We start from the raw sequence: 113,177 nt of genomic DNA, 5'->3' as shown, positions 1-113,177 counted from the left end.
GATGATATTTGCCATCACGCTGAAGTGGCTGCCTGGCGGCGGCTGGAACGGCGGGGCATTGAAGTTCATGATTTTGCCAATGGTGGCATTATCGCTGGCGTACATCGCCAGTATCGCGCGTATCACCCGTGGTTCAATGATCGAAGTGCTGCACTCGAACTTCATTCGTACCGCGCGCGCTAAAGGGCTGCCGATGCGTCGGATTATCTTCCGCCACGCGCTCAAACCGGCGCTGTTGCCCGTGCTCTCCTACATGGGACCGGCATTCGTCGGGATCATCACCGGCTCTATGGTTATCGAAACAATCTATGGCCTGCCCGGCATTGGTCAGCTGTTCGTTAACGGCGCGCTCAACCGCGACTATTCGCTGGTGCTGAGCCTGACCATTCTCGTCGGTGCGCTGACCATTCTCTTTAACGCTATTGTCGATGTGCTGTATGCCGTCATCGACCCTAAAATTCGTTACTAACGCTGGAGCACGCCATGATGTTGAGTAAGAAAAACAGCGAGGCGCTGGAAAACTTCAGTGAAAAACTGGAAGTAGAAGGTCGTAGCCTTTGGCAGGACGCGCGCCGTCGCTTTATGCACAACCGTGCAGCGGTTGCCAGTCTGGTTGTTCTGGTGATCATCGCGCTGTTTGTGACCCTGGCGCCGATGCTGTCGCAATTTACCTATTTCGACACCGACTGGGGCATGATGTCCAGCGCGCCGGATATGGAATCAGGCCACTATTTTGGCACGGACTCCTCGGGGCGCGATCTGCTGGTGCGTGTCGCTATCGGTGGCCGTATCTCGCTGATGGTCGGTATTGCTGCCGCGCTGGTGGCGGTGATCGTGGGTACGCTCTACGGTTCACTTTCCGGCTACCTCGGCGGCAAAATAGACTCGGTAATGATGCGTCTGCTGGAAATCCTGAACTCCTTCCCGTTCATGTTCTTCGTCATCCTGCTGGTGACCTTCTTCGGCCAGAATATCCTGCTGATCTTTGTGGCTATCGGGATGGTTTCCTGGCTGGATATGGCGCGTATTGTTCGCGGCCAGACGCTGAGCCTCAAACGCAAAGAGTTTATCGAAGCCGCGCAGGTAGGCGGTGTGTCCACCGGGAATATCGTGGTTCGCCATATCGTTCCTAACGTGCTGGGCGTGGTCGTGGTCTATGCCTCGCTGCTGGTACCGAGCATGATCCTGTTCGAATCTTTCCTGAGCTTCCTGGGGCTGGGTACACAAGAGCCACTGAGCAGCTGGGGCGCGCTGCTGAGCGATGGCGCAAACTCGATGGAAGTTTCACCGTGGCTGCTGCTTTATCCGGCGGGTTTCCTGGTCGTCACCCTGTTTTGTTTTAACTTTATCGGCGATGGCCTGCGTGATGCCCTCGACCCGAAAGACCGTTAAGGAGCGCCGTCATGACAATTATTGAAACGGCCACTGCGCCACAGGCGCAACAGCAGAATAACCTTTTGCTGGATGTGAAAGATCTCCGCGTGACCTTTAAAACGCCGGACGGGGATGTTACCGCCGTCAACGATCTCAACTTCAACCTGCGCGCGGGTGAAACGCTGGGGATCGTAGGGGAATCCGGTTCCGGAAAATCCCAGACTGCCTTTGCGCTGATGGGCCTGCTTGCTGCTAACGGCGTGATTGGCGGCTCCGCTAAATTCAACGGTCGCGAAATCCTCAACCTGCCGGAACACGAACTGAACAAGCTGCGCGCTGAGCAGATCTCGATGATTTTCCAGGATCCCATGACCTCGCTGAACCCGTATATGCGCGTGGGCGAGCAGCTGATGGAAGTCCTGATGCTGCACAAAGGCCTTGGCAAAGCGGAAGCCTTTGAAGAGTCGGTCAAAATGCTGGATGCGGTGAAAATGCCGGAAGCGCGTAAGCGTATGCGCATGTTCCCGCACGAGTTTTCTGGCGGTATGCGTCAGCGCGTGATGATTGCGATGGCGCTGCTGTGCCGGCCAAAGCTGCTGATTGCCGATGAACCTACCACCGCGCTGGACGTTACCGTTCAGGCGCAAATCATGACCCTGTTGAACGAGCTGAAGCGCGAGTTCAACACGGCGATTATCATGATCACCCACGACCTGGGCGTGGTGGCGGGCATCTGTGACAAAGTGCTGGTGATGTACGCCGGTCGTACCATGGAATACGGCAAAGCGCGCGATGTCTTCTATCAGCCTGCGCACCCTTACTCCATTGGTCTGCTGAACGCGGTACCCCGTCTTGATGCGGAAGGGGAATCCCTGCTCACCATTCCGGGCAACCCGCCAAACCTGCTGCGTCTGCCGAAAGGCTGTCCGTTCCAGCCGCGCTGCCCGCACGCGATGGAAATCTGCAACAGCGCTCCGCCGCTGGAAGAGTTTGCACCAGGCCGTCTGCGCGCCTGCTTTAAGCCGCAGGAGGAGCTGGTATGAACGCATTAGATGAAAAACGCAACGTGCTGCTCGAAATCGCCGATCTTAAAGTGCATTTCGACATCAAAGACGGCAAACAGTGGTTCTGGCAGCCGCCGAAGACCCTGAAAGCGGTGGACGGCGTCACGCTGCGCCTGTACGAAGGGGAAACCCTGGGCGTGGTGGGAGAGTCCGGCTGCGGTAAATCGACCTTTGCGCGAGCCATTATCGGTCTGGTCAAAGCCACCGACGGTAAAGTGGCCTGGCTGGGTAAAGATCTGCTGGGCATGAAGCCCGACGAGTGGCGCGAGGTGCGCAGCGATATCCAGATGATTTTCCAGGATCCGCTGGCATCATTAAACCCGCGTATGACCATCGGCGAGATTATTGCCGAGCCGCTGCGTACCTATCATCCGAAGATGTCTCGTCAGGAAGTGCGCGACCGCGTGAAGGCGATGATGATGAAAGTCGGCCTGTTGCCAAACCTCATCAACCGCTATCCGCATGAGTTCTCCGGCGGTCAGTGCCAGCGTATTGGTATTGCCCGTGCGCTGATCCTCGAACCGAAGCTGATTATCTGCGATGAGCCGGTTTCCGCGCTGGACGTGTCCATTCAGGCCCAGGTGGTTAACCTCCTGCAGAAGCTGCAGCGCGAAATGGGGCTGTCGCTGATCTTCATCGCGCATGACCTGGCCGTGGTGAAACACATTTCTGACCGCGTGCTGGTGATGTATCTGGGGCATGCCGTGGAGCTGGGCACCTATGACGAGGTATACCACAATCCATTGCACCCTTACACCAGAGCGCTGATGTCCGCGGTGCCGATCCCCGATCCCGATCTGGAGAAAAATAAAACCATCCAGCTTTTGGAAGGGGAATTACCCTCGCCGATTAATCCGCCGTCAGGCTGCGTCTTCCGCACGCGCTGCCCGATGGCCGGGCCGGAATGTGCAAAAACGCGACCGGTTCTGGAAGGCAGTTTCCGACATGCGGTTTCCTGCCTGAAAGTAGACCCGTTATAATCGCAAGGGCTGACATGATGTCAGCCCTTATTTTTTGCGAGGTAACTGTGTCGCGTATATTCACGTCAGCCCGTCGGCGGCTATATCATTTTTTATTCGATCCTGAAACGGTTTCCGGGCGACGCTTTGAAGGTCTGTGCGGTTTATTTGCGCTCCTCAGCGTGGTTGTCATCTTTATAGAATCAGGGGCCGGGACGCAATACCACCTGACGTTTGACGAATGGCATATCTTTGTCTGGCTCGAGCTGGCGATTACCCTGGTCTTCACCGCTGAGTATCTCCTCCGAGTGATAGCCTGGCCCAACCCGGCCAGATATGTTTTCAGCTTCTGGGGATTTATCGATTTAGCCACCATCCTGCCGCTCTATGTTATGTGGCTGTGGCCGGAGATTAGCCTGAGCTATGTCTTTGCCTGGCGAGCGATGCGCGTGATTCGGGTATTACGTATTCTGAAGTTACTGCGTTTTATGCCGTCATTACGCGTGTTCTGGAGTGCGATCGTCAGCGCTAGGCATCAGCTTATTTTGTTCTACTCGTTTATTGCCATCGTCATGATTGTTTTTGGCGCGCTGATGTATTTAATAGAAGGGCCCAAATATGGCTTTACGACGCTCAATGCGTCGGTTTACTGGGCCATTGTGACCGTCACCACCGTGGGTTACGGTGATATCACGCCCCATACGCCACTGGGGCGCATCGTGGCGTCCGTGCTGATTTTGATTGGCTATTCGGTGATTGCGATCCCGACGGGACTTATTACCACACATATGAGCAGCGCCTTCCAGAACCGCAAGCAGCATCGCAAGTGTCCTCATTGCCAGCAGGGCGAACATGAACACAGCGCGCGGTTTTGTTACCGCTGCGGCAGTGAATTGCCGGAGTAAATAAAAAAGGCTGCAATCGCAGCCTTTTTTATTATTCGCGCCAGAGAATATGGCACAGCTTGTGGTCTTTCTCGCGACAGAGCAGGACGCGGGCGAAAATATCGTTAATTTCGCCGCCGTCTTCATCGGCCAGCCCAATCACCACTTCGGCAAAGAAGTCAGGATTCAGGTCGAAATCAACATGCTCAGCCCAGTCTTCTGAAGGGTCGAACAATTCAGCGCCGCCGCGCTCTTCGAACTGCAGATTAAAGAGGATCACGTCTGCGGGATCGAGGTTATCAACCGCCAGTTCGAGAAAAATGTCATAGGCCTGCTCGAGCGTTTCGTCTTCGGTCAGGCGATTGTTCAGATCCATTTCCATGATGACTACCTGTTTAACATCGTTGGGCACGTTTTACAGCAACGGACTAAAGAAGTAAAACAGTCGTTCGGCAATTCTCTGCCACATCGGACGTTTTACCCACAGTCTGGCATCCAGCAGCCGCGAGCGGGAGATATAATCATCCTGCACCGCCGCAAGGTCGCCGCCAAAGCCGGCATCATCAATGACCAGCGTGATTTCAAAGTTTAGCCACAGGCTGCGCATATCCAGGTTGACCGTTCCCACCAGGCTCAGCTCACCGTCGACAAGAACGCTCTTGGTGTGGAGCAATCCGCCTTCAAACTGGTAAATTTTCACCCCTGCGGCCAGCAGTTCGCTGAAGAATGCCCGGCTGGCCCAGCCCACCAGTAGGGAGTCATTTTTGCGTGGCAAAATGATGCTCACATCGACACCGCGCTGCGCGGCGGTACAAATCGCGTGCAGGAGGTCGTCGCTGGGGACAAAGTAGGGCGTCGTCATGATCAGATATTCACGCGCCGAGTAGGTTGCCGTCAGCAGCGCCTGATGGATTAAGTCTTCCGGGAAGCCCGGCCCGGAAGCAATAGTATGAATGGTATGACCGCTCGCCTCTTCAAACGGCATAATATTGCCGTCCGGCGGTGGCGGCAGGATACGCTTGCCGGTTTCTATTTCCCAGTCGCAGGAATAAACGATGCCCATCGAGGTGGCAATCGGCCCCTCCATTCGCGCCATCAAATCAACCCATTGACCTACACCCGAGTCCTGTTTGAAGAAGCGCGGGTCAACCATATTCATACTGCCGGTATAGGCAATATAGTTATCGATCATGATCATTTTGCGATGCTGACGGAGATCCATCCTGCGCAGAAACACGCGCAGGAGATTCACCTTCAGCGCTTCAACCACTTCGATCCCGGCATTACGCATCATGCCCGCCCAGGGGCTACGGAAAAATGCCACGCTACCCGCGGAGTCAAGCATCAGGCGGCAATGAATGCCGCGCCGCGCGGCGGCCATCAGCGATTCAGCGACCTGGTCAGCCATCCCGCCAGGCTGCCAGATATAAAAAACCATCTCGATATTATGACGAGCCAGCTGAATATCGCGGATTAACGCCTGCATGACGTCGTCGGACGAGGTCAGCAGCTGCAGTTGATTGCCCTTAACGCCGCCAATCCCCTGACGGCGCTCGCATAGCTTAAACAGTGAGGAGGCGACGCTGCTGTTCTCCTCGGCAAAAATATGTTTGCAGGCTTTAAGGTCGTTCAGCCACTTCGCGGTGGAGGGCCACATGGCGCGGGCCCGCTCGGCGCGGCGTTTACCCAGATGAAGCTCACCGAAAGAGAGATAGGCAATAATTCCCACCAGCGGGAGGATATAAATGATCAGAAGCCAGGCCATGGCAGAGGGTACGGCTCTGCGCTTCATCAGGATGCGTAATGTCACACCCGCGATTAACAGCCAGTATCCCAAAATGACCAGCCAACTCACCACGGTGTAGAAGGTTGTCATAGGTAAAAAAATCCTTTTGAAAGCGTATTGTTATGAGTGTACGCATCAGGATTCATCTGGCAAATAAAAACGCCAGGTAAAAGCGCTGGTTTGCTGCCGGGTTGGGTTTATAATGGCGATTCTGTAAGTGAAAGAGTTGTAGACATGAAGCGCAGTAGAACAGAAGTAGGGCGCTGGCGCATGTTGCGACAGGTGAGTCGTCGCAAGGCTCGTTGGCTGGAAGCACAATCCCGCCGCAATATGCGTATTCACGCCATCAGAAAATGTGGATTGACCAGGCACCGCAATGCGTTGCTGTTCGCAGTCCAGGATATCTGAAACCATGAGGGCACCGTAAACGGTGCCCGCTGATTTTATAGCGTCTGATTTTTTAGGAATAGCGTATTTGCAGCGATATTCCTGTTGTGTTTAGCAAAAGGAGGGAGAAGTGTTTGCGGAGTTTGGCGTACTGAATTTCTGGACGTATGTTGTCGGCGCGTTTTTTATCGTGCTGGTGCCAGGGCCGAATACCCTGTTTGTGCTAAAAACCGGGATCGGTCACGGGGTTAAAAAAGGGTATCTCGCCGCCACAGGCGTGTTTATCGGCGATGCGGTGCTGATGTTTCTGGCCTGGGCGGGCGTCGCGGCATTAATCCAGACCACGCCGGTACTGTTTAATATCGTGCGCTATCTCGGAGCCTTTTATCTGCTCTGGCTGGGCGGCAAAATGCTCTGGTCAGTGGTGAACCGTCAGAAAAACGCGCATGAAAGCGGCCCCGAACCGGCCAGTATGATCATGAAACGTTCGCTGGTATTAAGTCTGACCAATCCCAAAGCGATTCTGTTCTACGTATCGTTCTTCGTTCAGTTCATTGACGTGAATGCACAGAGCACCGGCACTTCTTTCCTGATCCTCGCGACGACGCTGGAGTTAATAAGCTTTATGTACATGAGCTTCCTGATCTTCTCCGGCGCGTTTGTGACGCGTTATCTGAAAACGAAAAAGAAACTGGCAAAGCTGGGGAACGGGCTGATAGGGCTGCTGTTTGTTGGATTTGCGGCGAGGCTAGCGTCGCTGCATTGATAGTTTGAAAGGCTCCTGAGGGAGCCTTTTTTATTATGTTTGACAACACCTCATCATTTGGTTGTATAGTGCAACTAAATGATGAGGGCACAACATGCACAGCGAAACCCCGGTAGTCAGCGTTATTCGACGTTCCTCGCGCCTGATGGTGCGGGAGTTAGGTTTTATGGCCTCGACTCTGGCCTCAACGAATTACTCACCGTCGGCCGTCCATACCCTGGTCGAAATAGCCCTACGCAAAGAGATGACGGCGAGTCAGCTGGTGCAGCTGCTGGGCCTGGATAAATCCAGCGTCAGCCGGATGCTGGCTCGCCTGATTACCGCGGGCGAGATCGAGGAAGTGACTTCACCTGAAGATGCGAGAGCGAAGAGTCTCAGGCTGACCGCGAAAGGCCATGAGACGGTCAGTAAAATTAATACCTTTAGCAATGAGCGCGTGGTCTCAGCAATAAAGAGTCTTGCTCCTGCCCAGCAGCAGACCATTTCTGAAGGACTCTCCCTTTATGCCAACGCGCTGCTGGCGTGCCGTGAGACGGGTAGCGACACGCGGCCCGACGAGCTCACGATAGTGCAGGGATATATTCCCGGCATGATTGGTCGTGTCGCGGAGATGCACGGGATCTATTACGCGCGCGAGCATCATTTTGGCCGTTTTTTTGAGGCCAAAGTGGCTACGGGAGTTGCGGAATTTAGTGACCGGTTGAATAAGTCATGCAACCAGATCTGGCTGGCGGTGATGAACGGCAGGATAGTGGGGGCAGTGGCGATAGATGGTGAGGATTTAGCGCCGGGTGAAGCGCATCTTCGCTGGTTTATTCTCGACGATGGCTGCCGGGGACACGGGGTAGGGAAAAAGCTGCTGACCGAAGCGATGCGCTTTTGCGACAGCGCTGGTTTCTCTGCCGTGCATCTCTGGACATTCAATAAGCTGACCGCCGCACGGCGTTTATACGAATCGTTTGGATTTACGCTCGTCAAAGAGTGGGAGGGCGACCAGTGGGGAAGCCTTATAACGGAGCAGCAGTTTACCCGGCGCAGAGACGCATAACTTCCACCATAAAAAAGGCTCCTTTCGGAGCCGCATTGGTTTCAGAACACTTTTTTATACGGTCGAACCGTCACTTTCGCATACACACCTGCGGCAACATACGGATCTGCGTCAGCCCATGCCTGAGCGCTTTCCTGAGATTCAAACTCAGCAATCACTGTAGAACCGGCAAAACCGGCGGCGCCCGGATCGTTGCTGTCTACTGCAGGCATTGGGCCGGCGGTCAGTAAACGGCCTTCATCCTGGAGCAGCTGCAAACGTGCCAGATGTGCAGGGCGCACAGACTGGCGTTTTTCGAGCGAATCAGCAACATCTTCAGAGTAAATCACGTAAAACACGGCGAAGCTCCTTAACCGGTAAAAGTGTCAGTTACGTTATGTGAAAGGGCAAACGACTGCAATGTAAAATAAAAACAATGTTAATACCCTGATCTGAATGCGCCTTTTTTGGCCTCTCATGCGCTAAAGTTGCGCCAGAACAAAGTGTCTTATTGAATATGATTGCTATTTGCATTTAAAATCAGTGTTCGGTTTTTTAACGTTGATGATTATGACTTCGATGACCCTTGATTTACCTCGCCGCTTCCCCTGGCCGACGCTGCTTTCTGTCGTGATTCACGGTGCTGTTGTGGCGGGTTTGCTGTATACCTCGGTTCATCAGGTTATTGAAATGCCCGCGCCCGCGCAGCCGATTTCGGTGACGATGGTATCGCCAGCGGATCTCGAACCGCCGCAGGTTGCACCTCCGCCACCGCAGCCGGTGGCTGAACCTGAGCCAGAGCCCGAGCCTGTTCCGGCGCCACCGAAGGAAGCGCCGGTGGTGATCCACAAGCCTGAACCGAAGCCAAAACCTAAGCCGAAGCCAAAACCGGTGAAGAAGGCCGAGGAACGTCCGAAACGCGAGGAACGTCCGGTTGAACCGCGCGCGACCCAGACGGTCGAGAATGCAGCGCCTTCGCGTCCGGTGATGAATAACACCGCAACCGCGCCTAAGCCGACAGTCAGTGCCCCCGCGGGCCCGCGCGCGCTGAGTCGCAACCAGCCTCAGTATCCGGCGCGAGCGCAGGCCTTACGTATTGAAGGCCGCGTACGGGTTAAATTTGACGTCACTGCGGATGGTCGCGTGGATAACGTGGAAATCTTGTCCGCTCAGCCTTCTAATATGTTTGAGCGCGAAGTGAAATCCGCGATGCGCAGATGGCGCTATGAAGCCGGAAAACCGGGCAGCGGACTGATTGTGAATATTGTTTTCCGCCTGAACGGCGGGGCGCAGATGGAATAAAAAAAGCCTCCTGATGGAGGCTTTTTTTTGCCTGTCGATCAGGCCTGCGGAAGTTGACGAGGTTTACCCTCGCTATCCACTGCAACATAAATAAACAGCGCTTCGGTGGCCTTATAACGCTGTCCAATGGGTTCAGAAGAGACTTTCTTAACCCATACTTCGATGTTGATTGAAATAGAGGTATTGCCGCGTTTGACGCAGCGCGCGTAGCAGCAAACCACATCTCCCACCGCAACCGGGCGCAGGAAGGTCATGCCGTCCACTCGCACAGTCACCACGCGCCCGTGGGCAATCTCTTTTGCCAGAATTGCGCCGCCCATATCCATCTGCGACATCAGCCAGCCGCCAAAAATATCGCCATTGGCATTGGTGTCAGCGGGCATTGCCAGTGTGCGTAAAACCAGTTCGCCCTGCGGGGCGTTAGTTGTTGTCATTGTTTTAACTCGTAACGGAAGACTTCAGGCGGGATGCTACTATGATTTCACAGCGGAGAGAATAGACCAGAACGCCTGTCGTAGACGTTCTGGTCAGTCATTAATCAGTGCTTGTCGTCCTGCGGTATGTGGCGATAGATGTATACGCCGCTTAACAGCGTGAAGATAAGCGTCAGCGCGGTCAGGCCGAAGACCTTAAAGTTGACCCAGATATTCTGCGGCAGCCAGAAGGCGATATAGATGTTGGCGAGACCACAGAGAATAAAGAATACCGCCCAGGCGATATTCAGACGGGACCAGACTTCCTGAGGCAGCGTCAGCTCTTTGCCCAGCATGCGCTGGATCAGAGGCTTTTTCATGACCCACTGGCTAATTAACAATGCGCCCGCAAACAGCGCGTAAATAACGGTCACTTTCCACTTAATAAATTCATCGTTGTGGAAGAACAGAGTCAGCCCGCCGAATACGGCGACCAGGACGAAGGTAACCAGCGCCATTTTTTCGACTTTACGATAGCGAACCCAGCTGTAGATCAGAACAACAGCCGTTGCAACGATCAGCGCAGTGGTCGCGGCATAAATATCGTACAGCTTATAAAAAGCAAAAAAGACCACGAGCGGTAAAAAATCAAGAAACTGCTTCATTCTGTGATTCCATCTTCTGAGCGGGGCGGGAGGCTGCGATGCCCCCGCCTCAGGATTACTGACGAATTAACATATACAGGCGGAACAGATAGACCAGCAGCACCGCTGAAATCAGATTGCTCAGCGTATTCGCCACTACCGCGCCAACGTTCGGCGTTAATACCGCAAAATTCGGTGCAAACAACAGCAGGAGCGTTTTGGCGAGCAGCCAGCCGATCACGGCGGGAGCCACCAGACGCATATTAGCCCATGCCAGTCTGATGCTGCTGCGCATCGCGGTAAAAATCCCCATCTTATCCTGCACCACCATCACAGGCGCAAATGAGAGCACGATAGCCAGTAATACGCCCGGCACCACGACCAGCATAATCCCCATTTGCACCAGCATCGTGGTTAAAAAGATCAGAATAAACAGCTTAGGTAAGACTGGCGCACTGGCACCAATCGCCCGTAAGGCGCTGACCCGGTGGCCCGCCGAGACCAGCTGAATCATCAGCAAAACGCCGCCCGCCAGAACCGCATTACCAATCAGGCCTGAGAACGTTGACGCGGCAGACGCCCGCAGCAGAATTTGCTGCTGCTCCGGCGTCATGTTTTGCACCAGTTCAAACAGCCCCACGCTTCCGGCAAGATGGTCGCCCTGGCTCAGGCTGGCAATCTGTTCTTCACTCGGTGAGAAGGCATGGCCCAGCACCACCGTGATAAAGGCACATAGCAACGCGATCAGTAAAAAGGTTATGAACTGATTGCGGAAAAAGTTTCCCGTGTCACGGTAGACAGACTTCGCCGTGATAGACATGCACTCTCCTTGAGTATTGCAGGTGTTAATTAGCCGGCAATTGTACACCGGATGCACCTGCTGTGGCAGCATCAAGGCTTGTATGGAAAAGCATATCTTTGTAAAGCGGCGGTAATCCAACGCGCGCCGGCGCGATTGCAGGCTTCGTTGACCTGCCCATCTTCCCCCGACATGGCAAATTCCCGGCACGGGCTGGGCCGATCCTCATAGATGGAACACCGGGTAGAGACCCCGGGCTCGCCCTGTAGCGCCACGCAGCGGGCCTGCTTTTGGTTTGTGCCGCTCATGCAGCGCAGAAAGGGCGTTAACGGCTCTGTGAGATGAACCGGAACGGTACCGCCGCCATCGCTGGCTTCGGCCCAGTAGAAAGAGACTCGAAAATACGCACAACAGGCTCCGCACGTCATGCACGGGTTGATATCACTCATGGCACACCTGCAAAAGAAGAACGCATCAAATCAACTTGTGAGAGCGATAAATTATCCAGCCGTCAGAGGAAGAGCAAGAGGGGGAAAAGGGAAAATTTTGTAACTGTGAAATGCCAAAAATTGACATGGAAACAACTTATCGCTTTTGGATGCGTAACAAAAAATTAATCCAGATCAATGAATGTTAAGTTACTGGTTTTAATGTGATCTGTAGCAGATCACTTATTACTCATTTGTGAGTATATTCTCACCCGCGATTAAAACCACAACGATGGAGCGGATATGAAAAAATTAGCGGTGGCAGCCCTTGTATTAAGCAGTCTCTCTGGCGGCGCGTATGCGCATGAAGCAGGCGAATTCTTTATTCGTGCCGGTTCGGCTACGGTTCGCCCAACTGAAGGATCGGATAACGTGCTGGGTATGGGCGGTTTTAACGTCAGTAATAACACCCAGTTAGGGTTAACGTTCACCTATATGGCGACGGAAAACGTTGGTGTTGAGCTTCTGGCTGCAACGCCGTTCCGTCATCGCGTGGGTCTGGGCGCAACGGGTGATATCGCCACGGTTCACCATTTACCGCCAACGCTGATGGCGCAATGGTACTTTGGTGATGCCAGCAGCAAGGTGCGTCCTTATATTGGCGCCGGTGTAAACTACACCACCTTCTTTGACGAGAAGTTTAACGATACCGGTAAAGAGGCCGGTCTGACTGACCTCAGCCTGAAAGATTCATGGGGTATGGCGGGGCAGGTCGGTCTGGACTATCTGATTAACCGCGACTGGCTGATTAACGCCTCGGTCTGGTACATGGATATTGATACGGACGTACGCTTCAAGGCGGGCGGTCAGCAGCAAAGTATCAATACTCGCCTGGATCCGTGGGTGTTTATGTTCTCTGCGGGTTATCGTTTCTAATCCCGGCCGTTCAATGCGCCCCGACGGGGCGCATATCCTTTCTCACTTCTGAATCAAATAGCGAATGGTCGGGCCATCCTGCTGGATATCCAGCACCGTGTAGCCGTGGTTTTTCGCATCAAGCGGAATGTTGTTGATGGACTGCGGACAGTCGCTGACCACTTCCAGAATTTCCCCTTTTTTGAGCTGCGGTAGGGCTTCAAGCGTGGCAACAGCCGGATAAGGGCAGGGTTCACCAACCATATCCAGACGGTAATCGGGCACGAACTCTTTCATGCAGCATTCTCCTGGGTTTCTGTTTTAACACTCGCGCGACGGAAGAAGCGTTTCTCCTGCGCGACAACCAGTAAAAAAGCGACCAGCAGCAGGGCGTAGGTGACCAGCAGGCCGCCGAGAGGGCCGAAGGTGCTCAGCAGGTTGACCTTGTCCCAGTTCGTGGCAAGCGCCGGGGACAGATCGTCCCAGAAGTACGCCAGGACCGTCGAGCCGATAACATTTCCCAGGCCCACCCACCAGTAATGCACCTGACCTTCAACGGCGCGGTACATCCAGCCGGTTTCACATCCCCCAGCCAGCACAATCCCGAAGCCAAACAGCAGGCCGCCAATCACCGCATTAGGGCCAGCCCACATGATTTTCGGTTCAACGCCCAGCTGAACATAGCTGAAGATACCGATGGCGCTGACCGCCATCCCGGCGATAATCGCCTTCGCCATCATCGTGCGGCCGGTGATCCACATATCGCGAAACGCAGAGGTAAAGCAGATCTGCGCGCGTTCAATGAGCAGACCAAAACCCACGCCGAACAGCATCGCCAGGCCGAGTTTGGGCTGATTCATCGCAGTGCAAAGTGCCCAAGCGATCATAGCCAAAAAGACCAGCATACCGAGGCGGAAACGGCGACGCGCCTGGTCCGGCTTCTGGGTTAACGGTGACGCTGCGCTGACTTTTGTCATTTTCACCGGAATGCGGAACAGCGGCAGCAGGGTAAATTTGGCACCGAAGTAAGAGCCGATGGCCGTGGCGACAGCAAAGAACCAGGCGTGAAGCGAAAACTGGGGAATACCCGTAAAGAAAGCGGCCAGGTTACAGCCCATCGCCAGACGGGCGCCAAACCCGGCAATGATACCGCCGACCACCGCCTGCATTATGCGAATCCGGCTTTTGGGCATCCGCAACTTAACGTTGTTTGCCCACAGCGCCGCCGCGAAACAGCCACCGAACATGCCGACGATCATCATCCCGTCGATGCGGGTAAGCGGCGTACCGTCCAGATGAATGAGTTTAAAGTAACCCCACTCTTCGGTATGCACGCCAGCGAGCTGTAGCAATTGACCACCCCAGCGGGTGAACTCGCCGGTCACGGCCCAGAAGGTGCCGGTAATGCCGAAATAGTAGGTAGAGAGAATGCCTGCCGCGATAACGGCCGGAACAGGTGACCAGAACTTAACCAGGTAAGCCTGTTTAAAGGATTGCCATGACATGAATAAGCCTCTGAACTCAGAAGGATTAAAGATAAAAAAGAGTCCAGATCATACGCTTGCACGCCAGAATGGAAAGCCATTCACGCCGAAAATATCGACGGGATCAATTTTGAGGTAATCCGTTGTAGAAGGTGGGGAAGGAAGGGTAACCGTCTGGCAGGAAGCCAGACGGTAGAGAGGTTATGCTTTGCGCGTCGCCGCTTTCATTGCGGTCACAAACGCTTTCAGCTCGGCCAGCATCTGCTCTGGCTTGTCCACGTTCTTTTCGATGATCTTCACAATCGCGGAGCCGGAGATGGCTCCTGCCGCCTTCGCGTCAATCGCTGCGGAGACCTGGTCCGGGGAGGAAATCCCGAATCCCTGCAGCGGAGGCGCGGCATGATACTCGGCCAGCTTCTCCACCAGATGATGCAGCGGCAACGCCGCTTTATTCTCGGCACCGGTCACGCCCGCGCGGGAGAGCAGGTAGGTATACCCGCGTCCGTAAGAGGCAATCTGGCGCAGCAGGGCGTCATCGGCGTTCGGCGGGCAGATGAAAATCGGGGCGACGTTATGGCGCATGGCCGCCTGACGGAATGGCGCAGACTCCTCGACCGGCACGTCTGCCACCAGGACGGAGTCGACGCCCACGCGTGCGCACTCGGCGTAAAACTCATCGATACCGCGGTTGAACACCAGGTTGGCGTACATCAGCAGGCCAATCGGAATGGTCGGGTGCTTCTGGCGAATCGCCGCCAGCATCTCGAAGCACTGGGTCGGCGTCACACCGGAGGCGAATGCGCGCAGCGTCGCATTCTGGATGGTCGGGCCATCCGCCAGCGGATCGGAGAACGGAATACCCAGCTCCAGCCCGTCGGCACCGGCCTCAATCAGGGTGTCGATAATCTTCAGCGACTGTTCCGGGCCCGGATCGCCCAGGGTGACGAAGGGAACGAACGCGCCTTCCTGGCGGGATTTCAGCTCTGCAAATACGTTATCGTAGCGTTCCATCAGATTTCCCCTCGTGCTTTCAGAATATCGTGAACGGTGAAGATATCTTTGTCACCGCGGCCGGAAAGGTTCACCACCAGCAGCTGCTCTTTTTCCGGGTTTTCTTTCATCATTTTCAGCGCGTGCGCCAGGGCGTGGGAAGACTCCAGCGCCGGGATGATCCCTTCGCTGCGGCACAGCGTTTTAAAGGCTTCCAGCGCTTCGTCATCGGTAATGGAGACATAGTCCGCGCGGCCGGTACTGTTCAGGAACGCATGCTGCGGCCCGACGGACGGGAAGTCGAGGCCGGCAGAAATAGAGTAAGACTCTTCAATCTGGCCCTCATCGGTTTGCATCATCGGGGATTTCATCCCGAAGTAGATCCCCACGCGGCCATGCTTCAGCGGCGCGCCGTGTTCACCCGATTCAATGCCGTGACCGGCAGGCTCGACGCCAATCAGACCCACGCTGGTGTCGTCGATAAAGTCTGCGAACATGCCGATGGCGTTTGACCCGCCGCCGACGCAGGCGATCACCGCATCCGGCAGGCGACCCTCTTTTTCAAGGATCTGCGCTTTGGTCTCTTCCCCGATCATGCGCTGGAATTCGCGCACGATGGTCGGGAACGGGTGCGGGCCCGCCGCGGTACCGAGCATATAGTGCGCGGTTTCATAGCTGCCAGACCAGTCGCGCAGCGCTTCGTTACAGGCATCCTTCAGCGTCGCGGAGCCGCTGTGTACCGGGATCACTTCTGCTCCCATCAGACGCATACGGAAGACGTTCGGAGACTGACGCTCAACGTCTTTCGCTCCCATATAGATGCGGCATTTCAGGCCGAGCAGGGCGCTGGCAAGCGCAGAGGCCACGCCGTGCTGACCTGCACCGGTTTCGGCGATGATTTCGGTTTTGCCCATACGCTTCGCGAGCAGCGCCTGGCCCAGCACCTGGTTAGTTTTATGCGCGCCGCCGTGCAGCAGGTCTTCACGCTTCAGATATAGCGTGGTTTTGGTGCCTTCCGTCAGGTTGCGGCATTTGGTCAGCGCTGTTGGACGACCGGCGTAATTTTTCAGCAGGTCGGTAAATTCAGCCTGAAACGCCGGATCTTTCTGCGCGCTGACAAACGCTTCTTCCAGCTGGCGCAGCGCGGGCATCAGGATTTGCGGGACGTACATCCCGCCGAACTCACCAAAATACGGGTTAAGTAATGTCGTCATCTTCTCTTCCTTAATATGCACGCAGAGTTTTAAAAACCGAGGCCAGCTTGCTGGCATCTTTGATACCCGGTTGGGACTCTACGCCTGAATTGAAATCGAGGCCTGCGCAGCCGGTTTTAGCGGCTTCAACGCAGTTATCCGGGCTTAATCCGCCCGCCAGCAGGACGTTGTCCAGCTTTGCGCCGTTCAGCAGCGACCAGTCAAAACGCTGGCCGGTACCGCCCTGGCCGTTATCGAGGACGTATCTGTCCACATGGTTCAGGTTACGCGAGGGCAACGTATCGCCAACGCTTTGCGCTTTCCAGATCTGCACCTGTGGTGCCAGCGCGGCGCGCAGGGCATCGATGTAGCTCTGGTCTTCATCGCCGTGGAGCTGCACCGCGTTCAGGGATAACGCGTCGGCTTTGGCCGCAACGTCTGCAATATCTGCGTTGCGGAAAACGCCCACGTAGCTAAGCGGAGCCGCTGCGATGACCTTACGCGCCTGCTCTTCGCTGACCGCGCGTGGAGAGGCGTCCACAAAGATCAGCCCGCCATAAATCGCCCCGGCTTCATACGCGGCCTGGGCATCCTGTTCGCGGGTTAAGCCGCAGACTTTGTTTTCACCCAGCAGCACGCGACGCACGGCCGCATTGAGATCGTCATGCTCCATCATGGCGGAGCCAATCAGGAAACCGTTGGCGAAGTGGCTTAGCTCGCGCACCTGGGCGTAGCTGTTAATGCCGGATTCGCTGATCACCGTGACGCCAGACCCCAGACGCGGCGCCAGCTGACGCGTACGGTTAAGGTCAATGGACAGGTCGCGCAGATCGCGGTTGTTAATGCCGACCACTTTGGCTTCCAGCGCAATCGCGCGCTCCAGCTCCTCTTCGTTGCTCACCTCGGTCAGCACGCCCATATTCAGGCTGTGCGCCACGGCGGAAAGCTGGCGATACTGCTCGTCGTCGAGCACCGAGAGCATCAGCAGGCAGGCGTCGGCCTGGTAAAAGCGCGCAAGCCAGATCTGATACGGGTCGATAATAAAGTCTTTGCACAGGATAGGCTGCGGCGCGATGCCGCTGACGATCGGCAGAAAATCGAAGCTGCCCTGAAAATATTTCTCATCCGTAAGCACGGAGATGGCTGAAGCATGATGCTTATAAATGCCGGCAATACGCGCCGGGTCGAAATCGTCACGAATAACGCCTTTGGACGGGGACGCTTTTTTGCACTCAAGAATAAACGCGGTGCGAGTACCCCGCAGGGCGTCATAGAAACGACGGCTGCTCGGGACGACGTCATTCTGGAAACTGGCAAGCGGCTGCTGTTGCTTGCGGACTTCCACCCAGATGGCCTTATCGGCAACGATTTTCGCTAAAACGGTCTGCATTCTTTACCCTCTTGCCGCAAGTGCGGTAACGCGATCGTAAGCTGCACCGGAGCGCAGTACATCCAGAACTTTTTGAACGTTGGCCTTCAGGTCTTCCTCACCGTGCAAACGCATCAGCATGGCGACGTTGGCAGCAACGGCGGCCTCATGGGCGACCTCTCCTTTACCTTGTAATAAGCGCGTCAGAATGTCACGGTTTTCTTCCGGCGTACCGCCTGCCAGCGCCTCCTGATGGTATGGCGCAAGGCCGAAGTCGGCAGCCTCCAGCTGATAGCTCAGGATTTCACCGTCGCGCAGTTCGGCCACCAGCGTCGGGGCATGAAGAGAAACCTCATCCATACCGCCGCTGTGCACCACGGCGGCACGCTGATAACCCAGCACGCGCAGCGTCTCGGCAATCGGCAGAACCAGCTCAGGGCTGTAAACGCCAATCAGCGCCAGCGGCGGGTGGGCCGGGTTGATCAGCGGGCCGAGCACGTTAAACAGCGTGCGGGTTTTAAGCTGCTGACGAACCGGCATCGCGTGGCGGAAACCGGTGTGATACTTCGGCGCAAACAGGAAGCAGACGCCCAGGTCATCCAGCGCTTCACGGGAACGCTCGGCGTTCATATCGAGGTTAATACCGAATGCGGCGAGCAGATCGGAAGAACCTGACCGGCTGGAGACGCTGCGGTTACCATGCTTCGCGACCTTCAAACCGCACGCCGCCGCCACGAAGGCGCTGGCGGTGGAGATATTGATGCTGTTACTGCCGTCACCGCCTGTACCGACGATATCCGCAAACTGATAGTCCGGGCGCGGGAACGGGGCGGCATTTTCCAGCAGGGCCGTGGCGGCACCGGCGATCTCCTGCGGGCTTTCGCCGCGCACCTTCATGCTCACCAGCGCGGCTGCCAGCTGTTCAGGCTTCAGCTCACCGCGAACCACGGCGGAGAAGAGCTGATGGCTCTCCTGCTGGCTCAGGGTCTGCGCCTGGTACAGTTTTTCCAGAATCGGCTGCAGGGTGTTGGTCTGCTCCAGCTTCTGTAACGCCCAGTCCAGCGTCTGCTCCAGCAGGCGCGCGCCGTTAGAGGTCAGGATAGATTCCGGGTGGAACTGCAGGCCGCAGACGCGGTCCGCATCGTGGCGCACCGCCATCACCATGCCTTCAAACGAGGCGTTGATCGTCAGCCCGGCGGGAATATTGCTGCCAACCAGCGAGTGATAGCGCGCGACCGGGAGCGGGTTCGGCAGCCCGGCAAACATCGCCTGGCCGTCATGTTCAATGCTGGACGCTTTACCGTGCAGGATCTCACCCGCCTGGCCAACGTAGCCGCCATAGGCTTCAACAATCGCCTGATGGCCGAGGCAGATACCGACGATCGGCAGTTTGCCGCGCATACGGGTCAGCAGCTCCGGCATACAGCCGGCTTCGCTCGGTGCGCCTGGCCCCGGGGAGAGCATCAGCACCGGGTTTTGCATGGTTGCCAGACGGTCAATCAGGGTCTGCGCCGGAACGTGGTTGCGGTAGATAACGACGTTATGGCCATTCGCACGCAGCTGATCTGCCAGGTTGTAGGTAAAGGAGTCGATATTATCGAGCAGCAGAATGTCAGCCATCAGAAAATCTCCTGTGCATGGTGTGCGGTAGCAATGGCGCGAAGTACCGCACGGGCTTTACTGCGCGTTTCGTCAGCTTCAGACTGCGGAACAGAATCAAGAACAATCCCGGCACCCGCCTGGACGGTGGCGATACCGTCTTCGACATAGGCGGAGCGGATTACGATGCAGGTATCGAGATCGCCGTGGGCGGTGAAGTAACCTACCGCGCCGCCGTAGCTGCCGCGACGGCGTCCTTCGGCGGCGGCAATCAGCTGCATGGCGCGTACTTTCGGCGCGCCGCTCAGGGTGCCCATGTTCATGCAGGCGCGGTAGGCGTGCAGCACGTCGAGATCGTGGCGCAGCTCGCCGACCACGCGGGAGACCAGGTGCATCACGAACGAATAGCGGTCAACTTTGGTCAGGTCCGCCACGTAGCGGCTGCCGGGAGTACAAATGCGAGCAAGATCGTTACGCGCCAGGTCAACCAGCATCAGGTGCTCGGAGAGTTCTTTGTGGTCGGTACGCATCTCCAGTTCGATGCGGCTGTCCAGATCGCGGTCCAGCGAGCCATCGGCGCGACGCCCGCGCGGACGGGTTCCGGCAATCGGGTAGATCTCAATCTGACGGCTGGTGGCGTCGTATTTCAGCGAGCTTTCCGGCGAGGCGCCGAACAGCGTGAATTCGTTGTCCTGCATGAAGAACATGTACGGGCTTGGGTTACTCTTTTTCAGCACGTCGTAGGCTGCGAGCGGCGACGGGCAGGGCAGCGAGAAGCGACGGGACGGCACGACCTGGAAAATTTCCCCGGCGCGAATCGCTTTTTGCATCTGGCGAACCACGGCGCCGTACTGATCGTCAGTCTGGTTAACGTCGCAGGTCATTTTCTCCACGCGCTGCACCGGCAGCGCAGGCGGTGCTTCCGTCATCTGCTGCTGCAGCTGAGCGATGCGGTGCTCAAGACGGTTTTTCTCAGCGGCAGACGGCGTGAACAGGCTTGCCTGGATGCGGGTGTATTGCTTCTGGTGGTCGATCACCAGCAGAGTTTCAGCCAGATAGAAGCAATAATCCGGGCAGCGATTACCCTGCTCGGTTTCCGGTAAATCTTCAAAACCGGCAACCAGGTCGTAAGCAAACAGCCCGCCGAAGAACATCGCTTCACGCTCGTCTTCCGGCACGATGACCAGATTCTGCAGCAGGCGGAAGGCATCGAAAACGGACAGGGAGCAGAGGCGCGCGTCTTCGTCCAGCAGCTGGCTCACCGGCGGGAAATGCAGAATGCGCATTTCTGGATGACGTTCATTTTCAATGCCCGACGGCAGGGCGGCATCCAGCAGCGGCAGCAGCGATGCGCCATTGTCTGATAATGCCTTGATGGTGACAGTGTCACCTAAAGCGGTAATGCGCAGCGCGCTGTCGACCAGCAGCAGGCTTTTGAGATCGTCCTTGCTGTCGATATCCGCCGATTCCAGCAGCAGCGTTGCCGGACGTGCCCCGCACACCTGATGAAACAGCGCGGTCGGGTTGTGGCGATAGGCCGCCTCGCAGGTCAGCAGTTCGAGATGAGGTTTGGCTGTTTGCATGTTGTTGTTCTCATATTTTGTTCAAAAAAAAGCCCGCTGGGTAGCGGGCGGGTATCTGTTTGCATTTTGCAGACGCGTGACACTGCCCGAAGATCAGGAAGTGCGCCACCAGCCGTGCAGAGTGAAATGTGCTGTCATTTTCAGATACCTTTCTCGTGTGAACTTGCGTACTAGTTAACTAGTTCGATGGCAAGTTGTCAACCCTTGATTTCAGAATTTCGCGTTAAGTCGGTATCATGGTGTTTTCGGATGTCTCCAACCTGTTATGGGAAGTGCTTTGAGCGATACCACCTACGCCATTATTTATGATTTACACAGCCATACTCAGGCCTCTGACGGCCTGCTGACACCCGAAGCCCTGGTTCATCGCGCCGTTGAAATGCGCGTCGGCACGCTGGCGATAACCGATCACGATACCACTGATGCCATTCCGGCGGCGCGCGCCGAGATTGCCCGCAGCGGGCTGGCGCTGAATCTGGTGTCCGGCGTCGAGATCTCGACCGTCTGGGAAAACCATGAGATTCATATTGTTGGCCTGAATATCGATATAGACCATCCGGCACTTACGGCATTTTTGCAAGAACAAAAAACGCGCCGCAATCAGCGCGCAGAGATGATCGGCGAGCGTCTGGAAAAGGCGCATATTCCGGGCGCGCTGGAAGGCGCGCAAAAGATGGCGAACGGCGGGGCGGTTACCCGCGGTCATTTCGCCCGTTTTCTGGTCGACGCGGGCAAAGCGACGACCATGGCGGACGTCTTTAAAAAGTATCTGGCGCGCGGTAAAACCGGATACGTTCCGCCACAGTGGTGTACAATAAAACAAGCTATTGATGTGATTCATCATTCTGGCGGTAAGGCCGTGCTGGCCCATCCTGGGCGGTATAATCTTTCTGCTAAATGGCTGAAAAGGCTGCTGGCACACTTTTCCGAATGCGGTGGCGAGGCGATGGAAGTCGCCCAGTGTCAGCAGGCGCCCAACGAGCGCGCGCAGCTCGCGACCTATGCCCGCCAGTTCGGCCTGCTTGGGTCACAGGGCTCTGATTTCCATCAGCCCTGCGCGTGGATCGAACTGGGGCGCAAGCTCTGGTTGCCTGCTGGCGTTGAGCCGGTCTGGCAGCTCTGGGAACAGCCGCAGCAAATTGAAGAGAGGGAAGTATGAGTCAGTTTTTCTATATCCATCCGGATAACCCGCAGCCACGTCTGATCAACCAGGCCGTGGAGATCGTCCGCAAAGGCGGCGTGATTGTCTACCCGACCGATTCAGGCTACGCGCTGGGCTGCAAAATCGAAGATAAAGGGGCAATGGAGCGCATTTGCCGTATTCGCCAGCTGCCGGACGGCCATAACTTTACCCTGATGTGCCGCGATCTCTCTGAGCTGTCGACCTATGCGTATGTTGATAACGTGGCGTTTCGCCTGATTAAGAACAACACGCCGGGCAACTACACCTTCATCCTGAAGGGCACGAAGGAAGTACCGCGTCGTCTGCTGCAGGAGAAACGCAAAACCATCGGTATGCGCGTGCCGTCGAACCCGATTGCGCAGGCGCTGCTGGAAACCCTCGGCGAACCGATGCTCTCCACCTCGCTGATGCTGCCCGGAAGCGAATTTACCGAGTCCGATCCGGAAGAGATCAAAGATCGTCTGGAGAAGGTGGTCGAGCTGATTATTCACGGCGGCTATCTCGGCCAGCAGCCGACCACCGTGGTCGACTTAACCGAAGATGCACCGGAAGTGATTCGTGAAGGCGTGGGTGACGTAAAGCCTTTCTTGTAAAGTATACTACGCGGCCATCAAAGCAGGGCAAGGCCCTGCTTTGACTCGGCTCGACGCCTGTGAGGCATGCGAAGAATGAAAAACATTATGAATCAATGTATTACTTTAACTTCGTTAATGGTGAACTTCGCTTTTTATGACAGCTTTAGCAGCACTTTGACTCCCATCCTTTATGCACACCGTTTTTTATTCTCTGGCAGGCTTCAACATCTGCGTCAATAAGCTGGTATCACCAACGGACTTCTTTGATTCGGGAGCAGGGGAGAGGCTGGTGGAAATGAGGGATCGCTATGTGCTAATTGCAAGCCAGCTTGATTGCTGGCTTTACTTTGGGGGTTTATCGTAAGTACAGAACAATCCCGGCGATAATGATTGATAGCAATCCTAAAACAGAGAAAGCGTACTCGACGATAAACCAGTTTTTGAGGTGAGGTGGCAAGTCTCTAATAAATGCAACATCATCATTTGTACAGTCAACTGAGCTTTTACCAAAGATCAAAGGATTCACGATAAAGTTGATCTTCGCTGCATAACCTGAGCTAACCCCTATAGAATCGGCATTATCGAAGATAACCGCTCCGGCAGGGAGAGAACCAAACTTTTCTTTATACAGCGTGCAGATCGTGGAGAAACGCTTTTTGTTTAGAGATGAGAGCACTGCTACAGTTATACCTCAGATGAGGCTTAATCCTCTGAACCCGCAAATGATTAGATCTGCCGAATTGATCATTTATCGACCCAAAGGCAGATGCAACCAATAATAAGGCCAATAAAAATAACCAATGAACACAAGAATTCGGCTATAAACCAGTATTTGATGTTTGCAGGCAGTCCTCGTATAAAATCTACATCCTCATTTTTGCTCTGGATAGACTTTTTGCCAAAGATCAATGGATGGATAATGAAGTCCATTTTTGTTGAGTATCCAGCAGTGAAACCGAGTAAATCAGCATCTCTTAACACTGTGGCAGCAAGTGGCACAGAGCCAAACTCCCTTTCATACAAACGACATACTTCAAGGAAGCGTTTTTTGTTCAAAATTGACAGTACAATCATAGTGACAGCTGAGAGCAGGATCACTCCCCCAGTACCAATAACGAGGACATCGAAAACAGAAACCGTCACTTTGTGACCTCATAAATTCTTTCACCTATCATTTCGCCAAACTTACCACCTAACTCCCCTCCAGCATAGCCAACCGAACCAGTGAAGATCACGCCGCAGGCCAACATTCCAGCACCAGCAGCTTCAATCGTTAGTGCACCCAAGACAACTGAGCAAACCGTAGTAGACACCGAACCAGAAACAAGCGCACCTGCGCCAATTCCGGTGCCTAACCCCACACCAAAACTTCCTACCTCGGTATACGCCGTTTTCTCGCAGTCAGACCCGACTGTGCAGGCTTCATATATCTTATCCAGTCTGTTCACACCATCAAACGTGATCCCGACATAGCCCGCTGTTTTCATCATTTTCACATACTTTGCAGCTTTATCGATGAAGGTGGCGTAGCCCTCAATGTCTGCAACCCCGGTTTGGTTCCAGCGATGAGTGATCGAACTGGTTGAAAGTCCCAACGCTCGCTTAATGTCTGGATAATCTTGCAAGGCGAGTTTGTGACGGATGAAATCAGTGAGGATACTATCGAGTTCGCTGAAAAGCTGCCGCCTCTCAACATAGAACTGTTCGCTGATCAGTGATCCGCTGGTAATGTACTGATTTTTGTATGCTTGTTGGATTTGAGTCAGAACACTTTCGATCTTCTCAAAGTACTTCCCCGCCGCTTCAGCGGCGATTCCAGTAGTCGTACTGGTGCGGGAAGTAAACAGATCAATAGTGTCTTTGTTCTTATGAAGAAAGTTGGCTTCCTGGATTGTCAGCGGTTCTAACGCTGCATCGACTCGCGCTTTCGCGGCTTTCATGTGGGCGATCTGTTCGTCGTCCTGTTTATCAGGGTCAACCAGAAGCATAATCGAACCAGCTTTATAGCTTTTGTCTGCACCATTCAGCGTAGCGAATAGCTCCTTTGCTCCCGCTGGTGGGGTGCCTGTGAATAGCAGACGCTGCCAGGCTTCTGTAGTACCACCATAGGGAAGAACGGCAAAACCTGCATCAATACCGGTTTTCTTTTTTGCTGTCTGGGCGTGTTGTTCTGGTTCTGCCTGCGGCTGTTGAGATGCAGCAAGAGCGGATGCTGCGGTTGCCGCTTCTGCCAGATACCTTGCGGTTGCCTGAGAAGGGGATTCACCTGGGCCGATCCACCCCAGAGGGGCTATGATACGGTTAGACCCTGACGGGCAGCCACATAAAACGAGGCACCTGTCCACGGCAACTGGGATTTGGTGGATTGTACGGTGTGGCTCACCTTCAACAACTTTCCCTTCTTTGCCGCATTTTGGGCAAGCTGTGGTCTTGTCACCCAGAACAATCGGACGGCGACCAAGAATGTTACCGAAAGAAAGGGATGGGATGAGTTTTGCGCCAGTTGTAGTCTGATCGCCAAACAACGCCATTCCCCGCCCTAAAACGTTTGGACGCATTCCCCCCATTTATGCCACCTTTTCAACAGTCAGGAAATCATCTGGAATTGATTCACCCTCGCGGAAAGAGAACACTAATCCATAATCAGGGGTGCTGATAATTACATCTCCGTTATCAAGCATGCTACCAACCAGTGCAATTCCTTTACCTTTCCATTCGCTTAACTGCCCGGCGCTGGCGATGATGACAGCTTTCGTTCCGTCTGGATAAGTGACGGTTGCACCTTCTGTGACAATGCTGGCCCATTCACCGCTATCGAGTTGGACTTTCATACCTTGGCTCGGATCGGGATTAGGCTCATCGACAACGCCGCCCTGAAGAGTGCGGCTTCCGGCAACGGCTGTACGATAGATAGCTGTAACTGGATGGTGTTCGGCGTACTTTTGCTGCTCGATAACGAGTTGGCGGGCTTTTTCATTCATTTCGGACAGTTGGTTGTCGGTATAACGAGGAGCATCTAAAGATGCGATGATTTCAGGGGTAAGATCGTTGTTGTACTGTTTCATAAGTCCCTCTACTTGTTATAGAAATAATCACAGAGGTCATTTTACAAGCAATAACCCCATGAGCAACAAGTATTAGACCTAAGTTAAACTTCTTTTCGTAACAGAAGGTTATCCGGTAAAGTGGTGAGCATTAATCTTCAACAAATCTCAGACAAGGGACGCTATGGCAGGCATTTTGGCAGGTACGGCGGCAGCGGTTGGAATCCTTGATAAAGCGGTGAGCATCACCCAGAAACTGGCGAATAATAGTGATGAACTGGACTAGGCAACGCTCAAACTTGAGTTGGCTAATATGATGGTTGAACTTGCTAACGCCAAAATCGAAGCGATAACTACCCAGACTTTGCTTTTCGACGCTGAACAAAAAACAAGCACTTTGAAGAACAGTTGGTAGATAAATCAACGTTCGTATTTAAGCCGCCGTTGTACTGGAAAGAAGGTGATGAAACTCCTTTCTGTCCGAAATGCTACGAAGGGGACAATAAGAAGCATCACCTGCGCTCTGTCGTTCATGACGGTGTACCAGGATACGGGATTAAGCCGACCAATAATTGGTCATGTATGCACTGCAAGTTTTCCCAAAAAAAGAGTAGTTAAAAACCTATCTTGTTTAGCTGCCTAGGATCATTCCGGGCCGTGATTACAGTCACGTAGAAGAGATGATCGGGGGGAATGTAGTGTTTACCAAGGCAAGGGGGTGATGCTCTTCGCCATTGCATGAGCTATTAAGCGCGAATTTTGTGGCTCTCCCGGTTTTTACCCCGACAATCCCCAAATATCCGAGGGGGAGGATGTACGGTAAAGCACCGAGGAGTAGCGGGGGCACTGTTGGCCCAACTCTGGGAGGCGCTCCACTTCGGCAACATCTCTTTCAAGGGCACGTAGTAGATAGCTATCAAAGTCCTGCTTAGTGGCGGCTCGGTAGCCTTAAATCTTCCGCTTAAACTCTTCAATACCCATTGTCCCATTCTGAACGAGAGGAATGTATGGGCGGATCATGATTCATGACCACTTCGGCTTGTTTTTGACTGTCAGTACCAAGACTCAGACGCACAAAACTTGTTGAATCATTTAGTCTAAAATTCGTGTAATATGTGCGCCCACGAATCATTGTGTGTGACAGCTTGTGTGACACGTTGTTTGCCATGCTGTGTACCATGAAATATTTACAGATCAGCGAGTTAGTTTAATTTTAGCGTTAACTCGTTGTTTTTGAAAGTACACCAGACGCCTGTGAAGGCGACACCTGAGGAAGCTCAATGAGCGAGAAGTTACAGAAAGTGCTGGCGCGTGCCGGCCACGGTTCACGCCGTGAAATCGAAGCCATTATTGAAGCGGGCCGCGTGAGTGTGGACGGTAAAATCGCCACGCTGGGTGACCGCGTTGAAATCGTACCGGGGCTGAAGATCCGCATCGACGGTCACCTCATCTCCGTGAAAGAGTCCGCAGAACAGATCTGCCGCGTGCTGGCTTACTACAAGCCGGAAGGCGAGCTGTGCACCCGCAACGACCCGGAAGGTCGTCCGACGGTATTTGACCGTCTGCCTAAACTGCGCGGCGCTCGCTGGATTGCCGTCGGTCGTCTGGACGTAAACACCTGCGGTCTGCTGCTGTTTACCACCGATGGTGAACTGGCAAACCGTCTGATGCACCCAAGCCGTGAAGTGGAACGTGAATACGCGGTGCGCGTATTTGGCCAGGTTGACGAAAATAAACTGCGCGATCTGTCGCGTGGCGTTCAGCTTGAAGACGGTCCTGCGGCGTTCAAAACCATCAAATTTACCGGTGGGGAAGGCATTAACCAGTGGTACAACGTGACCCTGACCGAAGGCCGTAACCGCGAAGTTCGTCGTCTCTGGGAAGCGGTAGGCGTGCAGGTTAGCCGCCTGATCCGCGTCCGTTACGGCGACATTCTGCTGCCGAAAGGTCTGCCGCGCGGTGGGTATACCGAACTGGATCTGACCCAAACCAACTACCTGCGCGAGCTGGTCGGCCTGACGCCGGAAACCACCTCAAAAGTGGCGGTGGAAAAAGATCGTCGTCGCATGAAGGCGAATCAGATCCGTCGCGCAGTGAAGCGACACAGCCAGGTGAGCAGCAGTCGCCGCTCCGGCAGCCGTAACAACAACGGTTAATATAAAAGCCCGGTCAACGAACCGGGCTTTTTTCTTTAGTAATCAATCCCCATTTGCGCTTTGATGCCTGCATCAAACGCATGTTTGACCGGACGCAGCTCGCTGACGGTATCGGCCATCTCCAGAATATCCCGATGACATCCGCGCCCCGTGACGATAACCGTCTGGTGTACAGGACGATTCTTCAGAGCATCCAGCACGGCTTCCAGCGGCAGGTAGTCGTAGGCGACCATATAGGTGATCTCATCCAGCAGAACCATATTCAGCGAGGGATCGGCCAGCATTCTCTTTGCATGCTCCCAGACGGCGAGACAGGCTGCAGTATCCGTTTCCCGGTTCTGGGTATCCCACGTAAACCCGGTCGCCATCACCTGAAACTCAACGCCGTGAGGCTCAAGCAAATTCCGCTCACCGTTGGGCCATTCGCCTTTGATAAACTGGATCACGCCCACTTTTTGACCGTGTCCAACGGCGCGTGTCGCCGTGCCGAATGCGGCGGTGGTTTTCCCTTTTCCGTTGCCGGTAAAAACGATGACGATCCCACGTTCGTCCTGGGCTGCCGCGACGCGCGCATCGACCTGTTCTTTCAGACGCTGCTGGCGCTGCTGATGGCGTTCTTCACTCATTGCGAAATTCCTGGTTTACGTCCCGGCTGGGCGTCAAAGGTCATCCCGGTTTTACGGCGGCTGTCGTCGCCCATCAGCCAGAGATAGAGCGGCATAATGTCTGCCGGGGTTTTCAGCTTCTGCGGATCTTCGCTCGGGAACGCGCTGGCGCGCATTTTGGTGCGCGTACCGCCCGGGTTAATGCAGTTTACGCGCAGATGGCGGCTCTGGTACTCCTCCGCCAGCACCTGCATCATGCCTTCGGTCGCGAATTTTGAAACGGCATAGGCTCCCCAGTTTGCGCGTCCTTCACGGCCAACGCTGGACGAGGTAAAGACCAGGGACCCGGACTCGGATTTGAGTAATAAAGGAAGCAATGCCTGTGTGAGGAAAAACGTGCCGTTGACGTTGACCTGCATCACCTGCTGCCAGATATCTGGATCCTGTTCATCCATCGGACGAACCTCGCCTAACAAACCGGCGTTATGCAGCACGCCGTCGAGTCTCGGATAGTGAGCGCTGATGCGCTGGGCTAATTCCTGGCACACCGCGGGCGTGCAGGTCAGTAAATCGAGCGTATACCACGGGGCCGGCGTGCCGCATACGGCCTCAATCTCCTGGGCGACGTTTTTCAGTTTTTCTTCGTTGCGCCCGATCAGAATGACGTTGGCGCCATATTCGGCGTATGTCAGGGCTGCCTCGCGGCCAATCCCGTCGCTGGCACCGGTGACAAGAATAATCCGGTTTTGCAGCAGATTTTTTTGCGGTTGATAATGCACGGTGACTCCTCAGGCGACCGGTGACGCATTGGCGCCTTTATGATGACTTTTCGGCTTTATGCCCGAATTAGCCTAATAATTCAATCAGTCTACAGGACGCATTACTGTAAAATTAACAATTTGCAAATATTTAAACTCCAGTCCGGGGATTCCTGAAGGCTGCTCGCAGAGGTAATGTCACGAGCGAGACGCATGGGCAGGGCTGTTGTACACTGCCGTGAAAGATTCGTGGTTAAATCAAGGTGGAACGCGTGGAATTACTTTCTCAATATGGGTTGTTTTTGGCCAAAATCGCGACGGTGGTGGTTGCCATTGCGGTGGTCGCCGTTCTGATTGCCAACCTGACGCAGCGCAAGCGTCAGCGTGGGGAGTTACGCATCACCCGCCTTAGCGAGCAGTATAAAGAAATGCAGGAAGAGATGTCTCTGGCGCTGCTTGATAGTCATCAACAGAAGCTCTGGCTGAAAGCGCAGAAGAAAAAGCATAAACAGGAAGCCAAAGCGGCAAAGGCAAAAGCAAAGCTCAATGCGCCGCAGGATAAGGCCACGCCGCGCGTCTATGTGCTCGATTTTAAAGGCAGTATGGATGCGCATGAAGTGTCTTCTCTGCGGGAAGAAGTGACTGCCGTTCTGGCCGTAGCGACACCGCAGGATCAGGTTGTCGTGCGTCTTGAAAGCCCGGGCGGGGTGGTTCACGGTTACGGACTGGCCGCCTCACAGCTGCAGCGCCTGCGTGAAAAACAGATCCCGCTGACCGTTGCCGTGGATAAAGTGGCCGCGAGCGGTGGCTACATGATGGCCTGCGTGGCGGACAAAATTGTTGCCGCGCCGTTCTCCATTATTGGCTCGATCGGCGTGGTCGCACAAATTCCGAACTTTAACCGCTTCCTGAAAAATAAAGAGATTGATATCGAACTTCACACGGCGGGTCAGTACAAACGTACCCTGACGCTGCTGGGGGAAAACACGGAAGAAGGGCGTCAAAAATTCCGCGAAGATCTCAACGAAACGCATCATCTCTTTAAAGATTTTGTACACCGTATGCGCCCAACCCTCGATATTGAACAGGTAGCGACGGGCGAGCACTGGTACGGCGTCCAGGCGCAGGAGAAAGGGCTGGTGGATGAAGTCGGAACCAGCGACGATCTGCTGCTCAATCTGATGGAAGGCCGGGAACTGGTGGGCGTGCGCTTTACCCAGCGTAAGCGACTCCTTGACCGCTTTACCAACAGTGCGGCAGAAAGCGCGGACCGTCTGATGCTGCGCTGGCTACAGCGCGGACAAAAACCGCTGCTGTAAACAAAAACGCGAGGCATATGCCTCGCGTTTTGCATTAATCGACCAGGTGATATTTCTCTGAAAGCGTATGCGCCAGGTATTTGAACATGTTAAACACGGCGGTGCTTTTCGGGGTCGGTAAACCCTGTTCGTCAAGGAAGTATTCGCCGCTGAAAATCAGCACGCCATTACGCTGCTCTACGCCGGTGGCTTCAATGCCCGCCAGCGTATCTTCATGGTCACGGATAAGCTTGTTTGCTTCGATAAGCAGAGAGGCTCGGTCAATAGGTTGGGTCGTATTCTGCATAATCCACTCCTTAAACAGTGACAATAGTCTACGCCGAGGGCGCTTTGGGGGCAAATTTTCCCTGTAATGTGAGGGGATAAGGTGCAGGGTCCTGGCTGGCGGGATCTGCTTTTGCATGCTAATAAAGTTGCGTAACGAATTTTATCAGGTAGAGTGTGCGCTTTCGTCATTCTGGCAACAGAATTGCTTGACATTCAACCGGGAATTCGTCACGAATTACACGAGATGTGAGAAAAATACCCGAAAACTCAATCACCTGGGCGTCTTCTCATTAACGTCCGGTAAGTCAAAGGGGTTGATATCTCCTGACGCAGTCGCAATATCATTGGCTCGTCGTCAGCGGAAGGGAAATCAACGTGCGGCGTATTCCTGGAAGAATTAAATTAGGTAAAGGTGAATATGGGTAAAGCTCTCGTCATCGTTGAGTCCCCGGCAAAAGCCAAAACGATCAATAAGTATCTGGGTAATGACTACGTGGTTAAGTCCAGCGTCGGTCATATCCGCGATTTGCCGACCAGTGGCTCAGCCAGCAAAAAGAGCGCAGACTCTACCTCCACCAAAGGGGCTAAAAAGCCTAAAAAGGATGAACGTAGCGCGCTTGTCAACCGCATGGGTGTTAACCCATGGCATAACTGGGATGCACAATATGAAGTGCTGCCCGGGAAAGAAAAAGTCGTTAACGAGCTGAAGCAGCTTGCTGAAAAAGCAGACCACATCTATCTCGCAACCGACCTTGACCGCGAAGGGGAAGCCATTGCGTGGCACCTGCGGGAAGTGATCGGTGGTGATGACAAACGCTACAGCCGTGTAGTGTTTAACGAAATTACGAAGAATGCGATTCGTCAGGCGTTTGAGAAGCCGGGCGAACTGAATATTGACCGCGTAAACGCACAGCAGGCACGTCGCTTTATGGACCGCGTTGTGGGCTACATGGTCTCTCCACTGCTGTGGAAGAAGATTGCCCGAGGCCTGTCCGCAGGGCGTGTGCAATCCGTCGCCGTGCGTCTGGTCGTTGAGCGTGAGCGCGAAATTAAAGCCTTCGTGCCGGAAGAGTTCTGGGAAGTCGATGCCAATGTGACCACGCCGGGCGGTGACGCTCTGCCGCTGCAGGTGAGCCATCACAACGACAAGCCTTTCCGTCCAGAAAACCGCGACCAGACCATGGCCGCCGTAGCGCTGCTGGAAAAAGCACGCTATCAGGTGCTGGAACGTGAAGACAAACCGACCAGCAGCAAGCCGGGAGCACCGTTTATTACCTCCACGCTGCAACAGGCTGCAAGCACGCGTCTGGGTTATGGCGTGAAGAAGACCATGATGATGGCCCAGCGCCTGTATGAAGCGGGCTACATCACCTACATGCGTACCGACTCAACCAACCTGAGTCAGGATGCGGTCAACATGGTCCGCGGCTATATCAGCGACAATTTCGGTAAGAAATACCTGCCGGAAAGCGCCAACCAGTTCGCCAGCAAAGAGAACTCTCAGGAAGCGCACGAAGCGATTCGTCCTTCTGACGTCTCGGTGTTAGCGGAATCGCTGAAAGACATGGAAGCCGACGCGCAGAAGCTGTATCAGCTGATCTGGCGCCAGTTCGTGGCGTGCCAGATGACGCCAGCGCAGTACGACTCCACCACGCTGACCGTTGGCGCGGGCGAGTTCCGTCTCAAAGCGCGCGGTCGTATCCTGCGTTTCGACGGCTGGACGAAAGTGATGCCTGCGCTGCGTAAAGGTGATGAAGACCGGACGCTGCCGGCGGTGAACAAAGGTGACGAGTTGTCGCTTGTCGATCTGGTTCCGGCACAGCACTTCACCAAGCCGCCTGCGCGCTTCAGTGAAGCGTCCTTGGTGAAAGAGCTGGAAAAACGCGGTATTGGTCGTCCATCGACCTACGCGTCCATCATCTCGACCATTCAGGACCGCGGCTACGTGCGCGTTGAAAACCGCCGTTTCTATGCGGAAAAAATGGGTGAGATCGTCACTGACCGTCTGGAAGCAAACTTCCGCGAGTTGATGAACTACGATTTCACCGCGCAAATGGAAGACAGCCTCGACCAGGTTGCCAGCCATCAGGCGGAATGGAAAAAGGTACTCGACAGCTTCTTCAGCGACTTTACCGACCAGCTTGAAAAAGCAGAGAAAGACCCTGAAGAGGGCGGCATGCTGCCTAACCAGATGGTTCTGACCAGCATCGACTGTCCAACCTGCGGTCGCAAGATGGGGATCCGCACCGCAACCACGGGCGTATTCCTTGGCTGCTCCGGCTATGCGCTGTCACCAAAAGAGCGCTGCAAAACCACCATCAACCTGGTGCCTGAGAACGAAGTTCTCAACGTGCTGGAGGGTGACGATGCGGAAACTAACGCTCTGCGTGCCAAACGCCGCTGCAAGAAATGCGGCACGGCAATGGACAGCTACCTGATCGATCCAAAACGTAAGCTGCACGTCTGCGGTAATAACCCAACGTGTGACGGGTATGAGATCGAAGAGGGCGAGTTCCGCATTAAAGGCTATGACGGCCCGATTGTGGAATGCGAGAAGTGTGGTTCTGAAATGCACCTGAAAATGGGGCGTTTCGGTAAGTACATGGCCTGTACCAACGACGAGTGTAAAAACACGCGCAAAATTCTGCGTAACGGCGAAGTGGCTCCTCCGAAGGAAGATCCGGTTCCGCTGCCAGAACTGCCGTGCGAGAAATCCGACGCGTACTTCGTGCTGCGTGATGGTGCCGCAGGTGTCTTCCTGGCCGCCAACACCTTCCCGAAATCGCGTGAAACGCGCGCGCCGCTGGTGGAAGAGTTGCATCGCTTCCGCGATCGTCTGCCTGAGAAGCTGCGTTATCTGGCCGATGCGCCACAGCAGGATCCGGAAGGCAACAAAACCGTGGTACGGTTTAGCCGTAAAACTAAGCAGCAGTATGTTGCGGCCGAGAAAGAGGGTAAAGCGACCGGATGGTCAGCCTTCTTTGTCGATGGCAAATGGGTTGAAGGCAAGAAATAATCTTCCCTTACCGTAACTTACCTGTAAAAGGGCCGGATTTCCGGCCCTTTTTTATTGCCTTGTTATTATTTTTTGTTCCGTACTATACAGTCAGGCTATAAATGATATAGTGGTTATAGTTAACCTGTTTCTTATTATTAAATCGTCTTAAGCGATTGACCGCATGCGCTAAATCGGATGGTCTGGCATGAAATTACAGCAGCTTCGTTATATCGTTGAGGTGGTGAATCATAACCTTAACGTCTCTTCTACCGCCGAGGGGTTGTATACCTCGCAACCGGGCATCAGCAAACAAGTTCGTATGCTGGAGGACGAGTTAGGTATCCAGATATTTGCCCGCAGCGGTAAGCATCTCACCCAGGTGACGCCTGCGGGGCAGGAAATTATCCGCATTGCGCGGGAAGTCCTCTCCAAAGTCGACGCAATTAAGTCTGTGGCGGGAGAACACACCTGGCCGGATAAAGGTTCGCTGTATATTGCCACGACGCATACCCAGGCGCGCTATGCGCTACCCGGTGTGATCAAAGGCTTTATCGAGCGTTATCCTCGCGTCTCTTTGCATATGCATCAGGGCTCGCCAACGCAAATTGCTGAAGCCGTTTCCAAGGGGAATGCAGACTTTGCCATCGCCACCGAAGCGCTTCACCTGTATGACGATCTGGTGATGCTTCCATGCTATCACTGGAATCGTTCTATCGTGGTGACCCCCGATCACCCCCTGGCGGGTAAAGGGTCGGTCACTATCGAAGAGCTGGCGCAATATCCTTTGGTGACGTATACGTTTGGCTTTACCGGACGGTCCGAGCTTGATACGGCCTTTAACCGGGCAGGGTTAACGCCACGCATTGTCTTTACCGCGACGGACGCCGACGTGATTAAAACCTATGTGCGGCTTGGTCTGGGGGTGGGCGTTATTGCCAGCATGGCGGTGGATCCAGTGTCAGACCCTGACCTGGTGCGTCTTGATGCTCATGATGTTTTCAGTCATAGCACCACAAAGATTGGCTTCCGTCGCAGCACCTTCCTGCGCAGCTATATGTATGATTTTATTCAGCGCTTTGCCCCTCATTTAACGCGTGACGTGGTTGATACCGCCGTTGCATTACGCTCAAATGAAGATATTGAAGAGATGTTTAAAGACATCAAACTCCCCGAAAAATAATCACACCCGGTATCTTTCCCTTAGGGAAAGATACCGAAATAACGCCTCAAAGCTAAATTAGAATTATCATCATCTGCGCATCCCCTGTCATATAATGTCATTGTCCATTTAATCCGTAAGGTTATAATGTCGTGAATTGGCGACAAAAGTAGAAACTAATTTACGCCTTCGCAAATTTTTCTTTTCAATTATTTATTTCTGGTCAAAAGATTGAATATTTCATACCTTCCGGTGCGTAAATTCACTGGCTTTTCGGCTAAAGTTTCTTTAGGATTTATCTCAACAGATGATTAATTGTACCAATTGTTTGGTCCTAAATGATAAGCGATGTCGATTGTATGAGGTTAGCAATGCCTTCAGGAAGTGAAGAACCGCAAAGGGATCCTGCGCTCAAGCGTAAAGCCTGGCTGGCGGTCTTTCTCGTCTCTACCCTGTTTTGGGTGGTGGTTGCTCTCCTGGCCTGGAAATATTGGGGTTAAATATGGCAGTGACGGTACGTACAGAAACGGTAAAACAGATGTGTCAGCATCGTGACAACGGCCACAGAGGGCGTAAAGCACCTGCGACTGTTGTACCCGCGTCCTGGAAACTGACGCCGCAGCAGCAAGCGTTTATTGATGTGTTCGCAGAAGACGAACCCAAAAAACAATAATTTAGTTAATTGCGTAACGATGCAAATAGTCTGAATATCGACTCTGCACTTTCGTACTCTTTAATAAATACACATCAGCAATATAGCACTGAGGACTTACCTCGGAACTTTTAATAAATAATGCCTGGTGTCCCTATGATGAATAACATGACGTCTCACAAATACTGGTCATGGATCGGCGTTTTTACCGTGTCGATTCTGTTCTGGAGTCAGCTCATCTGGTTAGCCCTCCACTAAATTGTAAAACCTCGCTACGGCGGGGTTTTTTGTTTTCTCTTTCTGGACCAATCCTAAATTTATCAATTTGGGTTGTTATCAAAACGTTACGACATCTTTGTGTTATCTTTAATTACGGCCCTGATGATTGTCGGGGCATCTCTGTGATTAAGGAGGAGCTTATGTCGTTAACCCTACGCGAAGCCAGTAAGGACACGTTACAGGCAGAAAATAAAACCTGGCATTACTACAGCCTGCCGCTGGCTGCCAGAACGCTTGGGGACATTTCGCGTTTACCCAAGTCATTGAAAGTTTTACTGGAAAATCTATTGCGCTGGCAGGACGGTGACTCTGTCACCCTCGATGATATCCAGGCGCTGGCAGGGTGGCTGGAAAATGCCCATGCCGACAGAGAAATCGCCTACCGCCCGGCCAGGGTGCTGATGCAGGACTTTACCGGTGTTCCTGCCGTCGTTGATTTAGCCGCGATGCGCGAGGCCGTTAAGCGTCTCGGCGGAGATACGGCAAAAGTGAATCCGCTTTCCCCCGTTGACCTCGTCATTGACCACTCCGTAACCGTTGACCGCTTTGGTGATGATGACGCCTTTGGCGAGAACGTGCGTCTGGAGATGGAGCGCAACCACGAGCGCTACGTATTCCTGAAGTGGGGGCAGCAGGCATTCAGCCGGTTTAGCGTGGTCCCGCCGGGTACCGGTATTTGTCACCAGGTTAACCTTGAATATCTGGGTAAAGCCGTCTGGAGTGAATTACAGGATAAAGAGTGGGTCGCCTATCCGGATACGCTGGTGGGCACGGACTCGCATACCACCATGATCAACGGTCTGGGCGTGCTGGGCTGGGGCGTCGGGGGGATCGAAGCGGAAGCGGCCATGCTCGGCCAGCCGGTGTCCATGCTTATCCCTGACGTGGTGGGCTTCAAGCTCACAGGCAAGCTGTCTGAAGGCATTACCGCCACCGATCTGGTGCTCACCGTCACCCAGATGCTGCGTAAGCATGGTGTGGTGGGCAAGTTTGTAGAATTCTACGGTGATGGTCTGGATTCGCTGCCGCTGGCCGACCGTGCCACCATTGCCAATATGGCACCGGAATATGGTGCAACCTGCGGCTTTTTCCCCATCGATGACGTCACGCTGGAATACATGCGCCTTAGCGGGCGCAGCGAAGAGCAGGTCGCGCTGGTAGAGGCCTATACCAAAGCGCAGGGCATGTGGCGAAACCCGGGCGATGAACCGGTCTTCACCAGCACGCTCGAACTCGATATGGGAAGCGTCGAGGCGAGCCTCGCCGGACCGAAACGTCCGCAGGATCGGGTTGCGCTGAGTGACGTGCCAAAAGCCTTCGCCGCCAGCAATGCTCTGGAAGTGAACGTGGCGCAGAAAGATCACCGTCCGGTCGACTATGTTCTGAACGGACATCAGTATCAGCTCCCGGATGGCGCGGTTGTGATTGCGGCCATTACCTCCTGCACCAACACCTCGAACCCCAGCGTATTAATGGCGGCCGGTCTGCTGGCTAAAAAGGCGGTAGAGCTTGGGCTAAAACCTCAGCCATGGGTCAAGGCCTCGCTGGCACCGGGTTCCAAAGTGGTATCGGATTACCTGGCGCAGGCCAAACTGACGCCGTACCTTGACGAACTGGGCTTTAACCTCGTGGGCTACGGCTGTACGACCTGTATTGGTAACTCCGGCCCGCTGCCTGAACCCATTGAAACGGCGATCAAGCAGGGTGACCTGACGGTAGGCGCGGTCCTGTCCGGTAACCGAAACTTTGAAGGGCGTATTCACCCGCTGGTGAAAACCAACTGGCTCGCCTCACCGCCGCTGGTCGTGGCGTATGCCCTTGCAGGGAACATGAATATCAACCTGGCGACCGATCCGATTGGTCACGATCGCAAGAACGATCCTGTCTACCTGAAAGATATCTGGCCATCTTCGCGTGAAATCGCGCTGGCCGTTGAAAAGGTCTCAACCGAGATGTTCCGCAAAGAGTATGCAGAGGTCTTTGAAGGCACGCCGGAGTGGAAAACCATTAACGTCGTGGGCTCAGATACCTACGACTGGCAGGATGACTCGACCTATATTCGTCTGTCGCCGTTCTTTGATGAGATGCTGGCCGAGCCGGCACCGCTTAAGGATATCCACGGCGCGCGCATACTGGCGATGCTGGGAGATTCCGTCACGACCGACCATATCTCTCCGGCGGGGAGTATCAAAGCCGATAGCCCGGCAGGCCGTTATCTGCAGAGCCGGGGCGTCGAACGCCGCGATTTTAACTCCTACGGCTCGCGTCGCGGCAACCATGAGGTCATGATGCGCGGGACCTTTGCCAACATCCGCATTCGTAACGAAATGGTACCGGGCGTGGAAGGGGGCATGACGCGCCATCTGCCGGGGACGGAAGTGGTTTCGATTTATGATGCGGCGGTCAAATATCAACAGGAAGGTACGCCGCTGGCGGTGATCGCCGGGAAAGAGTACGGTTCCGGCTCCAGCCGCGACTGGGCGGCGAAAGGTCCGCGTCTGCTTGGCGTTCGCGTGGTCATCGCCGAATCGTTCGAACGTATTCACCGCTCGAATCTGATTGGTATGGGGATCCTGCCGCTCGAGTTTCCGCAGGGCGTGACGCGTAAAACGCTGGGACTGACCGGGGAAGAGCAGATTGAGATTAGCGGTCTGCAAAATCTGCAGCCGGGGAAAACGGTGCCGGTGAAGTTAACGCGGGCAGACGGGAAAATCGAGGTGCTGGATTGCCGGTGCCGTATTGATACGGCAACCGAGCTGACCTATTACCAGAACGACGGCATTTTACATTATGTGATTCGTAAGATGCTGGATTGATGAAACGAGCCCGGCACCCGTGCCGGGCTTTTTAGCATCACTCTTTCAGCAGATGGCCCATTTTGGCGGCTTTGGTATCCAGGTAGTGGGCGTTCTTCGGGTTACGGCCGACAATAAGCGGTACGCGCTCGACGATGTTGATCCCCGCTTCGGTCAGGATCTCCACTTTTTTCGGGTTATTGGTCAGCAGGCGAACTTCGTCCACGCCCAGCAGCTTGAACATATCGGCGCATAAGGTGAAGTCGCGTTCGTCAGCGGCAAAGCCAAGCTGATGGTTTGCTTCAACCGTATCGTAGCCCTGGTCCTGAAGCGCGTAGGCGCGGATTTTATTCAGCAGACCAATATTACGACCTTCCTGACGGTGATAAAGCAGCACACCGCGGCCTTCTTCTGCAATATGAGACAGGGCGGCTTCCAGCTGGAAACCACAATCACAGCGCAGGCTGAACAGCGCGTCGCCGGTTAGACACTCTGAATGGACGCGGGACAGAACCGGCGTCTGCCCTGAAATGTCACCATAAACCAGCGCGACATGATCCTGTCCGGTTGCCAGTTCTTCAAAACCCACCATCAGGAAATCGCCCCATGGGGTTGGCAGTTTGGCTTCTGCCACACGTTTAAGCTGCATGTGATTCTCCAGAGTAGGCTGACACGTTTCGTGCCTTTGCCCTGTTTTGCTTTCTGTATCAGTTCATTTTGCCACAAGCTCAGCAGGTTCGCCTAATGGGCACCATGCTATATGAACGTTAAACGCACGATCCGACATATCCACCAGGATGATTAATTTCAGTTATGATTGTGACGCTTAGCGAAAAAGGAGAAGACATGCTTTCAATCGCCAGACGTACGGCAGCAGGTGCGGCCATTTTACTGATTATGCCTCTGGCCGTATGGCTTTCAGGCTGGATGTGGCAGCCCGGGCAGAACGCCACGTGGCTGAAAACGTTATACTGGATAACGGAAACGGTCACCCAGCCGTGGGGGATTATTACCCACGTACTCCTCTGCGTCTGGTTTCTGTGGTGCCTGCGCTTTCGTTTGCGCGCGGCGCTGGTGCTCTTTGCGATCCTTGGGGGCGCTATCCTTGTCGGCCAGGGCGTGAAGTCCTGGGTTAAAGATCGCGTACAGGAACCGCGTCCTTTTGTCGTCTGGCTGGAAAAAACGCATCATGTTCCGGTGGATGAGTTCTACAATTTAAAGCGAAAAGATCGTGGCGCGCTGGTGAAAGAACAGCTTGCGGAACAGCAGGATATCCCGAAATTCTTGCGTAAACACTGGCAAAAAGAGACCGGGTTCGCGTTTCCTTCCGGTCACACCATGTTTGCGGCCAGCTGGGCGTTGCTGGGGGTTGGGCTGCTTTGGCCAAGGCGTCGAACGATCACTATCGTGATTTTACTGGTTTGGGCGACCGGGGTTATGGGAAGCCGCCTGCTGCTGGGGATGCACTGGCCGCGCGACCTGGTCGTCGCCACGCTCATCTCATGGCTGCTGATTATGATGGCGACCTGGCTCACTGAACGATTCTGCGGCCCGTTAACGCCACCGCCAGAAGAGAAAGAAGAAATAGCCGAAAGGGACCAGACAGACGCCTGACGGTTGATATTCCGCATTTTGCCCATAGATCCATGACCTGCGCGTCACTTTTTCCGTTTCGCGCTCGTCGCTAAAATGGTAGTTTATAAGGCTGATTGCGGTGAATTGAACACACTTTATTCGCTTGAACCACATAACGGGAAGTAATGTGAAATATTTACTCATTTTCTTACTGGTATTGGCGATTTTTGTCATTTCAGTCACGTTGGGTGCACAAAACGATCAGCAGGTGACGTTTAACTATCTGCTGGCTCAGGGTGAGTATCGCGTCTCGAGCCTGCTGGCGGTCCTGTTTGCTGCCGGCTTTGCCATTGGCTGGCTGGTTTGCGGTCTGTTCTGGCTGAAAGTCCGTGTTTCTCTTGCGCGCGCTGAACGTAAAATTAAGCGACTCGAAAATAACATTGCCCCTGCGTCTGACATCCCGGAAAGCTCTGGTGTGCCGGTCGTGAAGGAATAATCGACTATGCTCGAGTTGTTGTTTCTGCTTTTGCCTGTAGCCGCAGCCTATGGCTGGTATATGGGCCGCAGAAGTGCGCAACAAACAAAACAGGATGAGGCCAACCGGCTCTCCCGCGACTACGTTGCGGGGGTGAACTTCCTCCTGAGCAATCAGCAGGACAAAGCGGTAGACCTGTTCCTCGATATGCTGAAAGAGGATACGGGGACGGTTGAAGCGCATCTCACCCTGGGCAACCTGTTCCGCTCGCGCGGCGAGGTCGATCGCGCCATTCGTATTCACCAGACTCTGATGGAAAGCGCCTCGCTGACCTACGATCAACGTCTCCTTGCGGTGCAACAGCTGGGGCGGGATTACATGGCCGCGGGGTTATACGATCGCGCTGAAGATATGTTCGCGCAGCTGGTGGATGAAACAGATTTCCGCATCGGCGCGTTGCAGCAACTCCTGCAGATTTATCAGGCAACCAGCGACTGGCAGAAAGCCATTGATACCGCTGAACGTCTGGTGAAGCTGGGTAAAGATAAGCAGCGCGTTGAGATCGCCCATTTCTACTGTGAGCTTGCGCTTCAGCAGATGGGCAACGACGACATGGATAAAGCCATGGCGCTGCTGAAGAAAGGCGCCGCCGCGGACCGCAACAGCGCGCGCATCTCCATCATGATGGGGCGCGTCTTTATGGCGAATGGCGACTACGCCAAAGCAGTTGAAAGCCTGCTGCGGGTTATCGACCAGGACAAAGAACTGGTCAGTGAAACGCTGGAAATGCTGCAAACCTGCTATCAACAGCTCGACAAGCAGGAAGAGTGGGTAGCATTCCTGCGTCGCTGCGTGGAAGAAAATACCGGCGCCACCGCTGAACTGATGCTCTCAGACGTCGTTGAGCAGTATGAGGGAAGCGACACCGCGCAGGTTTATATTACGCGTCAGCTGCAGCGTCATCCGACCATGCGGGTGTTCCACAAGCTGATGGATTACCACCTGAACGACGCAGAAGAAGGGCGCGCCAAAGAGAGCCTGATGGTGCTGCGCGACATGGTTGGCGAACAGGTGCGCAGCAAGCCGCGCTATCGCTGCCAGAAGTGTGGTTTTACCGCGTATACGCTCTACTGGCACTGTCCTTCCTGCCGCGCCTGGTCCACCATCAAGCCAATCCGTGGCCTGGACGGGCAGTAATTTTTTAAAACGCCGCATTTTAGTTACAACATACTGATGGTTTTTCCCCTGTCCTGTGCTCCGTGCGGTTTGCCGGCCTGGCAGGCGCGTAAATGGATCCTGTCAATTTGCGGCGTCGGCAGGTAGAATGCTGGCCGTTTATCTGTTCCGCGCCGCTGCGCTCCCATAGACGAAAAGGGCTGGTCATGACGTCTGTTACATCCTCCACTTCCCGCGTAATTACGGATTCTCCTGTTGTTGTCGCGCTCGATTACAATAAGCGTGACGCTGCACTGGCGTTTGTCGACGGCATCGACCCTCGCGACTGCCGTCTGAAAGTTGGCAAAGAGATGTTCACGCTGTTTGGACCGCAAATCGTTCGCGATCTGCAGCAGCGCGGCTTTGACGTTTTCCTCGACCTGAAATTCCACGATATCCCGAATACCACGGCGCACGCGGTTGCCGCAGCCGCAGAGCTGGGCGTATGGATGGTCAACGTCCATGCATCGGGTGGGGCAAGAATGATGACCGCCGCCCGTGAGGCGCTCCTGCCGTTCGGTAAAGATGCACCGTTGCTGATTGCGGTCACCGTGCTGACCAGTATGGACGAAAACGATCTTCGCGACCTGGGCGTGACGTTGTCACCCGCCGAGCATGCCGAACGTCTCGCACGTCTGACGCAGCATTGCGGCCTGGATGGCGTCGTCTGTTCCGCGCAGGAAGCGGTACGTTTCAAATCAGCGCTGGGCCAGGATTTTAAACTGGTTACGCCAGGTATTCGTCCTGCAGGCAGCGAAGTGGGCGATCAGCGCCGTATTATGACGCCTGAGCAGGCGCTGGCTGCTGGCGTTGACTACATGGTCATCGGGCGTCCGGTAACGCAGTCTGCCAACCCGGCTGAGACGCTTAAGGCTATCAACGCATCGCTGAAAAAGGGGGCCTAATGACCGATTCCAACAGCCGTCTGGTCTATTCAACCGATAGCGGGCGTATAGACGAGCCGAAAGCGAAAGTGGAACGTCCAAAGGGGGATGGCATCGTTCGGATCCAGCGCCAGACCAGTGGACGAAAAGGGAAAGGGGTTTGCCTTATCTCCGGCATTGACCTGGATGATGCTGAACTGGCAAAGCTGGCGGCAGAGTTGAAAAAAAAATGTGGCTGCGGCGGCGCCGTGAAAGACGGCATTATTGAAATCCAGGGAGATAAGCGCGATTTAATAAAATCTCTGCTGGAAGCCAAGGGTATGAAAGTCAAACTGGCAGGTGGCTAAAATAAATGAGCCACGGCATTTGCCGTGGCTCGTGTTATATACGTGCGTATGTCAGACCTGAAATGCGTTCAAATATCGCAATACCGGGGAAGGCTTAGATAATAATTATTTGCCAACCTGGTGACCGATAATACCACCGACAGCAGCGCCACCTAATGTACCCAGCGTACTACCATCCGTTAATACTGCACCACCGAGAGCACCGGCACCGGCACCAATAGCGGTGTTACGGTCACGTTTAGACCAGTTAGAGCACGCGCTCAGGGACATTGCTAAAGTGATTGCCAGAACAGCGGCGGCTAATTTTTTGCTGGTTAAGGTCATAATACTTTCTCCTGAATTATCGATTCACGGAAAGATGTACACGTTAAGTATAGACGAATCGAATACTTAATTCTGTTCTCCGTGAAAGCTGGTCGCGCAGGCGTTACGTAATCACGCAGGTGATAGTCACTTCCTGTTATATCGCTAACATTAATTTTACGACTTTAATGCAGGTTAAACAGGTAAAAACTCTTAAAGAAGTACCAGGAATCATCTCAGAGAAAGAAGGGGCGTATGCGCCCGAAATTCGGGCGCGGAGGGAACTCAGGCGGTCGTTTTAATAATATTGACGATCAGTCCGTCATTTTCCAGCTTATTACGGTGCGCGTCGCTCAATCTTTCGTCGGTAATCACGCGGCTAAAGCGTGAAACGGGGCCCATCGTATAAGGGTGAACGGCGCCAAATTTAGAGCTGTCGGTGAGCACAATAGCTTCACACTCTTTTTCCAGCACGGCATTCACGACGTCAGAGCGCATCATATCCCGGCCGGTAAAACCCGTCTCCGGCTGCCAGCCGTCAATTCCGATGAAGGCCTTGCTGAAATGAACCTGCTGGACATACTGACGGGTCAGCGGGCCTACCATGCTTTCACTTTTTTTCTGGTAAATACCGCCGAGCAGAATCACCTCGCAGCGCGTCTCTTTAAGCAAATGCGCGATATAGCTGCTGACGGTGATGATAGTAACGTCCTTTTGATCGGCAAGCGTGCGCGCCAGAAGGGCATTACTGCTGCCGTTTTCAATAAAGACGGTCTCGCCGTTGTTCACCAGGGACGCGGCAAATTCCGCCAGTTCACGTTTGAGCGCGTAGTTATTCATCATGCGCGTCTCAACGTCGTCACTGTCAAGCGGGACAGCATATCCGTGCGCGCGACGCAGGTAGCTCTGTTTTTCCAGCAGATTAAGATCCTGACGGATGGTGACTTCAGAAACGCCAGTGGTTTTAGCGAGATCGACTACGCTTACGCGTCCCTGATCGATGACCATCTGCAAAATGAGTTGTTGTCGGGAATTCATAGCATCCATTTAATAAAGCGAAACGAGGTCGGAGACGGTGGGATTAAACTTCCCACGGCGCTTTTGGCTGTCTGTTTTCTGGCGCATTGTCAGCACCATTCTGAGCAAGAAGTTCAGACTTCAGGATCTCGAGATTACGGATAGCAGAGTGGTAATCGCCCGCCACCAGGATATCCAGCACGGTATCAATTCGTTGTGCTACAGCTTGTGCGTCAATAGTAGACATAATCTCACCCCAGGCGCGAAAAGTTAATATTTTCAATGATGCAGAAATTAGGTTCAAAAGAGAAGGGAAAAAATGCAATAACTAAATTACATAAACGTAAGTGATAAATTTATTCCCCCTCATGCAGCAGGCTTAATGACTGGATTAGTCTAAAACTGCGCGCAAGGCGCTTTTTTATAAGAGGAATTAGACTATGACAGTTATCAATCAGCCTACCTGCACACTGTTTACCGATACTGAACGGTTCACGCAGCTGTCAGGGTATTACGAGGCGGAGCGTCACACGGTCTGGATGATGCTGCGGGCTCAGCCACGTCCTTGCTTTAACCATGCGTTAATAGAGGAGATCATGAACTTTTCATGGCTGGTTCGCCAGTCTGGGTTTGCGGTTGATTTTTGGGTAACCGGATCGCTGGTTCCCGAGATGTACAATACGGGCGGTGATTTACAGTTCTTCGTCGAGTGCATTCAGAACGGACGTCGGGAAGCGTTACGGGCGTACGCTCGCGCCTGCGTTGATTGCGTCCATGCGGCCTCTCGGGGGTTTGATACGGGAGCCATCACTCTGGCAATGGTCGAAGGCAGTGCGTTAGGGGGCGGGTTTGAGGCCGCTCTGGCGCACCATTTTGTCCTGGCTCAGCGCGATGCCCGTTTAGGTTTCCCGGAGATTGCCTTCAACCTGTTTCCGGGTATGGGAGGATATTCCCTGGTTGCACGCCGTGCAGGCATGAAGCTGGCGGAGGAACTCATCTACAAAGGGGAATCCCATACGGCTGAATGGTACGAACAGCACGGGCTGGTGGATGTCCTGTTTGAACCGGGACAAAGCTATGTCTCTACCCGAACCTTCATCGATACGCTGCGGCCAAAACTGAATGGCGTAAGGGCGATGCTGCGCGCCCGTACGCGCGTTCTGCAATTGCCCCGCAGTGAACTGATGGACATCACGGAAGACTGGGTTGATGCCGCTTTCTGCCTGGAGCCGAAAGATATCGCCTACATGGAGCGTCTGGTCACGCTGCAAAACCGCCAACACGCGGCGGGCCTGCGTAAAGCCAGTTAACGTTGATTTCGCGCTTGATATCGTTTTAGCCATCGCTCGAATGCGGCAGCGGGCATCGGCTTAGCAAACAGAAAACCCTGCCGTTCGTTGACGCCGTTCTTGGTCAGAAAGGCGTCTTCTTTTGCATTTTCCACACCCTCGGCAATCACCTGCAGATTTAACGCCTGCGCCACGGCGACAATAGCGCGCACCAGCGACTGGGAAATAGACTGCTTATGAATATCCCTGACGAAAGATTGATCGAGCTTAATGGCGTCAATAGGGAAGCGGGCCAGCTGAGAAAGGGAAGAGTAGCCGGTACCGAAATCATCCAGATGAATTTGCGCCCCGAGTCGGCTGAACTGCTGGATCACGGACAGCGCCAGCTCTTCATTTTCGATAAGACAGCTTTCGGTCAACTCAACGTCGACCGGGCAGTATTCAAAATTCAGATCCTTCAGCGCCTGCTTTAAGTCGCTGAAGATGGTCTGGTCGGCCAGCTGACGTGCAGAGACGTTCACCGCCACGCGCAGGTTTATTCCCTTATCGCGCCATTTTGCCACCTGGCGAACCACATCGAGCATCACCCAGCGGCCCAGCGGCACAATCAACCCCGACTCCTCGGCATAAGAGATAAACTCCAGAGGCGGGATCAGGCCGCGTTCTGGCGATTGCCAGCGGACCAGCGCTTCAAGGCTTCTGACTTCTCCGCGCCAGGTTATTTTCGGCTGATAGTGGATCAGAAGCTGATCGTTATCCAGGGCCTTGCGCAGGTTGGTATCCAGCCAGAGATACTCAAACACGCGCTGGTTCATCTCGGGTGAGAAGACGCAGAACTTGCCCCGGCCGTTCTCTTTGGCGGTGTACATGGCGGTATCGGCGTTGCGAATAACGCTTTCCCGGTCGTTCCCGTGCTGCGGGGCGAGGGCGATACCCAGAGAGCAGCCGGTATAAATCTCAATCAGACCGATTCGGAACGGCTGGCGCAGACGGGTTAAAATGCGCGACGCCATCGCCTCCAGAGAGCCCTGAGAGGTATTGGTGGCCATGACGATAAACTCATCGCCGCCAAGACGCGCCAGCACCTGTTCTTCATCCAGACAGCTCAAAATGGCGAGGGCGACAGCCTGCAACAGCTGATCGCCAAACATATGCCCGTAAGCGTCGTTGACCTTTTTAAAGTTATCCAGATCGAGATACACCACGCCCACCTGCGTGTCGCCGCGGTTGTCGATGGCGTCAGAAATCAGATCGTGGATCGCATTGCGGTTGGGCAGGCCGGTGATGGTATCGGTATTGGCCAGCACGCGCAGTCGCTCCTGAGCGCGGCGCTCTTCGGTAATATCTGTCCCGGAACAGATAAGGAAAATTTCATTTTTACCGCTGCCGCTGTGCACGAATTTGTTTCTGAACAGAAACAGGCGCTGCCCTTTACGCGTTTTGATCCAGCGTTCGACTTCGTAGGAACTGCCGTTGCGAAAAAAACCGGTAATATTGCGCTTTGAGGCTGCCGCTTCACTGCGGCTCATAAACAGCTTAAATACGTTCTGGCCAATCACTTCTTGCTCTTTCAGGCCGGTGTACTCTTCGCTAAGCCGGTTAAAACGCTGAATATTGCCGTGCTGATCGAGAATAACAATGACGGAGTTGGCCTCGGAGACAACCTGCTCCGCGAAAGAGAGCCCCTGAGCCAGATCGCGCGCCACGGAGGGCGTATCGTTCCAGGCGGAAGCGGTGCCTGCCCACTCGTTGCGGGTGATTTTACGGCCCACAAGATGAACCGGGACATCTTCCCCGTACAGGGAGAGCGACATGGAAATGCTGGAGGTAATAACGGTTAAATGACGGATGAGATCGGCCTGTTCATCGTCCAGCGCCACGACCTGAGTGACATCGGCATTTTCGCTGGTGGAAAGGTGCAGAGCGTTGCTGTCAGCTGACAGGCGCCACCACGGGCTGTGAGTCCCCATGTAGCGAAACAGCAAATTCTGCTCCAGATCGTCCATCATGTTTTCTCCCGCAGCTGTTCATTAGCGCACAAATTATTCATTTGCTGTCGACTTTTCCGTTGAGAAACAGCGGCAAAACCGAAGTGAACCTGTTGTTTTTCCCTGCTTTCTTATAATAAAACGAGTCAGGTTAAAAAGGATACTGAGCGTATAGAAATTCACGTAACCGAATATAACAACACTCTTTTACTGTAGATAATTATGGCGGTTTTGGGCGAAGGGATACTGAAAATAGTAAGGAAAAATAATGGTTTTGTGGCGGGGATAAAAAGAAAAATTGTCGGCCCTTCCGGAGAGGAAATGGCCGACAATTGAACCGGTTATCAGGCGACAGGGCGCGCGATAATACTGCGGGTTTCCATGCGAACTTCAGCGATAGTAACATCAATCACGTCGGTGACTTTGTAAACTGTTTCACCTTTAATTTGCACGGTACCGTTTTCCTGGCTACAGACCATTTCGTCACGAACCGCATGCAGGAACGGCGCAGGAATAAACGCGACAGCACCGTTATCGACCAGACGGACGCGCATACCCCCGCGGCTGATATCGATGATCTCTGCGGCGAAACGGGTGTCCGTACCGGCTTTATCCTGCAGAAAGCGTGCGTACAGCCAGTCACCAACGTCACGCTCGGCCATGCGGTTCAGACGGCGACGATCGGCCATCTGCAGCGTGGTGTCCTCCTGAGGACGGGCAATGGTTTCACCTTTGATAATCGCTTTCAGCAGTCGGTGGTTAACCATATCGCCATACTTACGGATCGGCGATGTCCATGTGGCGTAAGCTTCGAGGCCAAGACCAAAGTGCGGGCCAGGTTCGGTGCTGATTTCCGCGAAGGACTGGAAGCGACGAATGCGGCTGTCCAGGAAGCCCGACGGCTGCGCGTCCAGTTCGCGGCGAAGCTTGCAGAAGCCAGGCAGCGTCAGCACTTCTTCCGGATCAACGTGCACATCGTGATTTTTCAGCAGGGCCGCCAGCGCTTCGGTATTCGCCGGATCAAAACCGGTGTGGACGTTGTAAATGCCAAAGCCCAGTTTGTCGCGCAGCACGCGTGCGGCACAGATGTTGGCGGAAATCATCGCCTCTTCAACGATGCGGTTCGCAATGCGTCGCGGTTCGGCCACGATGTCCAGCACTTCGCCTTTCTCGCCCAGAACAAAGCGATAATCCGGGCGGTCTTTGAACACCAGCGCATGGGTTTTACGCCACTCGCCGCGGTTCAGGCAGATGCGATGCAGCAGACGGATTTGCGCGGCAATGGCGTCTGATTCAGGTTTCCAGCTACCGGTATTTTCAAGCCAGTCGGACACGTTATCGTAGGCCAGCTTGGCTTTCGATTCGATGGTAGCGGCAAAGAACTCGATATCGTCTTCAATCGCGCCATCTGCGGCGATAGTCATCCGGCAGGCAAGGACCGGGCGCACTTCATTTGGACGCAGCGAGCAGAGATCGTCTGACAATTCGCGCGGCAGCATCGGAATGTTGAAGCCCGGCAGGTAGTTGGTGAACGCACGGATTTTCGCCGCGTCATCAAGCTTGCTGCCTTCGGCAATCCAGGCGGTTGGATCGGCAATGGCGACGGTCAGATGCAGTTTGCCATCGGCGCTCTCTTCAGCGTACAGCGCGTCATCCATATCTTCCGTGCTGGCGCTGTCGATGGTGACAAACTCCAGCGCGGTGAGATCGCGGCGCGTCAGACCTTCGTCCTGCATCTCGGTCGCTACGCCGTTCGGCGCTTCTTTTTCAAGATTATGGCGTGCCAGCGTGACCCACCATGGCACGAAATGGTCGGCGCCAAAGGTGATGAACTGGGTCAGCTCAGCATAAAAACCGCGATCGCCTTTCAGAGGATGACGGCGCATTTCTGCTACGGCCCAGTCACCTTCTTTAAAATCATGCTCAACGCCACGGGCGGCGCGGCAGGGAATAGCATCTTTCAGCAGGGGATGATCCGGCACGATAGCAAGACGATCGTCTTTTCTCTGCACCTTGCCCACAAAGCGGGTCAGGAACGGTTCGATCAGTTCTTCCGGCTCGGCAGACTCGCGATCCTTCTCGGTATGAATGACGGCCATGACGCGATCGCCATGCATCACTTTCTTCATCTGCGGAGGCGGAATGAAGTAGCTTTTCTGCGCGTCAACCTCAAGGAAGCCAAAGCCCTTTTCCGTGGCTTTTACGACCCCTTCTGCACGCGGCGTCTGGGAATGCAGTTGCTGTTTAAGCTGCGCTAGCAGCGGGTTGTCCTGAAACATAATGTTCTATTTTCGTAGCCATTGAGCGGCTGACAGTTTTACGCGATTCTCACTGTCTCAGCAAGCGCTCTTTGGGTAATTAGTATGGTTATTCCTCTTTACCAAACGCGACTTTCAAACGATTGAGCCAGCCATCAAACGCGCTCCGGGTAAGCAGCGTGATGGCATGTTCGCCGGGGAGTCCCTGATCCGTGAGCGGGGTAAACTGCGCGGCGCTGAAGCGGTCCGGAGAGCGCGTCAGCAGTTCGACTGCCGCCGAAAGCGCGGGGGACGTCAGCGGGATCGCTTCGCGGGTGTTTAACAGAATTTCTCCGGTCAGGTCGAGCAGCGACGGCTCGTGGCAAAGGACCGGCGTCAGCGCCTCCAGCGCGGGTTCTGCCTGCCAGCGGGACAGCGACTCAAGCTGATGCGCACTCGCATAGCGCAACTCGACGACGGGCAAAAGCGGCACCCAGGCGGCGTGGCTCGCGGGCAGCGTGTGCGGCTGAATATGATGGCCTGGCAACCAGCGAACGGGGTGTCCTAACAGCGCCTGAAAAACCGCGACCACGCGCGCCTGAAAACCAATAAACCCGATAATCTGGTTAATCACCACAATGTCATAGATTGACAGGCCAACCTCATCAAGCTGGTTCTGCGCTTTATCATCAATCACATCAGGAGAGCTGGCGAGCTGGCGGGCATACTGCGTGATTTGCGCCAGACGTCGGTTGCTTTCGCGCGAGGAGTCCGGGCCGGGAAGCGGGGCGAGGAGGGCGGCGTAATGGTTACAAAGCCGCTGAACGCCACAGGCCTGGGCGACCGTTAGCGCGGTGCTGAGCCGATCGTAGGCGCTGAGCGTATGCAGGCGGTTCACGGGAATCGAGAGCGGAAACAGCTGGTGGCACAAGGCTCTGGCAGGGGTAAGCCAGCCAGAACAGGCGGCGACAATCTCATCAGGCAGGGCTAAATCGAGCAAAAAACGATCGTCGACGTTAGCGGCTTCGGGCACCAGAGGCAGAACATCTGTCTGCGCGTGGTTCGACTGGGTCTCGTGATACCAGTGGCCTTTGCCGGAAAAACGGCGTTGTTCCATGTGCGTTCCTTGATCTCAAAATGGCGATCAATATCCTGGCGTAAGGCAGATAAAGGGAAAAATATTGTTAGGTGATAACAAATAGCAGAACGGAATAACGAAGGGGCGGTGCGGGGGAAAACTCTCTTCCCGTGCGGGAAGAGAGTCACAGCTTATTTAATTTCCAGCTCGTTCATTGCAGCGATGTTGAAGCCGCCGTCAACGTGAACCACTTCGCCGGAGATACCAGCGGAAAGGTCAGAGCACAGGAATGCAGCAGAGTTACCCACATCTTCAATGGTAACGGTACGACGAATCGGGGTAACCGCTTCGCAGTGTGCCAGCATTTTACGGAAATCTTTAATACCGGAAGCTGCCAGGGTGCGGATAGGACCTGCAGAGATGGCGTTAACGCGCACGCCTTCAGGACCCATTGCGTTCGCCATGTAGCGTACGTTGGCTTCCAGAGAGGCTTTCGCCAGGCCCATAACGTTGTAGTTAGGGATAGCACGCTCAGCGCCCAGGTAGGACAGAGTCAGCAGGGCTGCGCCCGGGTTCAGCATCGCGCGGCAGGATTTCGCCATCGCAACGAAGCTGTAGGAGCTGATGTCGTGAGCAATTTTGAAGCCATCACGGGTAACCGCGTTCACGTAGTCGCCGTCCAGCTGGTCGCCAGGAGCGAAGCCAATGGAGTGAACGAAACCGTCGAATTTCGGCCATGCTTTTGCCAGTTCAGCAAACATGCCGTCGATGCTTTCGTCTTGTGCAACGTCACATTCCAGAACAATGCTGGAACCCAGCTGCGCGGCAAACTCTTCAACACGGCCTTTCAGCTTGTCGTTCTGGTAGGTGAACGCCAGCTCAGCGCCTTCGCGATGCATTGCCTGTGCGATGCCGTATGCGATGGACAGTTTGCTGGCAACGCCAGTCACCAGAATGCGCTTACCGGAAAGAAAACCCATAGCTTTAATCCTTATATTCATTGCTAATTTTGCCTTGTAATTCATAGCGTTACAGGCAGTATTTCAAAATCATTCGAAATTAGCTCGAAATTATAGCCCACTCACAGCCCCTTGTGTCACGATATTTCTCGCTGTTCTCCGAAGACGCCTGCCCCGAAGAATGCGCCGCGGACTCGCGGGGGCTCAAAATTTCAGCATTCATCCAGTATATCACCCGGCAACAGGTTCACCTCATCCAACCAGCGAGGAAGCGCGATCCCGCGAGGGTATTCACGCTTTCCTGAGGTTGTCGATGAAGCGCGCGATGACGATAAAGAAAACCGGTACGAAGAAAATGGCGAGAAGCGTACCGCTAATCATGCCGCCAAATACGCCGGTACCGATGGCATGCTGCGTACTGTCGCTCGCACCATTGGCTAGCATCAAGGGAACAACCCCTAAGGTGAAGGCTAACGACGTCATCAGAATAGGGCGCAGGCGCTGGCCGGCGGCATGAATGGTTGCCGCCAGCAGGGGCTGCCCCTGGCGATGGAGCTGCCTGGCAAATTCAACAATCAGAATGGCGTTCTTAGCCGACAGGCCGATAAGCGTAATCAGGCCGACCTTGAAGAAAACGTCATTCGTCATGCCGGCAACGGACACCGCTATTACCGCGCCGATAAGGCCCAGCGGAACGACCAGCATGACCGCAAACGGAATAGACCAGCTCTCGTAAAGGGCGGCCAGCACCATAAACACGACCAGTATCGACAGGACGATAAGGCCCGGAAGCTGAGATTCCGATTTTCTCTCCTGCAATGAGCTCCCGGCCCACTCGCCCGCCATGCCCTGAGGTAAATCTCTGGACAAACTCTCCATAACCTTCATTGCGGTGCCGCTGGACTCTCCCGGCGCCGCATTTCCGGTAATGCGAATAGCCGAATATCCCTGATAACGCGTCAACTGCTGGGGCGCAACGTGCCATGAAAGCGTGGCAAACGTCGATACCGGTACCATCTGCCCCATCCGGTTTTTCACAGATAATGTCAGTATTTGCTCAGGCTGCATTCGGTAGGGCGCATCGGCCTGAATAATCACCTGCTGAACGCGGCCGCTATTCGTATAGTCATTGACGTAATTTGAGCCCAGGGTGACGGAGAGCGTCTGGTTGATTTCATCAAATGAGACGCCCATCGCTTCCGCCTTTTCTCTGTCCACCTGGAGCGCAAGGCTTGTTCCTTCCGGCAGACCGTCTATATACACGTCACTCAGTTCAGGGCGCTGGTTGGCCTGCAGGACCAGCGCGTCGGCAGCGCGCTTTAACGCCTCGTAGCCCAGTCCCGCTCTGTCCTGCACGTACCAGGTGAAGCCCGACGAGGTGCCCATATCCGAAATGGCCGGCGGGAGCAGGCTCATCGTGACGGCATCAGAGACGTTTGCCATGCTGGCCTGTATCCGGTCGGCTTCCCCCTGGGCCGTCGAGCCCTGCCGATCTTTCCAGTCCTTCAGCGTGGTGAAGGCCATAGCCGAGTTTGGCCCTGAACCTGAGAATCCAAACCCCAGGATCATAATGTTGCTTTCAATATCCGGCCGGGCCGCAATTTCCTCTTCAAATTTTTTAACCACGTTGAGGGTACGCTGCATCGTGGCATCAGAAGGCAGCTGGATTGAGGACATAAAGTAGCCCTGATCTTCATCCGGCAGAAAAGACGACGGTAACGAAGACAATCCCAGAAACAGCGCAGCACAAAGCGCAGCGTACAGGAGCAGCATACGCCCGGTTCGCTTCAGAACGGCACCCAGCCCGGCTTCGTAACTGGCGGTGAGCGAACGAAAGCGCGCGTTAAACCCGACCGCGAACCTTCCGCCTCCGCTCTTTCCTGGCTTATGCGGCTTGAGTAACGTTGCACACAGGGCAGGCGTCAGCGTTAGGGCAAGAAACGCGGACAGCAGTATGGAGACCGCCATGGAAATACAAAATTGTCGGTAGATAATCCCGACGGATCCTTCCGCAAACCCCATGGGGATAAAGACGGCGGTCAGCACCAGCGTGATGCCAATAATCGCCGGGGTGATTTCCTGCATGGCTTGCCGCGTGGCGTCACGCGGGGACAGGCTTTTTTCCTCCATCAGTCGTTCAACGTTCTCCACGACCACAATGGCATCATCAACGATAATGCCTATTGCCAGCACCATGCCGAACATCGTCAGAATATTGATGGAGTAGCCGCTCAATAGCATCACCGTGAAGGTGCCAAGAAGTGCGACGGGAGCAACAATCGCCGGGATAAGCGTACAGCGTATCTTGTGCAGAAACAGCAGCATAACCAGGAAGACGAGGACCATCGCTTCTACAAATGTCTGAACAACCTTCATGATAGAAAGTTTCACAAACGGCGCGGTATCGAAGGGGATCGTAAACGACATTCCTTCGGGTAACACCCGGGAAAGTTCGTCGATGCGCGCCCGTACGCCGGAAGCCGTGCTCATCGCATTCGCGCCAGGCGAGAGCTGGATTGCTGCCGCCGTTGCGGGCACGCCATTTTCACGGATACCAAAGGCGTAGCTTTGCAGGCCAGATTCAATCCGCGCAATGTCGGACAGTTTCAGGCGGGCACCGGATGCGTCAGATTTCAGGGTGATATTCCTGAACGCCTCTACCGAGGAGAGCTGTCCCTTCACGGTGATGGGATACGTCACCCCTTGTCCTGCAGAGGCGGGCTCATCTCCCGTTTTGCCGGGCGAAACCAGGGCATTTTGCTGGCCAACGGCGGTAAGAACATCGCTTACCGAAAGCCCGTAGCCGTGGAGCTTCATGGGATCCAACCAGATGCGCAGCGCTTTTTCGCCGCCAAACAGCTGAACTTTCCCTACGCCGGGCACGCGACGAAGCTCGTCACTGACGTTTCTGGCAAAATAGTCGCTTAAATCGGCTTCCTCAAATTGACCCGTCGCGGATTTCAGCCCCACCATCATTAAAAAGCCAGAGTTAGCGGCCTCGACGTTAATGCCGTTTTGCCTTACCGCCTGAGGCAGACGAGGCTCGACGATCTTAATCTGATTCTGCAGATCCATCTGCGCCAGCTTGATGTCCGTTCCCGGTTTAAACGTGACGGTAATCGATGCCGAACCGGTTGTGTCACTCGATGATTCAAAGTAGAGCAAATTATCTACGCCAGAGATTTCGCGCTCGATTAACGATACCACCGACGTGTTCATGATATCGGGGCTGGCCCCCGGGTAACTGACGGAAATAATGATTCCAGGCGGCGCCACCGCCGGATACTGCGCAACCGGCAAACGGGGAATAGACAGGAGCCCTGCCAGGACGATAAAAAGCGCCACTACCCAGGCGAAAACGGGGCGTTCAATAAAAAAATGCGGCATTAAATTAACGTCCGGTTACGTGAATTTCATCATCAGTGGATACGCGCTTGCCGATATCCCTGAGCTGTGAAAATTTCTCAAGAAGCTGCGGCGCGTCATCGAGGCTCGTCGCGAACATCCACATGTAGGTCATCACCGAGTAAATATGTCCGGCGGTGATGCCGGTTGAACGCGTCATCCAGACGATGGTCAGCGTAAAAAGCGCGGCAACGAGTACCCCAACCCACAAATAACCCCACGCCTCGCGGTCAGATAATGCGATACGCAAACGCGCCAGCGTGGAGTAATGGCGGTGAAGGGTAGCCGTGCCCGCCTTATGAACATAATCCACTTCTTTTTCCAGCCGATTATTCAGGCGCATGAACAGCCATTCATTTTTACGGGCATATCCTGAGACAAATCCGAGCAGGATAAATACAATCGCAAAGCACATGACGCCGGCCCAAAATTCAATAAACAGCAACATGATTGCGGCACCAAAAAGTGAGCTCAGCGAGGTAATAAGCAGGGGAAGGTGCATTTCAAAGAAATCCACATATTCGCGCGAGAGCGTTACCCTTGCGGCGATCGCCGAATGGTTAAGCTGGTATTTGCGCTGTGCCAGGACGACGGAAACCGCGAGTCCGGCATAAATACGTGCAAACGTGCGCGTATCTACGCTCCGTCTGGCCGCACCGATGAACCACATACAAAGTACCATCAGGCCATACAGCGCGGCGTTAAGCGTTTCACCGGCGAGGATGGCATTTATCGCGATGCCTGCCAGAACGGGATAAAGTAAAAACGTCACGTTTTCGGCCACCACCAGGAAAAAAGTGACAACCAGTTTTTTCCGGTGCCGTATCGCGAGCTTTTTTAGCGAGTGCATCACTCCGGCAGGTTCAGAAGAACGAAGATTATTACGGTTCATCATTATGGGTAATTTTTATCAGATTTATTAGGTGAGTTATTTTTGTGCAAAATAGCGTGAGGGAGAGTCTACCGCGCGCCTGTTTAGCGGACATGGGCGGTTTGTGGAGGCTGTGTGGAGCAACGGCTCAAATCATTCTCATAATAAGGTACAGCGGGGCTCCACCAAAAAAAATGATCAAATAACACTCGTAGTAAAAGATAAGATCTTCTATATCGGGCATCGCGTTTAACAGAACGGTGAACGTAATAATGAGATAAACAAAAATCACCATCAGCCAGAAGGCGACGACGAGTAGCTCAGTTAACGCGCCGGCTTTATTCTGGATTATCAGAGAGACAACCGACAATGCAATGCAGCCATAGATGATGGGTGAAGAGAGCAGCGTAGAGGCGACTTTTTCATCCATTTTGTGTACCAGCATCAGCCAGGTATAAAGTAATCCCCAGGACAGCAGCAGGAACAGGGAATATATGCCCAGCTTTTTAGGGGAGAAATATTTAGAAAGTTCCATGTTCATTATTTCAGCCAACTTCATAAAGTCTTTAAGTAACAGGGATAATTTGCAACGCTAAATGTAAAAAGAGTTTTGTCTCAATAGCGATTTTGAACTGGCATTGTCGAGTCATTATTGACGGAATGTGTAGGCTGTATGGAGAAATAACCGGGCGGGTAAATCAGTCGGGAAATTTTCTTAGCTACGGCACTTTTTCCCGTAGGCTGTGTCTTATTGTGCTAAAGATATCTGATAGCGAGCTCAAAGGGATTTCACCCGCGGAGATAAAATGCACAAAAATACGCTGATCCTTGTTGTTGAAGATGAAGACGAAATTGCCGATATACTGATGAGCTACCTGGATCGTTCGGGAATGAAAACGCTCCGAGCCAGGCAGGGCGAACAGGCCATAGCGCTCAATCGCCTCCATAAACCGGATCTCATATTGCTGGACATTCACCTGCCCGTATGTGACGGCTGGAGCGTACTTACCACGCTTCGTCAGGAAAGCGCTGTCCCCGTCATTATGGTTTCCGCTCTCGATCAGGATGTCGATAAGCTCATGGGGCTGAGGCTGGGCGCGGATGATTACGTGATCAAACCCTTCAACCCTTCTGAAGTTGTCGCCCGGGTTGAGGCGGTGCTGCGCAGGACAAAACCCGCGCTTCAACAGGCGGGTTCCCAGCCGCTCAGAACGCCATTTATTACGGTCTATCCGGATGACTTCTACGTGGAAGTCACCGTGGGCGCAGAGGTTGTCTCCCCGGTATTAACGACGACCGAATTTAAATTGCTCACATACCTGGTGAGATATCCGCGAAAGGTCTGCTCCCGCGAAGAGCTGCTCAACGCGTGTCTGCCGGAAGGGGATACGCTCGACAGAACGGTCGACAGCCATATGAGCAAGTTGCGTAAAAAACTGGAGCTTGCCGGCCTCTATGGTGTTCCCGAGAGCATCAGAGGCATGGGTTACCGGCTTGGGGAAAAGAAATGAACAAAGAGTCTGTTCTGAGCCGTCAGATCTTAACGTATATGCTGTTGCTGACGTTTACGATCATTGCCATCGCCATACTCGGCTCCTGGTTTTTTTACTCCTTTATTCTGGATCACCTCCCGGGCGGCCCTGCTGCGGGCGATGACGAGCAGATGACGATGTGGGACTGGGTATGGATTGGGACCGCGACAACGATCAGTATGATTATCGCGCTCTTTTTCACGGTCAAACTTTCATCGCGGATCCTCACTCCGCTAAACGCGGTAGCGTCCAGCCTGAAAAAGATTTCTCAGGGCGATCTGGACGCCCGGGCATTCTGCGCCAGTTCCCGACTGGGTGAGATCAATCACCTGGTGACAGATTTCAATGAAATGGCGGAAAAATTACAGACGCTGGATATTCAGAGGAAATCCTGGAATGCCGCTATTGCGCATGAGCTGAGAACCCCGGTCACGATCTTACGCGGACGGCTTCAGGGGTTGGTTGACGGCGTTTTTACCCCGGAGCCGGTGCTATTTAATAATCTTCTCAAACAGACGGAAGGGTTAACCCGCCTGATTGAAGATCTCCGGGTTGTCAGTTCGAATGGCGGGGCGGGATACACGTTATGCCAGTCCAGAACGGATCTAAAAGGGACAATACAGAACGCACTCGATACGTTCATGCCCGAGTTCAGCCGTAAGGCGTTTACCGTCAATACAGACCTGAGGGAGCAGCAGTGCGTATTCGATCCATTACGCATCAATCAGTGTCTGACCGTTTTATTTGATAATGCCTTACACTATTCAACCTCGCGCACGCTCATCGTGAAAAATGGCGTTTCTGATAAAGGCAATTTTATCCTTATTCGGGACGGGGGACCGGGCATCCCCAGAGAGTTTCATGATTTCCTGTTTCAGCCCTTTCAGCGCGATAATGGCGCCAGACATGTGAACCCGGAAGGCTGTGGTTTGGGCTTGTCGGTGGTAAAAGCCATCATGCTGGCTCATGGTGGCGATGTTACCTATACCTTATCGACGCAAAACCACTCGATATTTAAACTCACCTGGCCCGACTCGTGAGCTTCAGCGGCAGGTCAAATGTGCCTGCCGGCGATAAATGCCATATTTTTCCTAACCTGGCATCCCATTCCTGCGGGGTAATCGTCAGCTTACCGCGTCTCGGGCTTAAGGTTATTTCGCTGAAATAGATTTCATCTTTTTTTAGCATAAGGTCAACGCGGCAGTAGTCAATTCCATCCGCCAGCTCCTGGGAGGCCAACAAAGCCTGGCGGAACAAGAGCGGTTCGCCTGGTTCTGCTGAAGTATTTGGATATTCCATTCGGAAGGGTTGTAAGTTCCAGAACCTGTCATAAACGTTGATAAACCCTTTGCCGTTATCATCCGTAAAATCCGCTTCTACATAGTGGGCAACGCCGTGAAAACAATGGATCCTCAGCATTTCGGGCGTTGTATTCCTGTCAGCGTCGTCGAAGAGATCGACAAACGGCTCGCAAAGTATACTCGGCGTAATGTTTTTGTACTGCCATTCGCGCGTGGTGTAGTAAAGATTTTTCTTTAACGCGAGGCTCAGCTTTTTACACGCTTCTTTTTCATTAAATTGCGCTTTGTTTGTACATATTATTGTGCTGCCGCTGTCATGGTTGCACTTAAGGACGAATTTGTCAGGAAGAACTGAAAAATCAATCTGCGACGGCCTGGTATAAACGCCAATTAATGGCACCGTTTTCACGCGCGTTGTTCTGGAGGAAACGTATGCGCGAACGGCGAGTTTATCGGCAAGCATCGTGTAGAAGTTATTATGGTCATAGACCAGTCGATGGCATATTTTTTCACTCAACGTCGTGGGCGAGCTAATGTCAGGGGTTTCCCCGGTTGTTTTCTTAAGCCTCACGGTATGAAAGTGCAGGTCCGTCATTAAAAATGAGCGGCATTTTCTGATGAGATACTCTGTGTATTTTAAAACGTAAGTGGCGGTGTTCATTTCTTCTCCTCCGTAATGTCCGGATATTCTGGAGAAGGACTGTTGATTGATATTGCTTAAAATATGGAGCAGGGATGGAGACGAAAAATTAAAGGATTAAATAGCGTACGCAGGCTATTTAATCCTTAATTTAACGGGGTGATTTTTGCTGAGCGTCGCGCTTAGCGGTCCTTTCTCCACGCATCGGCGGTCAATGCTTCACCAAAATGACCGGCAATCAGCCGTTTTGTCAGCTCATGAAGCGGAGAGGCCATCACATCCGCCGTGCTGCCGCGCTCGACCACTTCGCCCTGGTGCATGACCATCACCTGATCGCTGATGTGCTTCATCATTCCCAGATGCTGGGTGACGTAGATATACGAGATCCCCTGTTTTTCCTGCAATTCCAGCATCAGGTTAATCAGCTGCGAGCGCATCGACATATCCAGCGAGGCAAGCGCTTCATCCGCAATGATCACTTTTGGCCGCAAAATCAACGCACGCGCCAGGCCCAGACGCTGTTTCTGGCCGGGGGCCAGCATATGCGGGTAGTAGCTTTCGTGATCCGGCAACAGCCCAACCATACGCAGGGTTTCAAATACGCGCTTACGGCGCGCCTCTGGCTCCAGGTCTGTGTTCAGACGCAGCGGAAAATCGAGGATCTGCGAAATGCGCTGGCGCGGGTTAAGCGAGGTCGAGGGATCCTGGAAAATCATGCGGATGCGCTGGCTGCGGAAAGAGTAATCGCCGAACGTCAGAGGATGATCGTCAATCAACACTTCGCCTGCAGTCGGTTCAACCATGCCGGCGAGCATTTTCGCCAGGGTGGATTTCCCGGAACCGTTCTCGCCGATGATCGCCAGGGTCTGTTTTTCACGCAGCGTAAAGCTCAGCGGCTTCACCGCGTCGACAGTTTGACGATGAAACAGCCCCGTGCGGTAGCGAAAGGTCTTACTCAGGTTGCGAACTTCCAGTAAGGTTTCGACCATTTCACTCTCTCTCCATGTTCAGCGGGAAATGACAGGCGTACAGATGATTCTTGGCCCCGGTCAGGCGTGGTGTTTCGATACATTTACGCTGAGCATAGGGGCACCTTGGCCCCAGACGACAGCCTATCGGCAGGGATTCCAGCAGCGGAATCGCCCCCGGCAGGGTATTCAGGCGGCTCTTATGCGGCATCGCGCTGCCAAAATCCGGAATGGCGCGGATAAGCGCCTGCGTATACGGATGATGCGGCGCGCCGATCAGATCTTCACTCGGCGCGGTTTCGACCGTTTGCCCGCAGTACATGACGTCAATTTTATCCGCCCATTTGCTGAGCATTTGCAGGTCATGGCTGATCAGCAAAATGGTGGTGTTGTTATTCTGGTTGAGACGCGACAGCAGGCGGAAAATTTGCGCCTGCGTGGTGGGTTCCATCGCGTTGGTGGGCTCATCCGCAATCAGCAAACGCGGCTGATTTGCCAGCGCGATGGCAATCATCACTTTCTGACATTCGCCGTCGGTCAGCTCATAGGGGAAGCTGCGCATCGCATCTTTGTGATCTTTAATCCCAACGCGGTGTAAAAGCTCGATGGCGCGGCGCTTGCGCCAGCCAACGCGTTGCCACCAGCGGCCTTTATAGGTCCAGCCGGGAATGTTCTGCATGAGCTGTTTACCCACGCGTTCGGACGGGTCGAGACAGGACTGCGGCTCCTGGAAAATCATCGAGACGTTATGCCCGACAAGCTTTCTCCGCTCGCGGGGGGAGAGACGCAGCAGATCGATATCGTCAAAACGCATACGGTCTGCCGTCACGCGCCAGTTGTCTTTCGCCACGCCGCAGATAGCCTTGGCAATCAGGCTTTTTCCCGAGCCGGATTCCCCCACCAGCCCGCGAATTTCACCCTCCGCAAGGGTGATGCTGATGCGATCGACGGCTTTAACCCAGCCTTCACCGGTTTTGAATTCGATAGTGAGGTTGCGAATATCAAGAAGCGGCATTATTGCACCCCCGCGTTAATTGCACGGCGAATACCGTCGCCCAGCAGGTTGATAAGCAGCACGCTCACCATAATGGCCGCACCCGGCAGCATGACCGTCCACGGTGCCACGTAGATCAACTCCAGCGCGTCGCCGAGCATCGCACCCCATTCGGGCGACGGCAGCTGTGCACCGAGGTCGAGAAAGCCGAGCGCCGCGATGTCCAGGATCGCCATCGACAGGGCGCGGGTGATCTCAGTGACCAGCCCGGCGGCGATGTTGGGCAGCACGGCAAACCACAGAATGTTGAAGGTCGTCGCGCCGTCCAGACGCGCGGCGACGACGTACTCTTTTTCCAGCTCATCATGCACCATGCTGTAAACCGAGCGCACGATGCGGGGCAGGATAGCCAGCCATACGGCGAACATGGCATGCGACAGGTGCGGACCGGCAAAGGCAACAACGATGATTGCCAGCAGCAGGGACGGAATCGACAGCAGGGTATCCAGAATGTGGTTAAGGACCGCCGAACGCAGGCCATGGGTGGATCCCGCAAAAATACCGAGCGCCAGCCCGCAGATCGTAGCCGCGAGCGTCACCACAAATGCGCCGCCCACCGTCGGGGCTGCACCGCTCAGCAGGCGGCTCAACACGTCACGTCCGAGGTCGTCCGTTCCCAGGAAGAAAGAGACTTCGCCGTAGCGCGACCAGGACGGCGGCAGCAGCTGATAGCCAAGGAACTGCTGGTCGATGCCGTACGGCGCAAACCACGAGCCAAAGACGCAAAGCAACACCAGGCCGGCACAGCCGTAAAGGCCGATCATCGCCGTGGTGTCACCATAGAATTTACGCCACACGGTACGCAGCACGCCGGGCGTGCGCTTTTCACTGTATACGCTATCGTAAGGCATACCATTCCTTATGCTTCAATGGGTTAGCCATGGCACCCAGAATATCGGACAACACGTTAACAATAATCACCAGCGAACCAATCACCATCACGCCCGCAGAAATAGCGGCGTAGTCCTGCTGGCGGATGGCGTTAATCAGCCATCGCCCCAGGCCCGGCCAGCTAAAGACCATCTCGGTGATCATTGCCAGCGTCAGCATGGTGGAAAACTGTAATCCCAGACGCGGAATAACCGGCGGCAGCGCGTTGTGCAGGACGTTGCGGCGCAGTATTGTCAGGCGGGACAACCCGCGCGTGGCGGCGGCTTTGACGTAGTTCTGGTCAAATACCTCAATTGTGCTCAGGCGCATCAGGCGGATCACTTCGGTTGTTGGCGCAACCGCCAGCGTCAGTACCGGCAATACCATATGGCGCACGGCGCTGACGATCATCTCATGGCGCCACACCGAATCGGACAGCCACGCGTCAATGATGGCAAAACCCGTCACCGTTTTAACCGTATAGAGCAGGTCAAAACGACCCGAAACCGGCAGCCAGCCCATCGTCAACGAGAAGAACAGCGTCAGCAGCAGCGCCAGCCAGAATACCGGGATGGAAAAGCCGAACAGGGCGAGGGCGCTGATAAACTTATCCTGCCATTTGTTGCGATAGATTCCGGCCAGCATACCCACGGGGATGCCGACCATCAGGGCAAAGCCGAAGGCCAGAATGCACAGCTCCATCGTGGCCGGGAAAACCTCTTTCAGCTGCTGGGAAATCAGCTGCCCGTTGATGCTGGAAACGCCGAAATCCCAGTGCAGCAGCCCGTTAAACCAGAACAGCCAGGCATCCCACAGCGACGACCCCTGGAGCGGGGCGTGGGGCGTGAAATAGCTCAGGCTGAAGCCGACAAAGTTCAGGAAAAAGAGCGTCACCAGCAGCAAAAGGAGCCGACGTAAGGTAAAAATAATCATGGTTTTTTCACCTCTTGTTCTTTTTCACGCGACACGCCGGCGAACGAGGCGTTGCCGAACGGACTCAGCACCAGACCTTTAATATCATAACGATAGGCCTGAAGACGCAGGGAAGAGGCCAGCGGCAGCACCGGCAGTTCCTGGGCAAGGATCTTCTGCGCTTCATCATAGGCGTCGATGCGTGAGGCCAGCTGCTGGGAAGCCAGCGCTTTTTGCAGCACGGCGTCAAACTCCCTGTTACACCAGTGGGCGTAGTTGGTTTGGGAATTTATCGCCGCACAGCTCAGGAGCGGCCGGAAGAAACTGTCCGGATCGTTACTGTCGGTCGCCCAGCCGGTCAGGGTTAAATCATGATTCATGTCCATCAGGCGCGCTCCTGGAAACGGCCCTCAACCGGTACGATGATCACTTTGACGCCCACCTGCGCCATATCTGCCTGCAGCAGTTCGGCGGTCTTGAGCGGGCTCGGGTTCCACGCCTGGGAGCTGGTTGGCACCCAAAGCTGCAAAGTGAGGTTTTCCGCCCCCAGCGCCTTCAGCTGTTCACGCGCTTTTGCCGGATCGTATTCCGTAATTTTAGCTTCACCGTCATAGGCCCACGAGGCACGCGGTAAAATTGAGGCGGCGGTTTCCGCCGTGCCGTAGTAGATCGACTGCATCAAACGCTGGTTGTTAATCGCCAGCGCCAGAGCGTGACGTACGGCAGGGTTATTCAACGGCGGCTTATCCGTATTAAAGGCCAGATAAGCGATATTCATGCCGGGGCGTAACGTCAGGCGCAGGCGCGGATCGTCACGCAAAATGGTGAGCTGGCTGGCCGCGGGCCAGGCGAGCACGTCGCACTCCCCGGTGAGCAGTTTCGACAGACGTCCCGTTCCGCCTGAACCGAGATCGACCACCACCTGCGGCATCAGCGGAGTGCCGCGCCAGAAATGCTCGTGGCGCTGCAGACGAATATATTGCCCGGCGCGGTATTCAGCCAGCTGGAACGGACCGGTGCCGACCGGCTGACGATCGAGCAACTCCTGACGATCTTTTTTCGTCAGGTTCGCCGCGTATTCAGCGGACATGACCGACGCATAGTGGGTCGCCAGGTGCCAGAGGAAGGAGGCATCCGGGCGCGTCAGCGTAAATTCAACCGTCCGGTTGTCCAGCTTGCGCACGCTCTTGACGGTATCAGCAAATTGGAGGCTGTCGAAATAGGGGAAATTATCCCCGTTAACGTTATGCCACGGGTGGTTGCGGTTAAAGATGCGCTGGAAGGTGAAGACCACGTCATCTGCGTTCAGCCTGCGCGTGGGGGTAAACCAAGGCGTGCGCTGAAACGCGACGTCATCGCGCAGGTGAAAACGGTAGGTTGCGCCGTTGTCCAGCACTTCCCAGCTTTCCGCCAGCTCGGGCACCAGACGGTAGGTGTATGGGTCAACATCAAGCAGACGGTCGTAAAGCTGCGCGGCCAGGGTATCCACGATCAGGCCGCTGCCCGCTTTTTGCGGGTTGAAGGTATCCACCTGGCCGCTTACGCAATAGACAAAGCCGCTGTCACGAATGTCAGGCTGGGGAGTTTGCCCGGGCGCGGCAAAGGCCAGGCTGCTAAACAGACCGAGTGCTAAAAAGGACGATAAAACCAGACGCATAATTTTTAAGGTTTTTAGGTTCGATCTGCAAAGTGTATCGCACTTACGCCTGCTTCGTAAAAATGTCTGCAGGTAAGTGCTGATATTGTCAGCGCATTTGATGCTTTTTGAGCAATGCCCTTAACTGATGGTAGGTCAGACCCAGCAGTTCAGCCGCCCGTTTCTGGTTATATTTTGCCGTCTTCAGGCTTTGCTCCAGCAGCTGTTTCTCCTGATCGTTCTGGAACTGGCGTAAATCAAGGGGGAGAGTAGGGAGATCGCCTGAAGGCGCTGGTGCGGACAGTGGCGCTGCGCTGCGCTGAAAAGGATCGATAATGATATTGTCCAGCTCCGTCTCGCTGCTGCCGTGGCGATAGACGGAGCGCTCCACGACGTTTTTCAGTTCGCGGATATTTCCCGGCCAGTGGTAAGCCAGCAGCGTCTCCTGCGCATAATTGCTGAAGCCGGGGAACAGCGGCAGTCCGAGCTCGCGGCACATCTGAATCGCAAACTGGTCAGCCAGCAGCATGATGTCGCTTCTGCGCTCGCGCAGGGGAGGAAGTTGAACGACGTCAAAGGCCAGGCGGTCAAGCAGGTCGGCACGGAATTTCTCCTCCGCCACCATCTCCGGCAGGTTGGCGTTAGTGGCGCACACCAGGCGTACGTTAACCTGCAGCGGCTGGCTGCCGCCGACGCGCTCCAGCTCGCCGTACTCAATCACGCGCAGCAGTTTTTCCTGCACCAGCATGGGCGCGGTGGCCAGCTCATCCAGAAACAGCGTACCGCCGTCGGCGCGCTCAAAGCGTCCGGGATGGCGTTTCTGGGCACCGGTAAACGCCCCCGCTTCATGGCCGAAGAGCTCGGTGTCGAGCAGGTTTTCATTCAGCGCAGCGCAGTTAAGGGAAATGAAGGGGCCATCCCAGCGCCCGGAGAGGTAATGCAGACGGTTGGCTATCAGTTCTTTCCCCGTTCCGCGCTCACCGACGATCAGCACCGGTTTATTGAGCGGCGCCAGGCGAGAGACCTGTTCCAGCACTTCGAGAAAGCTGTTTGCTTCGCCGAGTAAATTGTCTTTGTATCCGGGCATGATGAAATTAACCACTCCTTAGCGATATTCACCAGGGAAGAATAGTTCTTCACTGCGTAAAAATCAATCAGACTCAGTGAAATCAATAAGATAAAAACCTGGCATGATGTTTGTATTATCAGTACAGCAGGGCATAGCCCGATAACAGAACTATGAGGATTTGATTATGGGTATTTTTTCTCGTTTTGCCGACATCGTGAACGCCAACATCAACTCACTGCTTGAGAAAGCGGAAGATCCGCAGAAGCTGGTACGTCTGATGATTCAGGAGATGGAAGACACGCTGGTTGAAGTGCGTTCTACCTCCGCTCGCGCGCTGGCGGAGAAAAAACAGCTTACGCGTCGTATTGAACAGGCAACCGCCCAGCTGAACGAATGGCAGGAAAAAGCGGAGCTGGCGCTGCGTAAAGACAAAGAGGATCTGGCCCGTGCGGCGCTGATCGAAAAACAGAAGCTGGCTGATATGGTCGCGACGCTCGAGCATGAAGTCACGCTGGTGGATGACACGCTCACCCGTATGAAGAAAGAGATTGGTGAGCTTGAAAACAAACTGAGCGAAACCCGCGCGCGTCAGCAGGCGCTGACCCTGCGTCACCAGGCGGCAAGCTCCTCCCGCGACGTGCGTCGTCAGCTGGACAGCGGTAAGCTTGATGAAGCGATGGCGCGTTTTGAATCGTTTGAACGTCGTATCGACCACATGGAAGCTGAAGCCGAAAGCCACGGCATCGGCAAGCAGAAGTCGCTGGATCAACAGTTCGCCGATCTGAAGGCTGATGATGAAATCAGCGAGCAGCTGGCGGCACTGAAAGCCAAAATGAAGCAAGACAACCAATAATAATTCCTGCGGCACCTGAGCGTGCCGCCTCATAAGACAAGGAGTACACATGAGCGCGCTTTTTCTGGCCATTCCCCTGACAATTTTCGTGCTGTTCGTTTTGCCGATTTGGCTATGGCTGCACTACAGCAACCGTTCTTCTCGGGGCGAACTCTCCCAGAGTGAACAACAGCGTCTGGTACAGCTCTCCGACGAGGCGAACAAAATGCGCGAACGCATTCAGGCGCTGGAAGCCATCCTGGATGCTGAGCATCCAAACTGGAGGGACCGTTAATGTCTGGACTGAATCTGAACAAAAAGCTGTGGCGTATTCCACAGCAGGGCATGGTGCGCGGCGTTTGTGCCGGGCTGGCTCACTATCTTGATGTCCCGGTCAAGCTGGTCCGCGTGGTCGCGGTGCTATCGATCTTCTTTGGCCTGGCGTTTATTACCCTGGTGGCATATATCGTCCTGTCGTTTGTTCTTGACCCGATGCCCGAAGGAGAACTGGCTGCGGAGGGAGCCCCGACCAGCAGCGATCTTCTCAATGCGGTTGATGAGCAGCTCGCCGCCGGTGAGAAGCGGCTACGGGAAATGGAACGCTATGTCACGTCGGATACCTTTACGCTGAGAAGTCGCTTTCGTCAGCTTTAAAAGAGAGATGAGATGAAACAACACTGGCAACAGGCCGGTCAGAAGGTAAAACCCGGCCTGAAAATCGCAGGTAAACTGGTCCTGCTGACCGCGTTACGGTTCGGCCCGGCAGGTGTGGCGGGTTGGGCAATTAAATCCGTTGCCCGCAAGCCGGTCAGAATGGTGCTGGCCGTGGCGCTCGAACCGCTGCTGCAAAAGGTGGCAAAACGGCTTTCTCGCCGCTACTTATCCCAATAATTCCCGCTGGCGTTAGCCCTTTCCCTGACGGGGGAGGGACTGGCGACGGTTAACCGCATTTCCTTTTTTCCCCGTTCTTTCTTTGCGGCAGCTCACAATATTGCGCTGAGCTGCTTTGCAATCACCTTTTTCTCCTTTCTGGTCCGTTGACAGATATTTTTCATGGGAGTAGATTGCCACTCCGTGGGACCGCTACCATGGAAAATGAAATGAATACAAAAATTAAAGAACTCATTAATCTTGTTTACGGGGAAACGTTTTCTGACGCCCATCTTAATGTGCTGATGGAAAATATTGGAAAGGCCGCTTCTGTTATTACGGAAAAACGTAAAACGGGTTGGGATGAAAAAGACGTTGTCCTGATTACCTATGCCGATCAGTTTTCAGCGAAAGGGGAGAAGGCGCTACCGGTGTTTACACGTTTTTATAACAGGTGGCTTTCTCGTTCTTTTTCTCATGTTCATCTCTTGCCTTTTTATCCATGGTCTTCGGACGACGGGTTTTCGGTTATCGATTATCACGAAGTTGCACCGGAAACCGGAACGTGGCGAGACGTTGCCGAATTAAAACAGTCAGCCAGTTTAATGTTCGATTTCGTATGCAACCATATGTCAGCCAAAAGCAAATGGTTCGCTAATTACCTGAAGCAAATGCCAGGATATGAAGATTTCTTTATTTCTGTCGATCCTGAAACAGACTTATCCGCGGTGACGCGTCCGCGTGCATTACCGCTTCTTACGCCTTTCACGCTGCATGACGGCAGCGTGCGACACCTGTGGACCACCTTCAGCGAGGACCAGGTCGATCTCAATTTCGCCTCTCCGCAGATGCTGATCGCGATGGTCGACGTGCTGCTGCATTACCTGATTGAAGGGGCGCGATACATTCGTCTGGATGCGGTGGGATTCATGTGGAAAATACCCGGGACAAACTGCATCCACCTTGAGCAAACTCACCAGCTCATCCAGCTTTTCCGCGCGATTACCGAGGCTGTCGCCCCTGGAACGGTGATTATTACCGAGACGAACGTTCCGCATAAAGATAACGTTGCTTACTTCGGTGACGGCGAAAATGAAGCGCAGATGGTTTATCAGTTCTCTTTGCCCCCGCTGGTGCTGCATGCGGTGCATTCTCAGGACGTCGGGACGCTGAGCCAGTGGGCAGCGTCGCTGACGTTGCCTTCCACGAAAACCACCTGGTTTAACTTCCTGGCCTCGCATGACGGGATTGGTCTGAATCCGTTACGCGGAATTTTACCCGAGTCGGAAATCCTCTCGCTTGTGGAAAAACTTCAGGCTGAAGGGGCGTTGGTTAACTGGAAAAATAACCCGGATGGTACACGCAGTCCTTATGAAATTAATGTGACCTATCTGGATGCTTTAAGTACGCGTGACGGTCTTGATAGCGATCGGATTGCCCGGTTTATTCTGGCGCATGCCGTCCTTTTAAGCTTCCCCGGCGTGCCTGCGGTTTATATCCAGAGCATTCTCGGTTCCCGTAATGATTATGCAGGTGTTGAACGCCTGGGATATAACCGTGCGATTAATCGTGAGAAATACACGGCAGGGCAAATTGATAGCCTGCTTGAAGATAAAAATAGCCTGCGTTCTCAGATCTATTGCTCGTTAAGCCAGTTAATCGCGCTGCGTCGGGCGGAGAAAGCATTCCATCCTGACAGTGAAGCTTATTTCAGTGCGTCAGGTAAACATGTTTTAAAAATCGTTCGCGTGGCGGATTGTGGTGAGAAAGTAACGGCGCTGTTTAATTTCAGTGATGGCATTCAAACGATGGAATCCGATATTCATTCCGGAACGGAGTTGATTTCCGGGAAAGATATTACAGATAAAACGCTGACCCTATATCCATGGCAGGTGTTGTGGATTAAAGAAAACTAAAAAGGACCTTAAAAATGAAAATGCCCAGAATTGTGCTGATTTCAGCACTGGTTTCGTGCGCCTTGTTATCAGGGTGCAAGGACGACAAAAAGTCTGCTGTCACCATTGAGTTTATGCACTCATCGGTCGAGCAGGAGCGTCAGGCGGTTATCACGAAGCTTATCGAAAAGTTCGAGAAAGAGAACCCCGGCATCACGGTGAAACAGGTGCCGGTAGAAGAGGATGCCTACAACACCAAGGTTATTACGCTCGCCAGAACGGGCGCGCTGCCAGAGGTGATTGAAGTCAGCCATGACTACGCGAAAGTCATGGACAAGGAACAGCTGCTGGATCGCAAAGCTATCGGCGAAGCCATTAAAGCGGTAGGCGAGAGCACCTTCTATGACGGCATTTTGCGTGTTGTTCGTACGGAAGACGGTTCTGCCTGGACGGGGGTGCCAGTCAGCGCCTGGCTATCCGGCGTCTGGTATCACAAAGATGCACTAGCTGCGGCGGGTATCCAGGAGCCGCATAACTGGGCGCAGCTGCTGAAAGCCAGCCAGAGCCTTAACGACCCGGCCAAAAAACATTACGGCATTGCGCTGCCCACCGCCGAAAGCGTGATGACGGAGCAGGCATTCTCCCAGTTTGCGCTTTCCGGCGGCGCGAACGTTTTTGATGCCAAAGGGAACGTCAACATCGATACCCCTGAAATGGCAAAAGCCCTGGCGTTTTATAAAGGTCTGGCCGCGACCACCATGCCGGGTTCAAACGACGTCATGGAGATCAAAGATGCCTTCATGAACGGTTCTGCGCCGATGGCGGTTTACTCCACCTACATCCTTCCGGCGGTATTCCAGGACGGAAACCCTGCCAACCTGGGCTTCGTCGTCCCAACAGAAACCTCTTCTGCTGTTTACGGCATGGTCACGTCGCTGACGATTACCACCGGTCAAACCGAAGATGAGACTCAGGCGGCTGAAAAGTTTGTGACCTGGATGGAGCAGGCTCAAAACGCAACCGACTGGGTCATGATGTCGCCCGGCGCGGCACTGCCGGTGAACAAGCTAGTGGTGGGCACCGATACCTGGAAAAACAACGATGTGATTAAAGCGTTTGGGCAACTGCCTTACGAACTTATTGCGCAGTTCCCGAATGTGCAGGTGTTTGGCGCCGTGGGCGACAAAAACTTCACACGCATGGGCGATGTTACCGGGTCCGGCATCATCAGTTCCATGGTGCATAACGTCACGGTGGGGAAAAAAGATCTCAGCAACACGCTTAGTAACAGCCAGAAGCGTCTGACCGATCTGATTTCACAACGATAGGAGCGCTCTGCGGAAGGAAATTATGAAGACGTTGTTTTCTGGTCGTTCAGATATGCCTTTCGCCATGCTGCTGTTGGCCCCCAGCCTGATTTTGCTGGGGGGCCTGGTGGCCTGGCCAATGATTTCCAATATTGAAATCAGTTTCTTACGTCTGCCGCTTAACCCGCGCATTAGCGCTGTGTTTGTCGGGCTGGATAATTACATTCGCATTCTCAGTGATGCAGCATTCTGGCACTCGCTGTGGATGACGTTCTGGTACACCGCGCTGGTGGTGATCGGCAGCACGGGGTTGGGGCTGGCGGTGGCGATCTTCTTTAACCGTGAATTCCGTCTGCGGAAAACGGCACGTTCACTGGTGATTTTGTCCTACGTCACCCCGTCCATTTCTCTGGTGTTTGCATGGAAATACATGTTCAACAACGGCTACGGCATTGTGAACTATCTGGGCGTTGACCTGCTGCATCTGTATGACCAGGCGCCGCTGTGGTTCGACAATCCTGGCAGCAGCTTTGTACTGGTGGTGCTGTTCGCCATCTGGCGCTACTTCCCGTACGCGTTCATTTCGTTCCTCGCGATTTTGCAGACCATTGATAAGTCGCTGTATGAAGCGGCGGAAATGGACGGCGCGAATGCCTGGCAGCGTTTTCGAATCGTTACGCTGCCCGCGATTATGCCGGTGCTGGCAACGGTGGTGACGCTCCGCACTATCTGGATGTTCTACATGTTTGCGGATGTCTACCTGTTGACGACCAAGGTCGATATTTTGGGCGTCTACCTCTACAAAACCGCATTCGCTTTCAACGATTTGGGTAAGGCTGCGGCGATCTCTGTCGTGCTGTTCGTGATCATCTTCGCGGTGATTCTGCTGACCAGAAAAAGGGTAAACCTCAATGGCAACAAATAAACGCGTACTGAGCCGTATTGGTTTTTATCTCGGTCTGGCGGTGTTTCTGGTCATCACGCTGTTCCCGTTCTTCGTGATGCTGATGACGTCGTTTAAGAGTGCGAAAGAGGCGATATCGCTTAACCCGACCATTTTGCCGCAGGCGTGGACGCTTCAGCATTACGTCGACATCTTTAATCCGCTGATTTTCCCGTTCGTGGACTATTTCAAAAACAGCATGGTGGTGTCGCTGACCTCCTCGGTGATTGCCGTATTTCTCGGCACGCTGGGGGCTTACGCCTTGTCCAAACTGCGTTTTAAGGGCCGCACGACGATCAATGCGAGTTTCTACACCGTCTACATGTTCTCCGGAATATTGCTGGTGGTGCCGCTGTTCAAAATCATCACTGCTCTTGGGATCTACGACACCGAGCTGGCGCTGATTATCACCATGGTGACCCAAACGTTACCGACAGCGGTGTTCATGCTGCGCAGCTATTTCGACACCATCCCGGACGAAATCGAAGAAGCCGCGATGATGGACGGCCTGAACCGCCTGCAAATCATCTTTCGCATCACCGTGCCGCTGGCGATTTCCGGGCTCGTGTCGGTGTTTGTCTACTGCTTCATGGTGGCGTGGAACGACTACCTGTTTGCGTCCATTTTCCTGTCCAGCGCCAGCCATTTCACCTTACCGGTTGGGCTGAACACGCTCTTTAGCACGCCAGATTATATCTGGGGTCGCATGATGGCGGCATCGCTGGTGACGGCGCTTCCGGTGGTCATCATGTACGCCCTGTCTGAACGTTTTATTAAAAGTGGTTTGACCGCCGGTGGCGTGAAGGGCTGAGGCGGCCAATTTTAACAAGGAGTCAGTCATGAAAAAATTAGTTGCGACAGCGCCTCGTGTAGCGGCGCTGGTGGAATATGAAGATCGTCCGGTTGCCGTCCATGAAGTGAAAATTCGCGCCCGCTTTGGCGCGCCGAAACACGGTACCGAAGTGGTGGATTTCCGCGCCGCCAGTCCGTTTATTGACGAAGAGTTTAACGCGGAGTGGCAGATGTTCACGCCGCGTGAAGAGGGGGCGGCCCGCGGGATCGAATTCGGTAAGTTCCAGCTGGGCAACATGATTGTTGGCGAGATTATCGAATGCGGTGATGACGTCGCTGAATATCAGATCGGCGACAGCGTCTGCTGCTACGGCCCGCTGCAGGAAACGGTGATCGTTAACGCGGTGAACAACTATAAGCTGCGTAAAATGCCGCAGGGTGCCTCCTGGAAAAACGCCGTTTGCTACGATCCGGCGCAGTTCGCCATGAGCGGCGTACGTGATGCCAACGTCCGCGTGGGCGACTTTGTGGTCGTGGTCGGTCTGGGAGCCATTGGGCAGATTGCGATTCAGCTGGCGAAAAAAGCCGGTGCGTCAGTGGTTATCGGCGTCGACCCTATCAAACACCGCTGCGAGATCGCTCGTCGTCACGGTGCGGACCACTGCCTGAATCCAATCGGTACCGATGTGGGTCTGGAAATCAAAAAGCTGACCGGGAAGCAGGGCGCGGACGTGATCATCGAAACCAGCGGCTTTGCAGATGCGCTGCAGTCCGCGCTGCGCGGGCTCGCCTATGGCGGCACTATCTCCTACGTAGCCTTCGCGAAACCGTTCGCGGAAGGCTTTAACCTCGGCCGCGAAGCGCATTTCAATAACGCGAAGATTGTCTTCTCCCGCGCCTGCAGCGAACCCAACCCGGATTACCCGCGCTGGAACCGTAAACGTATTGAAGAGACCTGCTGGGAACTGCTGATGAACGGTTATCTGAATTGTGAAGATCTGATCGACCCGGTCGTGACCTTCGCCACCACCCCGGAAAGCTATATGAAGTATGTCGATCAGCACCCGGAACTGAGCATCAAAATGGGCGTCACTTTTTAAGCTAAGGACAGCAAATCATGAAGATCGCAACACAAAACCAGGCCTTTTTCCCGGTCAATATCATGGAGAAATTCGAGTACATCAAAGCGATGGGTTTTGATGGCTATGAAATTGACGGCAAGCTGCTGGTGGAAAACCTCGCCGATGTGAAAGCGGCTATTAAGGCCACCGGCCTGCCGGTCACTACCGCCTGCGGCGGATACGATGGCTGGATCGGTGATTTCATCGAAGAACGTCGTCTGAACGGGTTACAGCAGATCGAACGCATTCTGGAAGCGCTGGCGGAAGTCGGCGGAAAGGGCATTATCGTGCCTGCTGCCTGGGGGATGTTTACCTTCCGTCTGCCACCTATGACCTCTCCACGCAGCCTGGACGGTGACCGCAAAGCCGTAAGCGCCTCCCTGCGCTGGCTGGATGAGGTGGCGGCGCGCACCGGAACAACCGTCTACCTGGAGCCGCTGAACCGCTATCAGGATCACATGATCAACACCCTGGCTGACGCGCGTCGCTATATCGAAGAGAACGGTCTGAAGCACGTGCAGATCATCGGCGATTTCTATCATATGAACATCGAAGAAGACTCGCTGACGGATGCGCTGCATCAGCACCGCGATCTGCTGGGCCATGTGCACATTGCAGATAACCACCGCTACCAGCCGGGCAGCGGCAGCCTCGATTTTGCCAGCCTGTTCGACCAGCTGCGTGCCGATAACTACCAGGGTTACGTGGTGTATGAGTGCCGTGTTCGCGCCGAGGATCCGGCTCAGGCATACCGGGATTCGCTCACTTACTTGCGTGAATGCTAAGGATGACGAGCGTGATGAGTGCTTCTACACCTTCGCCTCTGCGCGTCGCCATCATTGGCGCCGGGCAGGTCGCGGATAAAGTGCATGCCTCGTATTACGCCACGCGCAGTGATGTTCAGATGGTGGCTGTCATCGACAGCCATCCTGAACAGGCTCGGGCGTTTGCGGAACGTCATGGTATTTCCTCGGTATGGCAGGATGCGCGAGACATGCTCGAGGCGGTTAAGCCGGATGTGGTGAGCGTCTGTTCGCCTAACCGGTTCCATTTCGAGCACGTCATGGCAGCGCTGGAAGCGGGCTGCCACGTGATGTGTGAAAAACCACCTGCTATGACGTCGCAGGAGGCCGATCGGATGCGCATGGCCGCGCGCAAGGCGGGAAAAGTGCTGGCGTATGATTTTCACCATCGTTTTGCTCTCGATACGCAACTGCTGCGTGAGGCTGTGATGAAGGGGACGCTGGGAGAAATTTATTACACCACTGCGCAGGCGCTACGCCGCTGCGGGGTTCCCGGCTGGGGCGTCTTTACCAACAAAACGCTACAGGGCGGTGGGCCGCTGATTGATATCGGCATCCATATGCTCGATGCCGCGTTGTACGTGCTGGGGTTCCCGGCGGTAAAAAAGGTGACGGCACACAGCTTCCAGAGGCTGGGAAACCGTAAAAGCAGCGGCCAGTTTGGCGCGTGGGATCCCACGCAGTTTACCGTTGAAGATGCCCTGTTTGGCACCATTGAATTTTGCAACGGCGGCATTCTGCGTCTGGACACGTCGTTTGCGCTCAATATCCGTGAACAATCCATCATGAACGTCGCATTTTGCGGTGAAAAGGCGGGCGCCATGCTGTTCCCGGCGCACATCTACAACGACGAAGCCGGGACTTTAGTCACCCTCACGCAGCGTGAAGAGGCTGACGATCGGCGTCATATGCGCAGTATGGATGCCTTTGTGCGGCATGTGCAGGGAGAGCCCGTCATGATCGCTGATGCAGAGCAGGGGCTGGTTATCCAGCAGCTCGTCGCCGCGCTGTATGAATCAGCTGAAACAGGGGAAAGCGTGACGTTATGCTAAACGTGTCTGTATTAACCGACCCGGGCTTTTGTCCACACAGCCTGAATAAATACGCCTCCATCATGGCCTGCGGTAATGGCTACACGGGGATCCGCGCTGCGCATGAAGAAGATTACACCCAGCAAACCAGAGGTATGTATCTTGCGGGTCTCTATCATCGTGCTGGTCGCAACGAGACCACTGAGCTGGTCAATCTGCCGGATATCATCGGTATTGATGTTGAGCTGGATGGCGTCAATTTCACGCTCCTGTCAGGCGAAATCCTCGAGTGGCAGCGCGAGCTGGCGTTTGCCAATGGCGAACTTCGTCGCAGCGTCGTCTGGCGCTCGCCTGACGGGAAACGCTATCGACTGGAGAGCCGTCGTTTTGTGTCGCTGGACCAGTTGCCCTTAGTGGCCATGCAGCTTTCCATCACGCCGCTCGATGCCGTCGCGCACGCCGTGCTGCAAACCGGCATTGACGCAACGCAAACGAACAGCGGCAGACAGCATCTGGATGAAGTGTCGGTCAGAGTGTTCGATCAGGAATACATGCAGGGCGTATATGAAACGCAGGACCGCGCGTCTGAGATTGTTGTTTCAGCGTATTGTCAGCTCTCAGCGAAGAGCGACAGCTGTTTCACCGCCAAAAATCGTCGTCTCAGCGCTCATCATTCGCTGACGATTGCGAAGGGTGACACCGTCACGCTTGAAAAAATCATCTGGGTGGCACATCGCAGTGATAAGGCACTGTCGCAGGCGTCTTTCGCCCGCAACGTGCTGGCCGATCTCAAAGTCTGTGCGGCAAGAGGCTACAACGCCTTGCTTGAGAGTTCGGCGTGTGCCTGGCAAGAGGTCTGGCGTAACGCTCGGGTGGAGGTGGACTCTACGGAACCTCAGGATCAGATGGCGCTGGATTACGCCGTATGGCATTTGACGGCCATGACGCCAGCCCATGATGAGCGAAGCAGTATCGCCGCCAAAGGGCTGACGGGCGAGGGGTATAAAGGCCACGTCTTCTGGGATACCGAAATTTTCCTGCTGCCTTTCCATCTCTTCACGCGTCCCCAGACCGCCCGTAGCCTGCTGCGCTATCGTTGGCTTAATCTCTCAGGCGCACGGGAAAAAGCCCGTCGCAACGGCTGGCCCGGCGCGCTGTTCCCATGGGAAAGCGCCGCCAGCGGCCTGGAAGAGACGCCGGAGTTTGCGGCTATTAACATCCGAACCGGCACGCGCCAGAAGGTAGCCTCCGCGCTGGCGGAACACCACATCGTGGCGGACATTGCCTGGGCCGTCGTCGCATACTGGCAGGCGACGCACGATGATGCCTTTATGCGAAATGAAGGTATCACGCTGCTGATGGAAACCGCTGCGTTCTGGATGGGTCGCGCAACGGAAATCAATGGTCGTCTCGAAATCCATGACGTCATCGGACCGGACGAATACACCGAGCATGTGAACAACAACGCGTATACCAACTATCTGGCCTGGCACAACGTCGCCTGCGCGCGCCGGTTTATGGCGATGTTTGGGCGCGAGGATGACGGTTTTACGCAGAATGCCACACGGTTCCTGACGCGCTTATGGCTGCCGGAATCCAATTCAGACGGTGTGCTCCCGCAGGATGATACCTTCATGGCAAAACCTGCCATCGATCTGAGCCGCTACAAAGCCACAGCGGGTAAGCAGACCATTCTGCTCGATTATTCCCGTGCGGAAGTTAACGAGATGCAGATCCTCAAGCAGGCTGATGTGGTGATGCTCACCTACCTGTTGCCGGAGCGGTTTACCCCGCAGCAGTGCGCCGCCAATCTGGCGTTCTACGAGCCCCGCACGATCCATGATTCGTCGCTGAGCAAGGCCATTCACGGCATTGTGACCGCCCGCTGCGGTGATACCGAAGGCGCCTACGCCTTCTGGCGCGATGGCGTCGCCATCGATCTTGGTGACGACCCGCACAGCTGTGATGACGGGATTCACGCCGCTGCGACCGGCGCTATCTGGTCCGGCGTCATTCAGGGCTTTGCCGGTATGCAGATAGTAGAAGGGGAACTGCACCTTGCGCCCAGGTTGCCGGCCCACTGGCAAAGGCTTGCTTTCCCCCTGCGCTGGCGGAACGCAACGCTGCACTTTACGTATGAAAACGAGGTTTTAACCATTGGAGCTTCAGCACCGGTCACGCTGACGCTGTGGGGCAAAACGCTACTCGTATCGGGGCATAAAGTTTGCGCCTATAAGGATTTTCTTGCACCTGTTAATGGGACCGCTACCACGGAGGGGCGCCATGACGCTTAAGGCGGTTGTATTCGATCTGGACGGTGTGATCACCGATACCGCACACCTCCATTTTCTGGCCTGGCGTGCAGTGGCGGATGAAATCGGCATCACCTTTGACGAAGTATTTAACGAACAGCTGAAGGGCATTAGCCGCATGGATTCCCTGCAGCGCATCCTGAAGCATGGCGGGAAAGAGGAGATGTTCAGCCATGAGCAGTGCCTCGCGCTGGCGACGAAAAAGAACGCGCTCTATGTCCAGTCTCTGGCGTCGCTGACGGAGGATTCACTGCTTCCGGGTATTCGCGACGTGCTGGCGGATATCCGTGCGGCGAAGGTCAAAATTGGGCTCGCCTCCGTTTCCCTGAATGCCCCGGGGATCCTGCACGCGCTGGGCATTCATCAGGCCTTCGATTTTTGCGCCGATGCTTCCCGTATTCGCCGCTCAAAGCCAGACCCGGAGATCTTCCTTGCCGCCTGTGCAGGCCTGAATGTGCGTCCTGACGCGGCTATAGGTATCGAAGATGCACCTGCAGGCGTTGAGGCGATCAACGCGGCGGGAATGCTATCGGTTGGGATTGGATCTGGCCTGAACCATGCGGGATTACAACTTCATTCAACGCGGGAACTGACCTGGAAATGCCTGACCGAGTTTTGGGCATCCCGGACGTATTGATAAGGAATTAACAATGGCTCAACTGTCCCTGAAACACATTCAGAAAATCTATGATAACCAGGTCCACGTGGTTAAGGATTTCAGTCTCGAAATTGAAGACAAGGAGTTCATCGTCTTCGTCGGGCCTTCGGGCTGCGGTAAATCCACGACGCTGCGCATGATTGCCGGTCTGGAAGAGATCAGCGCGGGTGAACTGATTATTGACGGGGTGTGCATGAATGACGTGCCCGCCAAGTCTCGCGATATCGCGATGGTGTTCCAGAACTATGCGCTTTATCCGCATATGACGGTCTACGACAACATGGCGTTCGGCCTGAAGATGCAAAAAATTGCACCTGTGGTTATCGACGAGCGTGTTAACTGGGCGGCACAGATCCTCGGATTACGCGAGTACCTCAAGCGTAAACCGGGCGCGCTGTCCGGCGGCCAGCGACAGCGCGTGGCGTTGGGCAGGGCGATCGTGCGCGAAGCGGGCGTGTTCCTGATGGATGAACCGCTCTCCAACCTTGATGCCAAGCTTCGCGTGCAGATGCGGGCTGAAATCAGCAAGCTGCACCAGAAGCTCAACACCACGATGATTTACGTGACCCACGACCAGACGGAAGCCATGACGATGGCGACCCGCATCGTGATCTTAAAAGACGGCATTATTCAGCAGGTTGGCGCTCCGAAGCAGGTGTACAACGAACCGGCAAACATGTTTGTCGCAGGGTTTATTGGATCGCCAGCCATGAATTTCATTCGCGGTGCTATCGACGATTGCTATTTCGTCACGGAAACGCTGCGTCTGGCGATCCCGGAAGACAAACTCGCTTCACTGAATGCCGCAGGGTATCAGCGCAAAGCGGTGGTATTTGGGATCCGCCCGGAAGATATTCTCACTCTGCAGAGCAGTGGTAAAAATATCGCGGCGAAAGTCAGCGTAGCCGAACTGACCGGCGCAGAATTTATGCTTTACGCCACCGTTGGCGGTCATGAGCTGGTGGTTCGCGCTGGCGCGGCGAATGATTATGCCGCAGGGGATAATATCAACATCCAGTTCGATATGAATAAGTGCCATTTCTTCGACGCTGAAACCGAAGCGGCTATTAGATAAGAAAGGTGTTCGCCGGAAATGCAAATTTCCGGTTTTTTTGTTTGTTACTTATAAAGGGAAAATTAAATGAGTACTCTACTAAGAAGTGCTGCGCTCGTTCTGTGCGCAGGAGTTAGCTGTGCACAAGCATCAGAAGCAGCTAAACAGTGGGAATTTAATATTGGCGCAATGTATGAAATCGAAAACGTTGAGGGGCAGGGCGACGATAAAGATGGATTATATGAACCTTCCGTATGGTTTAATGCAACCTGGGATGCGTGGACTATTTCGCTGGCGATGTATCAGGAGGGGCCGGTTGATTACAGCAGTATGACCCGTGGAACCTATTTCGATCGTCCTGAATTTCAATTACGCTATCGCTTTATCGGAACCGATAATTTCACCTTCGGTCTGACCGGCGGTTTCCGTAATTATGGTTATCACTTTAAAGATGAGCACGGTGCCAAAGATGGCAGCGCTAATATGCAGCGCTACAAAGTTCAGCCTGACTGGGATATTAAATTAACCGACGACTGGCGTTTTGGCGGCTGGTTTGCCATGTATCAGTTTGCTAACGATCTGCAAAAAACCGGCTACGCTGACAGCCGCGTTGAAACCGAAACGGGCTTTACCTGGACCATTAACGAAACCTTTGCTGCTAAAGTGAATTATTATTTAGAGCGCGGCTTCAATATGGACAGTTCCCGTAATAACGGCGAGTTTTCTACTCAGGAAATTCGTGCCTATCTGCCCATTTCGTTAGGCCAGACCACCTTAACGCCTTATACCCGCCTGGGGCTCGATCGCTGGTCGAACTGGGACTGGCAGGACGATCCTGAGCGTGAAGGACACGATTTCAACCGACTCGGTCTCCTCTACGCTTACGATTTCAATAATGGTTTATCCATGACGCTGGAATACGCCTATGAGTGGGAAAACCACGATGAAGGCGAGAGCGACCGCTTCCACTATGCGGGGGTTGGCGTAAACTACGCGTTCTGACCGACTGCACGCCAGGGGCAATACGCCCCTGGTTTTAGCGAAGGGAAGCAGCCAACAAAAAGTGGGTATCAACCAGCACTTTTTGCGGTGCGGGCTGACCCGCAATACGCCTGAAAAGAAGATCGCAGCTCTCTTCGCCCAGTTTTCGGGTCGGGATATCGAAGCCGCCAGGTGCGGGCGTTAAAATGAGAGACAGCATCGGGTCACTGTATCCGGCTATCACTACCTGCTCCGGGATCATCAGGTTCAACTCATCCGCCGCCCGATAGAGGCTAAGTAACTTCATGCTGTCGGTAGCGAATACCGCATCAGGCGGCGTGGGTGAAGACAACAATTCCAGCGCTGCCGTAAGCGCACTCTCATGGGTATAACCGCCATCCCTGATCCAGTCCGGGTTAAGGGCAATATGGTGCTTTTCCAGACTGGCTTTATAGCCCGCAAGGCGATCGATCGAAACATGATAATCAAGCGGGGCATGCAGACAGGCAATTTTACGGCGTCCGTTTTTAATAAAGGTTTCGGTCAGCGTGGCGCTGTCATGGAAATTATCCGTGTCGACGGAATAGATATTTTGATACTCACCTTCCACTTTACCGATAACCACTACCGGTACGCCATACGCATCGAGCGTGGTGAAAAAGGATTCATTTGCCGGTGAGCTCAGCATAATGATCCCTTTGATCATCTTCTGTTTTATTTTACTCACGCATTTCAGCAGATCGTCTTCGCTGCTTTTTGACGTTTGTAAAATAACGTCAAATCCTTCTTCTTCCGCTTTTGCCGTAATGGCATGCAGGACATCGGAGAAAAAAGGATTACCGGCAGTGGTTTTGGTTGAACGGGTCGAAATAACCATAATGGCATCGAAGCCTGAAGAGGTCAGGGCGCGGGCCAGTTTGTTGGGCTGATAATTTAATTCGTCAATCGCCTTCAGCACTTTTTCACGCGCTTCGGGAGAAATATTCGTTTGTTTATTCAGAACGCGGGAAACGGTTGATTTCGATACGCCCGCAACCCGTGCGATATCATAGATGGTGGGTGACATACACCTTACTCACTCCGGACTGACAGCAATGCCGTTCATCTTACTGGAGAGAAAACGGCAATAGCAATAAATAAGAATTGATAATCAACGATCTGCCCCCATTTATTGTATTCTGAAGCCATGCATTCAAGGCTTCCAGGCAACGAAGGACGGCGATGAAGCGACTTAAAAACGAAATCAATTCACTGGTGAACCGTGGCGTTGACCGTCATCTGCGTCTGGCCGTGACGGGGCTGAGCCGCAGCGGTAAGACGGCGTTTATCACCGCGATGGTGAACCAGCTCCTGAACCTGCACGCCGGTGCGCGTCTCCCGCTGCTCAGCGCGGTGCGGGAAGAACGCCTGCTGGGCGTGAAGCGCGTTCCTCAGCGTGATTTTGGGATTCCACGTTTTACCTATGACGAAGGGCTGGCGCAGCTCTATGGCGATCCGCCCATGTGGCCGACGCCGACGCGAGGGGTGAGTGAAATTCGCCTCGCGCTGCGCTTTCGCTCGAATGAATCCCTGATGCGCCACTTCAAGGATACTTCTACGCTGTACCTTGAAATCGTCGATTACCCCGGTGAATGGTTGCTCGACCTGCCGATGCTGGCGCAGGATTACCTCAGCTGGTCCCGCCAGATGACGGGCTTGTTGCAGGGGCAGCGCGCCGGGTGGTCGGACAAATGGCGACAGCTGTGCGAAGGCCTGGACCCGCTTGCGCCAGCCGATGAAAACCGTCTGGCGGCCATTGCCGAAGCCTGGACGGCGTATCTGCACCAGTGCAAGCAGGAAGGGTTGCACTTCATTCAGCCGGGTCGCTTTGTCCTGCCGGGTGATTTAGCGGGCGCGCCTGCGCTTCAGTTCTTCCCCTGGCCTGACGTGGACGGGGTGGGCGAGTCGAAGCTGGCGCAGGCCGACAGGCACACTAACGCCGGGATGCTGCGCGAGCGTTACAATTACTACTGTGAGAAAGTGGTCAAGGGATTCTATAAAAACCATTTCTTGCGATTTGATCGTCAGATTGTGCTGGTGGATTGTCTGCAGCCGCTCAACAGCGGGCCGCAGGCCTTCAACGATATGCGCCTGGCGCTGACGCAGCTGATGCAAAGTTTTCACTACGGGCAGCGGACGCTGTTTCGCCGTCTGTTCTCACCGGTGATCGATAAACTGCTCTTTGCGGCCACCAAGGCCGATCACGTCACGGTCGACCAGCATGCCAATATGGTATCGCTTCTGCAGCAGCTGGTGCAGGACGCCTGGCAAAACGCCGCCTTCGAAGGGATCGGCATGGATTGCCTTGGGCTTGCGTCCGTGCAGGCAACGCAAAGCGGGCTGATTGATCTTAACGGCGAGAAAATACCGGCATTACGCGGGAACCGGCTCAGCGACGGTGAACCGCTTACCGTTTATCCGGGCGAAGTGCCTGCGCGGCTGCCGGGCCAGGCCTTCTGGCAGAACCAGGGTTTTCAGTTTGAAGCCTTCCGCCCGCAGGCAATGAGCGTCGACAGGCCATTACCACACATCCGTCTGGATGCGGCGCTGGAGTTTTTGATTGGAGATAAATTGCGATGACGGAACCGTTAAAACCGCGCATAGACTTTACCGGAACGCTTGAGCAGGATCCTCAGGAGGCGTTCAAAACCGCGCAGACGTTCAGCGGCACGCAGGCTGATAACTTTTCCCCGGCCCTGACCGAGGAGCCCGGCGTCGAGGAAGGTCCGGCAGAGGCGGTTGTGGAAGCCGCCCTGCGTCCAAAGCGCAGCCTGTGGCGCAGGATGGTCACCGCCGGGCTAGCGCTGTTTGGCGTAAGCGTAGTTGGTCAAGGCGTGCAGTGGGCGATGAATGCCTGGCAAACTCAGGACTGGGTCGCGCTGGGCGGATGTGCCGCAGGCGCGCTGATTGTAGGGGCGGGCATCGGGTCGGTTGCCACCGAGTGGCGGCGGCTCTGGCGTTTGCGCCAGCGCGCGCACGAGCGTGATGAAGCGCGGGATCTGCTCCACAGTCACGGCACCGGCAAAGGCCGCGCGTTCTGTGAAAAGCTGGCCAGCCAGGCCGGAATCGACCAGTCGCATCCGGCGCTTCAGCGCTGGTATGCCGCCATTCATGAAACCCAGAATGACCGGGAAGTGGTGACGCTCTATTCCCATATGGTTCAGCCGGTGCTGGATGCCCAGGCGCGGCGCGAGATTAGCCGATCTGCGGCGGAATCCACCCTGATGATTGCCGTCAGCCCGCTGGCGCTGGTCGATATGGCCTTTATCGCCTGGCGTAACCTGCGGCTGATCAACCGTATCGCGAACCTTTACGGCATAGAGCTGGGTTATTACAGTCGGCTCAGATTGTTCAAACTGGTCTTGCTCAATATCGCGTTTGCCGGGGCGAGTGAGCTGGTGCGCGAAGTGGGCATGGACTGGATGTCGCAGGATCTGGCGGCGCGACTTTCTGCGCGTGCCGCGCAGGGTATCGGCGCGGGATTATTGACCGCGCGTTTGGGGATTAAAGCGATGGAGGTCTGCCGTCCGCTGCCGTGGATTGATGGCGATAAGCCCCGGCTGGGGGATTTCAGGCGTGAACTGATCGGCCAGCTCAAAGAGACGCTCAATAAAAAACCGGCTCCGTGAGGTTTTGTTCACTTATCGTGCTGGCTGTCAATATTTGTTGACAGCCATCTTCCCGATCACCGTGTTCTGACATATCATTTTACTGTTATTGGCTTAAAACGGTGAATTTCCCATGCGTCTTGAAGTCTTCTGTGAAGACCGTCTCGGTCTGACCCGCGAATTACTCGATCTTCTTGTTTTACGTAGCATTGATTTACGTGGCATTGAGATCGATCCTGTCGGGCGAATTTACCTCAATTTTGCCGAAATTGAATTTAACACCTTCAGCAGCCTGATGGCGGAAATCCGCCGTATCGCTGGCGTTACGGATGTACGCACTATTCCCTGGATGCCCTCTGAGCGTGAGCATCTGGCGCTGAGCGCGCTGCTGGAGGCCATGCCAGAGCCGTTCCTCTCCCTGGATTTGAAAAGCAAAGTTGAGCGCGTTAATCACGCGAGCTGCCAGCTTTTCGCGCAGAGCCAGGAGAAGCTCAGCAATCATAACGCCGCGCAGCTGATCCCCGGCTTTAACTTCCAGCGCTGGCTGGACAGCAATCCGCAGAACACGCTTAGCGAGCATGTGGTGATTAACGGGCAGAATTTCCTGATGGAGATCACGCCGGTCTATCTGAAAGGGGAAGGGAATACTCGCGTGTTGACCGGGGCGGTGATCATGCTGCGCTCGACGTTACGCATGGGCCGTCAGCTGCAGAACATTTCCAGCCAGGACGTTGGCGCGTTCAGCCAGATTATTGCCGTCAGTCCGAAAATGCGCCATGTGGTTGATCAGGCGCGCAAGCTCGCAAGCCTGACCGCACCGCTGCTGATTACCGGGGATACCGGCACCGGAAAAGACCTGCTGGCTCACGCCGTGCATCTGGCGAGCCCGCGCGCGGCCAAGCCTTATCTGGCACTTAACTGCGCCTCTATTCCGGAAGATGCCGTTGAAAGCGAGCTGTTTGGTCACGCGCCGGAAGGCAAGAAAGGGTTCTTCGAGCAGGCTAACGGTGGCTCCGTGCTGCTGGACGAAATCGGCGAAATGTCGCCGCGCATGCAGGCTAAGCTGCTGCGTTTCCTGAACGACGGAACCTTCCGCCGCGTCGGTGAGGATCACGAAGTGCATGTGGACGTGCGCGTCATTTGCGCCACCCAGAAAAACCTGGTGGAACTGGTGCAAAAGGGGATCTTCCGCGAAGATCTCTATTACCGCCTCAACGTCCTGACGCTGAATATTCCCCCGCTGCGCGATTGCCCGCAGGACATCATGCCGCTCACGGAGCTGTTCGTCGCCCGCTTTGCCGACGAGCAGGGGGTGCCGCGTCCGAAGCTGTCTGCCGATCTCGGCACGGTGCTCATGCGCTACGGCTGGCCGGGCAACATTCGTCAGCTCAAAAACGCCGTTTATCGTGCGCTGACCCAGCTTGAAGGGTACGAACTGCGTCCGCAGGATATTCTGTTGCCTGATTACGACGCGGGGACGGTATCGGTTGGCGAAGAGGCGATGGAAGGTTCGCTGGACGATATCACCAGCCGTTTTGAGCGTTCAGTGCTGACGCAGCTGTACCGCAGCTATCCCAGCACCCGCAAGCTGGCAAAACGCCTTGGCGTCTCGCATACCGCGATCGCGAACAAGCTGCGTGAGTACGGTTTGAATCATAAGAAAGGCGACGAATAACAAAAAGCCTCTGTAAAGAGGCTTTTTACTTTGCGTTTATTCCTTCGCCATCGGCGTGTTAACAATTTCTGTTTTTGTCTCTCCCTGAATCGATGCAATCCTGTTTTCGACCTCTTTCACCTGCTGCGGGCTGTGCAGCAGGGTATAGGTCAGGTCAAACTGCGCGCTGGCACCGGGCTGCAGCTGCTTAACCCGCTTCTGCTCGCGTTCAATCGTAACGGGGTAGGCGTAGCTGGTGCCTGGCTCAATGCCCGTGACGTAGCCCTGCTTCAGCGTATCGGTGTTCTTCCATAAGGTCAGCACGGGCAGCTGGCGGGTATCAAACTGGATTGACGCGCCTTTATCTCCGGCCTTATTGATCACCGCCGCAAGCGTTTCGTGGTTATTGTCTGCGAGCGGTTTAATGTTAAAGACCATCTCATCAAAGCCTTTTGTCGGCCCGGCATAGGTTTGCCAGTCGTTAACGCCCGCTTTGGCGTAGTCATTGAACGGGCTCACGCTCGCCGCCGGCGCAAGGAAGCGCGCGCCTTCTTCGAGGATCGGCGTGCCGAAGTTGCTGTGATAGATGATTTGGTAATCATGAGGGTAATCGGCATGGTTTGTCAGAACATCGTGCAGACTGAACTGGTTGGTTCCGGGAACGTAACGCAGTTCGGTCATGGTTTGCAGATCCGATTTTTTAAACGTGCTCTCTTTGATCAAACCCCGAACGCGGATTTCATGCGGGGCGGCATCGGCGATTTCAACCTCGACCTGCGAAACGGGGGTATTACCGGCCCTGCCGTGCAGGGTGTAAATTTGCCCGTCAGCGGTGACCGGATGTCCGGTCCACTCATAGCCACAGCGCACCATCATCTCGTTGAAACCATCCAGCCAGCCGAGACCGTTTCGGCTTTCAAGATTGATATAAGCCGGATTAACGACCTCTTTAACGGGCGAATTCCACCCCAGTCGGGTGCCAAAGCCTTCTACGTGCAGAAGGTTCATCCCGCGGGTCGGGCTCAGGGTAATCGTCAGGCCGTCTTTACTGCTGATTATGATGACTTTGCTGCCTTCCTGTTTACCACCGTGCAAGACTTTTTGCTCAATGCTGAACGTTTGATCTTTAACTTTCAGCTCATCACTGGAAATCTTCCAGTTTCCTTTCTCTACGCTGCTTTCAGCACTTGTCAGCACCCAGGTTTTGGCCGCTGCATGGCCAGAAATCAGTACCGCAAGGAGCGTAAAAGCGAATTTAATTTTCATATTTTATCCTTTTTGCTGAAACGATTATTTTCTTTCGTAAGCAAATCTAATGTTTAGGCAAAAAGGGAAATGTGATGTGCTTCACTGCGGTCGAAAATAGAGAATTTTAACGATTATTATGCGTTATTGATCACGTTAATGTTACTCGTCGACGTTTTTATTGCATGATTAATGTGATTTGTGAACATTTGTGCTTTAACGATTCAGCTTTAATATAATAAAAAACCCCGCCGCGGCGAGGTTGAGAATAAGTTGTATAGAATGCTAAGTACTTATTATGCTTTCAGCACGTCCAGCGCGGCAGTGTAGTCCGGCTCGGTGGTGATTTCGTTAACCAGTTCGCTGAAGACAACGGTGTCGTTTTCATCCAGAACCAGTACGGCACGTGCTGCCAGACCTTTCAGTGGGCCTTCCGCGATGCTGACGCCGTATTTCTCGAGGAAATCTGCGCTGCGCAGGGTGGAGAGGGTAATAACGTTGCTCAGGCCTTCGGCACCGCAGAAACGGGACTGGGCAAACGGCAGGTCAGCGGAAATGCACAGCACAACGGTGTTGTCCATTTCAGTCGCCAGCTGGTTGAATTTACGCACGGACGCGGCACAAACGCCGGTATCAATGCTTGGGAAAATGTTCAGTACTTTGCGTTTACCCGCAAACTGAGCCAGTGTGACGTCAGACAGATCTTTAGCCACCAGAGTAAAAGCCTGCGCTTTGCTGCCAGCCTGCGGAATGGAACCTGCAACAGCAACCGGGTTGCCCTGGAAATGAACGAGTTGTGACATAGATATCTTCCTGTTTACATATAGTTAACGTCGGGGCTAGTGTATGCCATCAGCGGATAACACGGCAAACCAAATTTTTCGCCTTTCCGGGCCGCAAGGAGTCAGTGATGAGAAGCGTTAAGGTCTATGAAGAAGCCTGGCCATTGCATACCCCGTTTGTGATCTCCCGCGGCAGTCGAAGTGAAGCCAGCGTGGTCGTGGTTGAAATCGAAGAAGAGGGGGTTAAAGGCGTCGGGGAATGTACGCCTTACCCGCGGTATGGAGAAAGTCCTGCGTCGGTGATGGCGCATATCATGACCCTGGTGCCTGACCTGCAAAAAGGGCTCACGCGCGAGGCGTTACAGCAGCGTTTACCCGCCGGGGCTGCGCGCAACGCCATCGATTGTGCGCTCTGGAGCCTTGAGGCCGCTAAGCAGCAGCAATCGCTGACGTCCTTGCTGGGTGCATCACTGCCGGAGTCCGTCATGACGGCGCAAACGGTCGTGATTGGTGAGCCGGAGCAGATGGCCGCCAGCGCAAAAGCGCTCTTTGACGCCGGGGCCACGCTGTTAAAAGTGAAGCTCGACGATCGCCTGATCAGCGAGCGGATGGTCGCCATTCGCTCGGCGGTTCCCTCGGCCACTCTGATTGTTGACGCCAACGAGTCGTGGCATCCCGAGGGGCTTGCCGCGCGATGCCAGCTGCTGGCCGATCTGGGCGTGGCGATGCTGGAGCAGCCTCTGCCAGCGAAGGATGATGCGGCGCTGAAGAATTTTATCCATCCGCTGCCCGTCTGTGCGGATGAAAGCTGTCATACCCGCGAGAATTTGAGCGCGCTTAAGGGCAGCTATGAGATGGTCAATATCAAGCTCGACAAGACCGGCGGGCTGACAGAAGCGCTGGCCCTGGCGGCGGAAGCGCAGGCGCAGGGCTTTTCCCTGATGCTGGGATGCATGCTCTGCACATCCCGGGCGATCGGCGCGGCGCTGCCGCTGGTCAATCAGGTCCGTTTCGCCGATCTGGATGGCCCGACGTGGCTGGCGGTTGACGTTTCACCGGCGCTTAATTTTACCAGCGGCGTGCTTCATCTTTGAGGCTGCCAGCGCAGTAGCTCCATCATCGCGTTTAAGTATTTTTCGCTGGCTTCGTCGGAGGAAATCGGCGGGAATTCAGCGGTGATGCAGGGCAGGCTCAAATCGGCGCACCAGCGACCGAACGATCCGGGTGTTTCATAGCCCACGCTGGTGACGAGCGGCAGGGCGAAAGCCTGCGCCAGCCACGCGCCCAGTTCGGAGTGGCGCGGATCTTCAATGCAGGCCAGCGGATCGTGGAACGAGACCACCCACGCGGGGTGGATCTTATGGATTAGCTGGCACAGCGCCTGGGTTTCCGGCTCTGAGCCCGGCTTATCTCCCGTCAGCAGAACCACATCACGCTCCTCGGCGGAGCTGTTCCAGCGATAAACCGTTTCTCCGGCGCGCCAGTTTGCCGCCGGGAAATTACGGTTCAGGTCGACTCCCCTCGCGTTCGCCCGTAAACCAAGCTGACAGCCGTCCGGATTGACGGCAAGAATCACGTGGTGACGTCGCAATGAAGGCGTCAGCGTCCGCAGCGCGCAGGAAAGCGTGACGATGGACGAGTTCTCATCTCCGTGCGTGCCGGCAATGATCAAACCGCTGCTGCGATCGGCATCGGGCGCCGGGAACCAGATCAGCGATGCGCCTAAAAATGAGCGGCCATATTGCTCAGCGCCCGGCGGAAAGGCCCCGCGCTCCGCTCGTGGTCGGGTGATTGCCATACGAAATCCTGATAAAGAAGTCTCTACTGGCAGTGTTGTGCAAAACTCGCTGTTAATCAAATAGTTTCCGTAACGCTTGAGAATTGCCTCAAATCACTATTCATGACGAAGATATTTGCATTTCTCTGTTTCGAAACAAATAATTACGCATCTGCTTGTTACCTGCATTTTTTAAAGGGGATCTTATGAAGCATCCTGTTTCGCGTCTTTGCGCTGCACTGTACCTGTGCGGACTCTCTACACTCTCGTACGCTGCTGATGTGCCCCAGGGCACGGTACTGGCGCAAAAACAGGAGCTGGTCAGGCATATTAAAGACGAGCCGGCTTCGCTCGATCCGGCAAAAGCGGTGGGATTACCCGAGATTCAGGTGATTCGCGATCTTTTCGAAGGGCTGGTAAATCAGAACGAGAAAGGGGAGCTGACCCCCGGCGTGGCGACGCGCTGGCAGAGCAACGATAACCGTATCTGGACGTTCACCCTGCGCGATAACGCGAAATGGTCTGACGGTACGCCCGTTACCGCGCAGGATTTTGTCTACAGCTGGCAGCGTCTGGTTGACCCGAAAATCACGTCTCCGTTTGCCTGGTTTGCGGCACTGGCGGGCATCAACAACGCGCAGGCCATTATTGATGGCAAAGCGGCGCCAGATACCCTGGGCGTGACGGCGGTGGATGCCAGAACCTTACGCGTCCAGCTGGACAAACCGCTCCCGTGGTTTAGCAACCTGACGGCGAACTTTGCCTTCTATCCGGTGCAAAAAGCGAACGTTGAAAGCGGCAAAGAGTGGACGCGTCCGGGTGCTCTGGTGGGTAACGGCGCGTACGTTCTGAACGACCGCGTGGTGAATGAAAAACTGGTTGTCGTGCCGAATACGCACTACTGGGACAACGCGAAAACTGTCCTGCAAAAAGTGACCTTCATTCCGATTAATCAGGAATCGTCCGCCACTAAGCGTTATCTGGCGGGGGATATTGATATCACCGAATCATTCCCGAAAAACATGTATCAGAAGCTCCTGAAGGACATTCCGGGACAGGTGTATACGCCGCCTCAGCTCGGGACCTATTACTACGCATTTAACACGCAAAAGGGTCCTACGGCCGATGCCCGGGTGCGTCTTGCGCTGAGCATGACTATCGATCGCCGCATTATGGCAGAAAAGGTATTAGGTACAGGCGAGAAGCCGGCCTGGCATTTCACCCCTGACGTGACGGCGGGGTTCACCCCTGAACCTTCACCGTTCGAGCAGATGTCCCAGCAGGAGCTGAACGCTCAGGCGAAAACGTTGCTCCAGGCCGCAGGTTACGGCCCGCAGCGTCCGCTGAAGTTGACCCTGCTGTACAACACCTCGGAAAACCATCAGAAAATCGCCATTGCGGTGGCGTCCATGTGGAAGAAAAATCTCGGTGTGGACGTCAAACTGCAAAACCAGGAGTGGAAAACCTATATCGACAGCCGTAATACCGGCAATTTTGATGTGATCCGCGCGTCATGGGTAGGCGATTACAATGAGCCCTCGACCTTCCTGTCCCTGCTGACCTCCACCCACAGCGGCAATATCTCGCGTTTCAATGAGCCGGCCTACGATAAAATTATCCACCAGGCGACGCTGGAAACCACGGCGAAAGCGCGTAATACCGACTACAACATGGCGGAGAAAATCCTTATGGAGAAAGCGCCCATCGCGCCCATTTACCAGTACACCAATGGTCGCCTGATTAAGCCCTGGGTGAAAGGCTACCCCATCAATAACCCGGAAGACGTGGCGTATAGCCGGACGATGTATATCGAGAAGCACTGATGTTTTATGAGACCTGGCGCATTACTCGCGCCAGGTCTGCAAAACGCTGTACCGCTTCATTCGCTATGCGTGGCCCGATACCTGGTCTCTGTTATTCTAACAGCGCATTAAACTTCGCCAGCCACTGCGGATGCGCGGGCCAGGCGGGAGCCGTCACCAGGTTACCGTCTACATGGGCCTGATCGATGCCGATAGCGGCGTAGTGTCCGCCGCTGAGACGGACTTCAGGCGCGCAGGCCGGGTAGGCGCTACAGGTTCGTCCTTTCAGAATCCCCGCGGCAGCAAGCAGCTGTGGTCCGTGGCACACCGCGGCAATCGGCTTACGCGCGGCGTCAAATGCCTGTACCAGCTTTAAGACGTCCTCATTTAGCCGCAGATACTCGGGGGCTCTCCCGCCGGGGATGAGCAGCGCGTCGTAGTCCTGCTCCTTTACGGTTGAAAAATCGGCGTTGAGGGTAAAGCGGTGACCGGGCTTTTCGCTGTAGGTCTGGGCGCCGTCAAAGTCATGGATTGCCGTCATGATGTAGTCGCCTTTCGGTTTGTCGGGGCAGACCGCATCCACCTGATGACCAATCATCTGCAACGCCTGAAAAGGCACCATGGTTTCGTAATCTTCGGCGTAATCGCCAACCAGCATCAGGATCTTCTTGCTCATCTTCCTCACCTCTATCAATAAAGATGATTAAGATATAGCCTGGCGTGGCTGAATTGCCGGAAATAAAAAAGCCCGTCAGAGCACGGGCAACATAAGCAAATGAATAAGTGATTCGTTATCAACGTTGTTGGAGGATAACGCCGCGTATTTTACGCGGCTGTAAGGGAAGCAGATACCTGACATATTCGGTAGGTGAAACAAGCGATTAAACGTGCGTTACGGTGCGTCAAAGGTCGGGTAAAGGCTATTTTCAAGAAACTCAACGAGATACCAGATCTCACCGCTAAATATAAACCAGAAGCCAAATATAATAAGGAGTAAAATAATTAAGGTGAGTATTATTTCTGTTTTTCCCATTGCGGCTTTTACCCACCTGAAGCTAATTGATTCGAGGTGGGCATTGTAGCGGGGCTTTTCCGGATACTCCAGTTTCATGCCGCAAGCACTTTATTGCGTCCGTCATTTTTAGCGCGATACAGCGCATCGTCCACACGCTTAAACAGCTCGTCAATACTCTCTCCCTGATTGTGCCGCGCCACGCCGATGCTGACGGTAAACCGCGGCAGGCCCGGGATCGTAATGCGGGCAACGGCTGCGCGGACTGACTCGGCAATCTGCATCGCGGTGTCGAGAGAGGTGCGAGGCAGCAGGATAACGAACTCTTCGCCTCCCCAGCGGAAGACCATATCGCCCTCCCGACTACAGGCTTCCAGCGTCCGGGAAAGGGCGATAAGTACCTCATCGCCTTTCAGATGGCCGAACAGGTCATTAATGTTTTTGAAATGGTCGGTATCCACCAGCAGCAGGCTAAATTGCTGCTGCGCGGGAAGTTTATTCAGATTGCTTTGATCGGTAATTGCGTAGAACTGGCGCCGGTTGAGTAATCCCGTCATGGAGTCACGTAACGCCGCATGTTCCAGCTCCTGCTCCAGCCTTTTTTGCTCGGTGATATCGTGGATGATGCACAGCATCAGCTTGTCACCGTAGATCTCAATGGGCCCGGCATACGTCTGAACGTGGCGGGTGGATCCATCGGCAAGACGGTGAACAAAATTGAGCGGCTTATGACCGCCGGGCAGCGCGGCAATCGCAGTCATAATGGGCATCACATCTCGCCCCAGGGTATTGATTTCCCAGGTATGCTTACTGCACATGTCATCGTGTGAATAACCATAAAAATTGAGTGCGGCCAGATTCGCATCGACGATTTGGCCGTCGCGGGCCGGATCGATTAGCAGCATCGGGGCGCTGTTGGTCAGAAAAAAGCGCGCATAAAAACCCTGTTTTTTCCGCCGGTAGGTAGCGGAACGGCTGGCCTTCAATCCTGAGAGTATATGTTGGGAGATGCCCTCGAAAACAATCACATCTCCCCAGGGCGCGTAGTGGGCAAGCGAGAGGCGACAGCTTAACGGCGTATCCTGTCCATCCCGGCTCGTTGTCCAGATTTCGACGATCTCCTGCTCTGTTTTCAGTTCAGATACATACATCGACAGGACGGTTTGCGCACTGGCAGAGTAGATCCCTTTGCGCAGGTCATCGAGCGTTTTATCCCCCATGATCTGCGCTGCGGCCACATTCGCAAAAATGATCTTTTCCGACACGGGTGAAACGAGCCACACGGGTGTTTTAATTACATTTAACGCATCAAAACAAGGTTGCGACATAGGCGTTTCCTGTTCATCGACAACATGTGCCTGACAATCATGACAGAATTGACTCGCGTGTACTCCCTTGAAACATACTCCACTTAACCCCGTCAGGCATGATTTTTTTGAGAAATAAATGCGGGGTCCGTTTGAATTTTATTAATGGGTATAATCTGTTTGTCTGAATTTATCTGCAGCAGTAGCCACGGTACCTGTTCGGCAGGTAAGGGCCGGGAGAAAAGGTAACCCTGCAGGTAATCGCAGCCGAGACGGGTGAGAACCGCCTGCTGTTCTTCCGTCTCGATCCCTTCTGCCACCACATTCATCTCCATGGTCCGGGCAATACTGATAATGGTTTCAACCAGCTTGTAGCTTTTTTCATTTTCCAGCATCGACGTGACAAAGCTTCTGTCGATCTTAAGTTCTTTTGCCGGAAGCACGCTCAGCATCAGCAGGTTGGAATAGCCCGTCCCAAAATCATCAATCGAGACGACGATCCCCGCGTGATTAAACGCATTGAGCAACTCAATGCTGCGGTCGAGATTTTTAAGCGCGGTGCTTTCCGTTACCTCCAGGATCAGCCGGGACGGAGACAGGCTATATTTTTCCAGCATCGACGAGACGATCTGGAAAATGTCCGGCTGTTCAAACTGGATGGGGGATAGGTTGAGCGACAGCGTCCACTGGCTGAAACCTTGCTCTGTCCAGAAATGAAGCTGTCGGCATGCTGCTTCAATGGCCCAGTTACCTACCGGAATAATTAAGCCCGTTTGCTCCAGCGAGGGGATAAACAGATTAGGCAGCACAACCCCTTGCTCAGGATGCCGCCAGCGCAGAAGGGCTTCAAAACCGTGAATGGTTTTCTCTCCCGCATGCCAGGTTGGCTGGTACCACAGTTCAAACTGATCGCGCTCAAGCGCCTGAGAAAGCTCCTGCAGGAAACCGGGTTTCGCCGGGATCGCTGTTGACATCTCGGCCCGGTAAATCGCCCAGCCGTTACGGCCATCTTCCTTGACGCGATGTAGGGCTGCATCCGCCTTGAGCTTCAGCTCGTGCAGCGTTTCGCCGTCCTGAGGATAGAGGCTGACGCCCGCGCTGATCGTCGTGCTTAACGTGTGCCCGCAGACAGACAGAGGGCGTCGCACATCCTCGAGCAACGCGGTGACCAGGGCGTTGAGCCTGTCGTCGTCACATTCCGGCACCAGCAGGATAAAGGCGTCGCCTCCCAGCCTTGCCAGGGTCATCTCACGCGTGAGCCGGGCCGTGATGCGCTGCGCGACCGCGATCAATAGCTCATCACCGACGCTGTGACCCCACGTATCGTTAACGCGTTTGAAGTGATCGACATCCAGGAAAATAACCGCAAAGGGCTTCTTGCTCAGCAGCGCGCTGCGCAGACAATCCTGCATGCGGAGATCCATCTGGTGGCGGTTTGCGAGCCCGGTGAGCGCGTCAAAACGCGCCTGTAGTTCAAGCTGGCGGTTGAGCTGATGCAGATTATCCGTTAGCCGGCTGGTGCGCCGGTGGGAATCGATAAGTGAGATGATTAACATCACGCCGAGCAGGCAGAGCGTGGTGACCGAAACCCAGATGGATAACCCCAGCTCGCCGATCCCGCCCGGGAGGGTATGCGCCATTTCCTGAAACTGCGCGGCACTCATGCCGGTATAGTGCATCGCACAAATGGCGGCACCCATGACGAAGGCCGCGAGAATGCGATTGATAAAGACGCCTTTGTGTTTATCCCGCAGGCGGAAAGCCAGCCACAGCGCCGTGCCGGAGGCAACAACCGCAATAACCACGGACAACCCCACGAGGCTGCGATCCCAGATGATGCTGCCATCCAGCATCAGGGCCGCCATACCGATGTAGTGCATCGACACCACGCCAGCGCTCAGGATTGCCGTGGCAAAGATCAGTCGAAAGGGAGAAAGTTTTTTGCCCGCGACGGCAATATTAAGTGCCGTAGCCGATGCGACCACCGCGACGCCCAGTGACGCAAGGGTTAACCAGAGGTCGTAGCTCATCATCATGGGCATTTGCATCGACAGCATGCCGATAAAGTGCATTGACCAAATGCCAATGCCCAGCGTAACTCCACCGGCAATGCGCCAGAACAGGGCAGCCTTTCGGCTAGAGAGGGGGATCTTTCCGGCGCTGTCCAGCGCCACAAAGGAGGCGATAAACGCCACCAGATAAGAGATAGCGATTAACACAGGGTCCCACGATATATTGAGCATTATGCAATCCCACGCCTGAGAGGGTTACCGATTTCGCCTGCCGGGTACATCTTTATTGGGCAACGAACATGCGCATTCAAACCATATTAGTTATTTATCGTGAAAAATGACCAGTCATATTAATACTCTAAAACTTATTAAGAATATAAAATATATTCTCTGGTTAATATATTAAGCGTTGCTAAACAAGAACGAATAACAGTAGCAAAGCTCCTTAAATATGAAGGCGATCGTGTCGTCTCACCGCGGGCGATACTATAGCTTAAGATGGCGGGAAACCAGTATCACAGCATGCTGAGCAGAACATTTTCACTAATACGCTTTTTTTATCTGACTTAAGACAAATCTCAGGATGCTAACGGCGAAACAAAAAACAAGCGTTGTTTGCGATGAAAAACTTCCGGGCCAATGCTATAAGTCTAAGTGCCGACCAAAATATAAAACGTGGGTATTATCATGCTAAAAAATATTAGTGTCAGGACCTTTATTATCGGGTTCCTTTTCTCTCTTTTTTTGGTAAGTGCAGGTGTCGTTGTTCTATTTTCCAGCAATATGTCTCTCTTTATTTCTCTTAATGTCATCAATTTCGTTGCGCTATTTTTGCTCTGGGTCTATATGACGAAGTATCTTGTGACGCCGATCAATACGGTGAAGAGAAGTATTGAAGAGGTGACCGCAGGCAACCTTGGCGTATCTATCCCTGAATTTGGCAATAACTGCGCGGGCCGACTCATCCCCGGCATAAACAGCCTTTCCGGCAATATTGCGACGCTGGTGCGTGAGATCAGGGCGTCATCGCAAACCGCCATGACCTTATCGGACCAACTTTCGGCACGTAGCGCTCAGCTATCGGTGAAAACCGAGCAGCAGTCAGCGTCTTTGGTGCAAACCGCAGCCAGCATGGAGCAAATGGCCGCGAGCACCAAAAACAATGCCGATAACACTCGCCTGGCGAGCGAGCAGGCAAATGTGGCGACGTTACAGGCGCGCAAGGGCGGCGAGCTCATGGGGCAGGTCGCCAGCAATATGCAGTCCATTACCGAATGCGCGCAGCAGATGACGGAGATTATTTCGCTCATTGACGGCATTGCGTTCCAGACGAATATCCTGGCGCTCAACGCGGCCGTTGAGGCGGCAAGGGCGGGCGATCATGGCAAGGGGTTTTCTGTGGTCGCGGAAGAGGTAAGAAACCTGGCACACCGCAGCGCAGAGGCCGCGAAGAATATCAAAACGCTGATTGAAGTCACCAGCAGTAACGTTACGCAGGGAGCCAGCGTTGTGTCACAGGCAGAGAAAAACATGCATGAAATCGTGACGGGGTCGGGGAATGTCAGCCGCTTAATGGACGACATTTCCGCGTCAACCTCAGAGCAGGAGAAAGGCATTTCTCAGATTACCCTGGCGCTATCGGAGCTGGAGCGGGTTACGCAAAGTAACGTGGCAATGGCAGAGGAACTCAACGGTTCGTCTGATGTACTGCGTAATCAGGTGATTGAGCTGCAGACCCGAACGCGTAATTTCAGGCTCGATCGGTCATCCTTGTCCTCATCACCTGGCGGCTCGCCATCCTTCCTGCAGCGGCCCGAGCACTCGCTCTGACAGCACCTCAAAGCCTGGCATGCCAGGCTTTTTTTACGCCTCTGCCTGGTATGTACAATTCCTGAGCGATTTCAGCGCGATGGGATACATAGTTGTTGCTTAACACCTGATGAAAGCTAGACTGACACCGAAGAGCTAAAAAGGTGGAGGCGCTGTGGAAAGCATTAAAGGATCGGAACTTAACGTTCCAGACGCAGTTTTTGCGTGGGTGCTGGACGGTCGCGGCGGTGCGCGACCGCTGGAAGATAATGATGCGATCGATAGTGCGCATCCCTGCTGGCTACATCTGAACTACACCCATCCGGACAGCGCTGACTGGCTGGCCTCGACTCCGCTCTTGCCCAATAACGTGCGCGATGCTCTGGCGGGTGAAAGCCTGCGGCCCCGCGTGAGTCGAATGGGTGACGGGACGCTAATCACCCTGCGCTGCATTAACGGCAGTACGGATGAACGCCCGGATCAGCTCGTTGCGATGCGTGTCTACATGGACGATGGGCTCATTGTGTCGACCCGGCAGCGAAAAGTTCTGGCTCTGGATGACATCGTCAACGATCTGAAAGAAGGCACCGGGCCGGTCGACTGCGGCAGCTGGCTGGTGGACGTCTGTGACGCCCTAACCGATCATGCGAGCGAGTTTATTGAAGAGCTGCACGATAAAATCATCGACCTGGAAGATAACCTGCTCGATCAGCAGATCCCGCCGCGCGGTTTTCTCGCCCTGTTGCGTAAGCAGTTGATTGTGATGCGCCGCTACATGACCCCGCAGCGCGACGTTTACGCGCGTCTTGCGAGCGAAAGGCTCGCCTGGATGAATGACGATCAGCGGCGCAGAATGCAGGATATTGCCGACAGGCTGGGGCGCGGGCTGGACGAGATTGATTCCTGTATTGCCAGAACGGCGGTGATGGCGGACGAAATCGCGCAGGTGATGCAGGAGTCTCTGGCGAGAAGAACCTATACGATGTCCCTGATGGCGATGGTGTTTTTACCCAGCACGTTTCTTACCGGGCTGTTTGGCGTGAACCTGGGGGGAATTCCGGGTGGCGCTTATCGCTACGGCTTTACCGCGTTTTGCGTGATGTTAGTTGTTTTGATTGGTGGTGTTGCATGGTGGTTGCATCGTAGTAAATGGCTGTAAATTTACGCTTTTTTTCAGCTTTCAACGGGATCAAAACGCTCTTTTAATTGAGCGAAGTCAATAAACATCTACCCCGTAAGGTGCAATATTAGTCCCGCAGGTGAATGCAACGTCAAGCGATGGGCGTTGCGCTCCATATTGTCTTACTTCCTTTTTTGAATTACTGCATAGCACAATTGATTCGTACGACGCCGACTTCATAGTCGGCTTTTTTTTGCCTCCTGATTCTCAGCGTCTACCCTAAAAGGGACGAAAGCAAATTCTGGAGGGAATGATGAGCATCCTGAACGCTCTGCTACTGCAACAATCGCGTCAATCCGATCCTATCCCCAGCGATCCGGTGCCAATGCCCGATCCCATTCCGCGCCCGCAGCCGATGCCCGACCCGCCGCCAGATGAAGAACCGATTAAATTGTCGCATCAAACCGCGAGATCTGCGAGGATACGCGCCATCTGACCGCAAAGATGACCACGAGAGACTACTGTGACCGCTTTTTCTACCCTGAATGTTCTGCCCGCCGCCCAGCTCGATAACCTCAACGAGTTGGGTTACCTCACGATGACGCCTGTTCAGGCGGCCGCGTTGCCCGCCATTCTTGAGGGCCGTGACGTGCGCGTGCAGGCGAAAACGGGCAGCGGGAAAACGGCGGCATTTGGCCTTGGCCTGTTGCAGCATATCGATGCGGCGCTTTTTCAGACCCAGTCTCTGGTGCTGTGCCCGACCCGCGAACTGGCAGACCAGGTCGCGGGTGAACTGCGTCGCCTGGCGCGTTTCCTGCCAAACACCAAGATTTTAACCCTCTGTGGCGGACAGCCGTTCGGCGCGCAGCGTGATTCACTTCAGCATGCGCCGCACATTATCGTCGCCACCCCCGGCCGCCTGCTGGATCACCTGCAAAAAGGCACCGTCTCGCTGGATGCGTTACAAACGCTGGTGATGGACGAGGCAGACAGGATGCTGGATATGGGCTTCAGCGATGCGATTGACGAGGTGATCCGTTTCGCCCCGGCCGATCGTCAGACGCTGCTGTTCTCCGCGACCTGGCCGGAGGCCATCGCCGCCATCAGCGGGCGCGTGCAGAAAAATCCGCTCACCATTGAAATCGACAGCGTAGATGCGCTGCCTGCTATCGAGCAGCAGTTCTTTGAAACCTCGCAGCAGGGGAAAATTTCGCTACTGCAGAAACTGCTGAGCCAGCATCAGCCTGCGTCCTGCGTGGTGTTCTGTAATACCAAAAAAGACTGTCAGTCGGTCTGTGACGCCCTGAATGCCGCCGGTCAGAGCGCATTGTCTCTGCATGGCGATCTGGAACAGCGCGATCGCGATCAGACGCTGGTCCGCTTCGCTAACGGCAGCGCCCGCGTTCTTGTCGCAACCGACGTCGCTGCGCGCGGTCTGGACATTAAATCTCTTGAGCTGGTGGTTAACTTTGAGCTGGCGTGGGACCCTGAAGTGCACGTGCACCGTATTGGTCGTACCGCGCGCGCGGGAAACAGCGGTCTGGCGATCAGCTTCTGCGCACCGGAAGAGGCGCAGCGCGCCAATATTCTCTCTGAGATGCTGCAGATTAAGCTGAACTGGATGAATGCACCGGCCAGCGTCAGCCTTGTGCCGCTGGAGGCTGAAATGGCGACGCTGTGCATTGATGGCGGTAAAAAAGCCAAGATGCGTCCAGGTGACGTATTAGGGGCGCTGACCGGGGATGTGGGTCTGGACGGGGCGGATATCGGCAAGATTACGGTCCATCCGGCGCATGTCTACGTAGCGGTTCGCCAGGCGGTTGCCCATAAGGCATGGAAGCAGCTGCAAAACGGGAAAATTAAGGGCAAAACCTGTCGCGTACGTCTGCTGAAATAAAGAATGAAGCGTCTCAGAAGATGTTTCTGAGACGCTAATCGCTTACTTCACTTCAAGCACGTTCAGACGCAGCTCTTCAAACTGATTGTCATCTTCTTCCGGCTGCCAGCCCGCTGGTTGCATCGGAATATCTTCCCGATCAAACGCCAGGTCCCCGCCGTTCACAACTTCTGACTCGTGGTTGATGCCTTTAAAGTCGAATAGCTCCACATCCGCGAGATGGGAAGGGACGACGTTTTGCATCGCGCTGAACATGGTTTCGATACGCCCCGGATAACGCTTATCCCAGTCGCGCAGCATGTCGCCAATTACCTGACGCTGCAGGTTCGGCTGAGAGCCGCACAGGTTACATGGAATGATCGGGAAACCTTTAGCCTGAGAAAAACGCTCAATGTCTTTTTCGCGGCAGTAGGCGAGAGGGCGGATCACAATGTGCTTGCCGTCATCGCTCATCAGCTTAGGCGGCATGCCTTTCATCTTGCCGCCGTAGAACATATTGAGGAACAGCGTTTGCAGGATATCGTCGCGGTGATGGCCCAGCGCAATTTTGGTCGCGCCCAGCTCCGTCGCGGTACGATACAGAATGCCGCGGCGCAGACGAGAGCAGAGTGAGCAGGTGGTTTTCCCTTCCGGGATTTTCTCTTTCACAATGCCGTAGGTATTTTCTTCGACGATTTTGTACTCAACGCCCAGCTTCTCGAGGTATTCCGGCAGAATATGCTCCGGGAAGCCCGGCTGTTTCTGGTCAAGGTTGACCGCCACCAGGGAAAATTTCACCGGTGCGCTTTGCTGAAGATTACGCAGGATCTCCAGCATGGTATAGCTGTCTTTACCCCCTGACAGGCAGACCATGATGCGGTCACCTTCTTCAATCATGTTGAAGTCTGCAATGGCTTCGCCCACGTTACGGCGCAGTCGCTTTTGCAGTTTATTCAGGTTGTATTGCTCTTTTTTGTTAATTTCTTGATTTTCTTGCATTTATTACTACCTTCGGAGCCAATAGGGGCATAATAGGGGCAAAAATTTTTCAGCGTGCCAGCTTATCGTTAAGCATCAGCACCTGTTCGCCATTCATTTCTTCAATCCACGCACCGTAGACTTCATAAACCATTTGCGCGTTTTCATGCCCCATCTGGCTGGCTATGAAAGACGGGTTAGCGCCGGCAGATAAAAGCCAGCAGGCAAAAGTATGCCGCGTATGGTACGGATTCCGGCGGCGAATACCAGCACGTTTTACAGCTGCGTTAAATCTGGAGCCGATACTCGATAAAGAGTAGTAGGCCTTCTGTATGCCCTTGCGCATCCTGGGCATGAAAACAAACCGCAGGTTCTGATATTCCATCGCACCATACTCTCGGTGATGAAACACAATCTCGGTTTTGGGCTGTAACGAAGTCAGCGTTCGCTGTGCCTTCAAGGCCTCTAGTGCTGGCTCTAATAGCGTGATAACTCGATCACCTGCATCGGTTTTGGGTGGGACGAACATTCCTAGCGCATTAAGGTTACGCTGTATATGAGCCGTACCTTTTTCCCAGTCGATATCTTCCCAGGCAAGAGCTGCAAGCTCTCCATGACGGACACCAGTATAAACTGCGAACGTCCACATATTGAGGCTTTGGCCACGCTCCGATTCCGCAAGCAAACTAAACTCCTGCTTCGTTAAAGGATCCGGTTTTACTTTCCCTTTGTGTAGTTTCTTGATCCCTTCAAAGGGTTTGCCACTGATAAAGCCAGATTTGTGTGCAAACCGAAGAAGGGAGCACAGAAGCGATATATAGTTGTTCACGGTACGCACAGTGCGTCCCTGTTTGTTACTTCTGGGATTTGCCAGGTAAAGTGTCTCACCGTTCAACAGCTCCTTTCTGTATTTAAGAATGTCGCTGTGGCGTATAGTTGAAACAGGCGTATCTCCGTTAATGATGTGCATTAACGTACCGAGTTGTGAGCGCGTCTTACGCATGGTATTCGCGCTAATTTCGGTTTCTTTAATGCTCGTCCACAGTTCGCACAGCTCTGAAAAGGTTTGAACTGAAACAGTGGTTACGGTTTTTTTTGCTCTGGACGATGAAGGAAAGCGCTGGTGGTAATCAAACTCTCCAAGGTTGATCTCACTAACGATCACAGCCCGAAGATTCCCCGCTTTTTTGATGTTCGCCGGGGTGTTAATCCAACCTTTGAGGATTTCTCGGCAACGCTTTCCCCGGTACATAAACCAGATACAAATCTTATTGTTTCTGATTTCGACACCTGTAGGCAAAGCTGCCATCTTACGCATCCCTTATTAACTGATTAATTCTCGGATAGTTGTACCAGGTTGTGCCACGCAAGGTTTTTTCTCCGGAAGGAGAAACCCGTTTAAAATGGACACCTTCCACCCAACAGCCCTGGCGATACTTCTCAATCTGTCGTTCGGTCAGGCCTGTTTTTTCTGTGAGTCTTGCGCCAACAACCCATTCTTCGTTAAAAATTACCTGCGACATAGTTCACCTCAGGTAACCGGCATGAGTATAGATATGCCGGTCTGTAGTCGTTGATATTTCAGTTTCAGTTTGCCTGGCCGGGCAGGGAGCGCAGTCGGCGCATGCCGGTCATTGCTGTGGCCACGTAGCTTGCCTTGCAGTTGACCACTTCAACCCAGACCTTCACGCCTTCCACTTTCACCGTATAGGTCTCTTTCATATTGCTGCGCCCATAGTCACCATATCTTTGCTGGTGGGCTGCGAGTGCGATTTCACATGCCTGGCGAGCCAAAGGGGATTGCTTACTGCCTCGATTAATCAGTCGCATTTCTTCTCCTTGAGGGAGGGTTTCCCCTCCCGATCTCGTTAGTCCACGTATTCCGGTTTCATATCCGCCAGAGTGATGCTGAACTGACCATGCAATTCATCGCCCAGATGACGTTTAGACGACGCAAGAACGCGCTCTACCTCTGCGAACCGCGCAGCTGCATCGGGTTCATCTGAAGGTGGCAAGGAATTGATGGCTGCTTCGACTTTGTTCCGTGCATCAACCAGGTAATAACGCTTCACGGCCTTGTTTTTCAGCTCAGTGAACAGGGCAGAACCCAGCGTTGCTTTCACGGTTTCAATATCTGCGCGCAGAGCTTTAGCGCTATCCACATCCTGAGCCGCCTCGATGCGGTCGCGGAAATCATCAGCTAGAGCATCGATGTTTTGTGCCGATTCATGAGCCGTTTGAGTAGTAGTGACGTTGTCACCTGAAATATCAGCGAGGCTAACGTGCTGCGCTGGTGCGGGGTTTACCTCTCGTTCTTCACGGCGATCATCGAGCTCATCCGGGGTGTAAACGCCCAGAATTACATCCGGGCAGAACAGTCTCGCCCAGCGTTTGACGGCCAAGTACGCCAGCTGCTGGCGAGGGTCGTCAGCCCATAGGGTAGAGTTTCGGGTTCTGGCCTGAGCCAGCAGTAAATCGAGTTCTCTCGGTTTATCCTCGCCTTTCAGGGTTGCGCTGATAATGATGCCAATCCCGGCTTCGTCAGCGAGGGTCCAGCCCGGGACGCGGTACTCGCCTTTATCGCTTTTACGGATGTGGAATTTTCCAACGACCTTTTCCCATGGCCCAAACCACTCATATTCAAAACGACTGGCCAGCACGCCGCTGCGTGAAATTACGGCATTAACCAGCTGCGCTTCATACCCGAGCACACCGTTAATCAGGTGCGTTTTCTGCGCTACGGCAAAGGGATTCATCTGCCACTGTGCCGCTTGCATCGCGACAGCCATGCAGTCGGCCTGATTGCCCTGCAGATGCTTAGGAACTGTAGCGGTGCCCTGCGCCATGATCTGCGCAAACGTGCTGATTGCATTCAGATACTGGGAATCAAACAGAGCCACATTAGAGTTAATAACGGTGTTCTGGTCAGCAACGGTAACGTTTGTGTTATGCATAAATCCCCCTTAAGCCTGAGCGCGCAGCGCTTCGAGGCGGCGCAGGTCGAAGTCGTTCAGTTCATCGGTGTAATCGGTAGTGATCGGCGCTGGCCATTCGCCCGTGTCGAAACCTGTGGCAATGGCGCGCATCGTTTTGCGGTACTCGAGCATGCCCAGTTCCAGCAGTTCGGTGGATGCCTCAATGATGGCGATCCAGTGGTAGTTCTCGTCTTTGTTGACGAAAATCCAGAAGAACTGGTCCAGCGCCGCGGTCTCGCAATACATAGCCGCACTGAGGTGGTAGTCCCGGTCAATTATTTCCCGGTGCAGTCTGGCGCGTAGGCTTTCTTGCTTCACATTCCACATGCTGATGGTTTTCAGGTCAGCACCGATGCGCACGCCGTCCAGTTCAATCTCGAGGTCAGGGCGTACACGCACTTCTAAACCTGTTTCGTCGTCAAAACCGAAGTAGCTCACTTCAACGGCGCGGCTTGGATGTGTCAGCAGCATGCCGGCGGTCGGGTGCGCCAGGAGTGCAGACTGAATTGCACGCGCTGTGGCCAGCTGCTGGCGGGTAACCAGAATCTTTTCGCCAGGGTTGTCGCGCCAGGCATCCAGTAGTTCGTCGGCGAATATGGCATCGGGCTTAACTGATTTAACTGCCTGGATCATGTCTGCTTTGGTACCGGACACTTTCAGCGGTGTCGGTTTCTGCGCTTCCTGCGCCACCAGATCTGGATTGATGATCGCTAATTGCTCGAGTAGCGCATCACGGCTGCCGCTGGTTTTAACCGGCAGGGGCAGAGTCGCGTTGTACTCTTTAATGCATGCCTTCATTGCTGTTGCTGTCTGCTTCTGGCCTTCTTCAATACGCTGGTACTCAGCAGGGAGAGCCATATAGCTTTGAGCCGTTTCTTCCAGGCTGGCGCCAAGCGGCACTGGAGCGGGAAGGGACACGTTATGTTCTTCAAGTAACGCTTTAATCTCGTCAGCGCTTAGCAGCGCCGGCAGACTGGCGTTGTACGCATCGATGAACTCACGCAGAGTTGCGGTGGTCGTAAACGCACCTTCAGGGATCGCAGGTTCTATGCTGAACTCTGCTTCGAGGTTCTCCGGCTGCAGTGCAAGGGCATGCACCAGATTTCCCATATCCAGCACTTTAGATGCTGTGCGCGGGATAGTTTTAGCCACATGGCGTGCGTTGAAGTACATCAGGCTGACGCGGGCATCTTTCACCTGGGTTGAGCTAATACCGTTTGCTGCGTGATAAACGTCATTCGGAAGGCCTTCGTAGCGGCCAGGCTCGAAATAAGCCGGGTACTCAATTACCGGTTCTGCTTGCTGTTCTTCCAACGTTACGGAATCTGTCTGCGAATTAGCTGCATCAGTGCTTTCGCTCGGTGGTACCGAACCAACATCTTCGTCTTTCTCTGGCTTAGCCGTTTCCATCTGCACATCGCTGGTGGTCTCCGTTGCGTTTTCCGTTTTTTCGACTTCATTTGAGGTGGTGTTGATGACCGGATCGGTATTTCCACCCATAAGACCATCGATGGAGAACATGCCGCTGCCGAGATTTGCAACCTTCGGTTGTTCAACTTGGGCTACGGTCTCAGCTGCCGCTGCAGACAACGGCAGTAACTCCACAGCAGAGTTAAACTCAGCCGTTATGGTTTTATTCACAAACTCAAGATGAGCCGCTGGCGTGTGGTGGATGTTTTCTGGCGCGATGCGGATCAGATTGAAGATTGCCGCACGGTTCACCGCCAGTATGCCTGGTTGATTGCGTAAGATTGCGCTCCATGACTTCCATGGTTCTTCTTTCTTAGCCACGATTTCTTTGGCGCGTCGTAACACGCTTGAGGGGATTTCAAAGTGATGGAAATCCATAGGCAGTAGGGCGCATGCGATCTCAAGATCGAGGGTGTCCAGAGTGTGATGCGCGCCTTCGCCGCGATCCGTTACATAGCCACCGTCTGCATTGGTCCCAGAATCAGTGCGCTTAACATTACTGATGCGATTACCGGTAGCCCATTCGCGAACGAGAATGCCTCGATCGATATAATCAGTCACCGCCCAGATTCTGGTGAATTGGAGAACCAAAGCGAGTTCGTGACGCTTCTCCTGGCTGAACACCTTGCGAATGGCGTCGGTGTAGCGCCACAGGTCTTTGGTATCGTAACCCTTAACCTCTTCGCAGTTTTCTGCCGCCAGCAGCAGGTTCTGGACATAGCTGTTGTCAGTATCCATTTCCAGCGCGCTGATACTTTCGTATTCTTCGCGGGTTAAGTGGTGGCGCAGTTCGTCGGCGGTGAACTGGGCGAGTAGCTGCTTGCGGAAGGGCATACGAACGACTGGATAACGAGTGGTTTCGTCATCATTCTCGTCAATCTGAATACCGTTTTCAGGTTCTGGAACCTGAACGGCTGTAACATCGGTGTCGCTGGTGCTTTCTGATTTGAGAAGAGAAAGCTTTCCGCTTCTCCACTCTTCAATTAACTGATTGCGATCGCTGACATCTGCTCTCGCCCAGTCAGCCATGAATGCAGCGATAACTTCAGCTTCGTGCGTTTCATCTTGCGCGAAGACCTGCTTTATCGCCTGAACGAGTTTCCACTCAGCGTTCAGGCTGAGTTCGGCAATTTCAGGGATGTCGTTCTTCGCCAGCAGCAGGTTCTGGAGATAGGTGTTGCCTTCATCCAGTGACATTTCGCTGGCAGCCAGCTGCTGCTCTTTAGTGATGTGTGACAGGTATTTGTCGCTGGTCAGATGGACGGCAAAACGGACCGCTGGAGTGCGGTTTTCAAGCGGGACACTTTCGACGGTAGTTTCGACATTAACGGTCGTCTCCGGTGCGGCAGTGCTGTCCACGTCACCAGTCGACTCAGCACCAGCCTTTGGCAGCCAGGTGCGTCCATCGTCCTGCAGTTCGTAGCGTTTGCACCAGGTGTAATCCACGGTGCTTTCTTCAGGCAGATCGTTGTAAACAGGGAAATCGGTGCGAACCGGTTTTGAGTAATCCTTACCGCGGCCGGTTTCAATACCTGCATCTTCCAGCTCGACATCGAGCTGCAGGTTGGCACGGGCTTCTGATTTAGCAGTGAACCAAATCACTGCGTCTTCTTTGCCAGATTTCTGCGTAGCCTTCACTACATAGAAAAATTCCATGTGAGATCCTCTTTTTTGGATGTAAGATCCCCGGGCCAGAGATAGCGCCCATTGGGTGAACTTTGGTTTTTTAAGTAGTTTTCCGGTGTAACTTTGGTCGGGAGCACCGGACGTACGGGCCGCCTTGCGCGGCTTTTACGTTATGCCTCGTGGGCCATCTGGTCGTACGAAGCACAACGTTCAGAGCAGTATTCTTTATCTTTGCGCGCCAGCTGTGCGCCGTTGCAATAGAGAAGGGTACTTTTGACTACTTCCCCCGGTTTAACCGGCTTGCCGCAGTACCCGCATTTCGTTGAGTTACACATCTGGATTCCCCTTTTGCGCCAGCAGGTAGCACAGGCGGCGAAGAATCACCTCGAAGAAGTTCAGCTTTACGGCCTGCTGCCGTCCTGGTTTGCGTGCGAAATCAATCATTCTCACCCTCGTTTGCCTTATCGCCGGCCAGCGGAACATTTACACCTGATGCGCGTTAATGTCTCCACCTCATCCGACTATTCGTATGCCGTCGGCGGCTACTTCGTGGGCTCCATGCCTTGGTGGAACGTAGTGCGTCTTGGTATTTTGATTAAACACAAAGTTTAATGCCGTGTCAACAAAATGAGTATTTTTGAATAAACTAAATGTTTACTTGTGATGTTTAGGGTGGATGTCGTGTAAAAAGATCGAAAATTGATAGGGCTGTTCTGATAACTAGGTTGGTCTACCTGCATGTAAGAGATGGGGAAGGGAGAGACAATGGAGCATGATAACGAAGGTTTTTAAAACCCAATTAAATAGCTAAAATTCTCCTTCTGGAGATTATAGAACAACGACTTGATGTAAATACTTCTTAAGAATATAGTCTGAATTATTATTTAGTTAATAAATTATGGCCCTTCATCCAATAATGATCAGGGCCACATAAATTAAACACGTTCAATATCACCGTTTATTAATAAATCGTACGCAAGGAATAATTTTCTAAGGTCGGTTTTGAGCAATTCGGCATCACAATCTCTAAACTGTGGAAATGCCTCTTCCTTAACATATTTATCAACTTCTTCTTTGGGAAGGTGCTTAATATTTTTGATTAAAACAAAAATTTCTTTTTGTTTACTTAATCCTGCGCTTTTGATGTCTGCGATATGCTTAAACTCTTTCGCGGCATTCACTTTATCCAGAGATGTAGAAGTAATTAAGTCGTCGAGTTTACCATGTCGTTCAATTCTTTGATTTAATTTAGTAATTAATTTGGCTGACAAGCCTAACTCATTGATATTGCAAGATGAAATTAATTTTGAGAAAGGTAGGCGTAAGGTACTTGTTGAACCAGTAATGAATTCTATAGCAAGCTTATTAGATATCTCATTTCTCTGGAAAATATAGTCTTCAAGATAATTAAGCTCTTTTATATGAGTAAATACATACTTTTTATCACCAAGCGCTACTACAAGGTTCTTTCCTTGCTTAACGCTATCTTCTAATTTATCAAGATCAGCAAGTGAAACAAGCAAACTATGTAAATTCCCTTTCTCGCCTTCGTTGACAATTAGTGTTTTTATGGCTCTCTGATATCTCAATACGTCATAAGGAGAGAGCCCCTCATTAACAGTGCTTATTTCATCATAAATTTTTTTATAATTGTCTGTTTCAACTGAAGTATATGTAACTTGTAATTGCTGATCTGTTATTTGTTTTGATACGATTTCTAATTCATCTGGTTTATACTGAATTAATATTATTCTCTCGGCTGACTTTCTTCCATCTTCTTTGGGTAATTGAGATGAGAAGTCCGATAGTAATTTTTTGACATTTCTGTCAGTTAATGAATATCCAATAAATAAAATTGGATTTTTAATCATGTTAGAAAGAATTTTGGCGCTAATTAAAATAGCTTTATCATCATACTTTTGATAGTCTTCAGAATTTATTATTATCGACCGAGGTTCTTTTATATCGCCATGAATTTTATATAATTCACTCCAACCAACTGTATCTTCGAAAAATCCATTGTTCCCGATGTACAATTTTGGAGTTACATTTTGCTCTAAAAGAAGTTCCTCAATAAATGCGTCATAATTAGTTGTAATGATCATTTTTGCTTTTTTAAGAAGAAGTTTAAAGGACTCAAGTTCTTCTTTGTTTATTTCTTTTTTTAGATTGGTTTCTGAAAATCTCTGACATATTGAAAACTTAAAAGGGGAAATGTTTTCAGTGAAAACACGCCTAGCATCTAAATCTCTGACTTGCAAGGTGTTTTCGGTGAACATTTTATTGAAATCATTCTCTATTTTTGTTGCCGCTTCGGTGTATATTTTATGGTTTAAATCAGATTCGTTGTCAGTTGTTTGTTTATATTTTTCTTTGATACCTAACAGGTAATTATAAAAATCAACATCCGGATTTGTCTGCTTCCAGTATTCAAGTAACAATTCTTCCCACGTGGGGTAATTTTGCAGATATCTTTTTGAAACACCAGAACCAATGAAAACTATAGGATAACTTTTGAAATTGAATATTTTTTCAGGCATGCCGATATCCTTTTTAATCAGGAAGTCTTAATTCGTTTAAGGCACCAATCAAATTTATGTTTAAAATGCCTGAAGCCTTAATATGTTCTATAAAATATACTATCCGTTAACTATGACTTTTATTGATGCTCGAAACATTAGTAAAACTCAAAAGTTATAAATTTTAGTGTGGTATAGGTAAAATATTATTATTCATCTTGATTGCGAAAACGACCTTTCATGTACTTATCATAAAGTTCATCCAGTTCTTTTAGTCTAAGTGCGAAAATACGAAGCATGTTCTGCTGTTCTTCTTCTGGCAACTGACGATACAGTTCCAGCAAGCGTTGTTCGTCCGCTTTAAGGCCGTCCTTTTCTCCAACGTCTTGTCCTAAAACCCAAGAAAGGCTTACCCCAAGTGCGTCTGCCAATTTGATTGCAGAACTTTTGCCAATCGTCCCACGTACAAACCAGTTATTCACTGATTGTGCGCTTACTCCACAGATCCTAGCCATATCGGCTTTAGAAATGCCTTTACGCTCAATTATTTCATTGAGTCGTTGTACCTGCGGATGATCAATCTGATGAGTTTTTTCTTTCATAACAAGATTCTAAACCAAATGTTTATAAGCTCAACAATCATAATGTTGACATTCAACTAAACAATATGTTTAATTTTCTAACTTCAACTCTCGGAGAAAGTTATGAGTCCTTTGGATAAAGCTATAGATATCGCTGGAAGCGCAACAAAATTGGCGGAGCTCTTATCAACTAGCGTGATGAATGTAAGTCATTGGAAGAATCGAAATCGAGGTAGGGTACCTCAAGCCCGTGTGCTTCCTATTTTTCGAGTTACAGGCGTAACTCCCCACGAACTGCGCCCCGATCTCTACCCAAACCCCACAGATGGTTTACCTAAACAGGAGCCTTAACAATGCAGACTGTTTCATTCCAACAAAGTAACAGAGCTTCCTCTAATCCACTGATATTCCCGTGTCATCAAAGCGAACCGGCAACGCAGGATATAGATCCTCGTGATATCTGCTCAGCGGTCCGAGCCTGGGCAGCGGCAGAAGGACGCGTAGCTGTTGCGCTTCAAATCCAAGAGGCGGCGGAAGAACTTCAACTTGATGGCGTTGATTTCTCAGGCCAGGCCGATGTGTGGAACGTTAAGCTGTTCCGCTGGCTGGATAACAAAGAAGACTCTGCTTCGTACCGGAGAAACGTCGAACAACTGGTGCCTGCGATCATGTCTGTATTACCGCTTCGATACCGCGACCGTGTCGTAAAGAACGACTCGTTCGCGTATCGCATGGCAAGGTTGGAAAAAGAGGTGAGTGAGGCGAAGCAAGCTCTGATGCTCGATGCACCGAAGAAGGAAAAGTTGAAGGAGTTAGGCGAGGGGATTTTTGAAATGTTCCGTGTCGATCCGGACCTTACGGCGCCGCTGCTGGCGATGGTCACAACCATGCTGGGGGCAGTGTGAAGACTTCAGAAAAGGCGAAAGCCGCGGTGCTCGAACACCAACGGCTTTCAGGTGCAAAAACGGAGTGTAATTGCGGAGCTAAGTATGTCAAACACAGCTGAAATTATCAATTTCCCCCACAGAACCGAACAACCGGGAGGTCGTATGGCCGACCTGTCGAATGGGTATACCAAGGTCGCAAACGAGATCCAACAGCTCAAACCGCGCCTGAGATTATCAGGCCGGGAGTGGCAGTGTTTTGAAGCGGTGATCTGGCTTACCTACGGCTGGAACAAGAAACAGGACCGCGTTACGAACACGGTGATTGCCGAGCTTACAGGGCTGAGTGACTCGCATGTCTCTGATGCGCTCAAATCGCTCGCAGAACGCAAAATTATCTTCAGTCAGAAGCAGGGCGTGATGAAAACGGTCGGTATAAATACTGATCTTTCTGCCTGGATTTTAGACAAACCGAAAACGGGAAAAGTCTTCCCGAAATCGGGAAAAGTGTTACCGAAAACGGGAAAAACCTTCCCGGAAACGGTAGACACCCAAGACTATAACAAGAACAATATTAAAATATCCTCGTCTCGGAATTCTGACGAATCCCGAAACCAGGAAACTCAAAAGTTTCTCTCACGCCATCCAGAAGCTGCCGCCGGGATATACACTCCGGCAGGTAAATCATGGGGATCCGCTGACGACCTCAAGGCCGCTCGCTGGATTTACGACAGGCTTCTCACCGTCAACGCATCGCTATCCGAACCCAACTGGGCTGAATGGGCAAACACCATCAGGCTGATGCGCGTCCAGGACAAGCGTTCTCACTACGAAATCTGTGACCTGTTCCAGTGGGCCAACCGCGACGAGTTTTGGAAAGACAACATCCTGAGCCCTTCGAGTCTGCGCAAGCAGTGGGATCAGCTCACCACCAAACGGCTGCGCGCAACCGGAGCGGTAAAACCTTCCCGGAGCGGCATCGACCTGCATAACACCGACTGGATTGACGGAGTGCTGGAATGAAAAATCTTGCCGAGAGCATTCGCAATTTTGACCGGGAACAGGCTCGCCGTGTGGCGCACAACCTGCCTGAGCAGTATACCGAGCGCGAGCAAACGCAG

At 53.7% G+C, this 113,177-nt stretch carries 110 protein-coding genes, 3 pseudogenes and 1 other annotated feature (2 of these 114 running past the window's edge); of the genes and pseudogenes, 56 read left to right on the top strand and 57 right to left on the bottom strand.

Annotated elements, in window-relative coordinates; all coding sequences use genetic code 11:
• The 5 genes in view from oppB to ACZ6J2_RS04100 are tightly spaced (at most 14 nt apart) and all read left to right on the top strand, a layout consistent with a single transcriptional unit that may run on beyond the window.
• Positions 1-469: the 3' portion of an oligopeptide ABC transporter permease OppB gene (gene oppB, locus ACZ6J2_RS04120; protein WP_008502786.1), read on the top strand. Its footprint begins 452 nt before the window's first position; the window shows 469 of its 921 coding nt (coding positions 453-921); its start codon lies beyond the left edge, outside the window; its stop codon occupies positions 467-469.
• Between the two features lie 14 nt (positions 470-483).
• Positions 484-1,392 carry an oligopeptide ABC transporter permease OppC gene (oppC, locus tag ACZ6J2_RS04115; RefSeq protein ID WP_023312096.1) on the top strand — a complete coding sequence of 303 codons (909 nt, stop codon included), beginning with the start codon at positions 484-486 and terminating at the stop codon, positions 1,390-1,392.
• A gap of 11 nt (positions 1,393-1,403) precedes the next feature.
• Complete coding sequence (oppD, locus tag ACZ6J2_RS04110; RefSeq protein ID WP_023312095.1) at positions 1,404-2,417, top strand: ABC transporter ATP-binding protein; 1,014 nt, start codon at positions 1,404-1,406, stop codon at positions 2,415-2,417.
• Positions 2,414-3,418, top strand: a complete 1,005-nt coding sequence (oppF, locus tag ACZ6J2_RS04105) for a murein tripeptide/oligopeptide ABC transporter ATP-binding protein OppF (RefSeq protein WP_023312094.1) — start codon at positions 2,414-2,416, stop codon at positions 3,416-3,418. The genes oppD and oppF overlap by 4 nt, the downstream gene beginning before the upstream one ends.
• A 14-nt stretch (positions 3,419-3,432) precedes the next feature.
• Entirely contained in the window at positions 3,433-4,302 is an 870-nt protein-coding gene (locus ACZ6J2_RS04100; RefSeq protein ID WP_471724876.1) for an ion transporter, read from the top strand.
• A gap of 31 nt (positions 4,303-4,333) precedes the next feature.
• Here ACZ6J2_RS04100 and ACZ6J2_RS04095 read toward each other — a convergent pair whose 3' ends face one another.
• Positions 4,334-4,663: an HI1450 family dsDNA-mimic protein gene (locus ACZ6J2_RS04095; RefSeq protein WP_006810881.1), complete on the bottom strand. Its 330-nt coding sequence runs from the start codon at positions 4,661-4,663 to the stop codon at positions 4,334-4,336.
• Positions 4,664-4,696: 33 nt separating this feature from the next.
• Positions 4,697-6,157, bottom strand: a complete 1,461-nt coding sequence (gene cls, locus ACZ6J2_RS04090; RefSeq protein ID WP_029741729.1) for a cardiolipin synthase — start codon at positions 6,155-6,157, stop codon at positions 4,697-4,699.
• 144 nt (positions 6,158-6,301) lie between these two features.
• On the opposite strand from cls, the gene ACZ6J2_RS04085 reads away from it, so the two are divergent.
• The 3 genes from ACZ6J2_RS04085 to ACZ6J2_RS04075 all read left to right on the top strand — a co-directional run bounded on the left by ACZ6J2_RS04085 (position 6,302) and on the right by ACZ6J2_RS04075 (position 8,268).
• Positions 6,302-6,475 (top strand): YciY family protein, encoded by a 174-nt coding sequence (locus tag ACZ6J2_RS04085; protein WP_086379783.1) that lies wholly within the window; start codon positions 6,302-6,304, stop codon positions 6,473-6,475.
• A gap of 109 nt (positions 6,476-6,584) precedes the next feature.
• Positions 6,585-7,220 carry a leucine efflux protein LeuE gene (leuE, locus tag ACZ6J2_RS04080; protein ID WP_023312092.1) on the top strand — a complete coding sequence of 212 codons (636 nt, stop codon included), beginning with the start codon at positions 6,585-6,587 and terminating at the stop codon, positions 7,218-7,220.
• A gap of 94 nt (positions 7,221-7,314) precedes the next feature.
• Positions 7,315-8,268, top strand: coding sequence for a bifunctional helix-turn-helix transcriptional regulator/GNAT family N-acetyltransferase (locus ACZ6J2_RS04075; RefSeq protein WP_471724873.1), 954 nt, complete (start codon positions 7,315-7,317; stop codon positions 8,266-8,268).
• Positions 8,269-8,309: 41 nt separating this feature from the next.
• On the opposite strand, the gene ACZ6J2_RS04070 is transcribed toward ACZ6J2_RS04075, so the two are convergent.
• Complete coding sequence (locus ACZ6J2_RS04070) at positions 8,310-8,606, bottom strand: YciI family protein (protein ID WP_023312090.1); 297 nt, start codon at positions 8,604-8,606, stop codon at positions 8,310-8,312.
• Positions 8,607-8,826: 220 nt separating this feature from the next.
• Between ACZ6J2_RS04070 and tonB the strand changes: the two genes are divergently transcribed.
• Positions 8,827-9,549 (top strand): TonB system transport protein TonB, encoded by a 723-nt coding sequence (tonB, locus tag ACZ6J2_RS04065; protein ID WP_471725069.1) that lies wholly within the window; start codon positions 8,827-8,829, stop codon positions 9,547-9,549.
• A 38-nt stretch (positions 9,550-9,587) separates the two neighbouring features.
• Here the strand turns inward: tonB and yciA are convergent, their stop codons facing one another.
• The 4 genes and pseudogenes from yciA to ACZ6J2_RS04045 all read right to left on the bottom strand — a co-directional run bounded on the left by yciA (position 9,588) and on the right by ACZ6J2_RS04045 (position 11,854).
• On the bottom strand, positions 9,588-9,983 hold the full coding sequence (yciA, locus tag ACZ6J2_RS04060) for an acyl-CoA thioester hydrolase YciA (RefSeq protein WP_008502796.1): 396 nt from the start codon (positions 9,981-9,983) through the stop codon (positions 9,588-9,590).
• A gap of 104 nt (positions 9,984-10,087) precedes the next feature.
• Positions 10,088-10,627 carry a septation protein A gene (locus ACZ6J2_RS04055; RefSeq protein ID WP_335246514.1) on the bottom strand — a complete coding sequence of 180 codons (540 nt, stop codon included), beginning with the start codon at positions 10,625-10,627 and terminating at the stop codon, positions 10,088-10,090.
• 55 nt (positions 10,628-10,682) lie between these two features.
• Positions 10,683-11,426 carry a YciC family protein gene (locus ACZ6J2_RS04050; RefSeq protein ID WP_032656704.1) on the bottom strand — a complete coding sequence of 248 codons (744 nt, stop codon included), beginning with the start codon at positions 11,424-11,426 and terminating at the stop codon, positions 10,683-10,685.
• Positions 11,427-11,451: 25 nt separating this feature from the next.
• A pseudogene (locus ACZ6J2_RS04045) lies at positions 11,452-11,854 on the bottom strand (YkgJ family cysteine cluster protein).
• 282 nt (positions 11,855-12,136) lie between these two features.
• Here ACZ6J2_RS04045 and ompW point away from each other — a divergent pair.
• Positions 12,137-12,769, top strand: a complete 633-nt coding sequence (gene ompW / locus ACZ6J2_RS04040) for an outer membrane protein OmpW (RefSeq protein WP_023312086.1) — start codon at positions 12,137-12,139, stop codon at positions 12,767-12,769.
• Between the two features lie 42 nt (positions 12,770-12,811).
• Here ompW and yedF read toward each other — a convergent pair whose 3' ends face one another.
• The 8 genes from yedF to trpL all read right to left on the bottom strand — a co-directional run bounded on the left by yedF (position 12,812) and on the right by trpL (position 21,104).
• Positions 12,812-13,045, bottom strand: coding sequence for a sulfurtransferase-like selenium metabolism protein YedF (yedF, locus tag ACZ6J2_RS04035; RefSeq protein WP_369604196.1), 234 nt, complete (start codon positions 13,043-13,045; stop codon positions 12,812-12,814).
• Positions 13,042-14,253: a selenium metabolism membrane protein YedE/FdhT gene (yedE, locus tag ACZ6J2_RS04030; protein ID WP_471724870.1), complete on the bottom strand. Its 1,212-nt coding sequence runs from the start codon at positions 14,251-14,253 to the stop codon at positions 13,042-13,044. Before yedE ends, yedF begins: the two co-directional genes overlap by 4 nt.
• 180 nt (positions 14,254-14,433) lie before the next feature.
• Entirely contained in the window at positions 14,434-15,243 is an 810-nt protein-coding gene (trpA, locus tag ACZ6J2_RS04025; RefSeq protein WP_471724868.1) for a tryptophan synthase subunit alpha, read from the bottom strand.
• Positions 15,243-16,436: a tryptophan synthase subunit beta gene (gene trpB, locus ACZ6J2_RS04020; protein WP_094934668.1), complete on the bottom strand. Its 1,194-nt coding sequence runs from the start codon at positions 16,434-16,436 to the stop codon at positions 15,243-15,245. The genes trpA and trpB overlap by 1 nt, the downstream gene beginning before the upstream one ends.
• 10 nt (positions 16,437-16,446) lie before the next feature.
• A complete protein-coding gene (gene trpCF / locus ACZ6J2_RS04015; RefSeq protein WP_471724866.1) occupies positions 16,447-17,805 on the bottom strand; it encodes a bifunctional indole-3-glycerol-phosphate synthase TrpC/phosphoribosylanthranilate isomerase TrpF in 1,359 nt (452 codons plus the stop codon).
• 3 nt (positions 17,806-17,808) lie between these two features.
• Positions 17,809-19,404: a bifunctional anthranilate synthase glutamate amidotransferase component TrpG/anthranilate phosphoribosyltransferase TrpD gene (gene trpD / locus ACZ6J2_RS04010; protein ID WP_471724865.1), complete on the bottom strand. Its 1,596-nt coding sequence runs from the start codon at positions 19,402-19,404 to the stop codon at positions 17,809-17,811.
• Positions 19,404-20,966: an anthranilate synthase component 1 gene (locus ACZ6J2_RS04005; RefSeq protein ID WP_471724863.1), complete on the bottom strand. Its 1,563-nt coding sequence runs from the start codon at positions 20,964-20,966 to the stop codon at positions 19,404-19,406. The genes trpD and ACZ6J2_RS04005 overlap by 1 nt, the downstream gene beginning before the upstream one ends.
• 23 nt (positions 20,967-20,989) lie before the next feature.
• Positions 20,990-21,083: a sequence feature (Trp leader region), on the bottom strand.
• Positions 21,060-21,104 carry a trp operon leader peptide gene (gene trpL, locus ACZ6J2_RS04000; RefSeq protein WP_106993556.1) on the bottom strand — a complete coding sequence of 15 codons (45 nt, stop codon included), beginning with the start codon at positions 21,102-21,104 and terminating at the stop codon, positions 21,060-21,062. It overlaps the preceding feature by 24 nt.
• A gap of 139 nt (positions 21,105-21,243) precedes the next feature.
• Between trpL and rnm the strand changes: the two genes are divergently transcribed.
• A complete protein-coding gene (gene rnm, locus ACZ6J2_RS03995) occupies positions 21,244-22,125 on the top strand; it encodes an RNase RNM (protein WP_471724862.1) in 882 nt (293 codons plus the stop codon).
• On the top strand, positions 22,122-22,742 hold the full coding sequence (locus ACZ6J2_RS03990; protein WP_003856793.1) for an L-threonylcarbamoyladenylate synthase: 621 nt from the start codon (positions 22,122-22,124) through the stop codon (positions 22,740-22,742). The genes rnm and ACZ6J2_RS03990 overlap by 4 nt, the downstream gene beginning before the upstream one ends.
• Before the next feature lie 726 nt (positions 22,743-23,468).
• Here ACZ6J2_RS03990 and ACZ6J2_RS03985 read toward each other — a convergent pair.
• The 3 genes from ACZ6J2_RS03985 to ACZ6J2_RS03975 are packed head-to-tail and all read right to left on the bottom strand — an operon-like array spanning position 23,469 to position 25,789.
• Complete coding sequence (locus ACZ6J2_RS03985) at positions 23,469-23,867, bottom strand: hypothetical protein (protein WP_257261025.1); 399 nt, start codon at positions 23,865-23,867, stop codon at positions 23,469-23,471.
• A complete protein-coding gene (locus ACZ6J2_RS03980) occupies positions 23,864-25,291 on the bottom strand; it encodes a PAAR domain-containing protein (protein ID WP_262769607.1) in 1,428 nt (475 codons plus the stop codon). Before ACZ6J2_RS03980 ends, ACZ6J2_RS03985 begins: the two co-directional genes overlap by 4 nt.
• Entirely contained in the window at positions 25,292-25,789 is a 498-nt protein-coding gene (locus ACZ6J2_RS03975) for a hypothetical protein (protein ID WP_262769609.1), read from the bottom strand. It abuts the gene before it with no gap.
• A gap of 1,259 nt (positions 25,790-27,048) precedes the next feature.
• Between ACZ6J2_RS03975 and rluB the strand changes: the two genes are divergently transcribed.
• The gene (gene rluB / locus ACZ6J2_RS03970; RefSeq protein WP_023312076.1) at positions 27,049-27,924 is read left to right on the top strand and encodes a 23S rRNA pseudouridine(2605) synthase RluB; all 876 of its coding nucleotides are present in this window, start codon (positions 27,049-27,051) and stop codon (positions 27,922-27,924) included.
• Positions 27,925-27,959: 35 nt separating this feature from the next.
• Here the strand turns inward: rluB and cobO are convergent, their stop codons facing one another.
• Both cobO and ACZ6J2_RS03960 read right to left on the bottom strand, forming a co-directional pair.
• Complete coding sequence (gene cobO, locus ACZ6J2_RS03965; protein WP_471724859.1) at positions 27,960-28,550, bottom strand: cob(I)yrinic acid a,c-diamide adenosyltransferase; 591 nt, start codon at positions 28,548-28,550, stop codon at positions 27,960-27,962.
• Positions 28,547-29,308, bottom strand: a complete 762-nt coding sequence (locus tag ACZ6J2_RS03960) for a YciK family oxidoreductase (RefSeq protein WP_039263558.1) — start codon at positions 29,306-29,308, stop codon at positions 28,547-28,549. The genes cobO and ACZ6J2_RS03960 overlap by 4 nt, the downstream gene beginning before the upstream one ends.
• 251 nt (positions 29,309-29,559) lie before the next feature.
• Between ACZ6J2_RS03960 and sohB the strand changes: the two genes are divergently transcribed.
• Positions 29,560-30,606, top strand: a complete 1,047-nt coding sequence (gene sohB / locus ACZ6J2_RS03955; RefSeq protein WP_471724857.1) for a protease SohB — start codon at positions 29,560-29,562, stop codon at positions 30,604-30,606.
• 34 nt (positions 30,607-30,640) lie between these two features.
• On the opposite strand, the gene ACZ6J2_RS03950 is transcribed toward sohB, so the two are convergent.
• Entirely contained in the window at positions 30,641-30,892 is a 252-nt protein-coding gene (locus ACZ6J2_RS03950) for a YciN family protein (RefSeq protein WP_023312072.1), read from the bottom strand.
• 399 nt (positions 30,893-31,291) lie between these two features.
• Between ACZ6J2_RS03950 and topA the strand changes: the two genes are divergently transcribed.
• The 6 genes from topA to acnA all read left to right on the top strand — a co-directional run bounded on the left by topA (position 31,292) and on the right by acnA (position 38,777).
• Complete coding sequence (gene topA / locus ACZ6J2_RS03945; RefSeq protein WP_047651111.1) at positions 31,292-33,889, top strand: type I DNA topoisomerase; 2,598 nt, start codon at positions 31,292-31,294, stop codon at positions 33,887-33,889.
• A gap of 187 nt (positions 33,890-34,076) precedes the next feature.
• A complete protein-coding gene (cysB, locus tag ACZ6J2_RS03940; RefSeq protein ID WP_008502814.1) occupies positions 34,077-35,051 on the top strand; it encodes an HTH-type transcriptional regulator CysB in 975 nt (324 codons plus the stop codon).
• A gap of 338 nt (positions 35,052-35,389) precedes the next feature.
• A complete protein-coding gene (locus ACZ6J2_RS03935; RefSeq protein ID WP_213327741.1) occupies positions 35,390-35,530 on the top strand; it encodes a YmiA family putative membrane protein in 141 nt (46 codons plus the stop codon).
• Between the two features lie 2 nt (positions 35,531-35,532).
• Positions 35,533-35,703, top strand: coding sequence for a hypothetical protein (locus ACZ6J2_RS03930; protein ID WP_032656727.1), 171 nt, complete (start codon positions 35,533-35,535; stop codon positions 35,701-35,703).
• A gap of 138 nt (positions 35,704-35,841) precedes the next feature.
• Positions 35,842-35,940: a small membrane protein YmiC gene (gene ymiC / locus ACZ6J2_RS03925; protein WP_032623144.1), complete on the top strand. Its 99-nt coding sequence runs from the start codon at positions 35,842-35,844 to the stop codon at positions 35,938-35,940.
• Between the two features lie 161 nt (positions 35,941-36,101).
• On the top strand, positions 36,102-38,777 hold the full coding sequence (gene acnA, locus ACZ6J2_RS03920) for an aconitate hydratase AcnA (protein WP_048979148.1): 2,676 nt from the start codon (positions 36,102-36,104) through the stop codon (positions 38,775-38,777).
• A gap of 37 nt (positions 38,778-38,814) precedes the next feature.
• Here acnA and ribA read toward each other — a convergent pair whose 3' ends face one another.
• Positions 38,815-39,405, bottom strand: coding sequence for a GTP cyclohydrolase II (gene ribA, locus ACZ6J2_RS03915; protein WP_008501210.1), 591 nt, complete (start codon positions 39,403-39,405; stop codon positions 38,815-38,817).
• Positions 39,406-39,602: 197 nt separating this feature from the next.
• Here ribA and pgpB point away from each other — a divergent pair, with 197 nt between their 5' ends.
• From pgpB to yciH, 5 genes are all read left to right on the top strand, one after another.
• Positions 39,603-40,370, top strand: coding sequence for a phosphatidylglycerophosphatase B (gene pgpB, locus ACZ6J2_RS03910; protein ID WP_471724856.1), 768 nt, complete (start codon positions 39,603-39,605; stop codon positions 40,368-40,370).
• A 148-nt stretch (positions 40,371-40,518) separates the two neighbouring features.
• On the top strand, positions 40,519-40,827 hold the full coding sequence (locus ACZ6J2_RS03905; RefSeq protein WP_023312067.1) for a LapA family protein: 309 nt from the start codon (positions 40,519-40,521) through the stop codon (positions 40,825-40,827).
• A gap of 6 nt (positions 40,828-40,833) precedes the next feature.
• Positions 40,834-42,003 carry a lipopolysaccharide assembly protein LapB gene (gene lapB, locus ACZ6J2_RS03900; RefSeq protein WP_023335944.1) on the top strand — a complete coding sequence of 390 codons (1,170 nt, stop codon included), beginning with the start codon at positions 40,834-40,836 and terminating at the stop codon, positions 42,001-42,003.
• A 185-nt stretch (positions 42,004-42,188) separates the two neighbouring features.
• Positions 42,189-42,926, top strand: coding sequence for an orotidine-5'-phosphate decarboxylase (gene pyrF / locus ACZ6J2_RS03895; RefSeq protein WP_045355906.1), 738 nt, complete (start codon positions 42,189-42,191; stop codon positions 42,924-42,926).
• The gene (gene yciH / locus ACZ6J2_RS03890; protein WP_023312064.1) at positions 42,926-43,252 is read left to right on the top strand and encodes a stress response translation initiation inhibitor YciH; all 327 of its coding nucleotides are present in this window, start codon (positions 42,926-42,928) and stop codon (positions 43,250-43,252) included. Before pyrF ends, yciH begins: the two co-directional genes overlap by 1 nt.
• A gap of 105 nt (positions 43,253-43,357) precedes the next feature.
• On the opposite strand, the gene osmB is transcribed toward yciH, so the two are convergent.
• The 3 genes from osmB to ACZ6J2_RS03875 all read right to left on the bottom strand — a co-directional run bounded on the left by osmB (position 43,358) and on the right by ACZ6J2_RS03875 (position 44,819).
• The gene (gene osmB / locus ACZ6J2_RS03885; protein ID WP_284949967.1) at positions 43,358-43,576 is read right to left on the bottom strand and encodes an osmotically-inducible lipoprotein OsmB; all 219 of its coding nucleotides are present in this window, start codon (positions 43,574-43,576) and stop codon (positions 43,358-43,360) included.
• Between the two features lie 264 nt (positions 43,577-43,840).
• The gene (yciT, locus tag ACZ6J2_RS03880) at positions 43,841-44,593 is read right to left on the bottom strand and encodes a DNA-binding transcriptional regulator YciT (RefSeq protein WP_311392301.1); all 753 of its coding nucleotides are present in this window, start codon (positions 44,591-44,593) and stop codon (positions 43,841-43,843) included.
• Between the two features lie 43 nt (positions 44,594-44,636).
• A complete protein-coding gene (locus tag ACZ6J2_RS03875; protein ID WP_024907126.1) occupies positions 44,637-44,819 on the bottom strand; it encodes a YciZ family protein in 183 nt (60 codons plus the stop codon).
• Positions 44,820-45,012: 193 nt separating this feature from the next.
• Here ACZ6J2_RS03875 and ACZ6J2_RS03870 point away from each other — a divergent pair, with 193 nt between their 5' ends.
• Entirely contained in the window at positions 45,013-45,882 is an 870-nt protein-coding gene (locus ACZ6J2_RS03870) for a crotonase/enoyl-CoA hydratase family protein (protein ID WP_471724855.1), read from the top strand.
• Here the strand turns inward: ACZ6J2_RS03870 and pdeR are convergent.
• The 7 genes from pdeR to crrC form a co-directional block, all read right to left on the bottom strand.
• On the bottom strand, positions 45,879-47,870 hold the full coding sequence (pdeR, locus tag ACZ6J2_RS03865; RefSeq protein ID WP_029740520.1) for a cyclic di-GMP phosphodiesterase: 1,992 nt from the start codon (positions 47,868-47,870) through the stop codon (positions 45,879-45,881). The genes ACZ6J2_RS03870 and pdeR overlap by 4 nt on opposite strands.
• Positions 47,871-48,193: 323 nt before the next feature.
• Entirely contained in the window at positions 48,194-50,128 is a 1,935-nt protein-coding gene (locus tag ACZ6J2_RS03860) for an exoribonuclease II (protein WP_048975109.1), read from the bottom strand.
• A gap of 88 nt (positions 50,129-50,216) precedes the next feature.
• Entirely contained in the window at positions 50,217-51,203 is a 987-nt protein-coding gene (locus ACZ6J2_RS03855; protein WP_045143074.1) for a CMD domain-containing protein, read from the bottom strand.
• Between the two features lie 152 nt (positions 51,204-51,355).
• Positions 51,356-52,144 carry an enoyl-ACP reductase FabI gene (gene fabI / locus ACZ6J2_RS03850; RefSeq protein ID WP_003856831.1) on the bottom strand — a complete coding sequence of 263 codons (789 nt, stop codon included), beginning with the start codon at positions 52,142-52,144 and terminating at the stop codon, positions 51,356-51,358.
• A 270-nt stretch (positions 52,145-52,414) separates the two neighbouring features.
• Positions 52,415-55,510: a multidrug efflux RND transporter permease subunit gene (locus ACZ6J2_RS03845; protein ID WP_471724854.1), complete on the bottom strand. Its 3,096-nt coding sequence runs from the start codon at positions 55,508-55,510 to the stop codon at positions 52,415-52,417.
• Positions 55,511-55,514: 4 nt separating this feature from the next.
• Positions 55,515-56,423, bottom strand: a complete 909-nt coding sequence (locus ACZ6J2_RS03840) for an ABC transporter six-transmembrane domain-containing protein (RefSeq protein ID WP_063441951.1) — start codon at positions 56,421-56,423, stop codon at positions 55,515-55,517.
• A gap of 124 nt (positions 56,424-56,547) precedes the next feature.
• Positions 56,548-56,934 carry a colistin resistant protein CrrC gene (crrC, locus tag ACZ6J2_RS03835; RefSeq protein WP_045285958.1) on the bottom strand — a complete coding sequence of 129 codons (387 nt, stop codon included), beginning with the start codon at positions 56,932-56,934 and terminating at the stop codon, positions 56,548-56,550.
• 271 nt (positions 56,935-57,205) lie between these two features.
• Here crrC and ACZ6J2_RS03830 point away from each other — a divergent pair, with 271 nt between their 5' ends.
• Both ACZ6J2_RS03830 and ACZ6J2_RS03825 read left to right on the top strand, forming a co-directional pair.
• Positions 57,206-57,910, top strand: a complete 705-nt coding sequence (locus tag ACZ6J2_RS03830; protein WP_039262917.1) for a response regulator — start codon at positions 57,206-57,208, stop codon at positions 57,908-57,910.
• A complete protein-coding gene (locus ACZ6J2_RS03825) occupies positions 57,907-58,971 on the top strand; it encodes an ATP-binding protein (protein ID WP_471724853.1) in 1,065 nt (354 codons plus the stop codon). Before ACZ6J2_RS03830 ends, ACZ6J2_RS03825 begins: the two co-directional genes overlap by 4 nt.
• Here ACZ6J2_RS03825 and ACZ6J2_RS03820 read toward each other — a convergent pair.
• The 7 genes and pseudogenes from ACZ6J2_RS03820 to pspF form a co-directional block, all read right to left on the bottom strand.
• Positions 58,952-59,893: an ATP-grasp fold amidoligase family protein gene (locus ACZ6J2_RS03820; protein WP_471724852.1), complete on the bottom strand. Its 942-nt coding sequence runs from the start codon at positions 59,891-59,893 to the stop codon at positions 58,952-58,954. The two genes, ACZ6J2_RS03825 and ACZ6J2_RS03820, sit on opposite strands and share 20 nt — an antisense overlap.
• 161 nt (positions 59,894-60,054) lie before the next feature.
• Positions 60,055-60,861 (bottom strand): putrescine export ABC transporter ATP-binding protein SapF, encoded by an 807-nt coding sequence (gene sapF, locus ACZ6J2_RS03815; RefSeq protein ID WP_023312051.1) that lies wholly within the window; start codon positions 60,859-60,861, stop codon positions 60,055-60,057.
• 1 nt (position 60,862) lies between these two features.
• Positions 60,863-61,855: a putrescine export ABC transporter ATP-binding protein SapD gene (gene sapD / locus ACZ6J2_RS03810; RefSeq protein ID WP_033145732.1), complete on the bottom strand. Its 993-nt coding sequence runs from the start codon at positions 61,853-61,855 to the stop codon at positions 60,863-60,865.
• Complete coding sequence (gene sapC, locus ACZ6J2_RS03805) at positions 61,855-62,745, bottom strand: putrescine export ABC transporter permease SapC (RefSeq protein WP_032656751.1); 891 nt, start codon at positions 62,743-62,745, stop codon at positions 61,855-61,857. The genes sapD and sapC overlap by 1 nt, the downstream gene beginning before the upstream one ends.
• Entirely contained in the window at positions 62,732-63,697 is a 966-nt protein-coding gene (sapB, locus tag ACZ6J2_RS03800; RefSeq protein ID WP_023312049.1) for a putrescine export ABC transporter permease SapB, read from the bottom strand. The genes sapC and sapB overlap by 14 nt, the downstream gene beginning before the upstream one ends.
• A pseudogene (gene sapA, locus ACZ6J2_RS03795) lies at positions 63,694-65,333 on the bottom strand (ABC transporter substrate-binding protein SapA). The gene sapB and the pseudogene sapA overlap by 4 nt, the downstream one beginning before the upstream one ends.
• 88 nt (positions 65,334-65,421) lie before the next feature.
• Positions 65,422-66,399 carry a phage shock protein operon transcriptional activator gene (gene pspF / locus ACZ6J2_RS03790; protein ID WP_471724851.1) on the bottom strand — a complete coding sequence of 326 codons (978 nt, stop codon included), beginning with the start codon at positions 66,397-66,399 and terminating at the stop codon, positions 65,422-65,424.
• 166 nt (positions 66,400-66,565) lie between these two features.
• Between pspF and pspA the strand changes: the two genes are divergently transcribed.
• The 15 genes from pspA to ACZ6J2_RS03715 all read left to right on the top strand — a co-directional run bounded on the left by pspA (position 66,566) and on the right by ACZ6J2_RS03715 (position 81,001).
• Complete coding sequence (pspA, locus tag ACZ6J2_RS03785; RefSeq protein ID WP_029740507.1) at positions 66,566-67,234, top strand: phage shock protein PspA; 669 nt, start codon at positions 66,566-66,568, stop codon at positions 67,232-67,234.
• Positions 67,235-67,283: 49 nt separating this feature from the next.
• The gene (gene pspB, locus ACZ6J2_RS03780) at positions 67,284-67,508 is read left to right on the top strand and encodes an envelope stress response membrane protein PspB (RefSeq protein WP_023312045.1); all 225 of its coding nucleotides are present in this window, start codon (positions 67,284-67,286) and stop codon (positions 67,506-67,508) included.
• Entirely contained in the window at positions 67,508-67,867 is a 360-nt protein-coding gene (gene pspC, locus ACZ6J2_RS03775) for an envelope stress response membrane protein PspC (protein WP_023312044.1), read from the top strand. Before pspB ends, pspC begins: the two co-directional genes overlap by 1 nt.
• Positions 67,868-67,879: 12 nt before the next feature.
• Positions 67,880-68,104 (top strand): phage shock protein PspD, encoded by a 225-nt coding sequence (gene pspD, locus ACZ6J2_RS03770; protein WP_023312043.1) that lies wholly within the window; start codon positions 67,880-67,882, stop codon positions 68,102-68,104.
• 197 nt (positions 68,105-68,301) lie between these two features.
• The gene (locus tag ACZ6J2_RS03765; protein ID WP_471724850.1) at positions 68,302-69,999 is read left to right on the top strand and encodes a sugar phosphorylase; all 1,698 of its coding nucleotides are present in this window, start codon (positions 68,302-68,304) and stop codon (positions 69,997-69,999) included.
• 14 nt (positions 70,000-70,013) lie between these two features.
• Positions 70,014-71,306, top strand: coding sequence for an ABC transporter substrate-binding protein (locus ACZ6J2_RS03760; RefSeq protein WP_471724849.1), 1,293 nt, complete (start codon positions 70,014-70,016; stop codon positions 71,304-71,306).
• Between the two features lie 22 nt (positions 71,307-71,328).
• The gene (locus ACZ6J2_RS03755; protein WP_023312040.1) at positions 71,329-72,210 is read left to right on the top strand and encodes a carbohydrate ABC transporter permease; all 882 of its coding nucleotides are present in this window, start codon (positions 71,329-71,331) and stop codon (positions 72,208-72,210) included.
• Positions 72,197-73,039 carry a carbohydrate ABC transporter permease gene (locus ACZ6J2_RS03750; protein ID WP_033145725.1) on the top strand — a complete coding sequence of 281 codons (843 nt, stop codon included), beginning with the start codon at positions 72,197-72,199 and terminating at the stop codon, positions 73,037-73,039. Before ACZ6J2_RS03755 ends, ACZ6J2_RS03750 begins: the two co-directional genes overlap by 14 nt.
• Before the next feature lie 28 nt (positions 73,040-73,067).
• The gene (locus ACZ6J2_RS03745; protein ID WP_471724848.1) at positions 73,068-74,120 is read left to right on the top strand and encodes a zinc-dependent alcohol dehydrogenase; all 1,053 of its coding nucleotides are present in this window, start codon (positions 73,068-73,070) and stop codon (positions 74,118-74,120) included.
• A 17-nt stretch (positions 74,121-74,137) separates the two neighbouring features.
• Positions 74,138-74,926 (top strand): sugar phosphate isomerase/epimerase family protein, encoded by a 789-nt coding sequence (locus ACZ6J2_RS03740; RefSeq protein ID WP_063439782.1) that lies wholly within the window; start codon positions 74,138-74,140, stop codon positions 74,924-74,926.
• Positions 74,927-74,937: 11 nt separating this feature from the next.
• On the top strand, positions 74,938-75,996 hold the full coding sequence (locus ACZ6J2_RS03735) for a Gfo/Idh/MocA family protein (RefSeq protein ID WP_471724847.1): 1,059 nt from the start codon (positions 74,938-74,940) through the stop codon (positions 75,994-75,996).
• Complete coding sequence (locus ACZ6J2_RS03730; RefSeq protein WP_471724846.1) at positions 75,990-78,269, top strand: glycoside hydrolase family 65 protein; 2,280 nt, start codon at positions 75,990-75,992, stop codon at positions 78,267-78,269. The genes ACZ6J2_RS03735 and ACZ6J2_RS03730 overlap by 7 nt, the downstream gene beginning before the upstream one ends.
• Complete coding sequence (pgmB, locus tag ACZ6J2_RS03725) at positions 78,259-78,924, top strand: beta-phosphoglucomutase (RefSeq protein ID WP_094935710.1); 666 nt, start codon at positions 78,259-78,261, stop codon at positions 78,922-78,924. The genes ACZ6J2_RS03730 and pgmB overlap by 11 nt, the downstream gene beginning before the upstream one ends.
• 13 nt (positions 78,925-78,937) lie before the next feature.
• Complete coding sequence (locus ACZ6J2_RS03720; protein ID WP_471724845.1) at positions 78,938-80,020, top strand: ABC transporter ATP-binding protein; 1,083 nt, start codon at positions 78,938-78,940, stop codon at positions 80,018-80,020.
• A gap of 66 nt (positions 80,021-80,086) precedes the next feature.
• A complete protein-coding gene (locus tag ACZ6J2_RS03715; RefSeq protein WP_047060998.1) occupies positions 80,087-81,001 on the top strand; it encodes an OmpG family monomeric porin in 915 nt (304 codons plus the stop codon).
• A gap of 34 nt (positions 81,002-81,035) precedes the next feature.
• Here the strand turns inward: ACZ6J2_RS03715 and ACZ6J2_RS03710 are convergent, their stop codons facing one another.
• Positions 81,036-82,046, bottom strand: coding sequence for a LacI family DNA-binding transcriptional regulator (locus ACZ6J2_RS03710; RefSeq protein WP_194399373.1), 1,011 nt, complete (start codon positions 82,044-82,046; stop codon positions 81,036-81,038).
• 155 nt (positions 82,047-82,201) lie between these two features.
• Here ACZ6J2_RS03710 and ACZ6J2_RS03705 point away from each other — a divergent pair, with 155 nt between their 5' ends.
• The 3 genes from ACZ6J2_RS03705 to tyrR all read left to right on the top strand — a co-directional run bounded on the left by ACZ6J2_RS03705 (position 82,202) and on the right by tyrR (position 86,302).
• Positions 82,202-83,599 (top strand): YcjX family GTP-binding protein, encoded by a 1,398-nt coding sequence (locus ACZ6J2_RS03705; RefSeq protein WP_471724844.1) that lies wholly within the window; start codon positions 82,202-82,204, stop codon positions 83,597-83,599.
• Entirely contained in the window at positions 83,596-84,648 is a 1,053-nt protein-coding gene (locus tag ACZ6J2_RS03700; protein ID WP_471724842.1) for a TIGR01620 family protein, read from the top strand. The genes ACZ6J2_RS03705 and ACZ6J2_RS03700 overlap by 4 nt, the downstream gene beginning before the upstream one ends.
• 112 nt (positions 84,649-84,760) lie before the next feature.
• Positions 84,761-86,302, top strand: a complete 1,542-nt coding sequence (gene tyrR, locus ACZ6J2_RS03695) for a transcriptional regulator TyrR (protein WP_023335909.1) — start codon at positions 84,761-84,763, stop codon at positions 86,300-86,302.
• A 36-nt stretch (positions 86,303-86,338) separates the two neighbouring features.
• Here tyrR and ACZ6J2_RS03690 read toward each other — a convergent pair whose 3' ends face one another.
• A complete protein-coding gene (locus ACZ6J2_RS03690; protein WP_471724841.1) occupies positions 86,339-87,547 on the bottom strand; it encodes an aldose 1-epimerase family protein in 1,209 nt (402 codons plus the stop codon).
• A 275-nt stretch (positions 87,548-87,822) separates the two neighbouring features.
• A complete protein-coding gene (gene tpx, locus ACZ6J2_RS03685) occupies positions 87,823-88,329 on the bottom strand; it encodes a thiol peroxidase (protein WP_023335907.1) in 507 nt (168 codons plus the stop codon).
• Between the two features lie 107 nt (positions 88,330-88,436).
• Here tpx and ycjG point away from each other — a divergent pair, with 107 nt between their 5' ends.
• Positions 88,437-89,402 carry an L-Ala-D/L-Glu epimerase gene (gene ycjG / locus ACZ6J2_RS03680; protein ID WP_471724838.1) on the top strand — a complete coding sequence of 322 codons (966 nt, stop codon included), beginning with the start codon at positions 88,437-88,439 and terminating at the stop codon, positions 89,400-89,402.
• Here the strand turns inward: ycjG and mpaA are convergent.
• Positions 89,393-90,106: a murein tripeptide amidase MpaA gene (gene mpaA / locus ACZ6J2_RS03675; protein WP_471724837.1), complete on the bottom strand. Its 714-nt coding sequence runs from the start codon at positions 90,104-90,106 to the stop codon at positions 89,393-89,395. The two genes, ycjG and mpaA, sit on opposite strands and share 10 nt — an antisense overlap.
• A gap of 185 nt (positions 90,107-90,291) precedes the next feature.
• Between mpaA and ACZ6J2_RS03670 the strand changes: the two genes are divergently transcribed.
• Positions 90,292-91,908, top strand: a complete 1,617-nt coding sequence (locus tag ACZ6J2_RS03670) for a peptide ABC transporter substrate-binding protein (RefSeq protein WP_471724836.1) — start codon at positions 90,292-90,294, stop codon at positions 91,906-91,908.
• Between the two features lie 91 nt (positions 91,909-91,999).
• Here the strand turns inward: ACZ6J2_RS03670 and ACZ6J2_RS03665 are convergent, their stop codons facing one another.
• From ACZ6J2_RS03665 to ACZ6J2_RS03650, 4 genes are all read right to left on the bottom strand, one after another.
• The gene (locus tag ACZ6J2_RS03665) at positions 92,000-92,563 is read right to left on the bottom strand and encodes a DJ-1/PfpI family protein (RefSeq protein WP_045889288.1); all 564 of its coding nucleotides are present in this window, start codon (positions 92,561-92,563) and stop codon (positions 92,000-92,002) included.
• Between the two features lie 216 nt (positions 92,564-92,779).
• Entirely contained in the window at positions 92,780-92,920 is a 141-nt protein-coding gene (locus ACZ6J2_RS03660; RefSeq protein WP_021240268.1) for an Ecr family regulatory small membrane protein, read from the bottom strand.
• 74 nt (positions 92,921-92,994) lie between these two features.
• Complete coding sequence (locus ACZ6J2_RS03655) at positions 92,995-94,227, bottom strand: sensor domain-containing diguanylate cyclase (RefSeq protein WP_471724834.1); 1,233 nt, start codon at positions 94,225-94,227, stop codon at positions 92,995-92,997.
• Positions 94,228-94,319: 92 nt separating this feature from the next.
• On the bottom strand, positions 94,320-96,449 hold the full coding sequence (locus tag ACZ6J2_RS03650) for a putative bifunctional diguanylate cyclase/phosphodiesterase (protein ID WP_471724832.1): 2,130 nt from the start codon (positions 96,447-96,449) through the stop codon (positions 94,320-94,322).
• A gap of 456 nt (positions 96,450-96,905) precedes the next feature.
• On the opposite strand from ACZ6J2_RS03650, the gene ACZ6J2_RS03645 reads away from it, so the two are divergent.
• The 4 genes from ACZ6J2_RS03645 to dbpA all read left to right on the top strand — a co-directional run bounded on the left by ACZ6J2_RS03645 (position 96,906) and on the right by dbpA (position 101,044).
• Positions 96,906-98,048, top strand: a complete 1,143-nt coding sequence (locus ACZ6J2_RS03645) for a methyl-accepting chemotaxis protein (protein WP_471725067.1) — start codon at positions 96,906-96,908, stop codon at positions 98,046-98,048.
• Between the two features lie 154 nt (positions 98,049-98,202).
• Positions 98,203-99,186, top strand: coding sequence for a zinc transporter ZntB (zntB, locus tag ACZ6J2_RS03640; RefSeq protein ID WP_023312017.1), 984 nt, complete (start codon positions 98,203-98,205; stop codon positions 99,184-99,186).
• 274 nt (positions 99,187-99,460) lie between these two features.
• Positions 99,461-99,643, top strand: a complete 183-nt coding sequence (ynaL, locus tag ACZ6J2_RS03635; RefSeq protein ID WP_471725065.1) for a proline-rich small protein YnaL — start codon at positions 99,461-99,463, stop codon at positions 99,641-99,643.
• A 27-nt stretch (positions 99,644-99,670) separates the two neighbouring features.
• Complete coding sequence (gene dbpA / locus ACZ6J2_RS03630) at positions 99,671-101,044, top strand: ATP-dependent RNA helicase DbpA (protein WP_471724830.1); 1,374 nt, start codon at positions 99,671-99,673, stop codon at positions 101,042-101,044.
• A 42-nt stretch (positions 101,045-101,086) separates the two neighbouring features.
• Here dbpA and ttcA read toward each other — a convergent pair whose 3' ends face one another.
• The 10 genes and pseudogenes from ttcA to ACZ6J2_RS03580 form a co-directional block, all read right to left on the bottom strand.
• Positions 101,087-102,022, bottom strand: a complete 936-nt coding sequence (gene ttcA / locus ACZ6J2_RS03625; RefSeq protein WP_023312015.1) for a tRNA 2-thiocytidine(32) synthetase TtcA — start codon at positions 102,020-102,022, stop codon at positions 101,087-101,089.
• Between the two features lie 49 nt (positions 102,023-102,071).
• Positions 102,072-103,310: a site-specific integrase gene (locus tag ACZ6J2_RS03620; protein WP_063149584.1), complete on the bottom strand. Its 1,239-nt coding sequence runs from the start codon at positions 103,308-103,310 to the stop codon at positions 102,072-102,074.
• A gap of 1 nt (position 103,311) precedes the next feature.
• Positions 103,312-103,524, bottom strand: coding sequence for an excisionase family protein (gene xisR, locus ACZ6J2_RS03615; protein WP_014884030.1), 213 nt, complete (start codon positions 103,522-103,524; stop codon positions 103,312-103,314).
• Between the two features lie 64 nt (positions 103,525-103,588).
• Positions 103,589-103,831 carry a DUF4060 family protein gene (locus ACZ6J2_RS03610; protein WP_126328689.1) on the bottom strand — a complete coding sequence of 81 codons (243 nt, stop codon included), beginning with the start codon at positions 103,829-103,831 and terminating at the stop codon, positions 103,589-103,591.
• A gap of 38 nt (positions 103,832-103,869) precedes the next feature.
• Positions 103,870-104,955, bottom strand: a complete 1,086-nt coding sequence (locus ACZ6J2_RS03605) for a RecT family recombinase (protein ID WP_049138228.1) — start codon at positions 104,953-104,955, stop codon at positions 103,870-103,872.
• Positions 104,956-104,964: 9 nt separating this feature from the next.
• Positions 104,965-108,102: a RecE family exodeoxyribonuclease gene (locus tag ACZ6J2_RS03600; protein ID WP_471724827.1), complete on the bottom strand. Its 3,138-nt coding sequence runs from the start codon at positions 108,100-108,102 to the stop codon at positions 104,965-104,967.
• 140 nt (positions 108,103-108,242) lie between these two features.
• On the bottom strand, positions 108,243-108,407 hold the full coding sequence (locus ACZ6J2_RS03595; RefSeq protein ID WP_074171917.1) for a YdaE family protein: 165 nt from the start codon (positions 108,405-108,407) through the stop codon (positions 108,243-108,245).
• Positions 108,400-108,552, bottom strand: a pseudogene (locus ACZ6J2_RS03590) (hypothetical protein); the annotation flags it as partial. The pseudogene ACZ6J2_RS03590 and the gene ACZ6J2_RS03595, both read right to left, overlap by 8 nt.
• 455 nt (positions 108,553-109,007) lie before the next feature.
• Complete coding sequence (locus ACZ6J2_RS03585) at positions 109,008-110,612, bottom strand: SIR2 family protein (protein ID WP_471724825.1); 1,605 nt, start codon at positions 110,610-110,612, stop codon at positions 109,008-109,010.
• Between the two features lie 188 nt (positions 110,613-110,800).
• Complete coding sequence (locus ACZ6J2_RS03580; protein WP_020882491.1) at positions 110,801-111,193, bottom strand: helix-turn-helix domain-containing protein; 393 nt, start codon at positions 111,191-111,193, stop codon at positions 110,801-110,803.
• A 102-nt stretch (positions 111,194-111,295) separates the two neighbouring features.
• On the opposite strand from ACZ6J2_RS03580, the gene ACZ6J2_RS03575 reads away from it, so the two are divergent.
• The 4 genes from ACZ6J2_RS03575 to ACZ6J2_RS03560 form a co-directional block, all read left to right on the top strand.
• Positions 111,296-111,523, top strand: a complete 228-nt coding sequence (locus tag ACZ6J2_RS03575) for a transcriptional regulator (protein WP_127675341.1) — start codon at positions 111,296-111,298, stop codon at positions 111,521-111,523.
• A gap of 2 nt (positions 111,524-111,525) precedes the next feature.
• Positions 111,526-112,077: a toxin YdaT family protein gene (locus ACZ6J2_RS03570; RefSeq protein WP_317555021.1), complete on the top strand. Its 552-nt coding sequence runs from the start codon at positions 111,526-111,528 to the stop codon at positions 112,075-112,077.
• Between the two features lie 84 nt (positions 112,078-112,161).
• Positions 112,162-113,079 carry a replication protein gene (locus tag ACZ6J2_RS03565; RefSeq protein WP_471724822.1) on the top strand — a complete coding sequence of 306 codons (918 nt, stop codon included), beginning with the start codon at positions 112,162-112,164 and terminating at the stop codon, positions 113,077-113,079.
• Positions 113,076-113,177: the start of a replication protein P gene (locus ACZ6J2_RS03560; protein ID WP_471724820.1), read on the top strand. The gene runs 585 nt beyond the window's last position; the window shows 102 of its 687 coding nt (coding positions 1-102); it begins with the start codon at positions 113,076-113,078; its stop codon lies off the right edge, out of view. The genes ACZ6J2_RS03565 and ACZ6J2_RS03560 overlap by 4 nt, the downstream gene beginning before the upstream one ends.

The sequence above is a fragment of the Enterobacter sp. E14S genome, assembly GCF_055666685.1.
The sequence above is the reverse complement of the archived record's forward strand: the minus strand, read 5'-3'. Positions and strand labels throughout refer to the sequence as shown.

What these genes read in the sequence shown, in the direction of transcription:
- ACZ6J2_RS03860 (WP_048975109.1), bottom strand. Translation starts at nt 50,128, where the DNA reads ATGTTTCAGGACAACCCGCTGCTAGCGCAGCTTAAACAGCAACTGCAT.
- ACZ6J2_RS03705 (WP_471724844.1), top strand. Translation starts at nt 82,202, where the DNA reads ATGAAGCGACTTAAAAACGAAATCAATTCACTGGTGAACCGTGGCGTT.
- tpx (WP_023335907.1), bottom strand. Translation starts at nt 88,329, where the DNA reads ATGTCACAACTCGTTCATTTCCAGGGCAACCCGGTTGCTGTTGCAGGT.
- ACZ6J2_RS04100 (WP_471724876.1), top strand. Translation starts at nt 3,433, where the DNA reads ATGATGTCAGCCCTTATTTTTTGCGAGGTAACTGTGTCGCGTATATTC.
- tonB (WP_471725069.1), top strand. Translation starts at nt 8,827, where the DNA reads ATGACCCTTGATTTACCTCGCCGCTTCCCCTGGCCGACGCTGCTTTCT.
- sapB (WP_023312049.1), bottom strand. Translation starts at nt 63,697, where the DNA reads ATGATTATTTTTACCTTACGTCGGCTCCTTTTGCTGCTGGTGACGCTC.
- osmB (WP_284949967.1), bottom strand. Translation starts at nt 43,576, where the DNA reads ATGACCTTAACCAGCAAAAAATTAGCCGCCGCTGTTCTGGCAATCACT.
- trpCF (WP_471724866.1), bottom strand. Translation starts at nt 17,805, where the DNA reads ATGCAGACCGTTTTAGCGAAAATCGTTGCCGATAAGGCCATCTGGGTG.
- pyrF (WP_045355906.1), top strand. Translation starts at nt 42,189, where the DNA reads ATGACGTCTGTTACATCCTCCACTTCCCGCGTAATTACGGATTCTCCT.
- ACZ6J2_RS03605 (WP_049138228.1), bottom strand. Translation starts at nt 104,955, where the DNA reads ATGCATAACACAAACGTTACCGTTGCTGACCAGAACACCGTTATTAAC.
- pgpB (WP_471724856.1), top strand. Translation starts at nt 39,603, where the DNA reads ATGCTTTCAATCGCCAGACGTACGGCAGCAGGTGCGGCCATTTTACTG.
- ACZ6J2_RS03980 (WP_262769607.1), bottom strand. Translation starts at nt 25,291, where the DNA reads ATGGGGGGAATGCGTCCAAACGTTTTAGGGCGGGGAATGGCGTTGTTT.
- ACZ6J2_RS03870 (WP_471724855.1), top strand. Translation starts at nt 45,013, where the DNA reads ATGACAGTTATCAATCAGCCTACCTGCACACTGTTTACCGATACTGAA.
- ycjG (WP_471724838.1), top strand. Translation starts at nt 88,437, where the DNA reads ATGAGAAGCGTTAAGGTCTATGAAGAAGCCTGGCCATTGCATACCCCG.
- ACZ6J2_RS03820 (WP_471724852.1), bottom strand. Translation starts at nt 59,893, where the DNA reads ATGAACACCGCCACTTACGTTTTAAAATACACAGAGTATCTCATCAGA.
- ACZ6J2_RS03935 (WP_213327741.1), top strand. Translation starts at nt 35,390, where the DNA reads ATGAGGTTAGCAATGCCTTCAGGAAGTGAAGAACCGCAAAGGGATCCT.
- tyrR (WP_023335909.1), top strand. Translation starts at nt 84,761, where the DNA reads ATGCGTCTTGAAGTCTTCTGTGAAGACCGTCTCGGTCTGACCCGCGAA.
- ACZ6J2_RS03730 (WP_471724846.1), top strand. Translation starts at nt 75,990, where the DNA reads ATGCTAAACGTGTCTGTATTAACCGACCCGGGCTTTTGTCCACACAGC.
- ACZ6J2_RS03660 (WP_021240268.1), bottom strand. Translation starts at nt 92,920, where the DNA reads ATGGGAAAAACAGAAATAATACTCACCTTAATTATTTTACTCCTTATT.
- ACZ6J2_RS03825 (WP_471724853.1), top strand. Translation starts at nt 57,907, where the DNA reads ATGAACAAAGAGTCTGTTCTGAGCCGTCAGATCTTAACGTATATGCTG.
- yciH (WP_023312064.1), top strand. Translation starts at nt 42,926, where the DNA reads ATGACCGATTCCAACAGCCGTCTGGTCTATTCAACCGATAGCGGGCGT.
- ttcA (WP_023312015.1), bottom strand. Translation starts at nt 102,022, where the DNA reads ATGCAAGAAAATCAAGAAATTAACAAAAAAGAGCAATACAACCTGAAT.
- ACZ6J2_RS03670 (WP_471724836.1), top strand. Translation starts at nt 90,292, where the DNA reads ATGAAGCATCCTGTTTCGCGTCTTTGCGCTGCACTGTACCTGTGCGGA.
- pspF (WP_471724851.1), bottom strand. Translation starts at nt 66,399, where the DNA reads ATGCCCGGATACAAAGACAATTTACTCGGCGAAGCAAACAGCTTTCTC.
- ACZ6J2_RS03750 (WP_033145725.1), top strand. Translation starts at nt 72,197, where the DNA reads ATGGCAACAAATAAACGCGTACTGAGCCGTATTGGTTTTTATCTCGGT.
- yciT (WP_311392301.1), bottom strand. Translation starts at nt 44,593, where the DNA reads ATGAATTCCCGACAACAACTCATTTTGCAGATGGTCATCGATCAGGGA.
- ACZ6J2_RS03655 (WP_471724834.1), bottom strand. Translation starts at nt 94,227, where the DNA reads ATGTCGCAACCTTGTTTTGATGCGTTAAATGTAATTAAAACACCCGTG.
- cobO (WP_471724859.1), bottom strand. Translation starts at nt 28,550, where the DNA reads ATGAGTGAAGAACGCCATCAGCAGCGCCAGCAGCGTCTGAAAGAACAG.
- trpA (WP_471724868.1), bottom strand. Translation starts at nt 15,243, where the DNA reads ATGGAACGCTACGATAACGTATTTGCAGAGCTGAAATCCCGCCAGGAA.
- ACZ6J2_RS03930 (WP_032656727.1), top strand. Translation starts at nt 35,533, where the DNA reads ATGGCAGTGACGGTACGTACAGAAACGGTAAAACAGATGTGTCAGCAT.
- ACZ6J2_RS03760 (WP_471724849.1), top strand. Translation starts at nt 70,014, where the DNA reads ATGAAAATGCCCAGAATTGTGCTGATTTCAGCACTGGTTTCGTGCGCC.
- oppC (WP_023312096.1), top strand. Translation starts at nt 484, where the DNA reads ATGATGTTGAGTAAGAAAAACAGCGAGGCGCTGGAAAACTTCAGTGAA.
- yedF (WP_369604196.1), bottom strand. Translation starts at nt 13,045, where the DNA reads ATGAAAGAGTTCGTGCCCGATTACCGTCTGGATATGGTTGGTGAACCC.
- ynaL (WP_471725065.1), top strand. Translation starts at nt 99,461, where the DNA reads ATGAGCATCCTGAACGCTCTGCTACTGCAACAATCGCGTCAATCCGAT.
- ribA (WP_008501210.1), bottom strand. Translation starts at nt 39,405, where the DNA reads ATGCAGCTTAAACGTGTGGCAGAAGCCAAACTGCCAACCCCATGGGGC.
- ACZ6J2_RS03755 (WP_023312040.1), top strand. Translation starts at nt 71,329, where the DNA reads ATGAAGACGTTGTTTTCTGGTCGTTCAGATATGCCTTTCGCCATGCTG.
- trpB (WP_094934668.1), bottom strand. Translation starts at nt 16,436, where the DNA reads ATGACGACATTACTTAACCCGTATTTTGGTGAGTTCGGCGGGATGTAC.
- ACZ6J2_RS04005 (WP_471724863.1), bottom strand. Translation starts at nt 20,966, where the DNA reads ATGCAAACAGCCAAACCTCATCTCGAACTGCTGACCTGCGAGGCGGCC.
- ACZ6J2_RS03840 (WP_063441951.1), bottom strand. Translation starts at nt 56,423, where the DNA reads ATGATGAACCGTAATAATCTTCGTTCTTCTGAACCTGCCGGAGTGATG.
- ompW (WP_023312086.1), top strand. Translation starts at nt 12,137, where the DNA reads ATGAAAAAATTAGCGGTGGCAGCCCTTGTATTAAGCAGTCTCTCTGGC.
- pdeR (WP_029740520.1), bottom strand. Translation starts at nt 47,870, where the DNA reads ATGATGGACGATCTGGAGCAGAATTTGCTGTTTCGCTACATGGGGACT.
- topA (WP_047651111.1), top strand. Translation starts at nt 31,292, where the DNA reads ATGGGTAAAGCTCTCGTCATCGTTGAGTCCCCGGCAAAAGCCAAAACG.
- ACZ6J2_RS03595 (WP_074171917.1), bottom strand. Translation starts at nt 108,407, where the DNA reads ATGTGTAACTCAACGAAATGCGGGTACTGCGGCAAGCCGGTTAAACCG.
- pspC (WP_023312044.1), top strand. Translation starts at nt 67,508, where the DNA reads ATGTCTGGACTGAATCTGAACAAAAAGCTGTGGCGTATTCCACAGCAG.
- ACZ6J2_RS04085 (WP_086379783.1), top strand. Translation starts at nt 6,302, where the DNA reads ATGAAGCGCAGTAGAACAGAAGTAGGGCGCTGGCGCATGTTGCGACAG.
- ACZ6J2_RS04075 (WP_471724873.1), top strand. Translation starts at nt 7,315, where the DNA reads ATGCACAGCGAAACCCCGGTAGTCAGCGTTATTCGACGTTCCTCGCGC.
- yciA (WP_008502796.1), bottom strand. Translation starts at nt 9,983, where the DNA reads ATGACAACAACTAACGCCCCGCAGGGCGAACTGGTTTTACGCACACTG.
- mpaA (WP_471724837.1), bottom strand. Translation starts at nt 90,106, where the DNA reads ATGGCAATCACCCGACCACGAGCGGAGCGCGGGGCCTTTCCGCCGGGC.
- ACZ6J2_RS03620 (WP_063149584.1), bottom strand. Translation starts at nt 103,310, where the DNA reads ATGGCAGCTTTGCCTACAGGTGTCGAAATCAGAAACAATAAGATTTGT.
- ACZ6J2_RS03830 (WP_039262917.1), top strand. Translation starts at nt 57,206, where the DNA reads ATGCACAAAAATACGCTGATCCTTGTTGTTGAAGATGAAGACGAAATT.
- lapB (WP_023335944.1), top strand. Translation starts at nt 40,834, where the DNA reads ATGCTCGAGTTGTTGTTTCTGCTTTTGCCTGTAGCCGCAGCCTATGGC.
- ACZ6J2_RS03710 (WP_194399373.1), bottom strand. Translation starts at nt 82,046, where the DNA reads ATGTCACCCACCATCTATGATATCGCACGGGTTGCGGGCGTATCGAAA.
- cysB (WP_008502814.1), top strand. Translation starts at nt 34,077, where the DNA reads ATGAAATTACAGCAGCTTCGTTATATCGTTGAGGTGGTGAATCATAAC.
- ACZ6J2_RS03765 (WP_471724850.1), top strand. Translation starts at nt 68,302, where the DNA reads ATGGAAAATGAAATGAATACAAAAATTAAAGAACTCATTAATCTTGTT.
- xisR (WP_014884030.1), bottom strand. Translation starts at nt 103,524, where the DNA reads ATGTCGCAGGTAATTTTTAACGAAGAATGGGTTGTTGGCGCAAGACTC.
- rluB (WP_023312076.1), top strand. Translation starts at nt 27,049, where the DNA reads ATGAGCGAGAAGTTACAGAAAGTGCTGGCGCGTGCCGGCCACGGTTCA.
- ACZ6J2_RS03580 (WP_020882491.1), bottom strand. Translation starts at nt 111,193, where the DNA reads ATGAAAGAAAAAACTCATCAGATTGATCATCCGCAGGTACAACGACTC.
- ACZ6J2_RS03645 (WP_471725067.1), top strand. Translation starts at nt 96,906, where the DNA reads ATGCTAAAAAATATTAGTGTCAGGACCTTTATTATCGGGTTCCTTTTC.
- trpD (WP_471724865.1), bottom strand. Translation starts at nt 19,404, where the DNA reads ATGGCTGACATTCTGCTGCTCGATAATATCGACTCCTTTACCTACAAC.
- ACZ6J2_RS03740 (WP_063439782.1), top strand. Translation starts at nt 74,138, where the DNA reads ATGAAGATCGCAACACAAAACCAGGCCTTTTTCCCGGTCAATATCATG.
- ACZ6J2_RS03745 (WP_471724848.1), top strand. Translation starts at nt 73,068, where the DNA reads ATGAAAAAATTAGTTGCGACAGCGCCTCGTGTAGCGGCGCTGGTGGAA.
- ACZ6J2_RS03715 (WP_047060998.1), top strand. Translation starts at nt 80,087, where the DNA reads ATGAGTACTCTACTAAGAAGTGCTGCGCTCGTTCTGTGCGCAGGAGTT.
- pspB (WP_023312045.1), top strand. Translation starts at nt 67,284, where the DNA reads ATGAGCGCGCTTTTTCTGGCCATTCCCCTGACAATTTTCGTGCTGTTC.
- ACZ6J2_RS03665 (WP_045889288.1), bottom strand. Translation starts at nt 92,563, where the DNA reads ATGAGCAAGAAGATCCTGATGCTGGTTGGCGATTACGCCGAAGATTAC.
- oppF (WP_023312094.1), top strand. Translation starts at nt 2,414, where the DNA reads ATGAACGCATTAGATGAAAAACGCAACGTGCTGCTCGAAATCGCCGAT.
- ACZ6J2_RS03565 (WP_471724822.1), top strand. Translation starts at nt 112,162, where the DNA reads ATGTCAAACACAGCTGAAATTATCAATTTCCCCCACAGAACCGAACAA.
- ACZ6J2_RS03700 (WP_471724842.1), top strand. Translation starts at nt 83,596, where the DNA reads ATGACGGAACCGTTAAAACCGCGCATAGACTTTACCGGAACGCTTGAG.
- ACZ6J2_RS03855 (WP_045143074.1), bottom strand. Translation starts at nt 51,203, where the DNA reads ATGGAACAACGCCGTTTTTCCGGCAAAGGCCACTGGTATCACGAGACC.
- cls (WP_029741729.1), bottom strand. Translation starts at nt 6,157, where the DNA reads ATGACAACCTTCTACACCGTGGTGAGTTGGCTGGTCATTTTGGGATAC.
- pspA (WP_029740507.1), top strand. Translation starts at nt 66,566, where the DNA reads ATGGGTATTTTTTCTCGTTTTGCCGACATCGTGAACGCCAACATCAAC.
- ACZ6J2_RS04055 (WP_335246514.1), bottom strand. Translation starts at nt 10,627, where the DNA reads ATGAAGCAGTTTCTTGATTTTTTACCGCTCGTGGTCTTTTTTGCTTTT.
- ACZ6J2_RS04050 (WP_032656704.1), bottom strand. Translation starts at nt 11,426, where the DNA reads ATGTCTATCACGGCGAAGTCTGTCTACCGTGACACGGGAAACTTTTTC.
- pgmB (WP_094935710.1), top strand. Translation starts at nt 78,259, where the DNA reads ATGACGCTTAAGGCGGTTGTATTCGATCTGGACGGTGTGATCACCGAT.
- ACZ6J2_RS03585 (WP_471724825.1), bottom strand. Translation starts at nt 110,612, where the DNA reads ATGCCTGAAAAAATATTCAATTTCAAAAGTTATCCTATAGTTTTCATT.
- sapD (WP_033145732.1), bottom strand. Translation starts at nt 61,855, where the DNA reads ATGCCGCTTCTTGATATTCGCAACCTCACTATCGAATTCAAAACCGGT.
- ACZ6J2_RS04095 (WP_006810881.1), bottom strand. Translation starts at nt 4,663, where the DNA reads ATGGAAATGGATCTGAACAATCGCCTGACCGAAGACGAAACGCTCGAG.
- ACZ6J2_RS03845 (WP_471724854.1), bottom strand. Translation starts at nt 55,510, where the DNA reads ATGCCGCATTTTTTTATTGAACGCCCCGTTTTCGCCTGGGTAGTGGCG.
- ACZ6J2_RS03570 (WP_317555021.1), top strand. Translation starts at nt 111,526, where the DNA reads ATGCAGACTGTTTCATTCCAACAAAGTAACAGAGCTTCCTCTAATCCA.
- ACZ6J2_RS03875 (WP_024907126.1), bottom strand. Translation starts at nt 44,819, where the DNA reads ATGTCTACTATTGACGCACAAGCTGTAGCACAACGAATTGATACCGTG.
- oppD (WP_023312095.1), top strand. Translation starts at nt 1,404, where the DNA reads ATGACAATTATTGAAACGGCCACTGCGCCACAGGCGCAACAGCAGAAT.
- ACZ6J2_RS03990 (WP_003856793.1), top strand. Translation starts at nt 22,122, where the DNA reads ATGAGTCAGTTTTTCTATATCCATCCGGATAACCCGCAGCCACGTCTG.
- ACZ6J2_RS03610 (WP_126328689.1), bottom strand. Translation starts at nt 103,831, where the DNA reads ATGCGACTGATTAATCGAGGCAGTAAGCAATCCCCTTTGGCTCGCCAG.
- pspD (WP_023312043.1), top strand. Translation starts at nt 67,880, where the DNA reads ATGAAACAACACTGGCAACAGGCCGGTCAGAAGGTAAAACCCGGCCTG.
- ACZ6J2_RS03690 (WP_471724841.1), bottom strand. Translation starts at nt 87,547, where the DNA reads ATGAAAATTAAATTCGCTTTTACGCTCCTTGCGGTACTGATTTCTGGC.
- ACZ6J2_RS03720 (WP_471724845.1), top strand. Translation starts at nt 78,938, where the DNA reads ATGGCTCAACTGTCCCTGAAACACATTCAGAAAATCTATGATAACCAG.
- ACZ6J2_RS03600 (WP_471724827.1), bottom strand. Translation starts at nt 108,102, where the DNA reads ATGGAATTTTTCTATGTAGTGAAGGCTACGCAGAAATCTGGCAAAGAA.
- sapC (WP_032656751.1), bottom strand. Translation starts at nt 62,745, where the DNA reads ATGCCTTACGATAGCGTATACAGTGAAAAGCGCACGCCCGGCGTGCTG.
- crrC (WP_045285958.1), bottom strand. Translation starts at nt 56,934, where the DNA reads ATGGAACTTTCTAAATATTTCTCCCCTAAAAAGCTGGGCATATATTCC.
- ymiC (WP_032623144.1), top strand. Translation starts at nt 35,842, where the DNA reads ATGAATAACATGACGTCTCACAAATACTGGTCATGGATCGGCGTTTTT.
- ACZ6J2_RS03975 (WP_262769609.1), bottom strand. Translation starts at nt 25,789, where the DNA reads ATGAAACAGTACAACAACGATCTTACCCCTGAAATCATCGCATCTTTA.
- ACZ6J2_RS03950 (WP_023312072.1), bottom strand. Translation starts at nt 30,892, where the DNA reads ATGCAGAATACGACCCAACCTATTGACCGAGCCTCTCTGCTTATCGAA.
- ACZ6J2_RS03650 (WP_471724832.1), bottom strand. Translation starts at nt 96,449, where the DNA reads ATGCTCAATATATCGTGGGACCCTGTGTTAATCGCTATCTCTTATCTG.
- acnA (WP_048979148.1), top strand. Translation starts at nt 36,102, where the DNA reads ATGTCGTTAACCCTACGCGAAGCCAGTAAGGACACGTTACAGGCAGAA.
- ACZ6J2_RS03575 (WP_127675341.1), top strand. Translation starts at nt 111,296, where the DNA reads ATGAGTCCTTTGGATAAAGCTATAGATATCGCTGGAAGCGCAACAAAA.
- yedE (WP_471724870.1), bottom strand. Translation starts at nt 14,253, where the DNA reads ATGTCATGGCAATCCTTTAAACAGGCTTACCTGGTTAAGTTCTGGTCA.
- fabI (WP_003856831.1), bottom strand. Translation starts at nt 52,144, where the DNA reads ATGGGTTTTCTTTCCGGTAAGCGCATTCTGGTGACTGGCGTTGCCAGC.
- sapF (WP_023312051.1), bottom strand. Translation starts at nt 60,861, where the DNA reads ATGGTCGAAACCTTACTGGAAGTTCGCAACCTGAGTAAGACCTTTCGC.